We start from the raw sequence: 112,949 nt of genomic DNA on the forward strand, positions 1-112,949 counted from the left end.
AGAGTCGGAATCTGGCTTTTAGTCGCCGCCCACCCCTTCAAGTCTAAACATACAAGCTGGCTTGCCTGCGATGGCGGCCTGACAGTCACCTTTTCAGTGACTGATCTTCCGCTATCGCAGGCAAGCCAGCTCCCACATTGATTTATGCCAGCCTTAAGAGCGGGCCAGGGTCAGCAACCGCTCACGCCAAGCCGCCTTCGCCGGCAACGCCAGAAAGAACGGATTCAACAACGATGCCCGCGCCGGATAGCTGAACGGTTCACCGCTCAACTCCAACACCTCGCCTCCCGCCCCTTCCAATACACCTTGGGCGGCCGCCGTGTCCCACTGGGAAGTCAGCGCCAGTCGCGGGTAGCAATCGGCACTGCCTTCAGCCAACAGGCAAAACTTCAGCGAGCTGCCGATATTCGCCAGCTTCAATGCGCCCAGGCCCTCACTCAAGCCGTCCAGCAAACGCTCCTGCTCAGGGCTGGAATGCCGACGGCTGGCCACCACGGTAAACGACTCACCTGCTGCGGGTGCCTCGCGCACCTGGATCTGCTTGGGTGCTTCATTCACATCCGAGCGCCAGGCGCCCAGGCCAGCGCCACCGAAGTAACAACGGCCGCTGGTGGGCATCGACACCACGCCAAACACCACGCGGCCCTGCTCGATCAGGGCGATGTTCACGGTGAATTCTTCGCTGCCGGCGATAAACTCCTTGGTGCCGTCCAGTGGGTCCACCAACCACCAGCGCTGCCAGCCGGCGCGTACGCTTTGGTCGATGTCGGCGTCTTCCTCGGACAACACCGGAATGCTCGGGTCCAGCGCGGTCAGGCCCGCCAGGATCAGGTGATGAGCCGCCAGATCCGCTGCCGTCACGGGCGAATCGTCGGCTTTGGAGGTCACGGCCACGTCAGCACGCCAGTACGGCAAAATCACTTCACCGGCCTGGCGAGCCAGTTCGATCACAGAGGCAATAAACGGGTGGCCTAAAAACAGTTCGCTCATGCGGTAAACGCTCCACGCTGGGTCAACAGGTCTCGTACCAGGTACAGCGCAGCCAGGGCACGGCCTTCGCTGAATTGCTCGTTTTGCGCGAGCATCGACAGTTCGCGCAGGTTGACCCGGTCCACACGCATCGGCTCAGGTTCATCGCCTTCCAGGCGTTCTTCATAGAGATCGGTGGCCAGTACCACCTGGATTTTCTGGCTCATGTAGCCTGGCGACAGCGACAGTTCGGTGAGGTGTTCCAACTGCCGCGCGCCATAGCCAGCCTCTTCCTTGAGTTCGCGGTTTGCCGCCGCCAGTACGTCTTCGCCAGGTTCGATCAACCCTTTGGGCAACGACAACTCATATTCGTCGGTACCGCCGCAGTATTCTTCCACCAGCAATGCATGGTCCGCGTCGATCATTGCCACGATCATCACCGCGCCGTAACCGGCACCGCGGCCCACCAGGCGCTCGTAGGTCCGTTCAACGCCATTGGAAAAGCGCAGTTGCACTTCCTCCACGCGGAACAAACGGCTACTGGCGACTATTTCGCGGGCGAGGACGGTGGGTTTCTGGCGCATGAGCGGCTCCTTGGCGTGATCGGGTTACTATACCGTGGCTTTTCCGATTGTCTGTGTCGGATATTTTTACTTACATGAGACCACCCCATGCCTTCTTTGCCCTGGCACGCCATCGACACTGTCCTGCTGGACATGGACGGCACCCTGCTCGACCTGCATTTCGACAACCACTTCTGGATGGAGCACCTGCCCCAGCGCTACGCCGAGTTGCACGGAGTAAGCCGGGCCATGGCAGAGATGGAGTTGCAGCCTCTGTTCGAGCGTAACGCCGGACAGTTGCAATGGTATTGCCTGGACTTCTGGAGTGCGGAACTGAAGATCCCGGTGCGCGAACTCAAGCTGGAAACCGCCCACCTCATCGCTCTGCGCCCGGACGCCGACACCTTCCTGGCGGCAATCAAACAGGCCGGCAAACGTGTGATCCTGATCACCAACGCTCATCGTGATTCGCTGTCATTGAAGTTGGAACGCATTGAACTGGCGCCGTATTTCGAACGGTTGATCAGCTCCCACGACTACGGTTTCGCCAAGGAAAACCCGCAGTTCTGGGATGCCCTGCAAGCCGACATCCACTTCGACCCGGCCCGCAGTCTGTTTATCGACGATACCTTGCCGATCCTGCGCAGCGCCCAGGCGTTTGGCGTCGGGCATTTGCTGGCGGTGAAGGAGCCAGACAGCCAGAAGGGGCCAAAGGACACGGCGGAGTTTGCAGCGATGGAGGATTATCGCGAGCTGATTATCGGGTTGTAGGAGCGAGCACGCCCGCCCCTACAGCGTGTTGCTTACTCAGGAATACGCAAAGTCTGCCCTGGGTAAATCTTGTCCGGGTGCGACAACAGCGGCTTGTTAGCCTCGAAGATTTTGTTGTACTGGTTGGCGTTGCCATACACCGCCAGGGAAATCGCGCTGAGGGTGTCGCCCTTTTTCACCACGACGAAACGAGCGGCAGCCACGGCCGGGCCGGAGACGGTGATCTGGTCATCCACACTGGCCACACCGGCGATATTGCCCAGCGCCAACAGGATCTTCTCTTTCTCTTCCTGGGTGGCGACTTCACCGGTCACGGTCACCTTGTCGCCATCCACTGTGGTCTGCACATTCGGATTACCCAGACCCACTTTGGACACGTGGTCCTTCAACTGCTCGCTGGCGTTTGCATTACCCGGCGTCAACAGGTCGACAATCTTTTCGCCGGCTTCCTTGATAAAGCTGAAAATGCTCATAGTGCGCTCTCCTTGGGATTTGAGTTCCAGATGCCCAAGACTAGACCAGTCCTGTGGATTTGGGTTCCGGCCCGGCCAAAGACCCAAACGCGCTAGAATCCCCCCGCCATTGGAATAAGCCCTGGAGCGAAGATGGACATCAAACAGCTGAAATTCCTCATCGCCCTCGACGAAACCCGTCACTTCGGCCAGGCGGCGGCGCGTTGCCACATCACCCAACCGACCCTGTCGATGCGCCTGCGCAACCTTGAGGAAGAGCTTGATCTGCCATTGGTCAATCGTGGCCAGCGCTTCGAAGGCTTTACCGCACCCGGCGAACGCGTGCTGGCGTGGGCACGCACGGTGCTGGCGGCGTATGACGGTCTGCAGGCCGAGGCGGCGGCTTGTCGCGGCAACCTGGTGGGCACATTGCGCCTGGGCGTGGTGCCACTGTCGAGCTTTGATCCTTTAGCCTTGATGCAGCAACTGCATAAGGAACACCCAAGCCTGCGCTTTGAGCTCTCCGCGCTCAGCTCGGAGCAGATCCTGGAACAACTGGCGAGTAACCGGCTGGACTTGGGCGTGTCCTACCTGGAACGCCTGGACAACGAGCGCTTCGACTCGCTGGCCTTGGGCGAAACCCGCATGGGCCTGCTCTACGACCAGCGCTTCTTCAGTTTCGGTGATACGCCGTTGAGCTGGGAGGCGCTGATCGAACTGCCGTTGGGCATGCTCACCAGCGGCATGCACTTTCGCCAATCCATCGACCACAACTTCCACAGCCGTGGGCTTAACCCGCAACCGCTGCTGCAGACCGACGCCGTCCATCAATTGTTACAAGCCGTGCACGGTGGATTGTGTTGCGCGGTGATGCCGCTGGATGGGGGCCTGGACGCACTCACCGAACACCTGCGCCTGCAGCCGATCGAGGACGCCCACACCCTCGCGCGCCTGGGGCTGATCATGCGCCGCAGCGCCCCACGCTCTGCACTGGCGGAGGCATGTTTCGCGCTGTATCAGAAATCGCAAAACGAATCTTGATCGACGTCATCTATCGGTAGATCAGTACTGGCAATTAGACGCGACGCTTTGTCGCGCCTAGTCTAAACACTGATCAATCCGCCGGTGGTACTGCCCCATGAACGCCAAGCGCCCAGTCTGCGCGGCGCCCGCTCTCGAAACGCCAGCGCCCGCCGCCAGCCAGAGCTACCAGTATTGCAATCTCGAACACACAGAATCCGCCAGCACAGCCTTGGCGGAAGAAGTGGCGTTGGCGATTGCCTATAACGACATCAGCCAAGCGGTGATGCTGGTGACGCCGACGGACTTGGAAGACTTTATTGTCGGTTTCAGCATCGGTAGCGGCATTATCGCCGACGTTAGCGATATTTATGATCTGAAACTCAGCGGCTCGGGCTCAGCCCAATACGCTCAGGTGCAGATCTCCAGCCGTGCCTTCTGGAACCTCAAACAACAGCGCCGCCAGTTGGCAGGCACCAGCGGCTGTGGCTTGTGTGGCGTGGAAGCCGTTGAACAGGCCCTGCCAGACTTACAGGTATTGCCCGGCGCGCCCTTGCCGCCCGCCGAGTGGCTGGATGGCCTGCGCCAACGCATCAGCGCCTTTCAGCCTTTGGGCCAATACAGCGGCGCCGTGCATGCGGCCGTGTTCATGAACAGCCAGGGCGAGTTGTTGCTCGGTCGTGAAGACATCGGCCGGCACAACGCCCTGGATAAATTGATCGGCGCCTTGATCCGCCAAAAGATTCCGACCGAAGGCGGCCTGGCGATTGTTACCAGCCGTTGCAGCCTGGAGTTGATCCAGAAAGTCCTGCGCGCGGGCATCCAGACCCTGGTCAGCCTGTCGTCACCCACCGGACTGGCCCTGCAATGGGCCCGCCGGCATAACCTCAATCTCATCCACCTGCCGCAGAAAAGTGCGCCGCGGGTCTACAGCCCTGCGATGGAGAACCAGCCATGAGCCAGCACCACCAAGCCGACCAAACCCCCACCCCGCGCTACAAGCCTTACAAAGGCGCAGCCGGTGGCTGGGGCGCACTGATCAGCGTGGCGCAGGCCTGGCTGACCAGCGACAACGCGCTGAAAAACCTGCGCATGATGCTCAAGACCAACCAGAACGGCGGCTTCGACTGCCCCGGTTGCGCCTGGGGTGATTCGCCGGAAAGCGGCATGGTCAAGTTCTGCGAGAACGGCGCCAAGGCGGTGAACTGGGAAGCCACCAAGCGTCGCGTCGACGCGGCGTTCTTCGCCAAACACAGCGTGACGGCCCTGCTGGAGCAAAGCGACTACTGGCTGGAATACCAAGGCCGCCTGACTGAGCCTATGCGCTACGACGCTGAAACCGACCGCTACACGCCCATCAGTTGGGAAGCGGCCTTCGACCTGGTTGGCAAGCATCTCAACGCCCTGCCGAGCCCGGACATGGCCGAGTTCTACACCTCGGGCCGCGCCAGCAACGAGGCGGCGTACCTGTATCAGCTGTTCGTGCGCGCCTACGGCACCAACAACTTCCCCGACTGTTCGAACATGTGCCACGAAGCCAGCGGCGTTGCCCTGGCGCAAAGCGTGGGCGTCGGCAAAGGCACCGTGACCTTTGATGACTTCGAACACGCCGATGCGATTTTCGTCTGGGGCCAGAACCCCGGCACCAACCACCCGCGCATGCTCGAACCGCTGCGCGAGGCGGTCAAGCGTGGCGCCCAGGTTGTGTGCATCAACCCGCTGAAAGAGCGCGGCCTGGAACGCTTCCAGCATCCGCAACACCCACTGGAAATGCTCACCAACGGCGACAAACCGACCAACACCGCCTACTTCCGCCCGGCCTTGGGTGGCGACATGGCCATCCTGCGCGGCATGGCCAAGTTCCTGCTGCTGTGGGAGCGCCAGGCGCAGGCCGAAGGCAAAGAAGCCGTGTTCGACCACGACTTCCTCAACGAACACACCGCCAACGTGCTGGATTACCTGGGCAAGATCGACGACACCTCCTGGGATGAAATCGTCGAACAGTCCGGCCTCACCCTGGTGGAGATCGAGCAAGCGGCGCGCATGTACGCCAAAGGCAAGAACGTGATCATGTGCTGGGCGATGGGCATCACCCAGCACCGCCATTCGGTGCCGACCATCCAGGAAATCGCCAACCTGATGCTGCTGCGCGGCAACATCGGCCGCCCAGGCGCCGGCCTGTGCCCGGTGCGTGGCCACAGTAACGTGCAGGGCGACCGCACCATGGGCATCAACGAACGCCCGCCGGTGGCGTTCCTCGACTCCCTGGAACGGCGCTTCCAGTTCCAGGTGCCGCGCGTCAATGGCCACAACGTGGTCGAAGCGATTCACGCCATGCTTGAAGGCCGCTCCAAGGTGTTTATCGGCCTGGGTGGCAACTTTGCCCAAGCCACGCCGGACAGCCCGCGCACCTTCGAAGCCCTGCGTAATTGCGACTTGACCGTGCAGATCAGCACCAAGCTCAACCGCAGCCACCTGATGCACGGCAAAGACGCGCTGATCCTGCCGTGCCTGGGCCGTACCGACATCGACATCCAGGCCGACGGCCCGCAAGCGGTGACAGTGGAAGACTCGTTCAGCATGGTCCACGGCTCCAACGGCCAGTTGCAGCCGCTGTCGAAGCTGATGAAGTCGGAGCCTGCGATTCTGGCCGGTATCGCTGCCGCCACCCTGGGCAGCAAGCCGGTGGATTGGAACTGGCTGGTGGCCGATTACGGGCGCATCCGCGACCTGATCGCCGACACCATTCCGGGTTTCAAGGACTTCAACGAGAAAATCAAGAATCCGGGTGGCTTCTACCTGGGCAACTCCGCCGGTGCACGTCGCTGGAACACCCCGTCGGGGCGCGCCAACTTCCGTCCGAACATCCTGCCCAAGGACCTGATCCACGAACGCACTCATGCGACCGGTCGTGTGCCCGACCTGATCATGCAATCGATGCGCTCCCACGATCAGTACAACACTACCATTTATGGCCTGGACGACCGCTACCGTGGGGTCAAGGGCCAGCGCGACGTGCTGTTCGTCAACGAAGCCGACATCATCCGCCTGGGCTTCAAGCCGGGACAGAAGGCCGACATCGTGTCGCTGTGGGAAGACGGTCGCGAGCGCCGCGTGAAGGGCTTCACCCTGCTGGCGTTTGATATTCCGGCCGGGCAGGCTGCGGCCTATTACCCGGAAGTGAACCCACTGGTGCCGCTGGAAAGCACAGGGGATGGCAGCCACACGCCGACGTCGAAGTTCGTGGCAATCCGTTTGGAAGCGGCGAGTGACAATGGCCTGATCATGGCGCGCTCTGCATAAATCTTCGGGCACAAAAAAAGGCCGCTTTTGCATAAAAGCGGCCATTCCGAAGTAGTTAAAGACTCACAAAAACAACTTAAGTTCCCCAACAAAAACAGTAACTTAGCGAATTGTGTACAACTCGTGTTACTGGTCGGATTTCTATTGTCACCACTCCGATACAGCCTCAGGATCGCGCCGTCATCCTCTTGAGGTCTCCCTAATGAAGTTCTCCTCGATTCTCTTGTTGTCCCTTGGCCTGGTCAGTGGCGCAGCCATGGCCGGTGGCACCACCGAAGCCGGTGTGGGCGGCGCATTGGGCGGGGTTCTAGGCTCGGTTGTTGGCCAGTCGATCGGCGGCAACACCGGCTCGACCATTGGCGCAGCCCTGGGCGGCGCAGGCGGCAGCGCGGTGGGTGCGGACAAACGCAGCCGTGGCGAAGCGGCCATTGGTGGCGCACTGGGCGCGGCCGGTGGCAACGTGGTGGGCCGCAGTGTCGGCGGCGGCACCGGCGCACTGATCGGTTCAGCGGCCGGCGGTGGCGCAGGTGGCGCGTTGGGTAACTACATGGGCAACAAGAGCGATGACGATGATCGTCGCTCCCGTGGACGTGATAACCGTCGCTATGACCGCGATGATCACCGTGGCCGCGGTCATGCCTATGGCCATCGCAAGAACAAGCATCATTACCGTCACCGCTAAGGCCTGAGGGTGTAGGCGTTCGCGCCTACACCACCAACCGCTGCAACGCCTCGCGCAACATCCCCGGAATCGTCACCGGCTGGTTCGAACCCCGCTCCACAAACACATGCACAAAGCGCCCCGCCGCACAGGCCTCTTCTTCACCCTGCTTGAACACCGCCAATTCGTACTGCACTGAACTATTGCCCAGCTTGCCTACCCGCAAGCCGATTTCGATGCGTTCGGGAAAGGCAATCGACGCGAAATAATCGCACGCCGAACTCACCACAAACCCCACCACTTCACCGTCATGAATATCCAGCCCACCTTGCTCTATCAGGTAGGTATTCACCGCCGTGTCGAAAAAGCTGTAGTACGTCACGTTGTTCACATGACCATACACATCGTTGTCGTGCCAACGCGTGATGATCGGCTGGAAGTGCGGGTAATCGGCGCGTTGTGGCACTGAATCAGACATGGGCAAGTCTCGTGAAAATGGGGTTACAGGTCATTCAGATGGGCCTGGGCCCACTCGCGGACCTCGGCGTACGGATAATCTTCCAACGCAGCAAAGCCCGGAATGCCCCGTGCTTTCAACTTGGTAAACAACGGCACACTGATGCCGCCAAGGAAACGCGTCAGGCGTTCCGCCCCAGGCAATTGGCCGGTGTGTTCATGATGCCTGTGGATAAAATCATCGCACAGCCCCATGAAGTTTTTATCCACAAGCGGCGGCAAACCTGGCGGCGGCGGAAGGTGCGCAACATGGCCGTGGCACACCGAGCAATGCCCGCAACGCTGGGGCGCATTTTCATCGCCGAAATACTGCGCCAGGCGTTGACCCAGACAATGCTCGGTGGCGAACAGATCGAGCATGGCGTGAATCCGTGCAACCTCACCCACCTCATGCTGCTTGAAGCCTGTGTATAACTCGGTGCTCAGCGCCTGTGGATCAAAATCGGTATCAAGCAAGCTGTAGACCTCCGTCATCTGCTTGCTCTCAAGCTCGATCAGGCCTTGCTCCTGGAAGTAATCCAACGCCTTCACCACCCGGCTACGCTCGGCATTGTGCTGTTGATAAAGCGCGTCAAAATCCACCGTCGCCCAGGTCTTGGCCCGCTTGCACACCTGGATGATCGCCGCGACAAACTGCTGCCGCTCACCCGTAAAACGCGCGAGCAAAGCCTCGGGTTCGATCAGGTACTTGAAACGGTACTCGGCATAAAACGCATAACGCGGCGCAATCACGCCCTTGAGCTCCAACTGCACCAGCAGCGTCTTCAACGGCAGCTCGCGGATGTTGCTGTGGTCCGACAAGGACCTGAGCAAAAACTCCCACTGCCCATCGCCTCGCACGGCCTGCAACTCTTCGAGCACTCGGCGAATGCCCTCCTGCTCCGGCGTATCGCCGTACACGAAGTTTTCCAGCACATTGAGGCTGTCGCGGTTGGCCAACACCAGGCAATCGGACGGTTGCCCATCACGCCCCGCGCGGCCGATTTCCTGGCTGTAGTTCTCGATGGACTTGGGCAGGTCAAAGTGCACCACATTGCGGATATCACTTTTGTCGATGCCCATGCCAAACGCGATGGTGGCGACGATGCAATTGGAGCGCCCACCCATGAAGCGCTGCTGGATACCCTCGCGTTTATCGTGAGGCAAACCGGCGTGATAGGCCTCGGCCTGGATACCGTTGCGGTTCAAATGCTCGGCAATCTGCTCGGCGGTTTTCTGCAGGGTGACGTAGACGATGCTCGGCTGATCGGCACGCTCGCCCATCCATTGCACCAACCGTCGACGCTTGTCCGCACCGCTGACCGGCTCCACCAACAGGTTGAGATTGGGCCGGTAAAAGCCCGTGGTGACCACATCGTCCGGTGCAATGGCGAACTTCGCCTGCATGTCGGCAATCACCTTGGGCGTCGCTGTAGCCGTCAACAGCAGCGCTTGTGGGATATTGAACTGACGCTGGTAGTCCGGCAGCTTCAAATAGTCCGGACGGAAGTTGTGGCCCCACTCGGAAATACAGTGCGCCTCGTCCACCACCAACAGCGAGATCTGCACGCTTTGCAGGAAGTTACGAAAGCGCTCGTTCTTCAGGCGCTCAACAGAAATCATCAGGATCTTCAACTCGCCCGACCGCGCGCGGGCCATCACCTCATTGGCGTCCTCGCGGCTCTGGGCCGAATCGATACTGCCTGCCGAAATGCCGTGGCGCTGCAAGAAACCCAGCTGGTCCTGCATCAGCGCCAACAGCGGCGATACCACCAGCGTCAGGTGCGGCAGCAGCACCGCCGACAGCTGATAACACAGGGACTTTCCCGACCCCGTTGGAAAAATAGCCGCTGCCGAACGGCCGGCCAGCACGGCGCTGACCGTTTCTTCCTGGCCGAGGCGAAACTGTGGATAACCAAAAACCTGCTGGAGGGTGTCGTGCATAGGCTGTCACTCCGTTGACCGCTGAAGGAATCAAAAACATAGATCAGCGATCAAGAAAAGGTCGGGGATAAACGCTACAAACTGATACAGAGAAAACCAGCAAGCCCGCGCAAAAACGCAGACAGTAACACGCCAGATCACCTACCCCCGACAAGGAGTCGTGGATGTCTCGATGCACACTGTTTTCACTGCAACACCTCGTCGTGTTCACGCTGTCGTTATTGCTGCTGGGCTGTGCAAATGCCCCCGCCCCAATACCTGCCGAACCGGACACACAGCGTTTTGAAACGCCCGAATACTTCGAGCAAAAAGCCCTGCCCATTGTAAAAGCCTCCTCCCTCTACGCGCGGGGTGGCACCGGCCAGGGCGTTAAAGTCGCGCTGATCGACTCTGGGCTCAACCAGGCATTGCCCGAGTTCTACGGCCGTGTAGCCGATCCGGGCTATGACTTTGTGACACAGCAGCCCGGCACCCTCGACATCAAGGGTCACGGCACCCAGATGGCCGGTATTCTCGCCGCCAACAAGAATGACAAGGGCATCCACGGCATCGCCTTCAACGCCCAGTTGATCCCCATGCGTTTCGGTGATGACAAGGAGCCGTTCTACTTCGACAGTGAAATCGCCCAGGCCTGGGAGCTGGCCTATAGCAAAGGGGCACGCATTTTCAGTAACTCATGGGCGAACCCCATTGAAGCCAACACCAACGAGGTTCCCATCTACGAACGCCTGATGGGTGACTCGTTGGGCGTGGCAAAAAAACTGGTGGGCGAAGGGGCTGTATTCGTCTTTTCAACAGGTAACGAGGTCAAGCGTGAGCCACTCGCCGAACCCGGCCTGCCCGCGCTGGTTCCGGAACTGGAGAAAGGCTGGATTGCCGTCATGGCCCTCAAGAACGACGGCACGGCCATCAATCTCAAATCCAATTATTGCGGCCTCGCGGCACGCTGGTGCATTGCGGTGCCAGGGGGCGATGGTGGCGCTGGGTTGTTGACCACCAACAAGGATGGCAGCTACGGACCCACCGCCGGCACATCGCCGGCCGCTGCGTTGGTCAGTGGTGCCTTGGCGGCATTGCAGAGTCGCTTTCCCGAGATGACACCGCAACAAGTGCGTGAACGCCTGCTCAGTACGGCGAATCGAACGGGTATCTATGCCAACAGCGAAGCCTATGGCCGAGGGTTGATGGACCTCGACGCCGCCTCGCGACCGTAGCCATTGCGCAAACAGACAATGCCCCCACTGGGGCACGTTGATGTGATTTTTTCTCCGGCCTACCCTCTGAAGCATTGCGCTACAATGAAGCCTTGCTACCCAGGAGTACGCTGCCATGAGCGAACCGACGTTTGAGCAAAAACAGGATCACTACCACAAGATCCGCCGTTCCAATTACCTGGCCAGCCTGCGCCTGGAAGGGTTCGACACCCAACCCGCCGACGTCGACAAACCCCTGCCGACCCGCGAAGCCGTCCTCGCCAAGTACCGCAACACCCCACGCTGATGCTCGACAAATACGGGGTGGGCCAAGATCCGTACTGCTATCCCGGTAGTAGCGTGCTGCGCAACCGCCTCGATTTGCACGACGAAGCCCGCCTGCAACAAGCCGAGCGGGAATTATCCGAAATCGCCGTAGGCAACCTCCCCCTCTTCCCACCGCCCTACGACCTCGACCGCCTGCAACACATCCACCGCACCTTGTTCGGCGACCTCTACGACTGGGCCGGCGAATTGCGCAGCGTCAACATCCAGAAAGGCGACACCCTGTTCTGCACCCCGGAACGCATCCCGCCGGAAGCGGCGAAGATCATCCGGCGCATGCAAGAGGCGAACTGGTATGTGGGTGTGAGTCAGGCTGAGCTGATCACGCGCATTGCCGAGGCCTACGGCGACCTCAACGTCATCCACCCCTTCCGCGAAGGCAACGGCCGGGCGCAACGGATCTTGTTCGAACAGATCATCGTCAACGCCGGGTTTTCGGTGAACTGGTGGCTGGTGAAACACGCGGCGTGGATACCGGCGAATATCGATGCGGTGGCGTGTGATTACCGGGGGTTGGAGGCGATTTTTGAGCGGTGTGTGAGTCGGCCTGTTGGCAACTGACCACATGCCAGCTCGCCGCACACCACTCACCTGTTTCGCTGTTAAGTCACTGCAAGCCGCAAATCCCGGAAAGCCCTGTAAGAAACCTCCAAACGCTTCGACATCCGCTTCCGAAACTGCTTAAAACTCCTGCCCGCCCCTCTACAAAACTCACCTTTCTCTGACTGAAACTAGCGCCCTTTCAACAGCCCCCGGCAAATACCCGTGAACATCGAAAGGACTCAACATATCGGCCACTACGGTGTGATATTCACAGTGATTCGCTTCACTGTTTTACCAGGCAATCAGCATGCTCTAGCAAGTCTTGGCTTGCTGGAAGCAAAAGCGGCCGCTCCGCAAGTTCGGGATCATGTACGCAGACTTTACGAAAGAATGCTGGCTAAAGATTTTCCATGCGAAATAGCCATCGCAATTTCGTACCCCCTGAGACGCAATCAAGCCGATCGGCTTAACGACCAAAACATACTCATCAAGCAAATAATCTCTGGCGCGGTTGCAGCACCAGCAATTGTAATCTCCGCAGCTACGGCCGGTTTCGTTCGCGACACAATTGACAGCAAGCTTCGCAGCTATCACGCGGGGGATATCATCATCGGTCTGGATGCCAGCGTGAAAGGCGGCATAGGCCCACAGCGGTCAACGCTCTCAATGCATGTCTACCCGAACGAGCCTTAATCGCATGGCCCTGTACCTGCAATCCGTGTTTTTTTTCATTTTCTATCTGGTGCTGCACTACCAAATCACCGATTCCACCCTCAGAAAGCGCTTCGCTCTCATATTTATCGCAACAGGCCTCACCTTGACGTTCCTCCTACCCTACGTAGCGGTCATCCTCAGAATGCCCTTCCTCCCTGTCTTCATATTCTTGATAGGCTTGGCACTCTTCATCACTCGAAACGAATACTCGCTTCGCCGCAACCGTTCCCCTCACCCACTCCTGCGTGCCCCCACCATGAATCTCGCGCCCAACTTCCCCGAAGACCCCGTCATGCGGCAACTCCTGCAACTGCTGCACGAAGAAATCGGCCTGCCCAAACACAAGACGATCCGCCTGCAAACCTCGATCAACTTCGACCTCGGCTGCGACGGCAGTGAGGCCAAGCAACTGATGGAAGCGCTGGAGCAGGAATTTGCGCTCGACCTGGGCGACTTCGACACTTATCGTTACTTCAACCCGCCGGTGTTCGATGTGTTTCTCAAACGCCGCGCCAAGGGGCGCGGCGAAAAAGTGCCGCTGACCCTCGGTATGCTCTACCTGGCCATCAAGACTCAAAGCTGGGACACGCAGACGCTGGAAAACCTGAGCTGAAACACTAAGGACCTTACATGGACGTAACAATGGGCCTGCTGGCCGCCCTGCTCTGGGGTGGTACGGATTTTCTCGTGGGCCTCAACGCAAGAGCCGTGGGCGTTAAACGCGCGGTGTATTTCGGCCAAGCGCTCGGCTTCCTGATCATGACTGTGCTGCTGGTCATTCTCCCAAGCTTGCTGTTCAAATCCCTCGACGCCCCGCTGAGCGTGTGGCTGCTGGGTGTCGCCGCCGCCCTGCTCACCGTCTCCGGCGCCCTCGCGCTGTCCAAGGCCTTCGCCCTTGGCAAAGCCGCCATCGTCGCGCCGCTGGTGACGTCCTACGGCGTGGTGACCACCTTGCTGTCCTGGGCCAGCGGCGAGCAGATCAGCCTGACGCAACTGGGCTGCATCGCCGTGTGCGTGATCGGCGTGATCCTCTCCAGCATCCACAAGGACAACGGCGTCCCCCACAACAACCCTCGCCAGTCGATCGCCTACGCCATGCTCGCCGCCTTGCTGTATGGCACCAGTTTCTGGCTGCAGGGCCGCTACACCCTGCCCGCGCTGGGGCCGATCACCATGCTGTGGCTCGGTTACCTGGTGGGGCTCTGCGTATTGGTGGTGATGGTGCTGAAGATCAAGGACGGCCTGAAAATCCCACCGCTGAAAAACTGCGCAACGCTGACCGGTGCAAGCTTGATGAACCTAGGTGGGTTCTCGGCGTTTTCCTGGGGGGCGATGGCGGGGTCGGTGTCGGTGGTGACGGTGATCAGTACGTTGTCGGGCGGGATTGCGGCGATTCTGGGGTTTGTGTTTTTCAAGGAACGGTTGTCGGTGATGCAGGTGTTGGGGGTTGTGCTGGTACTGGTCGGGGCAGTGGTTTTGCACATCGCCGACTAAGCGTTCGCGCACAAAAAAGCCGCCCACAAGAGGCGGCTTTTTCACAACGCTCGAATCTTACAACTTAGGACCCGCAGCCTTGATCGCATCGCTCACTTCAAACTTCTTGAAGTTCTCGATGAACAGACCCGCCAGTGCCTTCGCCGCTTCGTCGTAGGCAGCTTTGTCGGCCCAGGTGTTACGTGGGTTCAACAGGCCGGTTTCAACGCCCGGTACGGCCAGTGGCACGTCGAGGTTGATAGTGTCGAGGTGTTCGGTTTCTGCACCGATCAACGCGCCGCTCTGGATCGCTGCGATGACGCCGCGAGTGGTCGGGATGTTGAAGCGGTTGCCGACGCCGTAGCCGCCGCCGGTCCAGCCGGTGTTGACCAGGTAGACCTTGGAGCCGAAGCCGCGGATGCGCTTGATCAGCAGCTCTGCGTATTCGCCAGCCGGGCGCGGGAAGAACGGTGCGCCGAAGCAGGTGGAGAAGGTCGACTTGATGCCGCCGCCGGAACCCATTTCGGTCGAGCCCACCAGTGCGGTGTAGCCGGACAGGAAGTGGTAGGCCGCTTGTTCTTCGCTGAGGATCGACACAGGCGGCAGTACGCCGGTCAGGTCGCAGGTCAGGAAGATTACCGCATTTGGCTCGCCGCCCAGGTTCTTCTCGGAACGCTTGGCAACGTGCTCCAGCGGGTAGGCCGCGCGGCTGTTCTGGGTCAGGCTGACGTTGGTGTAGTCGGCGTGCTTGGCCTCGTCGATCACCACGTTTTCCAGCACGGCGCCGTGCTTGATGGCTTTCCAGATGACCGGCTCGTTCTTCTCGGACAGGTCGATGCACTTGGCATAGCAACCGCCTTCGATGTTGAACACCACGCCTTCGCCCCAGCCGTGTTCGTCGTCACCGATCAGGTAACGGCTTTCGTCGGCGGACAGGGTGGTTTTACCGGTGCCCGACAGACCGAAGAACAGGGTCACGTCGCCTGCTTCGCCGATGTTGGCGGCGCAGTGCATTGGCAGCACGTCGGAAGCCGGCAGCAGGAAGTTCTGCACCGAGAACATGGCTTTCTTCATCTCACCGGCGTAACGCATGCCGGCGATCAGCACTTTCTTCTGGGCGAAGTTGAGGATCACGCAACCGTCGGAGTTGGTGCCGTCACGCTCTGGCACGCATTCGAAGTTGGCCACGTTGAGCACTTGCCACTCTTCACGACCGGCCGGGTTGTACTGGGCCGGGTTGATGAACAGGCAACGACCGAACAGGTTCTGCCAGGCAGTCTGGGTGGTCATTTTCACGGCCAGGTAGTGGTCTTCGGCAGCCCCTACGTGAACATGAGAAACGAAATGCTCTTGCGCGTTGTTGAAGGCCTCGACGCGAGCCCAAAGGGCATCGAACTTGTCGGCCGGGAACTTGCGGTTGATCGGGCCCCAGGCGATGGAAGCCTGGGTGGAAGGCTCTTCAACGATGAAACGATCGACCGGCGAACGGCCAGTACGGTGACCGGTTTCGACGACCAGCGCGCCAGTATCGGCGAGCACGCCTTCACCACGCTGCAGGGCTTCTTTAACCAGATCGTCAACACTCAGATCGGTGTATACGGCGTTGTTGGCTTGCGTCATGAGGTTCCCCGTCGGCCTATGGCCGAGTGCTCCAAACGTTTTGTAGTAGAAAGTTGCGCACTACTACCGCGAAAAAAGTGGGCCGGATTATGCCAGAAAAGCCCAAAAAGAGTAGGGCCCTCCCGTCAGAACTGCGCTAATCCGGCGTTTGTCAGGTGATTTACCTGTGCTTAAACGTTTTAGTGGCGGGTGTCGGAAGGGGTGTCGATGCCTGCGCCGGCGAACAATTGGGCGACATCGGCCGCATCGAACAGGTAGCGCTCGTTGCAGAACTGGCAGTCGATCTCGATATGCCCGCCGTGCTCTACCACCAGGTTTTGCGCATCTTCCAGGCCGAGGCTGACCAAGGCATTGGCCGAGCGCTCGCGCGAGCAGCTGCAGTTGAAGTGCAGGCCTTGTGCGTCAAACAGTCGCACGGCTTCTTCGTGGTACAGGCGATGCAGGATGGTTTCGTTGTCCAGGCCCAGTTGCTCTTCAGCGGTGAGGGTGCCGGCCAGGGCCGTCAGCTTGCGCCAGCTGTCGGTGCGCTCGTCTTCGTCCTTGATGCGATCAGGCGGCAATTGCTGCAACAGCATGCCGCGGGCGCGTTTGCCGTCAGCGTTGAGCCAGAACTTGGTGCCGACCTGCTGGGACATCACGAAGTAGTTGGTGAAGCAGTCCGACAGGGTTTCGCCGTCCAGGTCGACGATGCCCTGGTAGCGCTGGCCTTCGGTGGGGTCGACGGTGATCGCCAGCACGCCGTTGGCCATCAGGTCGGACAAGGTGGCGTCCGGGGCAATCTGGTCGGCCTCGTAACGGGCCAAACCACGGATCTCGCGCTCGCTGGAGCATTCGATCATCAGCATCGGCACCGGGCCTTCGGAACGCGCCTGCAGGATCAGCAAACCGTCGAATTTCATGGTGCCCACCAGCAGCGCCGCCGCTGCCATCAGCTCCCCGAGCAGTTGCGCGACCGGCTCCGGATAGGGGTGCTTGGCGAGGACTTCGGCATAGCTGCGCTCCAGCGAGACCAGCTCGCCGCGGGCGTCGCTCTCGTCAAAGATGAAGCGTTGGGTGAAGTCGGTATCCGGTAGATCAGTCATAGGTCTGGGTATCTGAATTGATGACAAATTGATTACAAGGTTTATAGAATTAAACGCTTTAGCACCGTTTTGGTGCGGTTTTCTAGAGCCGTGGGGGACAGTTTATGAACAATCCGGGTTTGTTCCAAGCCAAGTGGAACCTCGGGCGATGGGCCTTTTGCAATCTACTCGCTATCGCACTGCTGTGTTTTTGGCTGTGGCCCACGGGCCAGATGCTGTGTGTGCTTTTCGACGAGTGGCTGTTTCATCTGCTCAATGACCCGCTGGCCAGCAACTCGACCTGGCTGCACGTGTGGGCGGTAGCCAGTTTGCGGCCGTTCGATGCGGTGGTCGGCGTGATTCTGCTGACGCTACTGATTCGCGGCGACTGGGTGTTCAAGGCCGTGCAGGTGCGTCAGGCACTGTTCGGTTTTATCGGGATTCTGCTGCTGTTGCTGTTTATCCGCATGCTGTTTTCCAAATTCGCGGCGCACATGGGTTGGCAACACAGCAGCCCGTCGATGGTGATCAGCGGGGCGATCCAGATGAGCGACTACTTCCCGGGGTTGGAGAAGACCTGGGAATTGAAGGACCGTTCGAGCCAGAGTTTTCCCGGGGATCACGCGTCAGTGCTGTTGATCTGGGGGATGTTCATGACGGTGTTCGCCAAGCGCATCGGCCAGGTGCTGGTGATCTGGGGCCTGGCGCTGCTGTTCATGATGCCGCGCCTGGTGGCGGGCGCGCATTGGGGCCAGGACGATTACATTGGCGGGGTGTTGCTGGCGCTGTTGGCGTTGGGATGGGGGTATTACACGCCGTTTGCGGCGAAGGTTTCGAGTGGGTTGTTGCGGGTGACGGCGCCGGTGTTCGGCCTGCTTCAGCACATGCCGCTGATCAGTCGACTGAGTGTGGTTCGCCCAACGTGATGGCCAAGGGTGAGGGAGCTTGCTCCCCCACTGTCGTCGTCAGTCATCATTGCCACTGCCGCGAAACTTGAACAGGTCGCGGCGCTGCTTCTTGCTCGGTTTGCCATCGGTGGTCATGCCTGTGGCGCCCGCCTTGCGCATCGCGGCCGCATTCTCACGCTTGGCGATGCTGGCTTCGGTCTCGGTGTACAACGCCTGCGCTTCAGGCGCACCACGGCGCACGATGGAAAGCGCCTGAACCACGACTGTCTTTTCATCAAACCCAACACGAATCTGGAACTCATCGCCGACACGCGGCTCCTTGCCGGGCTTGCAGCGCTCCCCGCGATGGTGCACCTTGCCGCTCTCAATGGCGGCCTTGGCCAAGGCACGGGTTTTATAAAAACGCGCGGCCCACAGCCACTTGTCCAATCGGACCTTTTCTTCCTCTTCCTGCTTTTGAGCCACTTGAATTCCTCGCTCTGAAAAATGTCGCAACTTTATCGTTGAAACCCTTCAACGCATAAACTTTAAGGCTCACCTAAGATACGCCAGGTAGCACACTGTTTTCGCGAGGATATGCTGTGACCGAATTCCCCCTTTCACTCACCTCGCCCAACCAGCGCTGTGTGGGATGCCAGCAAAACGAGCCTCTCGGGTTCGATTTTGCATTTGCGTACCAGCCTATCGTAGATCTGCGGGACCATTCGATCTTTGCCCACGAAGCCCTGGTGCGTGGCACACACGGCGAAGCCGCGCCGTCGGTCCTTGACCAGGTCAACGAAAGCAACCGCTATCGCTTTGACCAACGCTGCCGAACCCAGGCGATTGCCGGGGCTGCGGCCTTGGGCATGCAAACCCACCTTTCGATCAACTTCATGCCCAATGCCGTGTACCGTCCGGAGTTGTGTATCCGCAGCACCCTGGAGGCGGCGCGCGCGCATAATTTCCCGTTGAACCAGCTGATTTTCGAGACACTGGAAAGCGAGCATGTAGATAACTATCGCCATTTGACGAATATTCTGCGTGAATACCGCGAATTCGGCTTCATGACCGCCATTGACGATTTCGGCGCGGGCTATTCGGGGCTGAATCTGCTGGCCGATTTCCAACCTGACTTGATCAAACTCGACATGGCGCTGATCCGCGATGTCGATCAGGATCGTGTCCGTCAGGTCATCGTCCAGGGGGTTGTCACAATCTGTGAGCAGTTGGGGGTTACTGTCATCGCCGAAGGCATCGAAAGTGCTGGCGAGCGCGACTTCCTGTCCGACTGCGGAATATTTCTGATGCAGGGCTACTGGTTCGCCAAGCCTGCATTCAACGCCCTGGCCGAGGTTCCCCCTCAGGCCTGGACGAATTGACCGGTTATCCCTATTGAAGACATTTGACCATTTGACCGTTGTGGGTCTGCGTGAGTGGGTGGCACTTCCCGACTTGGGAGTGGCAGGCCTGCGCGCAAAGATCGACACCGGTGCCAGCACCTCAAGCCTGCACGCTACCGATATCGAGCCGTTTGAGCGCGACGGTGAGAAGTGGGTGCGCTTTACCGCGCACCTGGGCAGCGTTGTGCAACTGCGTCACCGCCGCTGCGAAGCGCCCCTGGTGACGATGAAAACCATCAAGAGCTCCAACGGGCATGCGCAGGTGCGCTATGTCATCAGCACCACGTTGGCACTCGGTGATCGGGTATGGCGGGTGGAGTTCACCCTGGCCTGCCGCAAAGCCATGCGTTACCGGCTGTTGCTGGGTTCCAAAGCCTTGATTGACGGCCAACTGGTGGTCAATCCCGGTATCAAGTACGTTCAAGACAAGCCGGTGTTCCCGGTCTCTACTCTTTCTGTCCCAGGTGCTGCATGAAGATTGCTGTGCTGTCGCGAAACCCGCGTCTGTATTCCACCCGCCGCCTGGTTGAGGCCGGCACCGAACGTGGCCACGAAATGGTGGTGATCGACACGTTGCGTGCCTATATGAACATTGCCAGCCACAAGCCGCAGATCCACTACCGGGGCAAGCCGCTGGAGGGGTTTGATGCGGTGATCCCACGCATCGGCGCCTCGGTGACGTTCTATGGCTGCGCGGTGTTGCGCCAGTTTGAAATGATGGGGGTGTTTCCCCTCAATGAGTCGGTCGCCATTGCCCGTTCACGGGACAAGCTGCGCTCGCTGCAACTGTTGTCGCGCCGGGGTATCGGCCTGCCGGTGACGGGCTTTGCCCACTCCCCCGACGACATCCCCGATCTGATCGACATGGTCAACGGCGCGCCGCTGGTGATCAAGGTGCTGGAAGGCACTCAGGGTATCGGCGTGGTGCTGTGTGAAACCGCGACAGCGGCCGAATCCGTGATCGAGGCGTTCATGGGCCTCAAGCAGAACATCATGGTGCAGGAATACATCAAGGAAGCCGGCGGTGCGGATATCCGCTGCTTCGTGGTGGGCGACAAGGTGATTGCGGCGATGAAGCGCCAGGCCAAGCCGGGGGAGTTCCGCTCCAACCTGCACCGTGGCGGCAGCGCCAGCCTGATCAAGATCACCCCGGAAGAACGCATGACCGCACTGCGCGCCGCCAAGGTGATGGGGTTGAGTGTGGCGGGTGTGGATATCCTGCGCTCCAATCACGGGCCGCTGGTAATGGAGGTGAACTCGTCACCGGGCCTGGAAGGCATTGAAACCACCACGGGCAAGGACGTGGCGGGGATCATCATTCAGCATCTGGAGAAGAATGGTGGGCCGAACATGACGAGGACCAAGGGAAAGGGCTGATCAACCGCCACAAACCAGTGTGGGAGCGGGCTTGCTCGCGAAAGCGGTGGATCAGTCAAGTATGTATCGACTGACACCCTGCATTCGCGAGCAAGCCCGCTCCCACATTCGGCCTGTGTTGTTGCTTAGACCGCGTCGCGGGGCAACATCAACCCAAGCGGCAACCGCACCCGCGCCTCCAGGCCACCCTCTTCTCGGTTGCGCAACTCAACATTGCCGCCATGCATCGAGGCAATCCGTCGCACTATCGCCAACCCTAGCCCTGTACCTTTGCCACCCCGGGCACGGTCGCCACGGGTGAACGGGTTGAAGATGCCTTCCAACTCGTCCGGGTCGATGCCGGCGCCCCGGTCCATTACGCTCAGCACCACATAAGGCGCAGCGCTGTCGCCGGACACATAGGCCGCCACTTCCACATCGGAACCTGCGTGATGCAAGGCGTTGCCGATCAGGTTGTTCAACAGGCGCTTCATCGACACTCGACGCAACGCAAACGGCTGGATCGGCTCCAGGCGCATACGTACCTGTTCACCGTTCTGGTTGTAGGGCGCGACCACCTCACGCACCAGGTCAGTCAGGTCGACCTCCTCAACCACTTCATCACGGCCATCGCGGATAAACGCCAGGAACTGGTCGAGGATCGCGTCCATGTCCTCAATGTCGCGGACCATGTCATCAGTGAGGTCGCTATGGTTGCCCATCAACTCCAAAGACAAGCGCAGTCGTGTCAACGGTGTGCGCAAGTCATGGGACACCCCCGCCAGCATCAACTCGCGTTCGCGTCCGGCCTGTTCGACGTCTTCCGCCATCTGGTTGAACGCACCGTACACCTCGGTCATCTCACTCGGCGTGTCGCTGACCGGCAAACGCACGCTGCGCCCCTGGCCCAGTTGTCGGGCAGCAAACACAAGGCGTTTAAGCGGCTGGTTGAGCTGACGTACGAAAATCCATGCCGAGGCCGTTGAAAGCAGACCGATCGCCAGGAACCAGCCCAACACGTTCCAGATCTTCTGCCCCCGCAGCGGATGCGGGTACAGCGGCACTTTCAGCCAATCTTCACCCAGGCTCGGCGCACGTACCCACAATGCGGGCGACACATGCATGCGCAACCGCACCTCGGTGTCTTCACCCAGTTCGGCCTGCATTTGGCGTTGGTAGATTTCACTGTAGGGCCAATGCTGCTCGCCCTCCGGCACACCTGCACCGGCGACGCGCACCAGGGTCGCGGCCTTGGCGATCTTCTCGCGGTTCTCTGGGTCTGCCGCCCAATAGGCGCGCAGCGTCAGGGCGACACCATGGCTGTATTGTCGATCCACCAGCACGTCCTCGTTCATCAACAGATAAACCAGTGTGAGTGCCTTGGAAAACAGAACGACGATCAGCACCAGCCAAAGGGTGCGGGAGAAGAAACTTTGGGGGAACCACAGCGGGGTTTTCATAGAAGACTGCTAGATACCTTGCAGAAACGAGCGGCGCTCGCAGAATTGCAGACGCCGGACATCCCGCCGACCCTCATGGAGTCAAACGCCAGGATGCCCGCCCCTGCAAATCACCGGTCAACTGGTTTTATTGCCGTCCGGCACAAACACATAACCCACGCCCCATACCGTCTGGATGTACCGTGGCTTGGACGGGTCCGGCTCGATCATCCGGCGCAGACGGGAAATCTGCACGTCGATGGAGCGCTCCAGAGCGTCCCATTCCCGGCCACGGGCCAGGTTCATCAGCTTGTCGCGGGTCAACGGCTGGCGAGCGTTCATCACCAGGGCCTTGAGCACGGCAAATTCACCCGTGGTGAGCATGTGCACTTCATCGCCACGCTTGAGCTCACGGGTCGCCAGCGACAGTTCGTAGTCGCCAAAGGTGACACTCTCGTCTTCGCTGCCTGGGGCACCTGGAACCGGCGGTGCCTGGCGACGCAGTACGGCTTTGACCCGAGCCATCAGCTCGTCGGGGTTGAACGGCTTGGCCAGGTAGTCATCAGCGCCCAGCTCGAGGCCCTTGATGCGGCTCAGCTCATCGCCCTTGGCGGTGAGCATGATGATGGGAATCTGGTTGTTCGCGCCGCGCAGGCGTTTGCAGGCGGTCAGGCCGTCTTCGCCGGGCAGCATCAGGTCGAGTACGACCAGGTTGAATACTTCACGCCCCAACAGGCGGTCCATCTGCTCGGTGTTCGGCACCGCGCGGGCACGGTAGCCCTTGGAGTTGAAGAAGCGCTCCAGCAGGCTGCTCAGCCCCGGGTCGTCGTCAACGATGAGAATTTTTTCGCCTTCAGCAGTTTGTGCAGTGCTGCTCATTAGATGCTCCTCTTATCTCGGCGCGCATTATGGCCTAGCTGCCGTTATACGCACCGTGTGCATTGTTAGCAGATTTTTCCTCAACTGCCAGCGAACCCGCGCCCTACAACCGTTGGCGCAATCCCCCCCCAAGGACAGAACGCTGGTTATAATGCGGCGCCGTCGTGCAGGGCAACTTCAGATCGTTACCGTTTGCTGCCGAGGCTTTTTTTACCCGCTTGTGTGATTTTTTCGATTTCGAGGGTCAATAGGCTGCCTCTTGACCCAGGCAGCGGCGCCAGTCGGGCCGCTCAACCAGCCTCCCAGGGCCTTGTTTTCCGGGCCTGCGAGCTGCTTTTCAGAATTTCAGGTGGTTTTATGGACAGCATCAACAGCCGCATCGCCGAGGAACTCGGTGTACGCCCACAACAGGTCGAAGCGGCCGTCGCTCTACTGGATGAAGGCTCCACGGTGCCTTTCATCGCCCGTTACCGTAAAGAAGTGACCGGCAGCCTCGACGACATCCAACTGCGTCACCTGGAAGAGCGTCTGCGCTACCTGCGAGAACTCGACGAACGGCGCATCAGCATCCTCGCCAGCATCGAGGAACAAGGCAAGCTGACTCCACAGCTTGAGCGCGACATCAAGCTCGCCGACACCAAGACTCGCCTCGAAGACCTCTACCTGCCGTACAAGCAGAAGCGCCGCACAAAGGGCCAGATCGCCCTGGAAGCTGGCCTGGGCGATCTGGCCGACGGTCTGTTCAACGACCCGTCGCTGACCCCGGACACCGAAGCCGCCCGCTTCATCGACGCCGAAAAAGGCGTCGCGGACGTCAAGGCCGCCCTCGAAGGCGCCAAGTACATCCTCATGGAGCGCTTCGCCGAAGACGCCAGCCTGCTGGAAAAACTGCGTACTTACTTGAAGCAGGAAGCCATCCTCAGCGCCCGTGTCATCGCCGGCAAAGAGGAAGAAGGCGCCAAGTTCCGCGACTACTTCGAACATGACGAGCCGCTGAAAAGCATGCCGTCCCACCGTGCGCTCGCCATTTTCCGTGGCCGCAACGAAGGCATTCTCAGCTCCGCGCTGAAGGTCGGTGACGAATTGCCGGGCACCATGCACCCGTGCGAAGGCATGATCGGTCAACAATTCGGCATCCAGAATCAGAACCGTCCTGCGGACAAGTGGCTCGGTGAAGTGGTGCGCTGGACCTGGAAGGTCAAGCTCTACACCCACCTGGAAACCGATCTGCTGGGCGAGCTGCGCGACGGCGCCGAGACCGAGGCGATCAACGTGTTCGCCCACAACCTGCACGACCTGCTGCTGTCGGCCCCGGCCGGCCCGCGCGCCACCCTGGGCCTCGACCCGGGCCTGCGCACTGGCTGCAAGGTTGCCGTGGTCGACGCCACCGGCAAGCTGCTGGACCACGCCACCGTTTACCCGCACGTGCCGCACAACAAATGGGACCAGACCCTGGCCATCCTGGCTGCCCTGTGCGCCAAGCACGCGGTAGACCTGATCGCCATCGGCAACGGCACCGCCAGCCGTGAAACCGACAAGCTGGCCGCCGAGCTGATCAAGAAATACCCAGCCATGAAAATGACCAAGGTCATGGTCTCCGAGGCCGGCGCTTCGGTGTACTCGGCGTCGGAACTGGCTTCCAAGGAGTTCCCGGACCTCGACGTGTCGATCCGTGGCGCAGTGTCCATCGCCCGTCGCCTGCAGGATCCATTGGCCGAACTGGTGAAGATCGACCCTAAATCCATCGGCGTCGGCCAGTACCAGCACGACGTGTCGCAGCTGAAACTGGCACGTGGCCTGGACGCCGTAGTGGAAGACTGCGTAAACGCCGTGGGCGTGGACGTGAACACCGCTTCCGTCGCCTTGCTGGCGCGCATTTCCGGCCTCAACGCCACCCTGGCGCAGAATATCGTGACCCACCGCGACGAAAACGGCGCGTTCAAAACCCGTGCAGCGCTGAAAAAGGTCGCGCGCCTGGGCGAGAAAACCTTCGAACAAGCCGCCGGCTTCCTACGCGTAATGAACGGCGACAACCCGCTGGATTCTTCCGCAGTCCACCCGGAAGCCTACCCGCTGGTGCAGCGCATCGCCGCCGAGACCGACCGCGATATCCGCTCGCTGATCGGCGATGCTGCGTTCCTCAAACGCCTGGATCCGAAGAAGTACACCGACGAAACCTTCGGCGTGCCGACCATCACCGACATCCTGCAAGAGCTGGAAAAACCTGGCCGTGACCCACGTCCCGAGTTCAAGACCGCCGAGTTCCAGGACGGCGTCGAAGACCTCAAGGATCTGGAGCTGGGCATGATCCTCGAAGGCGTGGTCACCAACGTGACCAACTTCGGCGCCTTTGTGGACATCGGCGTGCATCAGGACGGTTTGGTGCATATCTCCGCGCTTTCGGAGAAGTTCATCAAAGACCCGCGTGAAGCGGTGAAAGCCGGCGACGTGGTCAAGGTTAAGGTGATGGAAGTCGACATCCCGCGCAAACGCGTCGGCCTGTCGATGCGCATGAGCGACACCCCCGGCGAGAAAATCGACGGTGCCCGCGGTGCTCGTCCGGGTTCGGCACCGCGCCAGTCGCAGAACAATGCACCGCGCAAAGAAACCGCCACCGCGGCGCCAAGCAACAACGCCATGGCCTCGCTGTTCGCCAACGCCAAACAGTTGAAGAAACGCTGATGGAAATCCCGGCCGGTTTGACCCAGAGCGCGTTCAGCGAACTGATCGGCTGCCGCCTGCAACGCCTTGAAGAAGGCGTTGCCGAGGTGGCCCTGACCCTGGAGCCGCAACTGCGCAACCGCGCGGGCAAGCTCCATGGCGGGGCGATTTTCAGCCTGGTGGACATTACGATGGGGCTGGCCTGTTCCAGCTCCCATGGTTTCGACCAGCAGAGCGCGACCATCGAGTGCAAGATCAACTATATCCGCGCCGTGTCGGACGGTGACGTGCTGTGCACCAGCCGGGTAATTCATGCCGGTCGCCGCACGTTGGTGGTCGAGGCAGACGTGTATCAAGACGAAAGACTTGTCGCAAAAGCACAGGGCACCTTCGCTGTCCTATAGCTCCACACCCCCGATTTGAGTTAATTTCGGCGCTGCAATCACGGCGTCGGAATTTTCTCGCTGCGCTGTAGCCAAATTCATGGAGTGAAGTCGGCATATTCAGAGCGGGTTAAATCGACTCTAAACCAGGCGATCACGCCAGTTTTAACTTCACCCTTGTAGACCGTCCTGCCCACCCCCATATTGGGGCGACTGACGCGTGAAGGAATCCAACTTGAGCGAACTTCTCAACCGCCGCCTGGCCCTGCTCGGCAAGCGCGAACACCTCTCCCTGCTAGAGCAGTGCTTGCACGGCATCGAGCGCGAATGCCTGCGTGTCACCGGTGAGGGTCGACTGGCGCAAACGCCGCACCCTGAAGCCCTGGGCGCCGCGTTGACCCACGAACAGATCACCACCGACTACTCGGAATCGCTGCTGGAGTTCATCACTCCCGCCCTGCCCAACCCGGCCGATACCCTGAGCAGCCTGGACAAGATCCATCGCTTTGCCTACACCAAGCTGGGCAGCGAATACCTGTGGAGCCCCTCGATGCCGTGCCCGTTGCCGGCCGAGGAAGATATTCCGATTGCCTACTACGGCACGTCCAATATCGGACAGCTCAAGTACGTGTATCGCAAGGGTCTGGCCCTGCGTTACGGCAAGACCATGCAGTGCATCGCTGGCATCCACTACAACTTTTCGTTGCCGGAAGCGCTGTGGCCGTTGCTTAAAGAGACTGAAGGATTTGTCGGCACCGACCGCGACTACCAGTCCACCGCCTATATCGCGCTGATCCGTAACTTCCGCCGTTACAGCTGGCTGCTGATGTACCTGTTCGGTGCATCCCCTGCCCTGGATGCCGGTTTCCTGCGCGGTCGTTCGCACCAGCTGGAAGTGCTCGACGCCGACACGCTGTACTTGCCCTACGCAACCAGCCTGCGCATGAGCGACCTGGGTTACCAGAGCAACGCCCAGGCCGGCCTCACGCCTTGCTACAACGATTTGAGCAGCTACACCGACAGCCTGCGCGAAGCGGTGGCAACTCCCTACGCGCCGTACGTCGAAATCGGCACCCATCAGGACGGTGAGTGGGTACAGCTCAACACCAACATCCTGCAGATCGAAAACGAGTACTACTCCAACATTCGCCCCAAGCGTGTGACTTACACCGGCGAACGGCCGATCCAGGCGCTGGTGGCCCGTGGCATCCAGTACATCGAAGTGCGCTGCCTGGACATCAACCCGTTCCTGCCGATGGGCATCGATCTGCCGGAGTCGCGTTTCCTCGACGCCTTCCTGCTGTACTGCGCGTTGAACGACAGCCCGCTGTTCGCCGACAACGAGTGCGGCAACGCCACCGCCAACTTCCTCAGCGTGGTCAAGGAAGGGCGCCGTCCGGGCCTGCAATTGCAGCGTCAGGGCCAGCCTGTGGACATGAAGGAATGGGCTGCCGAGCTGCTGGAGCAGATTGCACCACTGGCCGCCTTGCTGGATGAAAGCCACGGCATCACCGAACACAGCCAGGCGCTGGATGCCCAATTGGCCAAGGTCAAGGATTCGTCCCTGACCCCTTCGGCCCAAGTGTTGGCGGCGATGGCCGAGCGTAAGGAAAGTTTTGCGCAGTTCTCCCTGCACCAGAGCCAGTTGCACGCCGAGCATTTCCGCAGCGAGCCGCTGCCAGCCGAAGAGCAAGCGCAGTTTGAAGAACTGGCACGCAAATCGCTGGCACAGCAGGCGGAGCTGGAGCAGAACGAAGTGGGTGATTTTGACGTGTTCGTCGGTTCCTACCAAGCCAGCATCCTGGCAATCAGTAACTAAGGCTTCACGCCGGCCCCTGTGGGAGCTGGCTTGCCTGCGATGCAGACGACTCGGTGTATCAGTGATACCCAAGTGATGCTATCGCAGGCAAGCCAGCTCCCAAATTTGCCTGCGCCAAACTGAAGATCTGGCACCACGCTTCTCCTCATAAGCTAATTCGAAAATGTTATTTATTTTCGAATTCTTAGATCATTTAGTCTCCTCACACGCCGACCCTCGGCCGCCTGATTGAGGAGCTTCCCCTTGAAACTGCTTACCCCTCTGCGCCTCTTGGCCGCATTGTCCCTGGCCGGTGCCAGCCTGTTTGCCCAGGCGGCGGATGTGACCATCGCTTACCAGACCACCGTGGACCCGGCCAAAGTCGCCCAGGCCGACGGCGCCTACGAAAAAGCCACCAACGCCAAGATCAACTGGCGCAAATTCGACAATGGCGCCGACATCATCGCCGCCATCGCGTCCGGCGACGTGCAGATCGGCTACCTCGGTTCCAGCCCGCTGACCGCTGCGATCACCCGCAAAGTGCCGGTGGAAACCTTCCTCGTTGCCACCCAGATCGGCGGCGCCGAAGCCCTGGTAGCGCGCGACGGTTCGGGGATCAACAGCCCGCAGGACCTGATCGGCAAAAAAATCGCCGTGCCATTCGTGTCCACCGGTCACTACAGCCTGTTGGCCGCGCTGAAACACTGGAACATCGACCCGTCCAAAGTAACCATCCTCAACCTCGCACCACCGGCGATCATCGCCGCCTGGAAGCGTGGTGATATCGACGCCACCTACGTGTGGGACCCCGCCCTGGGCGTCGCCAAGGAAAACGGCAAGGTGCTGATCACCTCCGGCGAACTGGCCAAGTTTGGCGCGCCAACCTTCGATGCCTGGATCGTGCGTAAGGATTTTGCCGAGAAGCATCCGGAAATCGTAACAGCGTTTGCCAAAGTCACTCTGGATGCCTACGCCGCCTACCGTAAAGACCCACAAGCCTGGCTCGCCGACAAAGACAACGTCGAAAAACTGGTGAAACTCTCCGGCGCCAAGGCCAGCGACATCCCACTGCTGCTGCAAGGCAACGTCTACCCGCTGGCCGCCGACCAGGTGACCCTGCTGGGCGCACCGACCACCAAGGCCGTGACCGATACCGCCGTGTTCCTCAAGGAGCAAGGCAAGGTCGACGCCGTGCTGCCGGACTACGCCCCTTACGTCAGCGCCAAGTTCATTACTAACTGATCAGGAGTCCATCGCGATGGCCTTGCTACAACTGGAGCGCATCAGCGCACAGTACCCAGGCGCCACAGAACCGGTACTGTCAGACATTTCAATCGACCTGGGGCCCCAGCAATTGCTGGTGGCCCTCGGCCCGTCCGGCAGTGGCAAGACTTCGCTGTTGAACCTGATTGCCGGCTTTGTCGAACCGTCCGCCGGGCGCATTACGCTTGATGGCGTTCCGGTGAAAGGCCCGAGCGCCGAACGCGGCGTGGTGTTCCAGGACGACGCCCTGCTGCCCTGGCAGGATGTGCTGGCCAACGTCGGCTTCGGCCTGGAGCTGGCCGGTGTGCCCAAGGCGCAACGTGAAGTGCGCGCTCGGGAAATGCTGGCGCTGGTGGACCTGGCCGGTTTCGACAGCCGCCGCATCTGGCAACTTTCCGGTGGGCAGAAGCAACGTGTCGGCCTCGCCCGCGCGCTGGCGGCCGACCCTCGCGTGTTGCTGATGGACGAACCCTTCGGCGCCCTCGATGCCTTCACCCGCGAGCAGATGCAGGAGCTGCTGCTGCAAGTCTGGCGGCGCACGGCCAAGCCGGTGTTCCTGATTACCCACGACATCGAAGAAGCGGTCTTCCTCGCCACTGACCTGATCCTGCTGGCGCCCAACCCTGGCCAGATCGTCGAACGCCTGAGTCTGGACTTCGGCCAACGCTACGCCGCCGGTGAGTCGGCGCGGGCGATCAAGTCCGACCCGCGCTTTATCGAAACCCGCGAACACGTGCTGGGCAAAGTGTTCTCCCAACGGCAGGTGTCCGCATGAGCAGCTACGAACTCGCCGCCAAGCCGGTGGTGCACACGGTTATCCCGGTGCGCCGTAGCTTGAGCACCCGCTGGATCAGCGTATTGACCCTGTTTGCCTTGTTGGCACTCTGGTGGGCCGTGACCGCCACCGGCTTGATCGAACCACTGTTCCTGCCGCCACCGTCCGCCGTGTTGCAAAAAGGCTGGCTGTTGGCGACCACGGGCTACATGGACTCAACCCTGTGGCAACACCTGGCCGCGAGCCTCAGCCGTATCGGCCTGGGCCTGGGTTTTGCCGTGCTGACCGCCGTGCCGGTGGGGATCGCCATCGGCTCCAACCGTACCGCCCGTGGCATTCTCGACCCGCTGATCGAGTTCTACCGCCCGATCCCGCCATTGGCCTACCTGCCGCTGATCGTGATCTGGTGCGGCATTGGCGAGCTGTCCAAGGTGCTGCTGATTTACCTGGCGATCTTTGCGCCGATTGCCATCGCCACCGCGACCGGCGTGCGCACGGTCGACCCGGCCAAGCTGCGCGCCGCACAGTCGTTGGGCGCCACCCGTGCCCAGCTGATTCGGCATGTGATCCTGCCAAGCGCGCTGCCCGACATCCTTACCGGCGTGCGCATCGGCCTGGGCGTGGGCTGGTCGACATTGGTCGCCGCCGAGCTGATCGCGGCCACCAGCGGCCTGGGTTTCATGGTGCAGTCGGCGGCGCAGTTCCTGGTCACTGACGTGGTGGTGCTGGGCATCCTGGTCATCGCCCTGATCGCCTTCGCCATGGAAATGGGCCTGCGTGCCCTGCAGCGTAAATTAGTGCCGTGGCATGGCCAGGCACATTGAGTGAGAACCGCATGAGCAGCCTGACCGTTACCCCCATCAGCACCGCATTGGGTGCCCTGATCAGTGGCGTCGATATCACCCAGCCGTTGAACATTGAAGAGCGAGATGCCATTGAACAGGCATTGCTCAAGCACTCGGTGCTGTTCTTCCGTGATCAACCGATCAATCCGCAACAGCAAGCACGCTTCGCGGCGAATTTTGGTGACCTGCATATCCATCCGATCTACCCCAACGTGCCGGAACAGCCCGAAGTGCTGATCCTCGACACCGCCGTCACCGACGTGCGCGACAACGCCGTGTGGCACACCGACGTGACCTTCCTGCCGACGCCGGCGTTGGGCGCAGTACTCAGCGCCAAGCTGCTGCCGGCGTTTGGCGGCGATACGCTGTGGGCCAGCGGGATTGCGGCGTATGAGGCGTTGTCCGAGCCGTTGAAGCGCCTGCTCGACGGGCTGACCGCGACCCACGACTTCACCAAATCCTTCCCGCTGGAGCGCTTTGGCAACACCGCCGAAGACCTGGCGCGCTGGGAAGAAACCCGCAAGAAGAACCCGCCGTTGTCGCATCCGGTGGTGCGCACGCACCCGGTGAGTGGGCGTAAATCGCTGTTTGTCAGTGATGGGTTTACCACCAGGATCAACGAGCTGGAACCGGCGGAGAGCGAGGCGATTCTGAAGCTGCTGTTTGCCCACGCGACACGCCCGGAGTTCACCATTCGTTGGCGTTGGCAGGAAAACGATGTGGCGTTCTGGGATAACCGCGTGACGCAGCATTACGCGGTGGATGATTACCGGCCGCAGCGGCGGGTGATGCATCGGGCGACGATCCTGGGCGACGTCCCGTTCTAAATCCCGAAGAGGATTAAATGTGGGAGCGGGCTTGCTCGCGAAGGCGGTGGAACAGTCAGTACATCTGTTGACTGACACTCCGCATTCGCGAGCAAGCCCGCTCCCACAATTTGATCGAGTGGCGTCAGGTTATTCAGCCGTGGATGGCTTTTCCCACAGGTTGATCCCACCCTCCTGCGCAAACCGATCAATCTCCGCCAGTTCTTCCGCACTGAAGCTCAAGTTCTTCAACGCACCCACGTTCTCGATAATCTGCTCCGGCCGGCTCGCACCGATCAGCGCACTGGTTACCCGTGGGTCACGCAGGGTCCAGGCCAATGCCAGTTGCGCCAGGCTCTGGCCACGGCGCTGGGCGATTTCATTCAGCGCACGCACGTGGGCGATGTTGGCTTCGGACAGGTGCTTGGCCTGCAACGAACCACCGCCCGGACGATTCACCCGCGCATCCGCCGGCACGCCGTTGAGGTATTTGTCGGTCAACAAACCTTGGGCCAATGGCGTGAACGCAATCACCCCGGCGCCGAGCTCTTCGGTGGTGTCCAACAGGTCTTTTTCCACCCAGCGGTTGAGCAGGTTGTAGGCCGGCTGGTGAATCAGCAACGGTACTTTCCACTCTTTGAGCAGCGCGGCGATTTCGCGGGTTTTCACGCCCGAGTAGGACGAGATCCCGATGTACAACGCCTTGCCTTGCTGCACGGCAGTGGCGAGGGCGCTGGCGGTTTCTTCCAGGGGGGTGTCGGCGTCAAAACGGTGGGAGTAGAAGATGTCCACGTAGTCGACGCCCAGGCGTTGCAGGCTCTGGTCGAGGCTGGCCAGCACGTATTTGCGTGAGCCGCCGCCCTGGCCGTAAGGGCCAGGCCACATGTCCCAGCCGGCTTTGCTGGAGATGATCAGTTCGTCGCGGTAGTGCTTGAAGTCTTCGCGCAGCAAACGGCCGAAGTTTATCTCGGCGCTGCCGTAGGGCGGGCCATAGTTGTTGGCCAGGTCGAAGTGGTTGATGCCCAGGTCGAACGCGGTGCGCAACAGAGCGCGCTGGGTGTCGATCGGGGTGCTGTCGCCAAAGTTGTGCCACAGGCCCAGGGACAGTGCCGGCAGCACCAATCCACTGCGGCCTACGCGGCGATACGGAATAGATTCATAGCGGTTTTCGGCAGCAATGTAAGTCATCGAATCCTCTCTTGGACGTCGGCAAATAAGGCCTGGGAATAAGGTTATTCCCAGGCCTTTTAACCAGCTGAATCGCTTAAGTCTGCCGTTCCGTTCTACAGCAATTGCCTACCAGAGTGGAACGACATAACTCACATAGAAGCGGTTTTCATCCTGCACGGTGGCACCGCTGATGTCCGGGCTGGCGTGGGCGTTTTTCCAGGTCACACCCAGGCCCTTGAGAGTGCCGGTGGGCACTTGATAGGCCACGGCGACGTTACGTTCCCATTCGCTGGTGGTGCCTTGCGCCGTGCGGATGTCATCACCGTGGGCATAGGCAGCGGAGAACGTCAGGCCCGTGAGGCCAAGCTTACCGAAGTCATACTTGTACTGCGCAAGCCAAGTGCGCTCACCGGCGTGTTGAAATTTATTCAACTGCATGTTGGTCAGCGCCGGGGTGTCGGCGCCTGAGCCTGGGCCCTGGCGGTTGTCGCCGCTGTTCAGGCCGGAATCCAGGTACGGGAAGTCGCTGTCGCCGCTGTTTTTCTGGATACCCAGGCCGACGGTGTGGCCGTCGAGGCTGTAGCTCTCAAGCAAGCTGGCGGTGGTCTGGTTGATGCGGCCTTTGTTCACGCCGTCGCCGTACAGACCACTCGCGGCGTAGTCCTTGTCACCGTCGGCGTTGCCGCCCACCCCCAGGCTGCGGAATACACGCAGGTCGGTGTCGATGGCACCCACGGATAACGCGTCATGGCGCTTGGCACCGAGGAAAAACTGCTGGTAGTAATCCTCAAGGTTGGAATACCACAGGCTGACCGTGGTGTTCTGGATGCCGGTGTAATCCGCACCGCCGAACAGGAAGCGATCGCTCTCTTTGGTGCCGCCGGCGGTGATCATGCCCTGGTCGCCGGTTTCGTTGCGGATCTTGGTCTTGAAGATATCGCCGCCAGTGAAGGTGAAGTCGCTGAGGTCTTTGGACACCAGTTGCACACCGGTGTTGGTCTGCTGGTACAGGCGCCCGTCGGTGTTGGCGAGTATCGGGTTGTTGCCGTAGAGCGTGCCGACACGCAGTTCATCCTTGGCGAAACGCATCTTGAACGTCGGGCTCAACACACCGAACTGGTCGGCGGATTTGCCGTTGTCCAGCGGGAACATACTGCCGGGGTAGCGGCCCTGGTGATCCTTGTCATTGAGGTCACCGCCGGAGTCCAGCTTCAACCCGTAGAACGCCTGCAGGTCCAGGCCAAAACCCACCGGGCCTTCGGTGTAGCCGGACTTGAAGTTGAACTCGAACCCCTGCCCCCAATCGCGAATGCTGTGGGCCTTGGCGTTGCTGTTCACCACATCACGCCCCTGCTGGTTGAGGTAGCGGTTGAGCAGGGTCACATCGGCGTGGCTGTCATCGATAAAATCGGCGTGGGCGGACAGCATAAAGCTCGCCATGGCGGCACCCACCATAGGGCTTATCAACGTCTTCATTGTTACCGGTCTCCGTCACTGTTCTGAAATGAAAGCGTCAAACGCTTCACACAATTACGCAGTGGCCAGATGACAGTTCCGCGTCAAAACGCGATGTAGACGGATGAAATTAAATTCATGAAACCCTTTAACTACGGGGTTTAGCGGGCGTTTTCGAAGATTTCCGCGAGCCAGTCGACGAACACGCGCACCCGTGGCGACATGTGCCGATTCTGTGGATACAGCACCGATACCGGCATCAACGGCGGCGGTGTTTCCTGGAGAATTTCTCGCATCACGCCCTGCTCGATCAGCTCCGCCATGCGGTAGTGCGGGCACTGGATAATCCCCAACCCAGCCACCGCACTGGCGGAGTAAATCTCCGCGCCGAACACCGACAATGCGCCGTCGATACTCACTTCCTGCAGCTCGCCATTGACCATGAATTCGAACGGAAACAGCTTGGCCGTGGTGCGCGACACGTAGTTCACCGCGCGGTGCTCACTCAGCTCGGCCAGGCGCTTGGGTTCGCCGTATTTGCGCAGATAAGCGGGGCTCGCGCAGGTCACTTGGCGCAGGTTGGCGACGCGCCGACCAATCAACGCGGAATCCCCCAGGGTGCCGGCACGCAGCACGCAATCGACGCCCTCGGCGATCAGGTCGACAAAGCGATCCGCCTCACTGATGGACAGCTCGATATCCGGGTAACGCGCCATGAACTCCGGCAGCGCCGGCACCACAAAATACTTGGCCAGCGTGCCGTGCAGGTCCACGCGCAAACGCCCCTTGGGCGCCACGCTGCGGAACGCCAGCTCGGCCTCTTCCAGCTCCGCGAGCAGCTGCACGCAACGTTGGTAATACGCCTCGCCATCGAGGGTCGGGCGCACACGCCGGGTGCTGCGTTCCAACAAGCGCGTGCCGAGCCAAGCTTCGAACTGATTGAGGGTGTGAGTCAGGGTCGCACGGGGCAGATTCAAGTCATCGGCCGCCAGGGTGAAGCTGGAACGCTCGTAAATCCGCACGAAAACCTTCATGGCTTTGACTTGATCCACGCTGCGCTCCTACACATCAATTGTTGGCGATTATTGAACAGTCAAGGCAACTCTGGCGTATTTATCGGCCTGGGTAAACATGTGAACCTGCTTCCACACCCCGTTCAAGGAACCCAGATCATGACGACTCAAGTAGCAATTATCACCGGCGCCTCCCGTGGCATTGGCGCCGTCATCGCCAAGCAACTCGCCGCCGACGGTTACGCCGTGGCCATCAACTACGCCAGCAGCGCCACCGAGGCGTCGAAGCTGGTGGTGGAACTGCGCCAGGCCGGCCACCAAGCCATAGCGATCCAAGGCGACGTCGCCAAACCCGCCGACATCAAGCGCCTGTTCGACGAAACCGAGGCGCAATTGGGCAAGGTGGATGTGCTGATCAACAACGCCGGCATCCTCAAAACGCTGCCCCTGGCCCAGCACAGCGACGAACTCTACGACCAGAACTTCGATATCCACACCCGTGGCACCTTCAACGCCCTGCGTGAGGCCGCCACCCGCATGAACGACGGCGGGCGCATCGTCAACTTCTCCAGCAGCACCGTCGGCCTCAACTTCCCCGGCTATGCGGTGTACATCGCCAGCAAGGCGGCGGTGGAGTCCCTGACCCAAGTGTTCGCCAAAGAGATGCGCGGGCGCCGGATTACCGTCAACGCCGTGGCGCCAGGCCCGGTCGCCACCGAATTGTTCCTGCACGGCAAGAGCGAAGAGCAGATCCAGGGCATGGCCAAGATGCCGCCGCTGGAACGCCTTGGCCAACCGGAAGATATCGCCCGCGTGGTGGCGTTTCTGGTGAGCCCGGCCGGTGCTTGGATCAATGGGCAAATCCTGCGCGCCAATGGCGGGCTCGTTTAAACCACCCACCCAAAATAGGGAGTCATGCACATGAACTCACTCGACCGTACTAACCACACTCGCAACCGATCCAAGTGGATGTTCAACCTGATAACAGCCATCGCGGCGACCACTGCCGCCGTAGCGGCAGGCACCAGCGGGATGCTGACCTTGCCCGTCTGGGCGATGTTTGTCGGCTGGGTCGCCTTCTTCAGTCGCGGCCTGACCCTGCGCGACGGTCTGGCCAACCTAGGCTGCGTATTGCTGGGGCTTGTGTTCGGCATGTTGGCGGCCAAGAGCATCGCTGCCTTGGCTCCGATTTTCGGCGCATGGGCATTACCTGCCGTCGTCTTTGTCGTGGCCATGGTCGTGGTTTCACTCAGGGCCGTACCGGTGATGAACAACATCGTCAGCTACTTTCTCGGCCTGATCACCTACTTCGCCTCGCACCTTGAGCCATCGCTGGAAACCTTCGCCGAACTGGGCGGTGCCAGCAGCCTAGGGGCCTTCGCCGGATGGCTGTCCCACGCCGTGCAGCAGCGTTTCCACCGCCACGCCTGAGCCCACTTGCGAAGAGGTCACCACCATGAAATCGATCATCCTGATTACCGGTGCGTCCAGCGGTTTTGGCGCACTCACCGCCCGCGCGTTGGCCGACCGGGTGCGTGCCGAGCTGTTCTGGAAGGTCGTTCTGCAAGACCTGCTCAAGCCGGTCAACCACTGAAAACGCGGAGGCTCGCCATGACCTTGTTGATCCCCGCACTTGCCCCGCTTTACCGCTACGCCGAACCCCTGGCCTACGCGCTGCTGCGCGCAGGTTTTGGGGTGATCATGCTCACCCACGGGCTGCCCAAATTGCTGGGCAATGCCCATGGTTCGATGGCCGACCCGATGGCGGCGTCCATCAATCTGATCCAGCACCGCCTGCACTTGCCGCAGGCGGAGCTGATCGGCCTGCTAGTCGCTCTACTGGAAGCAGTCGGTGGATTGCTGTTGATACTCGGCCTGGGCACACGGCTGATCGCGGCCATGATGACCGTGCAGATGCTGACCATTGCTTACTTGCTGGGGCCGACGTGGCCGTGGATCGACCGAGGCATCGAGTACCCGGTGCTGATGGCGCTGCTATCGTTGTACCTGGTGTTTCGCGGTGCCGGCCGCTATTCCATGGACAACACACTGGGCAAGGAGCTCTGAACATGCACACCACCTTGGTAATCAGCGCGGGCTTGATTCTGCTGTTACTGATGCTGTTGATCGGGCAGAAGCTTGGCGTCAGCCGGCCCCTTCTGGCCTACAGCTTTGTGGCGATCTGGTTGGGGGCGGCGGTGGTCAATGGCGCTGTAGGGGTCGTCACTGCCGGCCAGCCCCTGGTGTCGGAGCTGGTGATCGGCAGTGGCGTGTTCGGCGTGCCCCTGGTGGCACTGGCCCTGTACCTCAGGGCCTGAGCCTCAGCGCACCAGGTGCAGGAACTGCAGGTGACGCTCGTATTGGTCGAGGATGTCGTTGATGATCTGTTCCTTGGTATAGCCCACCAAGTCATAGTCCTGGCTACCCTCGGCCAAGTGCACTTCCGCCCGGTAGTAGCGACGGTTGTTGAGCTCCTTGGAGCCCATTCCGCCACGGGCAAATGACGGTGTGAAGTAGCCGCGCATCTGCACCTGGTAGATGAACGGACGCTCCTCGCCATGGCCGATTTCCAGGCTGACGCTGTCGTTGGCGGGGTCGGGTTGCGTCACGACATTCAAACCCTTCTCGACAAACACCGCCGTCACTTCTTCGATCGCCGGGCGCACCGTCGAATCGAGGAAACGGTACACCTCGTCTCGCGACGGGAAGTGCACGGCCTGGCTCAAACGCTGGCGCCAGCCGCCGCGCCCTTTGCGAGCCGTCGAAATCGGTGCCAATGAATGCAACTGGGCGATCTGCTTTTGCGACTCCAGATAGAACGCCTTGTGCAGCCCCCACATCATCAGCAGCAGGATCATCGAGAACGGCAACGAGGTCAGTACCACCGCCGACTTGAGCGAATCGATGCTGCCGGCAAACAGCAAGGCACTGGTGACCAGCGCGGTCATCGCACCCCAGAACACCCGCAGCCATTTCGGCCCGTCTTCATCGGCGTTGCCGCCTTTGGACGACAGGGTGGACAGCACTACGGTGCCCGAGTCAGCGGAGGTTACAAAGAATACGAAGCTGATAAACACCGTGACCGCGATGACGGTTTTGCTCCACGGGTAGGTTTCCAGCAGCAGGTAGAGGCTCATCGACGGGTTATCAATGGCCGACTGACCGAGTGCGGCCATACCGTGGTTGAGTACCTGGTCGATGGCGCTGTTGCCGAAGATCGACATCCACGCCAGGGTGAAACCCAGCGGGATCAGCAGCACGCCAAACACGAACTCACGGATGGTGCGGCCACGGGAAATGCGCGCGATAAACAGGCCCACGAACGGCGACCATGCAATCCACCAGGCCCAGTAGAACACCGTCCAACCGCCCAGCCAGTCGCTGGGTTTGTCGTAGGCGTACACGTCGAAACTCTTGGTCGGCAAGGCGCCCAGGTAGTCGCCGATGTTCTGGATCAAGGTATTGAGCAGGTGCTGGGTCGGCCCGGCGAACAACACGAACAGCAGCAGCGCACAGGCCAGCAGCATGTTGATGTCGGACATCACGCGCACGCCTTTATCGACACCGGCCACGGCGACGATGATCGCGGCGCCCATCATCAGCGTGATCAGACCGACCTGGATCCACTGGGTATGGGCAATGCCAAACAAGTAGTCCAGCCCGGAATTGAGGTGCAGCACCCCAAAGCCCATGTCCGCACCCAGCCCGAACACCGTAGCGATGATGCCGAAGCCATCCACCGCGTAACCGATGGGGCCGTTGATGCGCTTGCCGATCAGCGGGTACAGCGCCGAACGCAACGCCAGCGGCAAGTTATGCCGGTAGGCGAAATACGCCAAGGCCATGCCGACAAACGCGAACACGCCCCAACCGTGCAGGCCCCAGTGCAGGAACAGGATCTGCATGGCCTGGCGTGCGGCATCGGCGTTCATCGGCGCGCCCTGAGGCGGCTGCACCAGGTGCGTCAGCGGCTCGGAGACGCAGAAGAAAAACAGCGTGATGCTGATCCCGGCGGCGAACAGCATGCCGGCCCAGGACAGGTAACTGAATTCGGGCTCGTCGTGGTCGGCACCGAGTTTTATCTTGCCGTAGCCCGATAACGCGGTGACCACCACGAAGACCAGATACAGGGTCATCGCCAGCATGTAGTACCAGCCGACCGTGTTGGCCGCCCAGTTTTGCGCCGCCAGCAGCCAGGCACCGGCCTGTTGCGGGATAGCGATGACAGTGATGCCGAACAGCAGGATAAACGTCGCGGCGAAGTAGAAGACCGGCGCGTTCATGCGCACCTGGCCGCTGGTAGGGGTGGACGATGCACTCATGAACGATGCACCCCGAGGGTGAGGGATGTGGCTGTAAATAACGGACTCAGCAAAGGTAAGCCTCCTGTTGTGAGCGGGCAGCGAACCACCGGGTTTAACTTGAACGAGCATTCAAGTTAAACATGGATAGGCGGTCTGGGACTAATCGCAGGGCTGAGTGGTAGACATTTCCTACGCCAGCCCAAGGCAAGCTTAGTCCTCAGCGCTCACGGGAAGTGCCATCACTTTTGCGTGCCGTCATCATGTTGCAGGTTGGCCTGGGTGATATTCGCCCCCGCCGGTACGCTGCGCGTCAGCCACACGTTGCCGCCGATGGTCGAGCCTTGGCCGATGGTGATACGCCCCAGGATCGTCGCCCCGGCGTAGATCACCACGTCATCCTCGACAATCGGGTGGCGTGGGTGGCCTTTCTGCAACTGCCCGTCTTCGTCCGCCGGGAAGCGTTTGGCGCCCAGCGTCACAGCTTGGTAGATGCGCACGCGCTCGCCGATGATCGCGGTTTCGCCGATCACCACGCCGGTCCCGTGATCGATAAAAAAACTCGGGCCGATCTGCGCGCCGGGATGAATATCGATACCGGTGGCGGAGTGGGCAATTTCCGCGCTGATCCGCGCCAACAGCGGCAGACCGGCACGGTACAGGTGGTGGGCCAGGCGATGGTGAATCACCGCCAGGATGCCCGGATAGCACAGCAGCACTTCATCTACGCTGCGCGCCGCTGGGTCGCCGTGGTAGGCGGCGAGTACGTCAGTGTCCAACAGACTGCGCAGGGACGGCAGGGCCAGGGCGAAATCCTGGATCAGGCGGATGGCGAGCGCGTCGACTTCGCTGTCGTCTTTAGCGCCTTGGCGTGCAGCGTAGCGCAACTCCAGGCGGGCCTGGCCGAGCAAGGCATTCAGCGCCACATCGAGGGTGTGACCAACGTAGAAATCTTCACTCTCTTCACGCAGGTCCACCGGGCCCAGGCGCATGGGGAACAGTGCGCCGCACAACGACTCGAGAATCTGCGCCACCGCCTCGCGGGACGGCAGCTCGCGGCCACCATGCTCGCCACTCAAGCGCCCATTGCGCGTTCGCCACTGGTCCCGGGCGCTGCGCAGTTGGCTGACGATGGTCGGTAATTGCCAATGACTGGAACGCTCACTCACGGTATTCACTCCTGACGAAATGGCCATCACTTTACGGTATGCACCCTGGCCGCCCTTAAGAACCAATGGTGTGATGCTAAGAACCGTGGGGAATAAGCGATTGACGGTTGCCCGATGAAAAGTGCCTGCCTATAGTCGCCCCATACTCATCAACCGTGCGTAGCCATGATCAAACAACAGCTCGACCGTTTTAACCGCCTGGAACTGCTGGGTGGCGCCACTGCCCTGGAAAAACTCGAGCGGCTGTCGGCCTGGTTGGGCAGGGACATCTACGTCAAGCGCGACGACACCACGCCACTGGCCATGGGCGGCAACAAGCTGCGCAAGCTCGAATACCTCGCCGCCGATGCTATCGCTCAAGGCGCCGACACCCTGGTGACCGCTGGCGCGATCCAGTCCAACCACGTGCGCCAGACTGCCGCGCTGGCCGCCAAGCTCGGCCTGGGCTGCGTCGCCCTGCTGGAAAATCCCACCGGCACTGAAGACCCCAATTACCTGGGCAACGGCAACCGCCTGCTGCTGGAGTTGTTCGACGCCAAGGTGGAGTTGGTGGAGAACCTCGACAATGTCGACGACCAACTCAACGCCCTCGCCGACCGCCTGCGCAGCAACGGCAAAAGACCTTACCTGGTGCCGATCGGCGGCTCCAATGCCCTCGGTGCATTGGGGTACGTGCGCGCCGGGCTGGAGCTAGCCGGGCAGATCGAAGACAGTGGCATCGAGTTCGCCGCCGTGGTCTTGGCCTCCGGCAGCGCGGGGACCCACAGTGGCTTGGCCTTGGCCCTGAGCGAAGTATTGCCGAACCTGCCCGTGATTGGCGTAACCGTGTCCCGCACCGAAGAAGCCCAGCGCCCAAAAGTAGAAGGCCTGGCCGAGCGCACCGCCGAGTTGCTGGGGGTGGAGATTCCTGAAGCCTTCAAGGTGATCCTATGGGACGAATACTTCGGACCGCGCTATGGCGAACCGAACGCCGGCACCCTGGCGGCGGTCAAGCTGCTGGCGAGCCAGGAAGGCCTGCTGCTGGACCCGGTCTACACTGGCAAGGCCATGGCGGGCTTGCTGGATGGCATCGGACGTCAACGGATTGAGGACGGGCCGATCATTTTCCTGCACACCGGTGGCGCGCCAGCGTTGTTCGCTTATGACTCGGCGTTCTAAAAATGCCGACCACCATATTCCCAAAAAGAATAACCAGGTTATTTAATATTATTTTCAAGTCTTAAAAACCGGCTTTATCATCGCGCCGTAGGCGAAGACGCGCTACGCGCTTTAAGGCAGGATACGACTACTGCGTCACCTGCTTCGCTCACCATAAAAAACACAGGGGCTCTTCATGACTATTTCTGTATTCCGTCGCACGTTGTTGGTTGGCACTTTGGGCCTGGCACTCGGAGCTGGCCTGATGGGCCAGGCCATCGCGGGTGAACAGCTGGACAACATCAAGAAAGCAGGCGAGATCAAGATCGGCCTGGAAGGCACCTACCCACCGTTCAGCTTCGTCGATGAAAGCGGCAAGCTCAGCGGTTTCGAGGTGGAGCTGTCCGAAGCGCTGGCCAAGGAGCTGGGCGTGAAGGTCAAGCTGCAGGCCACCCCATGGGATGGCATCCTCGCTGCCCTGGAATCCAAACGTCTGGACGCCGTGGTCAACCAAGTGACCATCTCGGAAGAGCGCAAGAAGAAGTACGATTTCTCCAAGCCTTACACCGTCTCCGGTATCCAGGCACTGGTCCTGAAGAAGAACGTTGACGCGATCAAGACCGCCGATGACCTGGCCGGCAAGAAAGTCGGTGTGGGCCTGGGCACCAACTACGAACAATGGCTCAAGGACAACCAACCTAAAGCCCTCATCAAGACTTACAACGACGACCCGACCAAGTTCCAGGACCTGCGCATCGGCCGTATCGACGCCATCCTGATCGACCGCCTGGCCGCCCTGGAATACGCCAAGAAAGCCCCTGATACCGCCGCAGCCGGCGACGCCTTCTCCCGTCAGGAAGCCGGTATTGCCCTGCGCAAAGGCGAGCCAGAACTGCTCGACGCGGTGAACAAGGCCCTCGACAAACTGCGCGCCGATGGCACCTTGAAGAAGCTGTCCGAGAAGTACTTCAACGCTGACGTCACTCAATAATGGAAGCAGGTTTCCAACTCGCGCTGGACTCCGCGCCCTTTCTGCTCAAGGGCGCGTACTACACGGTGATCCTCAGCCTCGGCGGGATGTTTTTCGGTTTGCTGCTGGGTTTCGGCCTGGCCTTGATGCGCCTGTCGCGCTTCAAGCTGGTGAGCTGGCTTGCCCGAGTCTACGTGTCGTTCTTTCGCGGCACGCCCTTGCTGGTACAGCTGTTCTTGATCTACTACGGCTTGCCGCAAGTGGGCATCGAGCTGGATCCGATCCCGGCGGCCATGATCGGCTTTTCGCTGAACATGGCCGCCTATGCCTGTGAAATCCTGCGCGCCGCCATCGGTTCCATCGAGCGCGGCCAGTGGGAAGCGGCGGCCAGTATCGGCATGACCCGTGCGCAGACCCTGCGCCGGGCCATCCTGCCGCAGGCCATGCGCACGGCTTTGCCGCCGCTGGGCAACAGCTTCATTTCGCTGGTCAAGGACACGGCGCTGGCCGCTACCATCCAAGTGCCCGAGCTGTTCCGCCAGGCGCAACTGGTGTCGGCGCGGACCTTCGAAATCTTCACCATGTATCTCTCCGCTGCCCTGATCTACTGGATTTTGGCGAGCATCCTGGCGCATTTGCAGAATCGCCTGGAAGACCGGGTCAACCGGCATGACCTGGAGTCCTGAAGCATGATCGTGGTTGAAAAACTGACCAAACAATTCAAGGGTCAGGTGGTGCTCAACGGCATCGATCTGGAGGTCAAGGAAGGCGAAGTCATCGCCATCATCGGCCCCAGCGGTTCCGGCAAGACCACCTTCCTGCGCTGCCTGAATTTCCTCGAACAACCCACCAGCGGTCGCATCAAGGTGGGCGACATCGAGATCGACAGCAGCAAGCCGATCAACCAGCAGGCCAGCCTGGTGCGGCGCCTGCGCCAGCACGTGGGTTTTGTGTTCCAGAGCTTCAACCTGTTCCCCCACCGCACGGCGCTGGAAAACGTCATCGAAGGCCCTATCGTGGTCAAGAAGATGCCACGGGAGGCGGCTGACGCCCTGGGTCGCAAACTGCTGGCCAGGGTCGGCCTGGCGGGCAAGGAAGACGCCTATCCACGGCGCCTGTCGGGCGGCCAGCAACAACGGGTGGCGATTGCCCGTGCGTTGGCCATGGAACCGGAGGTGATTCTGTTCGACGAGCCCACCTCGGCCCTCGACCCGGAACTGGTGGGTGAAGTACTGGCAACCATCCGCAGCCTCGCCGAAGAAAACCGTACCATGGTCATCGTCACCCACGAGATGAGCTTTGCGCGGGATGTGGCCAACCGGGTGATCTTCTTCGACAAGGGCGTGATCGTGGAACAAGGTGAAGCCAAGGCGTTGTTTGCCAACCCCAAGGAAGAGCGCACCCAACAGTTCCTGAGCAAATTTCTCGCCCACTGAGGCTTTGTGTGGGAGCTGGCTTGCCAGCTCCCACACAAAGCCTGTTCCTACACGAAGTCCTCATTCCAACCTGCAAAACACCCCATCACACCCGCCCGAATATCCCTGCACCAGTCAGACCCTTCTGAATATCTCCAAACCCGCCGTTTAGCCCTTTGCCGCCATTGACGCTCCGTGCCCAACCCTCTTATCTAGCGCCCAGAGGATTGGATCCTATCCCGGCTATTCACTGAATCGTTCTGTTCGGCCCACCGCGCTTGCCTGCGCCAAGGGGCCGGAGCGATTGCTGCTGGCTGCATCAAGGAGATTATTTATGACGCCCCCCCTGCTCACCGCCCCGACACTGCCCCAGGCCATCGGCAATGGCATCAATGCCCTGGCCGCCACACACTTGCAGGTCGACATCGCGCCGTATCCCGGCATGGACGAAGGCGACTTGATCGAGCTGTTCTGGAATAACTGTTTTGCCGCTTCACGTCGGGTAACCGCCTGCAAGGTCGGCGCGTTCATTCACCTGCGGGTACCGGAGAGTTTCGTGCTGGATGGCCTGACCCACGTGCATTACCAGGTGATGCAAGTCGGCCACTGCCCGGCCCGCTCTGCCGTCAAGCGAGTACGTGTGAAGACCTGTTGCCCGGGCGGCCAGCCGTCCCCCCTGTACCGCGATGAAAACCAGAACCTCGCCCCCGTGGGGTTGCCCGACACCATCCGCCGCTTTGGCGTCAACGCCAGCCAGGTCCGACGGGGTATTCCCCTGACCATCGAGCCCTACCTCAACATGGCCACGGGCGATGCCATCACCCTGCGCTGGGGCGATGTGCGCCTGGACCTGCCGAAGATCCAAGCCGTTGAGGTCGGCCTGGCGGTGCAGGTATGGGTGCCCTCCTCGGTGATCACCGAAGCCGGTGACGACTGTCGGCTGGAGGTGACGTACTGCATTCTGGATCGCGTCGGCAACAATTCACGCTGGGCGCCCGCCCGCATGTTACGCATCGCCGCCGAGGCGCCGCCCCGTCTGGCCGGGGCGGCGCTGATCTATCAACCCCGCCCACTGGGATCGCCCTGCGAACCTGGGTGACAGACCTTCTATGCATATTCCCAAAAGTTAGTTTATTTAAATATTTAACACGCTTAGGGTATATGCACCGGACCACCGGACATCGCTGATTTTTCTGTTTTTATTTCATTGAATGCGAGGTCGGTATGGTCAGGATTACCCCGGTGCACAACGCCAGGGCATTACGTGCAGCCAAGGAGCGGCGCTGATGTCTAACTTGGCTCAAACACCCCCCCAGAGCGATCTGGACATTGCCCCCCTGCTGTTGCCAGCCGCCGTGCTGCGCAACGACGCAGAGGCGCTGAGGGCTGCCCATGAACTCGCCCAGGCTGCGCGCCTGCAAGCCGCCAAGCGCGACCAGCAGCGCAAGCTGCCATGGGCACAGCTCGAACAGTTCACCCGCAGTGGGTTGGGCAGTATTTCCATTCCCCGTGAATACGGCGGCCCGCAGGTGTCTTTCGTGACCCTGGCCGATGTGTTCGCGATCATCAGTGCGGCAGACCCGGCCCTCGGGCAGATTCCGCAGAACCATTTCGGCATCCTGCACCTGTTGCAAGGTGCCGCCACCGAGCGCCAGAAAAAGCAGCTGTTCCAGAGCGTCCTCGACGGCTGGCGCATCGGCAATGGCGGCCCGGAACGCGGCACCAAAAACACCCTGGAACTCAAGGCGCGCATCACCGCTGAGGGTGACGGCTATGTGATCAGCGGCCAGAAGTTCTATTCCACCGGCGCGCTCTTCGCCCACTGGGTTGCCGTCAAGGCACTCAACGATGACGGCAAGCAGGTCATGGCGTTTGTGCGCCGTGGCACTGAAGGCCTGCGCATCGTCGATGACTGGTCCGGCTTTGGCCAACGCACGACTGCCAGCGGCACCGTGTTGCTGGACCAGGTGCCGGTCGATGCCGAGTTGGTGGTGGAAAACTGGCGCATCGGCGAAACCCCGAATATCCAGGGCGCCGTTTCCCAATTGATCCAGGCGGCCATCGACGCCGGCATCGCACGCGGCGCGCTCGACGACACCATCGCGTTCGTCCGTGAACGCTCGCGCCCATGGATCGATGCCAAGGTCGAACGCGCCAGTGATGACCTGTATGTGATCGCCGATATCGGCAAGCTGAAGATCGAACTGCACGCCGCCGAAGCCCTGCTGCGCAAGGCTGGCCAGGTGCTGGACCAGGTCAACGCTGCGCCGATCACCGCGCAGTCCGCGGCCCGTGCGTCGATTGCCGTGGCTGAAGCCAAGGTGCTGACCACCGAGGTATCGCTGCTGGTCAGCGAAAAACTCTTCGAGCTGGCCGGTAGTCGCGCCACCCTCGCCGAATTCAACCTCGACCGTCATTGGCGCAACGCCCGCGTGCACACCCTGCACGATCCGGTGCGCTGGAAATATCACGCCATCGGCGCCTATCGACTGAACGGCACGTTGCCCGCCAGGCATTCCTGGATCTGACCGACCAGACCTCTGGAGAACACCTATGACTTTCTCTGCAAACGTCGCGGTTATCACCAGCGACGAGCAAGCCCTTATTGTCGCCAGCGACCTGGCCGAAGACTTCCGCCGCGACAGCGCCCAGCGCGACCGTGAACGCCGCCTGCCGCTGCCTGAGCTGGATGTATTCTCGCGTTCCGGCCTGTGGGGTATCAGCGTGCCCAAGGAGTACGGTGGCGCTGGCGTGTCCAACGTCACCCTGGCCAAGGTCATTGCGCTGATCGCCCAGGCGGATGCTTCCCTGGGCCAGATCCCGCAAAACCATTTTTATGCACTGGAAGTGCTGCGCGTAAACGGCAGCCCGGTGCAACAAAAACGCCTGTACGCCGAAGTTCTTGCAGGCCAACGCTTCGGCAACGCCCTGGCAGAGTTGGGCACAAAAACGGCTCATGACCGTGTCACCAAAATCACCCGTGACGGCGACGGGTTTCGAATCAGCGGCCGCAAGTTCTACTCCACCGGCGCGATCTACGCCCAACGCATTCCCACGTCGGTGGTGGATGAACAGGGCGTGCAGCAACTCGCGTTTGTGCCGCGCGACAGCGAAGGCCTGAGCGTGATCGACGACTGGAGCGGCTTCGGCCAGCGCACCACCGGCAGCGGGTCGGTGGTGTTCGACAACGTGTGGGTTGCCGCGCAAGACGTGATCCCATTCCAGAGCGCCTTTGAACGCCCCACAACCGTCGGTCCGCTGGCGCAGATCCTCCACGCCGCCATCGACACGGGCATCGCCCGCGCGGCCTTTGAGGATGCGTTGCACTTTGTGCGCACCAAGACCCGCCCATGGATCGATTCCGGCAACGACAAAGCCACCGAAGACCCACTGACCCTGAAAAGCTTCGGTCACCTGAGCATCCGCCTGCACGCCGCCGAGGCGCTGCTGGAACGCTCGGGTGAATGCCTCGACCGTGCCCAGGCCGACAGCAATGCCGAAACGGTTGCCGCCGCCTCCATCGCCGTCGCTGAAGTACGCGCCTTGAGTACCGAGATTTCCCTGGCCGCCGGCAGCACCTTGTTTGAACTCGCCGGCAGCCAGGCGACCCTGGCCGAACATGGCCTGGACCGTCACTGGCGCAACGCCCGCGTGCATACCCTGCACGACCCGGTGCGTTGGAAGTACCACGCGGTGGGCAACTACTACCTCAACGATGAAAACCCGCCACTGCGGGGGACCATCTGATGGCCAAGAAGAAAATCCTGCTCAATGCCTTCAACATGAACTGCATCGGGCACATCAACCACGGCCTGTGGACCCATCCACGGGATACATCAACCCAGTACAAGACCATTGAGTACTGGACAGATTTGGCGCAAACACTTGAGCGCGGGCTGTTCGATGGCTTGTTCATCGCCGATATCGTCGGCGTGTATGACGTCTATCAGAACTCGATCGACGTACCGCTCAAGGAGTCGATCCAGTTGCCGGTGAATGACCCGTTGCTGCTGGTCTCGGCCATGGCGGCCGTCACCCAGAACCTCGGCTTTGGCCTCACCGCCAACCTCACCTACGAGCCGCCGTACCTGTTCGCCCGGCGCATGTCCACGCTGGACCACCTGAGCCGTGGCCGGGTCGGCTGGAACATCGTCACCGGCTACCTCGACAGCGCCGCCAAGGCCATGGGCCTGACCGAGCAGGTTGAACATGACCGTCGCTACGACCAGGCCGATGAATACCTGGAGGTGCTGTACAAGCTCTGGGAAGGCAGTTGGGAAGACGGCGCGGTGCTCAACGATCCGCAGGCGCGGGTGTATGCGCAGCCCGGCAAAGTGCACAAGGTCGAGCATCACGGCGAGTTCTACCAGGTGGAAGGTTACCACCTGTGCGAACCCTCGCCGCAACGCACGCCGGTGCTGTTCCAGGCCGGCAGTTCGGATCGCGGTTTGCTGTTCGCCGGCCGGCATGCCGAGTGCGTGTTCATCAGCGGGCAGAACAAGGCGGCGACCAAGGTGCAGGTGGACAAGGTACGCGCCAGCGCCGTGGCAGCCGGGCGCAACCCGGATGACATCAAGGTGTTCATGGGCCTCAACGTGATCGTGGGCGCTACCGAAGCGTTGGCCTGGGAGAAGCACGCCGAGTACCTGAGCTACGCCAGTCCGGAGGCGGGTGTGGCGCATTTCTCGGCGTCTACTGCGATTGATTTCGCCCAGTACGCGCTGGACGAACCTATCCAGTACGTGAAGAGCAACGCGATCCAGTCGGCCACCAAGAACCTGCAGAACAACGACTGGACCCGGCGCAAGTTGCTGGAACAGCACGCCCTCGGTGGCCGCTACATCACCTTGGTCGGCTCGCCTGAGCAGGTCGCTGACGAGCTGGAATCCTGGATCAGCGAAACCGGCCTGGATGGCTTCAACCTCACGCGCATTGTCACCCCGGAAAGCTACGTGGACTTCATCGACCTGGTGGTGCCGGAGCTGCAAAAGCGCGGGTCCTACAAGACCGCGTACGAGACCGGCACGCTGCGCGAAAAAGTCTTCCACGGCAACGCCCGCCTGCCCGAACAACACACCGGCTCCACCTACCGCCAAACGGCTTCTCTGACTGGAAATACCCTATGAAAAAGACATTGCTCGCTCACCCAGTCAAAGCACTGGCCCTGGCTTTCGGACTGTTCAGCTCGGCGGTATTCGCCGCCGATGCGCCGTTGAAAATCGGCACCACGGCGGCCTTTGCGATTCCCCTTGAAGCCGCCGTCGCCGAAGCCGGCAAGCAAGGCCTGAAAGTCGAGTTGGTGGAATTCACCGACTGGATCGCGCCGAACGTCAGCCTAGCGGCCGGCGATATCGACGTGAACTACTTCCAGCACATCCCGTTCCTGGAAAACGCCAAGGGCGCCGCCGGTTTTGACCTGGTGCCGTACGCGCCGGGGATCATCAACAACGTCGGCCTGTATTCGAAGAAGTACAAGAGCATCAACGACCTGCCCCAAGGCGCCAGCGTGGCGATTGCCAACGACCCGATCAACAGCGGTCGCGGCCTGCAACTGCTGGCCAAGGCCGGGCTGATCACCCTCAAGCCGGGCGTGGGCTACAAGGCCACCGAAGAGGACATCGTTTCCAATCCGAAGAAGATCAAGATCCTGCAGGTCGAGGCGGTGCAACTGGTACGCGCTTATGACGACGCAGACCTGGTGCAGGGCTACCCGGCGTATATCCGCCTGTCCAAGACCTTCGATGCAGAATCGGCGCTGCTGTTCGACGGCCTCGACCACCCGGAATACGTGATCCAGTTCGTGATCCAGCCGAAAAGCAAAACCGACCCACGGGTGATCAAGTTCGTCGACATCTACCAGCATTCGCCGGTCGTGCGCGCTGCGCTGGATAAATCCCTCGGCAAGCTCTACCAAGTCGGCTGGGAAGATAAAAAATGACCGCCGCCAACGCCCAACTGCGCGACCTGGGCTTGCCGCCCAGGGACGCCGAGCAGACCGAACTGCACCCTGACCTGAACCGCGCCCATGTGCGTTTTATCAACCTGGGCAAGACCTACGACGGCACCGTGCATGCCTTGCAAGGCATCGACCTGGCGATCCAGCGCGGTGAAGTGTTCGGCATCATCGGCCGCAGCGGCGCCGGCAAGTCGTCGCTGATCCGCACCATCAACCGCCTGGAGCAACCCAGCAGCGGGCGCGTGCTGATTGACCAGGTCGACATCGGCGACTTCGATGAAGACCGTCTGGTGGAGCTGCGTCGGCGTATCGGCATGATCTTCCAGCACTTCAATTTGATGTCGGCCAAGACGGTGTGGCAGAACGTCGAGTTGCCGTTGAAAGTGGCGGGTGTGCCGAAGCTGCAACGCGAGCAGAAGGTGCGTGAGCTGCTGGAACTGGTGGGTTTGCAGGACAAGCACAAGTCTTACCCGGCGCAGCTGTCCGGCGGGCAGAAACAGCGGGTGGGCATCGCCCGTTCGCTGGTGCATGACCCGCAGATCCTGCTGTGCGACGAAGCCACGTCGGCCCTGGATCCGGAAACCACCCAGTCGATCCTCGGCCTGCTGCGTGAGATCAACAAGCGCCTGGGTTTGACCATCGTATTGATCACCCATGAGATGGCGGTAATCCGCGAAATCTGCGACCGCGTGGTGGTGCTGGAACACGGACGCATCGTTGAGCAAGGCCCGGTTTGGCAGGTGTTCGGCAACCCGCAGCATGACGTCAGCAAAACCCTGCTGGCACCGCTGCAACACGGGCTGCCGGACGAGTTGCAGAGCCGTTTGCAAGCCACGCCGGCATCCGCCGACGCCGCCGTGGTGCTGCGCTTGCAGTTCACCGGCAGCGACACCGATGAGCCGGACCTGGCCGCGCTGTTCAGCGCACTCGGTGGGCGCGTGCGTTTGCTGCAAGGCGGCGTAGAACGCATCCAGGGACATGCCCTGGGGCAACTGCTGCTGGCGGTAAGTGGCTCGACCCACGACGCCAACGAGCTGCGCAACCGCGCCGGCAACTGGGCACAACAGGCAGAGGTGCTGGGCTATGTGGTTTGATCGTTTAGTGCAGGGCGCCCTCGACACCTTGTTGATGGTCGGCGTGTCGTCATTGATCGCGCTGCTAGTGGGCATTCCATTGGCGGTGTTCCTGGTGACCAGCGACAAAGGCGGCATCTACCAAGCCCCGGCGCTTAACCGCGTGCTGGGGGCGTTCGTCAATCTGTTCCGCTCGATTCCGTTTTTGATCCTGATGGTGGCGTTGATTCCATTCACCCGGCTGATCGTCGGCACCACGTATGGTGTATGGGCTGCCGTCGTGCCGCTGACCATTGCCGCCACGCCGTTTTTTGCACGGATCGCCGAAGTGAGCCTGCGCGAGGTCGACCACGGTCTGATCGAGGCTGCGCAAGCCATGGGCTGCCGTCGCTGGCACATCATCTGGCATGTGCTGCTGCCGGAAGCGCTGCCGGGGATTGTCGGCGGGTTCACCATCACGCTCGTCACCATGATCAATTCGTCGGCCATGGCCGGTGCGATTGGCGCGGGCGGCTTGGGCGACATTGCCTACCGCTACGGTTATCAGCGCTTTGATACGCAGATCATGCTGACGGTGATCGTGTTGCTGGTGATGTTGGTGGCGGTGATTCAGTTGGGCGGTGATCGCCTGGCGCGGGTGCTCAACAAGAGGTGAGGTATAGTCGGGGCATCTCAGTGCCCGGTATTACTTGCCATGCCCCTCAAGCCCGACGACCTCGACCAGATCACCTCCACCACCCTTGGCCACTACAACAAGGTGGCCGAGGACTTCCGTGAAGGCACCCGCGATCATGATGTGAGCCAGAACATCGATGCTTTGTTGAGGCATATCCAGGGTACAGGGCCGTATACCTTGCTGGATTTTGGCTGCGGGCCAGGGCGGGATTTGCAGACGTTTACGCGTATGGGACACGTCGCCGTAGGCCTGGATGGCTCGGAGCGGTTTGCGCAGATGGCGCGGGAAGACAGTGGTTGCGAGGTGTTGCAGCAGGACTTCCTTAAGCTGGACCTGCCTGCCGAGCGCTTCGATGGGATTTTTGCCAATGCCGTGCTGTTTCATATTCCCAAGCAGGAACTGCCGCGAGTGCTCAAGCAGTTGCAGGGGACGTTGAAGCCTGGGGGCGTGTTGTTCAGTTCCAATCCTCGGGGTGAGAATCAGGAAGGCTGGAATGGGCCGCGCTATGGGTCTTATCACGACTTGGCGGCGTGGCAAACGTTGCTCACCCACGCAGGTTTTGTGGAGTTGGAACACTACTACCGCCCCGCCGGGCTGCCACGTGAGCAGCAGCCTTGGCTGGCCAGCGTGTGGCGCAAAGCATAAGGGTGCGTTGATTGGTCCGGCGTCATCGCAGGCAAGCCAGCTCCCACACTTGGAATGCATTCTCCTGTGGGAGCTGGCTTGCCTGCGATAGCTATTTCACCTGATACACCACTGGTTTTTCACCCACGCCAAGCGCCGTCACGCTGCGCTCGGCATACCCTTCTCTAGGGATCGCAGCAAAATTCGCCACCAACCGAGTCCCATCGGCAAACGTGGTCTCCTGCACCCGCCGATCCGTGGTCAGCCACCGAAACCCGGTCATTTCCTGCATGGCCAAACGCTGATGCAGTGGGCGGAAAAAGGCGTCCTGGCGTTGGATCAATGGCAGTCGCTGCTTCAAGGTCGCAGCACTCAAGTGATACAGCGGCGGTACGTTGTAGAGCAGTTGGGTCAGCTCGTTTTCAACCTGCACATTGCTCAGCTTCAGGCTGTCGAACAACCAGTGGTGGGTCGTGATCACCGAGCCATGGAACACCGCCTGATACAACGGCAGGCGCATCGTCGGTTCGAAATACACCGTGCGAAACGGCTCCTTCAATGGCACTGGCTTGAAGAACACCGCCGGCTGCTCCGGTGGGAACCAGTTACCGACGTAATAGGGTGACTGCTTGTCCTTGGTCATCGCGTGATCACCCCAGCCGATCACCGGCGTCTGCATGCCATGGGCAAACAGAATGCCCTGGGCCGTGATGGCGTTGCCGTCCTCGGAACCGGTGGGCAACTTGCGCGCGGTATTGATCCAGCGGGAGGCGTCGATGTTACCTTCGGCGTTTTGCGCCTGGGTCATCGGTGCACTGCCGCGGTAGCTGTCGAACACCATGCTGGTGGCGTAGGCATCCAGGAACCAGGCGTTGAAGCCTGCCTTGGCTTGCACGGCCTGCACCCGCGCTTCCAGCAACGGCCGCACACAGCGCGGGTCGGTGTAGTGCCCGGACTGTTGAAAACCGGTCTTGAGCTTGCCGCCCTTCAACACAATCGCGCAGTCGCGGTAGGCATTGCTGCCAAGGTGGGCGGTGGTCCAGTCGGGGTTTTCCGTGGCGGATAACGCGGTTTCATAGGAGTCGTAGGGCGCCATCAGGAAGCCCGCATCGACACCGGCGCGAATCGCCTCGGGGTGCCAGAGCCCGCCTTCCCAGCCTTCGCCCAGGGTCAGCAACACACGGGGCAGGCCGGCGTTGCTCAGCGATTGAATCACCGGGTTGCCCCAGGCTGCCGGGTTTTCACTGAGGGCGCCGGCAAAGTCCACGGCCAACTCGCCACGCAATTCGCCGTAGCGCGCAGCGAGCCGTGTCATGTCGGGCTCTGCTACCTGCCAACTCTGCCGGGCCTTCTTGTTGATCGCCGCGTTCAGCCCTCGCAGCAGCACCGTCTGCTCATAACGATTCAATGCCGTGGCCTGCGCCAGTACCTTGGCAGACTCCTTGTCCAGCAAGCCGTTGAGTTCATGCCCACGCAGGCGCTGGAGCAACAAGGACCAATCCCGCACATCCTCCAACGCCAGCAGGTCATTACCCCACAGGTAGATATGACTGGCGCCCAGCAACTTCTGCGCTTCGGGCGTCTGTCGCAGTTTGTCCGCCAAAGGCTCGTACCGCCCCTGCTCGACCAACCACTGGCGATAGCGCTTGGCGCCGGCCAAGGGATCGCCCTCACCCAGGTGCAACCGCAACGTCATCGGCGCATCAGGGTCAAGCGAGGTGAATTCATGGGCCAAGGACAGGGCCTGGTCCGGTTGCCACCGCAGGCGATTGTTATAGGGATTGGTCAGCAACCAGTTGAGCGTAAACACGCCGTGGTCGACACCCCACAACGGCAGGCTGAGATCCTGGGTGGTGTTGAGGTCGCCTTGCTCCAGCAGAAACGCCTTCCAGATGGCGTTATCGGCGGGTACGTAATGCCCTTCAGCCAAAGGCCACATAAAGCCTTGGCCCAAGGCACTGGCCGGTTGTTGAAGAATGGGGATTTCACCCGGCTCACGCGCACGGATGGACAACGCCAGGTCGCGCTGCTCAAGGGTAGCGCTCACACGGAAGGCGCCATCATCCCATTGCCAATCGGCCTGCTGATCGCTGTGGGCAAGCTGGCTGACGGCACGTGCCGCTACGCCGCTGGAAGCTTGTACCGTCGGTTGCCCGCTGGGGGTCACGCGGATCGCAAGGGTGGCCGGGTCGAGTTCGACCCGCCACAACGCGTTTTCCAGAACGGTACCGGCAAAAGCCATGGGTGACAGCAACACCGTGCAGATCAACCAACTGTGGCGCAGGAACTGGGGCATGTTCAGCTCTGTTCGTGTTTGGGCTCGCGGATCTTGTACCAAGCCACATACAACGCGGGCAAAAACAAAAGTGTAAGCAAAGTCGCAATGATGATCCCGCCAATCATCGCGTAGGCCATTGGCCCCCAGAACACCTCACGCGCGATGGGGATCATGCCCAGGCTCGCCGCCGCCGCCGTCAGCAGGATCGGCCGGCGCCGATGCTCGGTGGCTTCCACCACCGCATCCCACGGCGTATAGCCCGCCACTTCGTATTCATGAATCTGCGTCACCAGAATCACCGAGTTGCGGATGATGATGCCGATCAGCGCCAGGATCCCCAGGATCGCCACAAAGCCCATGGGCGTGCCCGTGGGGATCAACGCCAGCACCACGCCGATCAAACCGAGCGGCGCGACACTCGCCACCAGGAACATCTTCTGCACGCTGTGCAACTGGATCATCAGGAAGGTCGCCATGAGGAACAGCATCAACGGCACCACGCTGGCAATCGGGCCCTGGGCCTTGCCGCTTTCTTCCACGGTGCCGCCGGTGGCGACCTTGTAGCCCACCGGCAAGCCGGCGCTGAACTTATCGATCTCCGGCTTGAGCTGTTTCACCAGGTCCGTCGGCTGCATCTCATCACGCACCGACGCCTTGATGGTGATCGTCGGTTTACGGTCGCGGCGCCACACCAGCGGCTGCTCCAGCTCGTAGCGCACCGTGGCGAACGCCAGCAGCGGAATCGAGGTGCCGTTGGGTGTGACGATCTGCAGGTTCTGCAAGGTTTCCGGCGTGCCGCGTTCGGCATCTTCGGCGCGGCCGACCACGTTGATCAGGTAGATATCGTCATGCACCTGGGTCACCGAGGCGCCGCTGACCACGCTGTTCATCAACTGCGCCACGTCTTCCGACGACAGCCCCAGCTGGCGCGCCTTGTCCTGGGCGATGTCGATGCGTAGCACTTTGCCCGGCTCGTTCCAGTCGTAGATGATCTCGCCCAGGTGGGTGTTCTTGTCGAGCAAGGTCGCCAGTTCGATGGCGTGTTTGCGTACTTGGTCGGTGTCTTTGCCCGACACGCGATACTGAATCGGCCTACCTACCGGCGGGCCCATTTCCAGCGGCTGCACAAAGCTGCCAATGCCGACGAAGTCATCGCGCAGGCGCTTTTGCAGGCGTGCGATCAACTCGCCGCGCTCTTCCAGGCCCTTGCTCACGATGACCAACTGCGCGTAGTAGGGATTTTCCAGTTGCTGGTCCAACGGCAGGTAGAACCGGATCGCGCCCTGACCGATATAGGTGCTCCAACGCGCGATGTCCGGGTCGTCCTTGATGATCGCTTCCAGGCGGTCGACGGCCTTACGGGTCTCGTTGATCGAGGCGTTTTGCGGCAGGTTCAGGTCAACCAGGATTTCCGGGCGGTCCGATGACGGGAAGAACTGGTTCTGCACAAACTGCATGGAGAACACCGATGCCACAAACAGCGCCACGGTGATGCCAATCGCCCACCAACGGTTACGCATGGCCCAGAGCATGCCGCCATTGAACGCCCGGCCAATTCGCCCCGGCTCGGCATCGTGAGGCTTCACCTTGGCGCTAAGGATATGCACGCCGATTACCGGCGCAAACAGCACCGCCACCACCCACGACACCAGCATCGCCACGGCAATCACCGCGAACAGGGTGAAGGTGTACTCGCCCGCCGAACTGGCGTTGAGGCCGATGGGCACAAACCCGGCGACCGTCACCAGGGTACCGGTCAGCATCGGGAACGCCGTGGAGGTGTAGGCGTAGGTCGCCGCCTGCTCCTTGGTTTCGCCTTTTTCCAGGCGCGTGATCATCATTTCGACGGTGATCATCGCGTCGTCCACCAGCAGGCCAAGGGCGATAATCAGCGCGCCCAGGGACACCCGCTGCATGGTGATGCCGCTGTATTCCATGAACACGAACACCAACGCCAGCACCAACGGAATCGAACACGCCACCACCAAGCCGGCGCGCATGCCCAAGCTGATAAAGCTCACCACCAACACGATGATCACCGCTTCGAACAGCGCACTGGTAAAACCGCCGACGGCCTCCTCCACCACTTCCGCCTGGTCGGACACCTTGTGCACGCCGACGCCCACCGGCAGGTCGGCGGTCAGTTCATCCATGCGCCCGTGCAGGGCCTTGCCGAACGACTGGATATTGCCACCCTTCTGCATGGCAATCGCCAAGCCGATGGCCGGCTTGCCATTGAAGCGGAACATCGGTCGCGCCGGGTCCACATAGCCACGACTGATATCGGCAATGTCCGCCAGGCGATAAAAGCGGTCATTGAGCCGCAGATTCACATTGGCCAGGTCTTTCTCCGAAGCGAACTGCCCCGACGTGCGCACGGAAATCCGCTCGGGCCCGGCCTCGATCACCCCGGCCGGCGTCACCGCGTTCTGCGATTGCAGACTCTGCACCACCTGGCGCTGGTCAATCCCCAGGGCCGCCAGTTTGCGCGTGGAAAAATTCAGGTAAATCACTTCGTCCTGCTGGCCGATCATCTCGACCTTGCCCAGTCCTGGCACCGAACGGATCTCGGCGCGCACCTGCTCCACGTAGTCACGCAGCTGGCGCATCGACAGGCCGTCGCCGGTAAAGGCATACACCGAGCCGAACACGTCACCGAACTCATCGTTGAACGATGGGCCCTGCAAGCCCTGGGGGAAGGTGCCGCGAATGTCGTCGATCTTCTTGCGGACCTGGTACCAGATCTCCGGAATGGCCTTGGCGCTGGTGGTGTCCTTGAGGAACACGAACACCGTGGACTCGCCTGGCCGCGTGTAGCTTTTCACGTAGTCGAGGGAGTCGAGTTCTTCGAGTTTTTTCTCGATGCGGTCGGTGACCTGCTTGAGGGTTTCTTCCTGGGTCGCGCCCGGCCAGCGGGTCTGGATCACCATGGTCTTGATGGTGAACGAAGGGTCTTCCTCGCGGCCCAGATTCATGTAGGAGAACACGCCCATCAGCAGCGCGACGAACATCAGGTACCAGACGAAGGACTGATGCTTGAGGGCCCAGTCGGATAAGTTGAAGCTCCCTTTCATCGCGGGCTGTCCTCGTCGATTTTGATTTTTTGCCCAGGCTTCAGGCTGTTCACGCCAGCAGTGACGATACGCTCGCCGGGTTTGACGCCGCCATTGAGCAAGGCGCTGTTGGCGTCACGGCTGATCAGGCTGATGTCGCGCGGTTGCACGGTCTGGCTTTGGGTGTCGAGCAGCCAGATGCGGGTCTTGCCGTCGACCTCCTGCAAGGCACTCAGGGGCACTTCGATGCGCGGCGCAATGGCGGTGCTCAAGGTCACGCTGATCGCCGTGCCGAGGCGGAACGCGGGCGGTGTTTCCGCCAGGGTCAGCCGCGCGCGACGGGTGCGCGTGGCGCTTTGGGCCTGGGGTTCGATCTCGCGCACGATGGCGGTGGTGTTGACGCTTGGGTCGAGTTGCCCGGCGACCAGGAACACCACGTCATGGGGCAGGCGCTCGGCCAGGCCGGCGGGCAAGTCGATCACCGCTTCCTTGATATCCGGGCGGGCCAGGGTCACCACTTGCTGACCGGCACTGACCACCTGGCCGGCTTCGGCATTCCACGCGGTGACAATGCCAGCGTGGTCGGTGCGCAGTTCGGCGTAGTTGAGTTGGTCCTTGGCTTGGTTGACCGAGGCTTGTGCCTGGTCAAGAGAGGCCTGGGTGGTCTTCAGGTCGGTCTGGGCGATATCCAGCTGGGCCTGCGCGCCGACGCCACGGTTGAACAATTCCTGCTGACGGCGGGCATTGGCCTGGGCGTTGATGAATTGCGCCTGCACGCGAGCCAGGTCGCCCTGGGCGGCGCGCAATTGGTTCTGTTGGTCGGTAGGGTCGAGGACGGCAAGCAAGGCGCCCTTCTCCACCTCGGCGCCCACGTCCACGGCGCGGCGGGCAATGCGGCCGGGCACGCGGAAGCCCAGGTTGCTTTCATAACGGGCCTGGATGGTGCCGGCGAAACGGCCGAGGTTTTCCTGGTCCTCGGCTTTCACTTCCATCGACAGCACGGGGCGCACCGGTTCGGGTGGCGGCTCCTCCTTCGAACAAGCCACCAGCAACAGGCTGGCGGCGAGTATTCCCGTCAGGCGCTTCATGGCTGGGCTCCTGGCTGGGCGATCTCGACAATCATGCCGGGGTGCAGCAATTGCCCGCCGGCCACCACAACTTTTTCGCCGCCCTTGAGGCCATCGCCAATGATGATTTTGCCGGTGAGGTAACGCGCCACGCTGACTTTGTGTAGTTGGGCCTTGCCGTCGCTGTCGATCAGCCATACGGCAGGTTCGCTGAGGTCCTTGGTCAGCGCGGCCCAAGGCAATTCGATGCTGGCCTTGGCCGGGCCATTGGCGGTGGCGCTGACCACAGAGCCCAATTCCATGCCTTTGGGCAACGCTTGCAGGGCAATTTTCACCTGCACGGTGCCGGTATTGGCGGCCACGGCGGGCGTGACTTCACGCACCTTGCCCACCGCCTTGATGCTCGGGTTATCCAAGAGGCTGACGGTGATCGGCGCCTCCGGCGGCGGCTCCACCAGCAGGGATTCATAGACGTTGAACACTGCATCGCGCTCGCCATCGCGGGCCAGGCTGAAAATCGGCACGGTGGCCTGCACCACCTGACCGACTTCGGCCTGGCGCGCAGTGATCACGCCGGGCGCTTCGGCGATGAGCGAGGTGTAGCCAAGCTGTTCGCGGGCGTTGGCCAGCTGGGCCTGAGCGGCGGCCAAGGCGCTTTGGCTGCTGCGCAACGCGGCCTGGGCGGAGTCGTATTCGCTGCGGCTGGTGTAGCCCTTGGGCAGGAGCTTTTCCTGGCGCACGAAGGCGGCGGCCGTCTGTTTGACCCTCGCTTGCTCGGCCACGACCTGGGCCTGGGCGGAATCGACGTTGGTCTGCAAGTCCTTGGGATCGAGCTTGGCCAGCACTTGCTTGGCGCTCACCCGATCACCGACGTCCACCATGCGCTGGATGATCTTGCCGCCGACGCGGAAGGACAGGTCGGTTTGCACACGGGCCTGGATATCGCCCGTCAACGTGACCGCTGCGGCAAAGTCCGCCGGCTGTACAGTCTGCACAAATACCCGCGAATGCTGCTTGGGCTCAGCCTTTTCCTCGCCACAGCCGCTTAACAGCGCCAGTAGGCCAAGTCCGAAAATACAGGTGCAAATGCGACCGCCCATGCAGGCTCCTTGTGCGTGATGCCGACGTGCCAGTGTGTATGCGACTGTGAGCTTAGTTCAGGGTTCCTTATCTGCATGGAGGCTCCCATACTCCAATGGTTCCCACGCCGACTGAATGCCCATGCTCAAGACCAGGGGTGCAATTCGATTGTGTTGGAGAAGGTGTTGGGGGAGACCCGAATCGTCGGGCAGGGGATTCTGGATGCGCCGGCTTGGCATTGGCCGGAATAGGGGTGTCCTTCAGGGCCTCATCGCGGGCAAGCCCGGCTCCCACAGTTTTGATGTGTGAATACTTTCAAATGTGGGAGCTGGCTTGCCTGCGATAGCGGTAGATCAGCCACTCAATAATTAGCGGGTCAGCCCTGCCACTTCCCGCCTTCAACAATCACACTCTCAGGCTTGGTGTCATCGCTCAGCTCTTTACGCACATACTGGTCGTACAGCTTGAGCAGAAATTTCTCCTCGCCCAACTTCGCCAACTCGGTGTTCACCCAGTCACGCAATTCGATGTTGCCCTTCTTCACGGCCGGTGCAATCGGCGCTTCATCACCCAGTTTTTCTTCCAGCACACGGTAGCCCGGGTTCTGCTTGGCCCAGCTGAACAGCACCAGGTTGTCCTGGGCGTAGGCATCACCACGGCCGGCAGACAACGCCTGCAACGACTCGGAGTTTTTCTCGAACTTGAGCAGTTTCCAGTCCGGGTGGTTTTTGGTCAGCCAGATATCGGCGGTGGTGCCGGTGGTGACGATGGTGGTGCGGGTAGCCAGGTCATCCAGGCTTTTTACGGCGCTGTCGTTCGGCACCAGGGCCTGCACCGCGACTTTCAGGTTGGGGTTGGTGAAGTCCACCGCTTCCTTGCGTTCCGGGGTCACGGTCATGTTGGCGAGGATCAGGTCGACCTTGTCGCTTTGCAGGAACGGAATGCGGCTGGCGGGCTCGACGGCGACGAACTCGACTTTGTTTTCATCGCCCAGCAGGTCCTTGGCGAATTGGCGGCCGATGTCGGTATCGAAACCAACGTAGCGGCCGGCTTCGTTCACAAAACCAAACGGCGGTTTGTCGGTGAATACACCGACGATCAGCTTGTCGCGCGCCTTGATCTTGTCGATGTAACTGACAGCGGCAGGTTTTACAGGCTCTTCGGCCTTTTTATCGCAGCCGGCCAGTAAAGCGACGGCAAACAGTGGCAGCAGTAACTTTTTCATATCAACTCCAGTTCCTTGGTTTTCTTGGGCAGTGTTGAAACAAAGGAGAACTTCTCCAGGAACTGCTGCGCGCGTGCGGCTTGCGGGTTCGTAAAGAATGCCTCGGGGGTGTTCTGTTCAAGGATGCGACCGGCTTCCATAAACACCACGCGGTCGGCGACGGCGCGGGCGAAGGCCATTTCGTGGGTGACGATCAGCAGGGTCATGCCATCGCGGGCCAAGCCCTGGATCACTTCCAGCACTTCCTTGACCATTTCCGGGTCGAGGGCGGCGGTGACCTCATCAAAGAGCATGACCTGAGGGTTCATGCACAGTGAACGGACGATGGCGATGCGTTGCTGCTGGCCGCCGGAGAGCTGGCGCGGGAAGGCGTCGCGCTTGTCGGCCAGGCCCACGCGTTCCAGCAGTTTCTCGGCCTGTTCACGGGCTTCGCGCGGGTCGCGCTTTTGCACTTTCAACGGGCCGAGCAGGATGTTGTCGAGCACGCTCATGTGCGGGAACAGGTGGTAGCTCTGGAACACCATTCCGACGTCTTGGCGCACCTGCCGCCAGTCGGTTTGCTTGCCCAGCAGCTCGTTGCCGGCAAACCGCAGGCTGCCGCTGTGGGCCACTTCCAGGCCGTTGAGGCAACGCAGCAAGGTGCTTTTGCCGCAACCGCTGGGGCCGAGGATCACCACCACTTCGCCGCTTTGCACGCTCAAGTCGATGCCCTTGAGCACCTGCGCCTCGCCGAAGAATTTGTTGAAACCCTGGAACTCGATCAATGCGCTCATGCTTGGGCCCAGCGCCGTTCCAGCACCTTGGAGGCGGCCGACAACGGGTAGCAGATAAAGAAGAAAAACAGGAACAGCACGCCGTAGATCAATACCGACTCATAGGTGCGTTCGATGATTTGCTGGCCAACCTTGATCACGTCGACCACGCCGATCAGCACCGCCAGGGAACTGGTCTTGATGATGCGCGTGTAGACGTTGATGGTCGGCGGTGTCATGCGTTTCAGGGCCTGGGGCAGCAACACATAGCCGTAGAGTTGCGGGTCCGAGAGGCCAATCGACAGCCCCGCTTCACGCTGGCCACGGGGCAACGAATGCAAGGCGCCACGCACCACTTCGCCGACTTCACTGGCGCCCCACAGCGACAGCACCAGCACTGCACACCAGAAGCTTGGGATGCTCAGGCCGAAGAAAATCGGCAGGCCGAAAAACAGCAGGTACAGCCACACCAGCACCGGGATCGCGCGGAACAGCTCCAGGTACACCCGCAGCACCGCGTTGATCAGCCGGTTGTTCAAGGTGCGCATCACGCCGTACAGCACCCCGCCGACAGTGCTGAAGGCGATGCTCAAGAATGAAATCGACAAGGTTTGCGCAGCGCCCTTGCCCAATTGCGGCAACGACACCCACAACAACTCAAGACCCGAACTGGCCATGCTGGAGCCTCCTTTCCAGGCGGCTGAGCAACAGCGACAGCGGCAAGAACAGCAACACGCAGATCAGCGTCAGCACGGCGAGCATTTCGTAGGTTTTGTAGTAGAGGGCGATATAGCTCTTGGTGGTGTAGAGAATCTCCGGCACCGCCACGGCGGAGACCACGGTGGTCTCCTTGAGCAGGAAGATGAAATTGGCAAACAACGCCGGCAGGCTGAGGATGCCGGCCTGGGGCAGGATCACATGGCGCAACAGCTGCCAGTCGGACAGGCCGATGGACTTGCCCGACTCGATCTGCGCCAGCGGCACCGCCTCCACACCGGCACGTAGCACTTCGGTGAGGTAGGCGCCGCCGAGGAAAGTCATGGTAATGATCGCCGCCCAGAACCCGGAAATATTGAAGCCCAGGGCCGGCAGCGCGAAGTACACGAAGAACAGCTGGATCAGCAGCGGCGTGTTACGCGCCAGCTCCACATACAACGCCACCATGCGCGACAGGTACGGCGTGCGAAACACCAGCAGCGCCGCATTGATCAACGCCACCAGCAACGAGGTGGCAATGGCGATCAGGCCGACTTGCAGCGTCACGCCCACGGCTTTCAGAAACGCCGGGAGCGTGCTGAGGATAAAAGCGAAATCGAAGGTCATTTCCAGTCCATGACGCCGCAAGGGTAATGCAGCGGGCGCAATCCGATCCGGCGTGGGTAACGCCGGGTAGCGCGAACTTTAAAGGTATAAAAAAGAAAATTTAAATACCCAAATAGCATATTGATATCACCCAAAAAGATAACCGCCGGATTCGCGGGTTTGCCGGGTGGCAGCTATGGTTGGGGGGTCTGAGATTCGAGGGATTGAACCATGCAGGAAGTGAAACCGATGGATCCGCAGGAGTTGGTGAAGTGGTTGATGGCGCTGCGCAGGGCGATCAATAGTCAGGCGCTGTAAAAAACAGCCTCACCGTAGTGAGGCTTTTTTTCATAGGCTCAACCTTGGGTGGAAGGCTGCCGATCAGCACCTCCCGCCATGGCTTTGGTGGCGCTGTTTTGCTGTTCTTCGGTCTCAAAGTTGACGTAGTTGTCCGGGAACTTGAAGTGGGAATCCACCAGGCCCCAGTACTCTTTATTCTGTGGCTTTGCCATGTCCCAGATACGTTCAGCGGAGGAGACGGCGTCGTTGCGAGCCCGCTCCGGTCGCCCGTTGGCTTCTTGTATAACCCTGTCAACATGCCCACGTAGGGCGTTGGGCCCGGTGGTTTCGATCGTGCTTTTATTCGGACGGCTGAAGTAACGGTCGCCGGCGTATTCATTGCCTTTCATCGAACGGTATTTATCCCCGATGTCATCAATCAGGCTCTTCAGCATCGCGCTCTGGGAATGGCTGGAGAACAGTGCGTTGGCAAAATAGGGGGTGGCGTTGCCACTTGCCTCACTCTTGCCCGCAGCCATGCCGACCAGCATCAGGTCTGGGTGGGCATTTAAGGCGCCATCAAGCGGGCGCACGCTTTCCAGGTCAATATCCGTGTAGGTGCCGCCATAGTGATTGACGATTTCATATCGGGCGACGTCGGAAGCTGCGGCGTAACCGCCGTTGCGGCCCATGATTTCATGCTGATACACGTCCTTGTTCTGCAAACGTATGTCGCCGGGGTTGCTCAAGTCACGTATCTGCACGTTCTTCAGATCGCTGAAACCCTCCTGTAAAGCCGCCAGGGTCGTCGTGTCACGGGGAGGGTTACTGGCGTAGCGGTCCCAGGACTTTGTCGTCTGGTCAAGAATGGTGGCTTCTGCTTGATGAAACTTGTCGTCGGTGCGTGACGCGTGACGTTCAAAAGCACTGAGCACTTGAGAGGCGTTTTGGGGCGTAACTTTTCCACCCTCAGGCAGCAATGCTTCCTTCAACGCTTTGTTACCTGAAGACAAAAGCTCTTTATTAAGTTCCGCAATAACTTGTTTCTGCTCGATTTGATTGCGAGGCCATTGCAGCGGGTTGTTAATTGCTGTCTTAAGTTGACTGAACAATCCTCGAACAGGCCTTTCTGACTGGTAGTTTGGGTAAACACTTTCGGCTCTTGCCTGAGCCGACTTATTAGTTGCATAAGCATCAAATTGAGTAGAATCAACCCATAACATTATTTTATGGTTCGGGTTCATGGTGGCCCACTGGCGTAAATAAGTATCCTGGTTCGAACCCGGTTTGGAACCCACCCAGACCATGTGGATATTATTGGGGACTGGTTTGAACTGATCTTCGGGGTATTTTGCTTCAAATCCTGTAGCAGATGGCGAATGAGTAGCGTCATTCACATGGCCAGCCGTAGGGGTTCGTACATCGTAAGGAGAAATGGATTTCATCATAATGACACTGGCTTCCAAAAGTTGGTAGAACTCACGGGCGCCTCCATGCGATGACTCTTACAACACGCGCAAGCTTGGCCCTACTAAACCAACTAAGCAAAACGTAAAATGTAAGACAATTTAAAGATACACTCAGACACAATCCATCAGGCCTGCCGATGAACTCAAGAGTGACCTTCGACCAATAATTTATTTAACGCCTTTAATCTAAGTTCTCTTCTTTATCAAAAAATCGGAATAAAAAAACGCCGACGCGATGCAAGCCGTCGGCGTTCAAACCTTGAAGGGGGTTTTGAGTTACATCAGAACGCAGGCACGACCGCGCCGTTGTACTTCTTCTCGATGAACGCTTTGACTTCCGGGCTGGTCAGGGCCTTGGACAGTTTCTGGATAGCGTCGCTGTCCTTGTTGTCCGGGCGAGCCACCAGGAAGTTCACGTACGGCGACTTGGCGTCTTCGATGATCAGCGCGTCTTTGGCTGGGTTCAGGCCAGCTTCCAGAGCGTAGTTGGTGTTGATCAGGTCCAGGTCAACCTGGTCCAGTACGCGTGGCAGCAGGGCCGACTCCAGCTCTTTGAATTTCAGGTTCTTCGGGTTGCTGGCGATGTCTTTCGGCGTGGCCAGGGCATTGGTCGGGTCTTTCAGGGTGATCACGCCAGCTTTCTGCAGCAGCAACAGGGCACGACCGCTGTTGGAGCCTTCGTTCGGGATGGCCACAGTGGCGCCATCTTTGAGCTCAGAAATGTTCTTGATCTTTTTCGAGTAGCCGCCGAACGGTTCAACATGCACGCCGACCACGGTCACCAGGTTGGTGCCCTTGCCCTTGTTGAAGTTTTCCAGGTACGGCAGGGTCTGGAAGTAGTTGGCGTCCAGGCGCTTCTCAGCCACCTGCACGTTGGGCTGCACGTAGTCGGTGAAGACTTTGATCTGCAGGTCCACGCCTTCTTTGGCCAGGGTCGGCTTGATCAGCTCGAGGATCTCGGCGTGGGGGATCGGGGTGGCGGCAACGACCAGTTTTTCGTTGGCTTGAGCGAAGCTTGCAGTCAGGGCAGCCGCCAGTGCGGTAAACAACAGAACCTTTTTCATGCAGTGTCCTTATCGGAATTCCGGGGCGTCTCTGACGACCATTTTTATGAGGTGTGCCAGCGAAATGCTATCGCGGCGTGGAAGGGACAATACCTAGATTTTTTATTCCCGAACAATATCTTTTATTCACGTTGATATTCCATTTTGTTCATGTAGGAATTTACGCAGGGTTTCTTGCTCGGCGGCGCTCGCACTCTGGAAAATGCGCTGCACTTGTTCCAACGGCGAACCTGCGACCGGCAGGTTCAGATGCTCGGGCAGGATCTCGTCACCGCTGCTCACCAGCAACGCGAAGTGAATGACGTTTTCCAGCTCGCGGGTATTGCCCGGCCAGCTGTGGAGTTCCAGCACGCGCTGGGCAGCGTCGCTGATCAGCGGCACCGGCAGGTCCAGGCGCTGGCTGTAGATGCCCAGGAAGTACTCGGCCAAGGACAGAATGTCACCCACGCGCTCGCGCAGTGCGGGCAAGTCCAGCCGCCCTTCGCTCAAGTAATGGAACAAGCGCTCATGGAACTTGCCGGCGGCCACAGCCTGGGCCAGGTCGATGCTGGTGGCTGCGACCAGGCGCACATCCACCGGGCTGGGCTGATGGGCACCGACGCGGGTGACTTCGTGGTTTTCCAGCGCGGCCAGCAGTTTTACCTGGATCGGCAGCGGCAAATCGCCGATCTCATCCAGGTACAACGTGCCTCCATTCGCCGAACCGAACCAACCGGCCCGGCTGCTGGCGGCGCCACTGTGGCTGCCGGCGGCGTAGCCGAATAATTCGGCATCGGCGTAGGTCGGGCTGATGGCGCCGCAATTGACCGAGACAAACAAACCGGTACGGTCGCTGCCACGGTGAATGTGGCGCGCCAGCAGCTCTTTACCACTGCCGGTTTCGCCGCGAATCAACACGGGCAAGGCGCGTGGTGCGAGGCTTTCGAGGTCTTCGCGCAATTGGCGCGAACGGGGGTCGACAAACACCAGCGCCTTGGCGCGAATGCTCAACGGGCTTTTTTCGGCGTCGGGGAAGGTCAGCAACGGCTGGCCGTAGGTTTCATGCAGACTCATGGCAGGCTCCCGCCCCCAATCCACTTAAGGGACGGGGCGTTGAAAAATGTTCAGGCAGTGCGCCGGGCGTGATGCTCAAGGCGGCTTTGCAGGCGGTACAGGTAAGCAAACCCCTGCTCCCAGCGTTGGTGACCGGACTTCACATTGATATGCCCGGCGCCGGACAGAATCCCGGCTTCAGCGCCCCAGTGACGGGCCAGCTCAAGGGCCCGAGGCGCGCTGACGGCACTGTCGTTGTCGGAGCTGACCACTTGGCTCGGAAACGGCAGCAGGTCGGTGGGGATGGGCGCGAAATTACGCAAGGCGGGCGCACAGGCAGGACGCTCGACATCGGCCGGGGCCACCAGCAAGGCGCCGCGTACCTGGCGCAGGAAGTGCACCGGCGCAGTGGCTGCCCAATGCGCCACGGTGATGCAGCCCAGGCTGTGGGCGATCAGGATCACCGGCGTGCTGTCGGCCGCGATGGCCTCGGCCAGCGCGGCGACCCAGTCTTCGCGACGTGGCGTCAGCCAGTCATCTTGCTCCACACGGGCGCTGTTGGGCAGGCTGTTCTGCCAGTGACTTTGCCAATGATCTTCTGGCGATCCTTGCCAGCCCGGCACGATCAGATAACGAATCGACTCGCTGTGCATGGGTGTGCCCTCCTGCAGCGTTTAACGTTGCTGGACAGTATAGGGACGGGGGTTATATTCGTTAAGGAATAAGAAGCTATTTATTAATAACCAAAAACACATACTGATTTTACGCAAAAAAAAGGCCGCACCCTGCCAAGGAGACGGCCACAAAATTGTCGAGGCTTTTGCAATTAACGTGCGGTAATCACCGACAGCTTGGTAATCCCCGCGCGCTCGATAGACGCCATGGCTCGCGCCACTTCGCCGTAGTTCACACCATCGTCAGCCTGCAGTTGCACCCGCACATCGGGGTCCTTGGCCTTGGCCGCCTGCAGGTTGAATTCCAGCAGGTCCGGCTGGATTTCGTCCTTGTTGATAAACAATTTGCCGGCGCCATCGATACTCACCACGAGCGGGTCTTTCTGCTCCACCGGCGCGACCGCCTCAGTCTTGGGCAGGTTGATCGGGATCGCGTTGGTCAAGAGCGGCGCGGTGACGATAAACACCACCAGCAGCACCAGCATCACGTCCACCAACGGCGTCACGTTGATCTCGCTCAGCACCTCATCGCTGTCTTGCGTGGAGAAGGCCATCTCAGGACGCCTCCTTCACTTTCTGCGGGTTGCCGGCAGTGGCTTTGTTCAGGGCCGGGTGCAGCAGCACGCGGAAGGAGTTCTTCTGGGCCAGGCTGTAGAAGTCGTGGGCAAAGTCGTCCAGGTCGGCAGCGGTCAGCTTCAGGCGACGCAGGAAATAGTTGTAGACCAGCACCGCAGGCACCGCGACGGCGATCCCCACACCGGTCGCGACCAGTGCAGCACCGATCGGGCCGGCCACGGTTTCGAGGCTGGCGGAGCCCGCAGCGCTGATGCCCTTGAGCGCTTCCATGATGCCCCACACGGTGCCGAACAGGCCGATGAACGGCGAGGTGCTGCCGATACTGGCGACCACGGCCAGGCCGGTTTCCAGGGAGCGGCGTTCACGCACGATCTGCTGGCGCAAGGCGCGTTCGAGGCGGTCCTGGTGGTTGATCGCCTGGCTCAGGTCAGCCGCGTGCGGGGTTTCGCCCACCTGGATCGCGGCGTAACCGGCCTGGGCCACGCGGGCTGCGGCACCCGGCTGGGTTTCCGCCAGCTCGGCGGCCGAGTCGAGACTCGACGCCGCCCAGAACTGTTTATGGAACTTGCGATCCTGCGCCTTGAGGCGACCGAACTGCACGCCCTTGAGCAGGGCCAGGCCCCAGGTGGCGACCGAAAAAACCACCAGCAGCCAGATCACCGCGCTTTCGATGGATTCAAGTGGAGATGCTAATGCCATGATGTTTTCCCTCTGTGCAGGTCGCGGCGTGTGCAACACACCGCAGCCGAATAGTTAGTGAATCTTGAAATCGATCGGTACGCTGACCCAGCCGTTCTGGGCCACATCGCCCTGCTTGGCCGGTACAAAGCTCCAGCGCTTCACCGCTGCCAGGGCGGCGTCGTCGAGTTGCTGGCGACCGCTGCTTTTCTGGATCTGGATCTCACCCGGCTTGCCACTGGCCAGTACCTGCACCCTGAGCAACACCGTGCCTTCCCAACCGCGCCGCTGCGCCAGTGACGGGTACTCCGGCGCCGGGTTCTTCAGGTACGCGGCGTTGGCCGAAGCGGGTGTTACCGGGGCCGGCGCCGGTGGTGCTGGAGGCGCAGGTGGTGCCGGTGTCGGTGGCGCGGGCGGCTGCTCGACGGGCTTCGGTGCGGGCTTGGGCTCAGGCTTTGGAACCGGCTTAGGCTTGGGTTTCGGAATCGGTTTAGGCGGCGCTGGCTTGGCGGCCAATTCATTCACCACCGGCGGCGGTGGCTCGACAACAGGCGGCGGTGGTGGCGGCGGCACGGGAGGCGGCGGTTCCACCACGGGAGGTGCCGGTTGGGAAAACTCGATCGTCATCGGCGGAATTTCCGGCGGCACGATCGGCAACACCGGGGTCGGCTTCTGGCTCACCCAGTAGATCACCGCACCGTGCAGGGCCAGCACCAGCAAACCCAGCAGAATTCCCTCGCGACGGCTGGAGAAACGCTTCGGCGTTTTCTGCGTGCGCAACTGCCCCAACGGCGCGCGGTGCGGCCGGCCAAGGTCGACCAACTCACCACCCGGTGCCTGGCGCCATTGCGCCTCGTGTGCACTGGCGGCGGTCTGGACATTGCCCATTGATTCACTCCCTACGGTTTTGAAACAAAAAAACCGACAGGCCTGCGTGGAAGGCCGTCGAGGGTTGAATCATCGGGGCCAGACGCTTATCTCTTAAAGTAATCTTTAAAGTTATACATAGATCTAAATTGAATAAATGAAACACTTGGACACGGCAAAGCCCCGTCCTGCGGGGGCTGGCGCAAAGGCGTTGTTTTTGAATGCCTTTCAGGCATAAGAAATATTCAGTAAAAGCATTGATCAGGCAGGGCTGTTTGCACACAAATCAAGCAATTGGCGTTGTAGGCTTTGCCCAGCCGCGCCCAAGCCACTGCGGCCATACAACGCCAGACGCACGCCCTGCACCCTGGGCAAGCCGCTGTCCGGGCCCAGCACGCTATGCCCTGCCTGTACGACGCGACGGGGTAACAAACTGATGCCCAACCCCGCCGCCACCGCCGAACACACGCTCGCCAGGCTCGCGCTGGAGTACCCGATGCGCCAGCGCCAGCCGCCCACTTCCAAGTGTTGCAGCATTTCATTGCGGTACAGGCCGCCTACGGGAAATGCCACCAACGGCAGAGGATCGCGCCCCAGGGACGGCGTGCTGCGGCTGTCCACCCAGCACAAGGGCTCCGGCCATGAGGCCAGGCAGTCGTCGCTGTCGCCCATCTGCTTGACCAACAACACGTCGAACTCTCCGCTGCGGTACTGGCGCTGCAACTCGGGGCCCAGGCCGCTGGTGACTTCCAGACGCACCCTTGGAAACGCCAGTACAAAGGCCGAGAGCAGCGGCATGAGGCGTTCGGAGGCAAAGTCCTCCGGCACACCCAGGCGCAACACGCCGTCGCTTTGCTGGCTGATCAACACATCGGCGGCTTCTTCATGCAGCGCCAGGATGCGCCGCGCATAGGCCAGCAAGCGCTCGCCTTCCGCCGTAGCGACCACGCGGCGCTGATCGCGGTCAAGCAACTGACATGCCACCGCCTCTTCCAATCGGCGGATCTGCTGGCTGACCGTGGATTGGGTCAGGTGCAGACGCTCGGCGGCGCGGGTGAAATTGCCGCAATCCACGACGGCGACAAAGCTGCGCAATAACACGGGATCGAACATGGGCGCTTACCATTCCATTTGCCACTGGTTGGCATGGTTATATTTAATTTCAGAATACTCTGACGGCTACCCATACTTCACCCTCCAATCATGCCCGGAGGGATTTCCATGACCGACGATCACCAGCACCTGCAACGCGCGATCCAACTTGCCCAGACCAACGTCGCCCAGGGTGGCCGACCGTTTGGCGCGGTGTTGACGCAAGGCGGCGAAGTGCTGGTTGAAGCGGTGAATGAAATCCATCTGACCCAGGACCCTACCGCCCACGCCGAATTGTTGGCGATCCGCGCTGCCAGCCGGCAACTCGGCACACGCCTGGATGGCTGCGTGATCTACGCCAGCGGCCAACCCTGCCCGATGTGCCTGAGCGCCATGTATCTGTGCGGTGTGGAACGGGTGGTGTTTGCCGCCAGCAACGAAATGGCCGAGCCCTTTGGCCTGACGACAGCGGCGATCGGGCAGCAGGTGGGCCTGCCAGTGAGCGAGCAGCGCCTGCCGATCCAGCATCTGCCGGATGCGGCCATGACCACGCTGTACCAGCACTGGAAAAACCTGCATGCCCCTGAATAAATCCCTCGCTGGCTGGGGCCTGTTGGTCGTCCTGGGCCTCAACCTGCGGCCGATCCTCAGCTCCATCAGCCCGTTGCTCGGCGAGATTCGCCTGGCCACGGGCTTGAGCTTCCAGAGCAGCGCCCTGCTCACCAGCCTGCCCGTGGTGTGCATGGGCCTGGTGGCGCTGGTGGGCGTGCGGGTTGAAGCGCAACTGGGTGAACGCCGTGGCATTGCCCTGGGCTTGATGATGATCCTGCTGGCGTGCCTGGCCCGCTGGCTGATGGGCCAGGGTTCGACGCTGCTGGTGACCGCGTTGCTCGGTGGCGCCGGTGTCGCGTTGATCCAGGCGTTGGTGCCAGCGATGATCAAGCGCGAATTTCACCACCGCGTGCCGGTGGCGATGGGCGTGTATTCGGCCTCGCTGATGGCCGGTGGCGGGCTGGCGGCGCTGCTCAGCCCAGTGGTGGCCACGCATTTCCAGCAGTGGGAAGCCGGGCTCGGTGTGTGGTTGCTGCCGGCCTTGGCCGCGCTGCTGTTGTGGGCCTGGTTGCCACTGGGCGCGGCAAAAAGCGCGAACGTCATCCCCGCCTTCAAGGGTCTGCGCAATCGCCGTGCGTGGCTGCTGGCGCTGTATTTTGGCCTGGTGAATTGCGGCTACATGAGCATGGTCGCGTGGCTGCCGGCCTACTATCAGCAACTGGGTTGGGACGTGTTGCCCAGTGGCTCGCTGCTGGCCTTCATGACCATTTTCCAGGTAATCGCCGCACTGTTGATGCCGGTACTGGCGCAACGCGGGATCGACCGGCGGCCGTTGCTGTGGATCAGCCTGCTGGCCCAAACCATTGGCTATCTCGGCCTGCTGATGGCGCCGTTACAGTTTCCCCATCTGTGGGTGGCGCTGTGTGGCTTCGGCCTGGGCGCGTGTTTTGCCCTGAGCCTGCTGCTGACCCTCGACCACCACCGCGACCCACGCCAAGCCGGGCAACTGGCGGCGTTCGTGCAGGGCGTGGGCTTTTTGATCAATGCTATTTCGCCGTGGCTGACCGGCTGGCTGCGCGAGCTCACCGGCAGTTTTGTCAGTGCCTGGGTGGTGCTGACGGTGACAGCGGTGGCGATGCTGGTGGTGACCCGGGTATTCAGCCCCGCCACCTACCGCACGGCGCCCGCTCTATAGATATGCATTTAAGATCTAGATAAAACAAGAATGCTTAATTGACGGAATAAGCAACCCCCTTAAAATCCCGGTTCCCCCAAAGGATGCCGGGCATACCATGGACCTTCGCCAACTGCGCTACTTCATCGCGCTCAACGAGCACCGCAGTTTCGTGCGCGCGGCGGATGCCATGGGCATCACGCAGCCGGCATTCAGCCGCAGCATCCAGGGCCTGGAGCAGGAATTCGGCTGTGTGTTGGTGGACCGCGCGAACAAAGACCTGCGTCCCACCCCGGAAGGCCAGGTGGTGCTGCAACACGCGTTGAGCCTGGTGCAAGGCGCGGCGTTGCTGAGCCATGAAGTCACACGCATGACCAAACTCGACGCCGGCGAAGTGCGCTTCGGTGGCGACGCCGTGGCCGCCGTGAACCTGGTGCCCCAGGCGATGGCGCGCTTTATCTCCACCTACCCCAAGGTGCGCACTGCCTTGCAGGTGGATAACTGGGAAAAACTCGGGCGCAGCCTGAACCGTGAAGAGATTGAATTTTTTATCGCCGACGTGCGTCACTTCGAGGCCGACCCGAACTTTCAGACTCAAGCCCTAGCGCCTCGGCGCAGCGTGTTTTTCTGCCGCGCCGGACACCCGCTGCTGGCCAAGGACAGCCTGTCCACCAACGACTTGTTCGGCTACCCGCTGGCCACGCCACTGATTGCGCCCGGCATTCGCAAACTGCTGGCCAACCTCAGCGGGCGTATCGACTTTGCACCCGCCATCGAGCTTGAACAGTTCGCGGCGCTGGCCACCATTGTGCGGCAATCCGACGCCATCGGCCTGGGTGCCGAGGAGGCTTTCGTCGAGGCATTCGCCAGTGGCCAATTGCAGGTCCTGCATTGGCGCAATCTGCCGCACGCGTTGGACAGCCTCAGCAACCGTTGCGGGGTGATCAGCCGCGCTGGGGTGCGTTTGTCGCCTGCGGCGAAGGCGCTGATCGAAACCCTGCTGGCGGTGGAAAACCCAGCCGGTTGGCCCGCGCAAACGTCCCGAAATCATTGAAGCGCACGCCCATCTCCGCCATCACCTTGTGGGCCACCTTGGCCGTCATCTGACGGATGTAAAACGGTTCCTTCACCACAAAATGGTGGATGCCGTGGGTACTGCCGAAGTTGAAGCAGAACGCCTGCAACGGCCACATCCACCAGGGGTTCAATACCTGGGTCTGCTGGATCACATTGCCCAGTTCCACATCGCCGTAGTAGTGCATGTTGGAGCTGACAAAGTGCAGGCAAAAGGTGCGCAACACGTTAGGGCCGATGATCACCACGGCGGCGATATCGATCACCTGCATCATCTGCAAGGTGCCGGCTGACCATGCGATGGGCGCACCGAGCAGACTGGCAATGCCGTTGGCCGCATGATAGCCGAGGAACACATACCACGCGCCCCAATGCAGCAGCGCCAGCGGCGCATACACCAGCAGCGAGCGCTTGAGGATCGCCAGTTTATGCTTCCAGGTCTTGGCCCGCAGGATGCGGATGAAGGCCGACATGACGTTATCCCCAACCATCAACAACCGCGCAAAGCCCCAGGGCTCACCGTTGGTAATGGCGCGCTCTTCCATATCGGTCTCGGTGCCGGAGACCTTGTGATGGTTGAGATGCAGGTGCCGGCGCACCCACGGGTTTATGGTGCTCGGCCGCGCCAGCCACACCAGGCCCATCATCAGGTTATGGGGCAGGCGCTGCTTGCGAAAGTACATGCTGTGGATCAGGTCGTGTTCCAGCTCGTGGGTCAGTGAAGCCAGGAACGCGTTCAACAACAAGCACACCCACCAGGCCATATGGCCCGTGATATAGAGCGCCGCCGAGCCCAGCATGCCGAGCAGCGCAAACGCCAGGATGCCCGCGCCCAACGCATCCTGATGCAGCAACCAAGGGTGTTGCTGGCGCAGGCGCACGCCTTCGGCCAGCACCACTTCACGGATATGCGCCGAACGCTGTTGTGCGTTCATCTGTTGGGGACTTGCAGAAGTACCGTCCATGCTCCCATCCTCTTGCTTATTGAGGCTCACATCCTGCCCCAAGCGCTCAATCAGGATGCTAGCCCCGGACGCCAACCTGTTGACCGCAAGCGCCAATCGTCATGACCGAACCCACTTCCCTCGCCAGCTGGACCCGCGCCCTGCGCAAGCAGCTCGATGCCCTGGGCCTCGACAGCGCCGGGTTGTGCCTGCAAGCCGGGCTCGACCCACAGCAGATGGACGATCCCAACGCGCGCTACCCGCTGTCGGCCACCACGCGTCTGTGGGAATTGGCGGTGCAGGCCAGTGGTGATCCGGCGATTGGGCTGCGGGTGTCGCGATTTGTCAGCCCCACCACCTTTCATGCGCTGGGGTATGCGCTGGTGGCCAGTGGCAGCTTGCGGGAAGTATTCGAGCGCATCGTGCGTTATCACCAGGTGGTCAGTGATGCCCTGACGCTGGAGCTGAGTCGCGAGGGTGAGCGTTATCGCTTTCGCCTGCTGCAACCGCCGGACAGCCCGGCACCGGCGTTCGAGGCCATCGATGCGTTTGCGGCGATCTATGTGCGTACCTGCCGCAATCGCCTGGGCCGCGACTATGCGCCACTGGCCGTGTACTTGCGGCGCCCGGAGCCACTCGATCCAAAGCCCTGGCATACGGTGTTTCGCGCGCCGATGTTTTTCGGCGCTGAAGAGGACCGCCTGGAGTTCGCCGCCCAGGATTTCGACAGCCACCTGGACGATGCCAACCCCGAACTGGCCGAACATAACGAAACCGTGCTCAAGCGCACCCTCGCCCAACTGCAACCGCTGACGTGGGAGCGCAAGGTCCGCCGCGTGATCGAAGCGCAGTTGCCCGATGGCGAGCCGAGCGCCGAGCGCGTCGCCCAGGCGCTGCACCTGAGCCTGCGCAGCTTGCAGCGGCACCTGGCGGATGAGGGGTGCCGATTTGATGCGCTGCTCAATGAGTGCCGTGAGAACCTGGCGCTGCTGCACCTGCGTGACCCGCAGTGCTCACTGGCGGAAATCAGCCATCTGCTCGGTTTTGCAGATACCAGCAGCTTTAACCGTGCGTTCAAGCGCTGGACGGGGATGACGCCGGGGCAGTTTCGGGATGGGTTGCGATAGCGATCGCTCAAACAACTCAGCGCCCGCGATCACGCCGCAACAATTTCTTTACCCGCACAACAAGAACCTTGGCTTCGAAGGGTTTGAGCAAATAGTCTTCCTCATGCAGTTCCAACCCGCGCAGGCGGTCTTCAATACCCCCAGGGGTCGTCAGGAACAACATCGGCGTCTTGCCCTTCAAGCGAATCGCCTGCTGCAACTTCCAGGCATTCAATCCCGGCAACATCACATCCAGGATCACCAGGTCGTATTCGGTGCTTTCCACCAGCCGCAACGCCGCCATGCCATTGGCCGCCACTTCCACGGTGTAACCGGCTTCGTTCAGGCCCCAGGCCATCCGCTGTGCCTCGTCGGACTCATGTTCCACTAACAGCACGCGCATAACACACCTCGATTGATCAGGCGTGCAGGCTAACACCCTCAGGTGTGCCCCGCCTCCCGCAGCCGATGCGCGTCGAGGATTTCGATCTCGCCGTACCCCAAACGCACGATGCCCTGGGCTTGCAGGTCCTTGAGCAAGGCGTTGGTGGTCTGACGCGACAGGCTCAACATTGCCGCCAGATCTTCCTGGGGCAATTGCAGCACGCGTTTTGAATGGTCGATATCGCCGTAGCCCTCGACGATCATCAACAATCGATGGGCCAACCTGACCGAGGCCGGCATCAGGCTGAGTTGTTCGAGGCCGATAAAACTCAGGCGCAATTTCTGGCTCATCAGCAAGGCCAGGTCACGCCAGTACCGGGGATTTTCATCCAGGATGTTCAGTAGCGCCTGCTGCGGCACTTGCAACAATGTGCACGGCCCGACGGCGCAGGCGTCGTGGGTGCGTGGCAGACCGTCGAACAGGCAGATTTCACCGAACCAGTAGGGCGACTCGACCAGGCTGAGGATGGCTTCTTTGCCCTGCTCATTCACCGCACTGACCCGCAGGCTGCCGTCGAGTACCGCATACAAACCACATGGCGGATCACCCCGCTTGAACAGGTACTGCCCAGCCGTAAGCTGCCGCAGCCGGGCATGGGCCAGCAAGCTATGCTGAAAAGGTCCCGGCAGGCGGCTGAACCAATGACCGGTGGCCAACCGCGCGTGCCATTGCTCTGCGTCCATGAGAACTCCGAAGATTGTCGCCCAGCTGACAGTTCGCCACCGGGTGACAGGGCATGATCAAGCATCCTACAGGAGGAACAACAATGAAAAGCCTCGTCGACCACCTCAGTCAATACGCTGCCTACCACCGCGACCCACGCAACATCGCCAGCCACTTTATCGGCATTCCGCTGATTGTCGTCGCGGTGGCCGTGCTGCTGTCACGCCCGGAGTGGGCCGCAGGTGGCGTGTGGATCTCACCGGCCGTTCTGCTCGCGCTGTTTTCGGCATGGTTTTACCTGCGCCTCGAACTGGCGCTGGGCGTGCTGATGACGGTGTTGATAGGCTTGTCGGTGTGGGCCGGGCATGTGCTGGCGGCGCAGAGCACATTAGTGTGGCTGAGCAGCGGTATCGGCATGTTCGTTGTGGGCTGGGTGATTCAGTTTGTCGGGCATTACTACGAAGGCAGGAAACCGGCGTTTGTGGATGATGTGTCGGGGCTGATCGTCGGGCCGCTGTTTGTGGTGGCGGAGTTGGCGTTTTTGCTGGGGTTGCGGCAGGGGCTCAAGCAGCAGATTGAAGAACGCTCCGGGCCGGTGGCCATCAGAGAAAAACGCGTCACGGTCTGAAAGTTAATAGAGATCCAATGTGGGAGCCGGGCTTGCCCGCGATAGCATCACCTCGGTCTAACAGTCATACCGAGGTGTTGCTATCGCAGGCAAGCCAGCTCCCACATTGATCTCCATGGGTACTTAGGCTTTTTGCCAAACCTTGGGCTTGAAGAACAGCGTCTCGCCCCGGGCCAGGCCGGTCAGGCTGTCGTGGTCTTTCACCACTTCGGCTTCGATCAACTCGTTCTGGCCTTCGACCTTCAAGGTCACACGCGTGGTCGCGCCCAGCGGGCGGATGTCACGCACTTCGGCCGCGTGATGGTCTTCCAGCTCATGCCGCGACAGCGACACTTCATGCGGGCGAAACAGTACGTGTTTGTCTTCACCCAAGTGCAAGCGGTTCGAATCACCCAGGAAGTGATAGACGAAATCGCTGGCCGGGTTTTCGTAGACGTCACCCGGTGAACCGATCTGCTCGATCACGCCCTTGTTCATCACCACGATGCGGTCGGCGACTTCCATGGCCTCTTCTTGGTCGTGAGTCACGAACACCGAGGTCAGGTTGATGTCTTCGTGCAGACGCGCCAGCCAGCGGCGCAGTTCTTTACGCACCTTGGCGTCGAGGGCGCCGAAGGGTTCGTCGAGCAGTAGCACTTTGGGTTCCACCGCCAGGGCACGGGCCAGGGCGATACGTTGGCGCTGACCACCGGACAGCTGCTCCGGGTAGCGATCCGACAACCAATCCAGCTGCACCATGTTCAACAGCTCATGCACCTTGACCGCAATCTGGCTTTCGCTCGGGCGCTGGTTCTTAGGCTTCATGCGCAGGCCGAATGCCACGTTGTCGAACACGGTCATGTGGCGAAACAGCGCGTAGTGCTGGAACACAAAGCCGACGTTGCGATCACGCACGTCGTGGCCGGAGACGTCTTCACCGTGGAACACGATGCTGCCGTCATCCGGGGTTTCCAGGCCGGCGATGATGCGCAGCAAGGTGGTCTTGCCGCAGCCGGACGGGCCGAGCAAGGCCACCAGCTCGCCACTCTGGATGTCCAGGTTGATGCTGTTCAGGGCCTTGAAGGCGTTGAAGTTCTTGCTGACATTACGGACTTCGATCGACATGACTTATTCCTCAGCCGCACCGGCGCGCAGGCGGTTTATACGGTTCTCGCTCCACTGCTTGAGCAGCAGGATGAAGAGCGCCAGGATCAGCAACAGACTCGCCACCGCAAACGCGGCAACGTGGTTGTATTCGTTGTAGAGAATCTCGACATGCAGCGGCAAGGTGTTGGTCACGCCGCGAATGTGGCCGGACACCACCGACACCGCGCCGAACTCACCCATGGCCCGCGCGGTACACAGCACCACGCCGTAGATCAAACCCCATTTGATGTTCGGCACGGTCACATGCCAGAACATCTGCCAGCCATTGGCACCGAGCAGGCGCGCGGCCTCTTCTTCCTGGGTGCCCTGCTCCTGCATCAGCGGGATCAGCTCACGGGCCACGAAGGGCACGGTGACGAAGATGGTTGCCAGCACAATGCCGGGCAAGGCGAACACGATCTGGATGTCATGGTCCTGCAGCCACGGGCCAAAGAAACCCTGGGCGCCGAACATCAGCACATAGACCAGGCCGGCGATCACCGGCGACACCGAGAACGGCAAATCGATGAGCGTCACCAGGATGCTTTTGCCACGGAACGAGTACTTGCTCACGCACCACGCGGCGCTGACGCCGAACACCAGGTTGAGCGGCACCGAAATCACCACGGCGATCACCGTGAGTTTCAGCGCCGACAACGCGTCGGGCTCAAGGATCGCGGTAAAAAACGCGCCGAGGCCATTCTTCAAGCCCTGGGTCACTACGATAAACAGCGGCAACAGTAAAAACAGCGCAAACACCAGCCAGCCAAGGCCGATCAGGATACGTCGCGATGCAGCACTGCCACGACGGGCGGCGTTGGCCGAGGACGCGGCGGAAATAGACGATTGGGACATGTTCCGCGCCTCCTTATGGACGTTCGATGCGCCGCTGCAACAAGTTGATCAGCAGCAGCAGGACAAAGGAAACCACCAGCATCAGCACGCCGATGGACGTGGCGCCGCGGTAGTCGTATTGGTCGAGCTTGACCATGATCAGCAGCGGCAGGATCTCGGTTTTCATCGGCATGTTGCCAGCGATGAAGATCACCGAACCGTACTCACCGACGCCACGGGCAAACGCCAGGGCGAAACCGGTCAACCAGGCCGGCAGCAACGCGGGCACCAGGATGTGACGGAACACCTGCAACGGCTTGGCGCCCAGGCAGGCGGCGGCTTCTTCGACTTCCCGGGGGATATCGGCCAGTACCGGCTGCACCGTGCGCACCACGAACGGCAGCGTGACAAAGGTCAGCGCCAGGGTGATACCCAACGGGGTGTAGGCGATCTTGAAGCCCAGGTCGGCGGCGAACTGGCCAACCAGGCCGTTAGGCGTGTACAGCGCCGTCAGTGCGATACCGGCGACAGCGGTGGGCAAGGCGAATGGCAGGTCGATCATCGCATCGATGACCTTGCGGCCGGGGAAGGTATAGCGCACCAGCACCCAGGCCAGCAGCGTACCGATCACGCCGTTGATCAACGCGGCGTACAGCGCGGTGCTGAAGCTCAGTTGCAACGCCGCCAGCACGCGTGGTGCGGAGATGATGTTCCAGAACTGATCCCAGGTGAGTTGAGCGGCGTGTACAAACATCGCCGCGAGGGGGATGAGTACGATCAGGCTGAGGTACACCACGGTGTAGCCCAGCGTCAGCCCGAAGCCGGGTATGACGGGGGAGATACGACGCGACATAAGAGTCCTTGGTTAAGGGAACTGACACACAAAACCCGCAGGTGAATGCGGGCTCCGTGGGCGGGTTGTTGCTCGGCTTACTGCGCGGTGTAAATCTGGTCGAACACGCCACCGTCGTTAAAGAATTTCGGTTGGGCAGTTTTCCAGCCGCCGAAGTCTTTGTCGATAGTCACCAGGTCCAGTTTCGGGAACTGCTGGGCGTATTTGGCGGCCACTTTCGCATCGCGTGGGCGGTAGAAGTTCTTCGCCGCAATCTCCTGGCCAGCCGGGCTGTACAGGTGTTTCAGGTATTCAGTGGCGATTTCGGTGTTGCCCTTTTTCTCGGCGTTCTTGTCGACCACGGCCACTGGCGGCTCCGCGAGGATCGACAGGGACGGCACGACGATATCGAACTTGTCGGCGCCGCCGTCTTCCTTCAACGCCAGGAACGCTTCGTTTTCCCAGGCCAGCAACACGTCACCCTGACCGTTGTTGACGAAAGTGATGGTTGAACCGCGAGCACCGGTGTCCAGCACAGGTACGTGCTTGAACAGTTCTTTCACGTATTCCTGGGCCTTGGCTTCGCTGCCACCGGTTTTCAGGCCGTAGGCCCAGGCGGCGAGGAAGTTCCAGCGGGCGCCGCCGGACGTTTTCGGGTTCGGGGTGATCACGGACACGTCTTTCTTGATCAGGTCGCCCCAATCCTTGATGCCTTTAGGGTTGCCCTTGCGCACCAGGAACACGATGGTCGAGGTGTACGGGGTGCTGGCGTCCGGCAGGCGGGTCTGCCAGTTTTCCGGCAGGGTCTTGCCCAGCTTGGCGATTTCGTCGATGTCACCGGCCAGGGCCAGGGTGACCACGTCGGCGCGCAGGCCGTCGATCACCGCGCGGCCTTGTTTGCCCGACCCCCCGTGGGATTGCTGGATCTTGACGTTGTCGCCGGGGTGGGACTGTTTCCAGAAATTGGTGAACTCAGCGTTGTAGTCCTGGTACAGCTCACGGGTCGGGTCGTACGAGACGTTGAGCAACTCGTAGTCCTTGGCAACGGCGGAACCTGCAAACACGGCGCTGGCCAGGGCGGCCAGGGCATAACGGCGAATCGACGACATAGAAGCTCCTGAAAATTCTGGGGTGTTGGCTTTTTCTTATTAAGTGCGGGTCTATCGCCGTCAGTGCTTAGCTCGGTTTGTTACCCGGGTTCTGCAAACGGAATTTTTCTTTGCGTTCGATCTGTACCACTTGCGCGTTGTGCACAGTGATTTCCACCGCGCCAAACCGCAGATCGCGCAAGGCGCTCTGGATCTCACGCAAAATGGCTGCTTCGTCCTGGCCGTCGACGCTACGTAGAGATGCGCTCATGGTCTCGCTCCTGAAATGAATAGTGCCTCGCAGTGGCGGCACTGCTTGCGGCGTGAGAGCGATAGTAGATAAGCGCGGATATTCTTAAAAATACTATTTAAGAATGTTTATATAACCAGAAAGAATTTTCTGGTGGGGCGTGGGGTTGCAACAGCTTTCAGCTCGAAAATACTTCTTTATGGGTGCCACTGAACCCTGTGGGAGCCGGGCTTGCCCGCGATGACGGTGTGCCAGCCAACATCATTGTCGACTGACAATCCGCCGTCGCGGGCAAGCCCGGCTCCCACATTGATCGCGTTATGCCTGTCCGATTACGGGGGCCCGCGACCAATCAATTTCCTGCGCCGGCATCGGCCGGCCAAACCAATACCCCTGCCCCATATCGCAATCCTGATCCAACAGAAACCGCGCCTGTTCAACCTGCTCGATCCCCTCGGCATGCACCTGCATGCCCATGCTTTTAGCCAGGGCGATCACCACGCGCACGATGGCCGCGTCATCTTCGTCCCAGGGCAGCCCGGCAACAAAGCCCTGGTCGATCTTGAGCTTCTGCACCGGCAGGCGCTTAAGGCGCAGAAGCGACGAATAACCCGTACCAAAATCATCGATGGCCAGGCGCAAACCCAACTCCCGGAGACGGTGCATCTGCTCCAGCGCGACCTCCGGGTCTTCCATCACCGCGCTCTCGGTGACCTCCAACTCCAGGAAGGCCGGATCCAGGCCCGTGTCATGCAGCACCTGGGCGACCTGTTCATACAGCTCACGCCGCGCAAACAGGCGGCTGGACACATTGATGGCGATAAAACTCAGCGGGGCGCCATCAGCCAGCCATTGGCACATCTGCCGACACGCCTGGTCCATCACCCACGCATCGATCTCGGCAATCAACCCGGTGCGCTCGGCGATCGGGATAAATTCCCCCGGCGGCACCAGGCCGCGCTCCGGGTGCTGCCAGCGCACCAGCGCTTCGACGCCGATCAGACGGCTGCTGTGCAGGTCGTGCACGGGTTGGTAATAGACGCAGAGCTCCTGCTGTTCGAGGGCGCGGCGCAGCTCGCTGGCGACTTCCACGCGATTCTGCGCGTGGGCGGTCAGCTCCTCGGTGTACAAGGCGTAGCCTTCGCGCCCGGCGCTCTTGGCCTTGAACAGCGCGGAATCGGCGTTACGCAGCAACTGCTCGGCGCTCAGCGCGTCGTTGGGGAACAGGCTGATCCCGATACTGGCGCTGATAAACAGCTGGTGGCCGTCGAAGATGAAGGGCTGTTTCATCGCGTCCAGCATGCGCTGCGCCAGGCCCGCCGCCTGGGCCACCTGTGGACAACTTTCCGCCAGCACCGCGAACTCATCTCCCCCCAGGCGCGCAAGCGTCACGCCAGGGCCAAACAGCGCCTTGAGGCGTTCACCCACCAGCTTGAGCAACTGGTCACCGACGTTATGGCCCAGACTGTCGTTGATGATCTTGAAGTGGTCCAGGTCCAACAACAGCAGGGCACAGCCGCGTTTGTGGATCTGTGCCGAGGCCAGCGCCTGCTCGGCGCGGTCGGTGAACAGCAGGCGGTTGGGCAGGTCGGTCAGCGGATCGTGGTGCGCGAGGTGGGCCAGTTCGTGCTCGGAGTCCTTGATGGCGCTGATGTCGGAAAACACCGCGACGTAATGGCTGACCTGGCCCTGGTCATCGTGAATCACCCGAATGGTTTGCCACTGTGGATAAATCTCACCGCTTTTGCGGCGGTTCCAGATTTCACCGCTCCATTCGCCGGTGCGCTCCAGGCTTTGGAACATCTGTTGATAGAAATTCGACGAATGGCGACCGGACTTGAACAGGCTGGGCTGATGCCCCATGACGTCTTCGCGGCTGTAGCCGGTGATTTCCATGAACGCCCGATTGACGTGCACGATCAGCCCCTGTGCATCCGTCACCAACACGCCTTCGCGGGTGCAATCGAACACGGCAGCGGCCTGGCGCAGGCGTTCGCGGTTCTCTTTCAGGGGCTGTTGCAACTGATGGGCCCGGGCAAACCGGGCGCAGATCAGGTAGATCGCCAGGGCGCTGAGCGCCACCCACACATAGCCGCGCACCTGCAGCCAGTGGTTCAGCTCACTCGGGTTATCGAGAAACTCGATCAATAGGCGCTGGGTTACGCCGATCCACAGAACGGAAACCAGCAGGTATACCAGCCCCGCACGCAGGGCACCTCGGTATGAAAACAGCATATGGTCAGTAATCCTTACCAAAAAAACAGAATCGCCCTACAAAGGCTGCGGATTATAGAATAAGAAACATCCAGTCACTCCTATCTGAAAGGGCGGCTGGTTTTCTCTGTAGGCTTAGTGATAATGCGTGAGCTGTTCTTTTCTTTATCTGAGGGCCATACAGCCTATGTGGTACAACGGTTTTCTTGACCTGTCAGCCTGGCAACTGGTGGCGGTCACTCTGTTGATGACCCACGTGACCATCGTTGCGGTCACAGTCTATCTGCATCGCTATTCAGCCCATCGCTCCCTGGAGCTCAATGCCGGCCTGAAACACTTTTTCCGCTTCTGGCTGTGGTTGACCACGGCGCAGAACACCCGCGAGTGGACCGCCATCCACCGCAAGCACCACGCCAAGTGCGAAACCGTCGACGACCCGCACAGCCCGGTCATCAAGGGCCTGTCCACCGTGATGCGCAAAGGCGCCGAGCTGTACCGCGCCGAGGCCGAAAACCCCGAGACTTTGCGCATCTACGGCAAGAACTGCCCGGAAGACTGGATCGAACGTAAAATTTACACGCCCTACCCGCTGCTGGGCGTGGCAATCATGGGCGTGATCGACCTGCTGCTGTTCGGCACCATCGGCATTACCATCTGGGCGATCCAGATGATGTGGATTCCGTTCTGGGCCGCTGGCGTGATCAACGGCCTGGGCCATGCCGTGGGCTATCGCAACTTCGAATGCCGTGACGCGGCGACCAACCTGGTGCCGTGGGGCATCATCGTCGGTGGCGAAGAGCTGCATAACAACCATCACACCTACCCCAACTCCGCCAAGCTGTCGGTGAAGAAGTGGGAGTTCGACATGGGCTGGGCCTGGATCAAGGTCTTCAGCTTCTTGCGCCTGGCCAAGGTGCAACGCGTCGCGCCCATCGCCCACCGCGTGGAAGGCAAAGGCCATTTGGACATGGACACCGCCATGGCGATCCTCAACAACCGCTTCCAGATCATGGCCCAGTACCGCAAGTTGGTTATCGGCCCACTGGTCAAGCAGGAGCTGGAAAAGGTCGATCACTCCGTTCGCCACCAATTTCACCGTGCCAAGCGCCTGCTGTCGCGGGAAACCAGTTTGTTGGATGACCGCCACCACGTGCGTATCCAGAGCATGCTGGAACACAGCCAAGCGCTGAAAGTGATCTACGAAAAGCGCCTGGCGCTGCAGCAGATCTGGCTCAAGACCAGTTCCAATGGCCACGATATGCTCGCGGCGATCAAGGAATGGGTGCATGAGGCCGAGGCCAGCGGCATCCAGTCCCTGCGGGATTTTGCTCACCAATTGAAGACCTATTCGCTGCGTCCTGCGGCAGTCTGATGGTGCGGTGGGAGGGCTTGCTCTCCCACCTATCGGCTTTTTGGCGTCATTTACCGGGCACCGGCAATCGGTCCTGTTGACGGAACTTCACTGCAATTCCCCTCTCTCAATGAACACTTCGCCATCATGGTGGCCCCTTGTAGTGACCGCTGCTCCAGCCTGCGGCGCGCCCAGAGAGAGTTGTGCCGATGGTTCACGAAAATCCCTACTTGCCCGATCCGCCCACCGCTGAACATCCGCGTCCGGCTGCCGCCGCGACCCTGTTGGCGCTGGTGCATGCCCAGGGTGAAGTCGAGCGGTTGAGCGAGCGTGAGCAGCTGTTGAGTTCGATGCTGGTAAGCGTGAACGCCGTGCTATGGGCCATCGATTGGGAAACTCGCCGTGTGCTGTATGTGAGCCCGGCCTATGAACGCGTTTTCGGCCGTCCCGCGGGCCTGCTGCTGGCCGACCATCGTGAATGGCGCAACAGCATTCACCCCGAAGACCTCGACTACGCCGAGCACAGCCTGGCCCGCGTGCTGGAACAAGGCGCCGTGGAGGACCGCGAGTACCGCATCATCACCGCCGATGGGCAGATCCGCTGGCTGAGCGACAAGTGCTACATCAACCAGCAGGTCGAGCCCGGCGAACCGTTGATCGTGGTGGGCATGGCCGAAGACATCACCGAGAAGAAACAACTGGAGCTGGAGTTGCACCGCCTGGCCACCACCGATGTGTTGACCCAGAGCAGCAACCGCCGGCACTTCTTCGAATGCGCCAACCAGGCCTTCGATACGGCCTGTGCCCAAGGTGCGCCGCTGGCCTTCCTGCTGCTGGACATCGACGACTTCAAGGACGTCAACGACAGCTATGGCCACCTGGAAGGCGACCAAGTGTTGCGCCGTATCGCCGAGAGCGGTCGCGGGGTATTACGTCGTGGCGACCTGTTCGGGCGCATTGGTGGCGAAGAGTTCGCAGCCGTCCTGCCCGGCTGCGCGCCGGAGATGGCCCTGCAAGTGGCGGAGCGGCTGGGCAGGGAGATTCAGGAACTGAGTTTCAGCTATGAAGGCCAGGCGTTCAGCGTGACCATCAGTCAGGGCCTGGCCAGCCTCACGGAGCAAGACTCGACCCTGGACAGCCTTTTTGCCCGCGCCGATGCGGCGATGTACGAGGCTAAGCGCCTGGGCAAAAATCGCGTCGTTGCGGGCTGACGCTACGCCTTGCGGATCCGCGTCAGCTCCGCCAAGCCGACCTTGAGCAATCGCGCAGTCTTGCCCCTGGCCAGCTCTTCCAAGCCCTCATGTTCCGTCAAACGCGCCATCTGCGCCGCCAGGTTCACCACCAATGCATCCCTGGCATACACACCGCCCTCCAACGAATAAATCGCCGCGATCAATTGGCGCAGTTCCAGCGGCAAACGCCAACGCGCGCGCAGTGCCGAACCGTAGGCGGCGCCGAAGGTGTAGAGCGATTCACCAATCGCTTCGTCATCCAATGCACCGCCGCCCTGGCGCCAGTCTTCCAGGCAGCGCAACAGCGCCAGGTCACCGAGCCGATGGAGGATAGCGGCGCTGTAACAGCGTTCGTGGTCCAGCTCGAGCATGCGCGCCAACCGTCGAGCGTAGTCAGCGGTGTCCTGGGACAATTGCCAGTGGCGCTCGGCATAGGCCACCAGGGCCGGGTCGCCCAGCACCACGTTGTGTTTGAGCGCCAGGCCAAGAATCAGGTTCATGCTTTGCCCAGGCACCAGCTTTTGCAAGGCAGCAGGCAGGGTTTGCACGGGGTTGCCGTGATGGCCGGCGCTGTTGGCTGCGGCGATCAGCACGGCGGTGATTTGCGGATCCATGCGCACCCGGTCATCCAGGCGCTTGAGGTCCAGGCCTTCGGGCCCGAGGCTGTGTTGCACGGCGGCTTTCACATCGACGCGCAAGGGTGAGCCATCGGACGCTTCGCGGCGGCGCTCAAGGAACACCGGCAAGGTTATGCCCGGTGACAGCGGCGCAATCTCGCAGTACACCGTTTCGCCTTCATTGAGCAGCAGGTCTTGCAGGCGCTGGGTCAGCCCTTCCATGTTCAGAGGTTTGGTCAGGTACGCCGTGGGCGCCAGAGGCAAGGCTTCGCGCACGCTGGCGCTGTCATTGCGACTGCTCAGCAGAATGAACGGCAGCGCAGGCGAGCGGCGCTTCTGGCGCACATTACGCAGCAGGCTCAAGCCGTCAATGCCCGGCAGCTCCCAATCGGCCAGGATCAGGTCGTAGGCTTTCTCTCGCAACAACGTCGCCGCCTGTTGACCATCGGCACACACATCCAGCCGCGCGTCGCAGCGCACATTCAACAACACTTGCTTGAGCAGGTCCCGCGACCAAGGGTCCGCCTCGGCAATCAACACGCGGGGTACAGCGGGTAAATCAACAGCAGTCATCCAGCACGCTCCATCGGCAATGCTTGCACCTTAGACAATGCAGGCGCCTACGTACAATGAACACGGCCTGAATGTGCGGCAATGGGCATAAAAAAACCCGCCGAAGCGGGTTTTTCCTGTCGATCAGGTCAGCCTCCGCTTACAGCTCGGAGAAGCACTCTTCGATGATCGCCAGGCCTTTGTCCAACTGCTCGTCCGGCGAGGTCAGCGGGACCAGCACGCGCAACACGTTGCCGTAGGTGCCGCAGCTCAGCAGGATCAGGCCCTTGTCACGCGCCTTCGCCACCACGGCGGCAACGGCAGCGGCGTTTGGTTTGTGGCTGTCGCCACCTTCGAACAGCTCGACCGCGATCATCGCGCCCAAAGCCCGCACTTCGCCAATCACCGGGTACTTGGCCTGGATAGCCTTGAGGCCAGTGACCAAACGCTCGCCGACAGCCTTGCAGCGGTCCAGCAGGTGCTCTTCTTCGAACACTTCCATCACGGCCAGGGCTGCGGCGCAAGCGATCGGGCTACCGGCATAGGTGCCGCCCAGGCCGCCTGGCGCGATAGCGTCCATGTACTCGGCCTTGCCGCACACACCGGCCAGCGGGAAGCCGCCAGCGATGGACTTGGCGAAGGTGGTCAGGTCGGCAGCAACACCCATTTGTTCCATCGCGAAGAAAGTACCGGTACGGCCGGCACCGGTTTGCACTTCGTCAGCGATCAGCAGGATGCCGTGCTTGTCGCACAGTTCACGCAGGCGCTTCATGAAGGATTTAGGCGCGACGTAGAAACCGCCTTCGCCCTGCACCGGCTCGATGATGATGGCAGCGATATCACGCGGCTCGGCATCGTTCTTGAAGATGCGTTCGATGCTGGCGATGGAATCGTCGTCGCTCACACCGTGCAGTTCGTTCGGGAACAGCGCGCGGAACACGCCGCCTGGCATCAGGCCCATGCCAGCCGAGTAAGGCACGACTTTACCGGTGAGGCCCAGGGTCATCATGGTGCGGCCGTGGTAGGCGCCAGTGAAGGCGATCACGCCAGCGCGGCCAGTGGCGGCACGGGCGATTTTCACGGCGTTTTCGACGGCTTCGGAACCGGTGGTGACCAGCAGGGTTTTCTTGGCGAAATCACCTGGGACCTTGGCGTTGATTTTTTCGCACAGTTCCACGTAAGGCTCGTAGGCCAGTACCTGGAAGCAGGTGTGCGTCAGCTTGTTCAGTTGCTCGGTCACGGCCGCGATGATTTTCGGGTGCACGTGGCCGGTGTTCAGCACGGCGATACCGCCGGCGAAGTCGATGAACTCGCGACCTTCAACGTCGGTCACGGTGGCGTTCTTCGCGGATTCGGCGAAGATCGGGTGAATCTGGCCAACACCGCGGGGTACAGCGGCTTCGCGGCGTTTCATCAGGGATGCGTTGGTCTTGCTCATAAAGTCCTCATTCGCCACTCATCGGGTGGCGTGGTCCAAGGAATACGTGGCGGGGAGGCAACTGCGGCAGCATGCGATGATCGACTGCCACAGCGTTCCCGGCCACTACGAATAACGGGGTGAAACACGCAAAGGGTCAGCGCTCTCGTGCCCTCTGCGTTTGCTGCAATGCCTTGCCGGACGGATTAGATGCCCAGGCAGAGGTATTTGATTTCCAGGTAATCCTCGATCCCGTACTTGGAGCCTTCACGGCCCAGGCCCGAGGCCTTGATGCCGCCGAACGGCGCCACTTCGTTGGAGATCAACCCGGTGTTCACGCCGACCATGCCGTATTCCAGGGCTTCAGCCACACGGAACACACGGCCCAGGTCGCGGGCATAGAAGTAGGAGGCCAGGCCGAACTCGGTGTCGTTGGACATCGCGATCACTTCGGCTTCGTCCTTGAAACGGAACAGCGGCGCCAGCGGGCCAAAGGTTTCTTCCTTGGCGACGGCTGCGTCTTTCGGCACGTCGACCAGGATAGTAGGCTCGAAGAAATTGCCTTCCATCACCTTGCCACCGGCCAGCAGCGTGGCGCCTTTTTTCAGGGCGTCGGCAATGTGTTCCTGCACCTTGGCCACGGCTTTTTCGTCGATCAGCGGGCCGGTAGTGGTGCCTTCCTCCAGACCGTTGCCGATCTTGAGCTTGGCCACTGCAACCTTGAGTTTTTCAGCAAAGGCGTCGTACACCGAATCCTGGATGTACAGACGGTTGGCGCAGACGCAGGTCTGGCCGTTGTTGCGGTACTTGGAAATGATCGCGCCTTCGACGGCCTTATCCAGGTCCGCGTCGTCAAACACGATGAACGGCGCGTTGCCGCCCAGCTCCAGTGAGACTTTCTTGATGTCCTTGGCGCACTCGGCCATCAGTTGGCGACCGATTTCGGTCGAGCCGGTGAAGGACAATTTACGCACGATCGGGTTGCTGGTCAGCTCACCGCCGATGTCGCCGGCGCTGCCGGTGACCACGCTCAGGACGCCTTTCGGGATACCGGCACGGTGCGCCAGCTCAACCAGGGCCAGGGCCGAGAACGGAGTTTGCGAAGCCGGCTTGATCACCATGGTGCAACCGGCGGCCAGGGCCGGGCCGGCTTTACGGGTGATCATCGCAGCCGGGAAGTTCCACGGGGTGATCGCAGCGGTCACGCCGATCGGCTGCTTGATCACGATCAGGCGCTTGTCGGGCTGGTGGCCAGGAATCACGTCACCGTAGATACGCTTGGCCTCTTCGGCGAACCACTCGATAAAGGAGGCGGCGTAGACGATTTCGCCCTTGGCTTCGGCCAGCGGTTTGCCTTGCTCGAGGGTCATCAGGCGACCGAGGTCGTCCTGGTTTTCGATCAGCAGTTCAAACCAGCGGCGCAGCTTGTTGGCGCGCTCCTTGGCGGTCAGTGCACGCCAGGCCGGCAGCGCCTTGTCGGCGGCTTCGATGGCGCGGCGGGTTTCAGCGGCGCCCATCTTTGGCACGGTGCCGAGAATCTCGCCCGTGGCAGGGTTGTTGACCTTGATCGTTTGACCGTTGTCCGCATCGACCCAAGCGCCATCGATAAAGGCTTGCTGGCGGAACAACTGGGCATCTTTAAGCTGCATGTCGGCTTTCCTTAACAGCACCGCGCGCACGCGGAGCGAATTAGAGTTGTTGAAAGGCGCCTTGTGGGCTGCCGTCAGGGAAATCAGCCCCAGCGCGCAAAAGGAGTGAAAGCGCACGCGGGAGACAGAGCGTTTGAAATCTCAAACGAATCCTAGGATCAATGGGGGTACAGGGCAATAGTCTGTTCGAAAAAAAGAACGAAAACGACGCATCTATCGGATTTATCTGATCAGCGTAGATGGGTCGGGTTCCTGCGCGCTGATCGGCGGTGCCCGGCTTAGGGCCTCTGTACGGCAAATTCCTACACGTGAACGCCCAAAGACCAGCATGGACGCCCAAGGTCGACATGGGTATGATGTCGCCCGCACAAGCATCCGTAGCTCAGCTGGATAGAGTACTGCCCTCCGAAGGCAGGGGTCGTGGGTTCGAATCCCGCCGGGTGCACCAGATATGATGAGAAAGCCCCAGGTCGAAAGGCCTGGGGCTTTTTTGCATCTTGGGATCTGGATGTCTTTGTCTCTGGATGCTTCCGGCATAAGCGTGGGCGACGCCATCACGGTACATTGCTCGCCGCCAGAAGCACGAAGAACCGCAGAATGAGGCGGTTCGCACGCTGAGCTTCAACTGGAATACAACAAAAGACTGCCACGCAGCAGCCAGGATGGTTTATCAATGATGCAGGGTTATCCAAAGCCTTGGCAGAGCTATCAGGAACAGCTTGATCGGATCATCGCGCGTGGCATGGTCGTCACTGACCCACCTAAAGCCCTGGAATATCTGGAGCGTATTGGTTACTACCGTCTCAGCGGCTACTGGTTTGCCTTTCGCGAACGCACAGAGCTCTGTTGTCCGCTTCTACAGCACAAGAATCAAAAACCCTCTAAGACGAAGCCTGCACGACTCCCCCTCGATACATTCAAGCCCGGTACCACCTTTCAGAATGCGATCGATCTGTATGTCTTCGATAAGAAGCTCCGTTTGTTAACTCTGGATGCGCTGGAACGTATAGAAATAGCACTCCGAGTAGATATTTCTCACACCTTGGGCGGGCACGATAAATTTGCCTACCTGAAACCCCAACTATTCCATGACAGCTTCTCTATCCAGCTGGATGGAAAGACTGGCTTAACCAAACATCATGGGTGGGTCGGCAAACACGCAGCATTGATCAACCGCTCGAACGAAGACTTCATCCGTCACAACAAAGAAAAATACGGTTTACCGTTGGCGGTCTGGGTGGCATGTGAGGTATGGGACTTTGGCACGTTGTCGACCCTCTACTCAGGCATGGCCGAGCGTGATCAGGACACTATTTCCATGGCTTACGGCATCAGCAATGGACGAGTCTTCGCCAGTTGGTTACGCAGCCTGAACTACTTGCGGAATGTATGCGCTCATCACAGTCGCCTATGGAACCGCAACATCGTTGACCAGCCAAAACTGCCGCCCGCTGAGCAAGCGCCTTCGTTATCAGCGTTTCACGATGATGTGCACCGGCGCGCTCGACCATTTATGTTGCTGTGCATCACCCAACACCTGATGCGAGTTATCAATCCATCTTCGAGCTGGGGAAGTCGGCTGAAAACATTGTTGGAACATGACTTTCCAGACCTGCACCATCTTGAGTTGAATCTGGAAGGCATGGGCGTCGACCGCAATTGGCAGTTACGCGAGTGGTAATTGAAAAAAGCCGGCAATAAAAAAACCCCTGAGCAGTCTCTGCGCCGAAGCGCATTAACCGACAGGGGCCGTGTTGCGAGGAATTATAAAGGCTGCCGATCTATCGTCAACCTGCAGCAGTACACCTGCAGGCTACTTTCGCATGGACTCCAGTCGCGCCGGCAAATCTTCCCCGGGAAAGCGCTTGTGCAACGCCAACAGCTTTTCATCAGCCGCCTTGGTTTCCCCAGCCTCACGCAGGCTCACAATCTCCTGCAACCCCTCCTCCAACGAAGGCAACGCCACCGGCGCACGCTTGCTGAGCTTGGCGCTCGACTCATCCGCCATCGAGCCCATGACTTGCGCACGTTCGGCATTGGGCGCGATGGCCAGTCGGGCCACGGGTGCCGGCGCGGACATTGGCGGCGCAGCGGCAGGCGCGGCTTGCTCATGCAGCGCAGAGAAGGTCGCTGTAGAGATTTCGGGTTGCGGCACAGGTGAGCGCATCACCACGCCGATCATCAGCGCCAAGCCTGCAACCGTGGCAAATGCCATTTGCCAGCGTGGCCGTTGGCAGGCTTGCAGCCAGCGTTGCCACAGGTTCGGTTGCGGTGCCGGGGCTTCGCGGCGGGCGGTGTTGAGGATGAAGGCGTCGAGGGACGCGGGCGGCTCGCCAGTGCTGTGTTGACGCATGTGCTGGAGCAGCATGTCGTCGGGGTCCGGGGTGTGTCGGGAGTCGGTCATGCGGGTATCTCCTCGGCCAGCAGGCGGCGCAGTTTCTGCTGGGCGTAACGCAGGCGGCTTTTGACGGTTTCCAACGGGGCGCCGGTGAGGGCGGCGATTTGCGGGACTTCGAGGTCGCCGTGCAGGCGCAGCAGGAAGACTTCGCGCTGGTCCTCGGGCAGGTCTTGCAGCGCAGCGTCGAGCCGCGCCTGGTCTCGACTCAGGCTCAGCTGCTGCTCGGGGCCGGCGCTGTCGTCGGCCTGGGCGTGCAGTTGCTCGTCGTAGCTGTCGTGCAGCGGGTTGTGGATGCCGTGCTTGCGCCAGTAATCGATCAAGCGGTTGCGGGCGATCTGGAACAACCATGTACGAAAACTCGCCCGACCTTGTGGCTGGGTGGCGCTGCGGATCAGGCTGAGCCAGGTTTCCTGATAGATTTCCTCGGCCAGTTCGGTCTTGTTACTCAAGGACACGAGGAATCGGTACAGGCCCTGGCGGTGCCGGGCGTACAGGGCTTCGAACGCGGCGCTGTCGCCGGTTCGGTAGCGGGCCAGCAGTGATTCGTCGCTGGGTAGGACGTCTGGAGCGGGCATATCGACGGCTAACTCCCTTTATTCACGGTTTGGCCACAGGTTTAAGGCTCTGGGCCAATTCCACCAGTTGCACAAACTCATTACGCAGCCCGAAGGGGTCGTCGCCTCGGGCCGAGCGGGCCAGTGCGGCGGTGCCCTGCAGGCTCATGCTGCCAGTGTAGCGGCCATCGCCCTTGAGCTGTTGGGCGAAGGCGGCCACTGCTGCCGCGAAACGCAGGTCATCGCTGGCCTTGCTCGACACAGTACTGATGGGCCGCTCAATCAACTGGCTGTCACCACCCGCCGTCGGCTTGTAGCGCACACGCAGCATCGCCAGCTCAGTGGATTTATCCTCGGCGACCGGCGCAGCAGCATAGCGCAAGGGCTCCAGCCAACCCTTCTGGCCCTTGGGCACAATTTCGTACAGCGCAGTGACCGTATGCCCGGCCCCGATTTCACCCGCGTCGACCTTGTCGTTGTTGAAATCCTCACGCTTCAAGGCGCGGTTTTCATAGCCCAGCAGGCGATATTCGCTGACGCGCGCCGGGTTGAATTCCACCTGCAATTTCACGTCACGGGCCACGATCGCCAGGGTCGAACTGAGTTGGTCCACCAGTACTTTGCGCGCTTCACGCAGGTTGTCGATGTAGGCGTAGTTACCGTCGCCCGCGTCGGCCAGGTGTTCCATCAGGTGTTCGTTGTAGTTATCCACACCAAAGCCGAGGGTGGTCAGGGAAACGCCACTTTTGCGCTGCTCTACCGCCATTTGCTTGAGGCTGTCGAAGTCGCTGATGCCCACGTTGAAGTCACCGTCGGTGGCCAGCAGGATGCGGTTGATGCCCTTGTCGATAAACCCTTCGCGGGCCATCTGGTAGGCCAGTTCGATGCCGGACGCGCCCGCCGTGGAGCCGCCGGCAGTGAGTTGGTCGATGGCGTTGCGGATCTTCTCTTTGTCACGACCCGAAGTAGGCTTGAGCACTACGCGGGACTCCCCGGCGTAGACCACCAAAGAAACACGGTCTTGATCGCGTAACTGGTCCACCAGCAATTTCAGCGTACTTTTCACCAGTGGCAAGCCTTCGCGGCGGTCCATGGAGCCGGACACGTCCACCAGGAACACCAGGTTGGCCGGCGCCAGTTGCGCCACGGCGCGGTCGGAGGCCTTGATGCCGATGCGCAGCAATTGGGTGTGAGGGTTCCACGGTGTGGCGGCCACTTCGGTGGTTACGCCAAAGGGCGAACCGTCGGTGGGCAGCGCGTAGTGGTAGGGGAAGTAGTTGACCATTTCCTCCAGTCGTACAGCGCCTTCGGGCGGCAGGCTGCCTTGGTTGAGGAAGCGTCTTACATTGGCATAGCTGCCGGTGTCGACATCCACGCTGAAGGTTGAAACCGGCGTTTCGGCCACGCGATGCACCGGGTTGTCCGGTAGGTTTTCGTACTGTTCGCGGAGTTCGCTGCGGTAGTCCATCGCCACGGACTCCTGCATCACCCTTCGTGCGCTCATGGGCGCAGGCATCGGCATGCGTTTAACCAGAGCGCCTTGCACTGGAGCGCTTTGCAGCTCGGAGACTGGTGCCGCTTCGTCAGGCTTGGTCACATCGTGGGAAGAGGACAGCCCACAACCGGCCAGCGTCACCAGCAAGGTCACGGCAAAGCCCTGGGCAGCAGGACGCAGGAAGAGCAGAGGACGGGACATGGGCTGAACCTCGTGAATGAATGATCCGTTCACAAGGTCAGACGCAAGGCGCTGGCTGTTCGGGTTAAACCGTTCGGCGGGACACAAACACCTGCCCCGCCGAACCGTTCAATCAGTCAGTGCCGTATTTCGGGTTACGCGGACCGTACAGGATCCCCGCGCGCTGACCCGGCGACAGCAGGCGCGCACTGGTGATGCCGGCAATCGGATGCGCCGCGTCGGTAGAACTGTTGATCACTTGCTTGACCGCCGCCGTGATCAGCATGCCGACGAGACCGCCGCCGTTGTTGTTGCCTTCCTCGCTGGACGCATGCGCCGAGCCGGTCCACAGGGTGGTGCCGGTGCGCAGGTCGACCAGTTTGGCCGAGGCCGTCACGGAGGTGTCGCTGGAGATCAGCATGTACTTGGTGCCGTAATTGGTCACGGTGATGTACAGCGCCGAATCCGCACCAAAGATGTCATGCAGCTTGGCCGGTGGCACCGCCTGGATATCGTTGGCGGTGGTCAGCCCATTCTGGCGGAAGGTTTCGTCCACCAGGGCAATCGGCAACACGTAGTAGCCGGCTTCGGCCAACGGGTAGGTCACTTGCGAGACCATGCTGTAGGACGCCTGCACTTCCGGCGATTCATTGATCGGCGGCAAGACCAGGATCGACTTCGGTCGTGCCTGTTTGTAGGCCGTGTAATCAATAGTCTTGGGGGCTGCGCAACCGCCGAGAAAGGCCAGGGCCAGCAAAGCGCCAGTGAGTTTCAACAGGCTCATTTAGTGGCGACTCCGGTCTTGGCGTTTTTCAGCAAAAAGTCCATGTACGAGGCAGACTCAGGGAACAGTGCCTTCTCGGTGCGGAATTCCTGCACCATCTGGTCATCCTTGCCCATGCTCAGGTACAGCATGCCCAGGTGGGCGTGGTAACCCGGCGGGGCCTTGCGGCCACTGGCGTTGATCTTCTGCAGATCCCGCTCCAGCGCCTCGACCTGTGCTTCCTTGGGCTCGCCCTTGAAGTACTCGTAAACCTGCGGCTGGTAGCTTTCCCATTGGTACAGCGGCTGGGGCGCCGTCTGGCACCCGGCGACCGTCGCCACTGCTGTCAGCATCAGCGCCAACTTGACTGCCTTGCTCATCCTTGTACTGCTCCTTGAGGTGCTGCTGATCAGTTGCGTGGGTTCCAGGCGCCGGCGTTGATGCCGTCGACAAGGCGGTTGATGGCTTCACGCATGGCCAGGTCGAGGACCTTGCCATTGAGGGTGGAGTCGTAGCTGGCGGTGCCGCCGAAGCCGATCACTTCACGGTTGGACAGCGCGTACTCACCGGCGCCCTGGGTGGAATACACCACTTCGGAGGTGCTGATGTTGACGATATTCAACGCGACTTTGGCGTAGGCCACTTGGGTCTTGCCACGGCCAAGGATGCCGAACAGCTGGCGGTCGCCAGTTTCTTTGCGGCCGAACTCGGTCACGTCGCCCGTCACCACGTAGTCAGCGCCTTTAAGCTTCTGCACGGCGCCTTTGATCGCGGCTTCCTGGGAGATCTCGCCCATGTTGTCGCGGTCCAGCACGCTGAAGCGGTTGGTCTGCTGCAGGTGGGTGATCAGGATGGTCTTGGCCTGGCCGCCGAGACGGTCAACGCCGTCGGAGAAGATGCCGCGCATGTAGCTGGAGCGGTTGTCGAACTTGCCCACGGCAATCGGTACACGCACGCCGGAATAGGCGACGTTGGCGCTGGCGACTTGCTCCACCGGCATGGCGCGGTTGCTCTCCGTGGCGCAACCGGCCACGGTCAGCAGCGCTGCGGCGGTGAAGCCGGACAGCAGGATTTTGGACAGTGTTTTCACAGGGTGCTCCTAAGTGGGAAAACGGGTGCGGCAGCTAACGCTAGCGGGACGGAATGCCACGCAGGTCGTCAACAATAAATCGGCTCAACAAACCGGTGTAAAAGGTCTCGACGCTGGAGTTGCCGGAGTTGGTCAGCACCCCGGCCATCGTTTTCATGTTCTGCCAATCGCCCTTGTAACCGCCAGGCATCAGCCCTTGGCGAGCCTGAGAGAAATGCAGCACCTCGGCGCCGGCTTTCTTGATCTTGACCTGATAGTTGAAGTCGACACTGGCGAGGATGGTCTTGTCATCGACGATGGCCGTCATGAAACCGCCTTGGGTGTCTTGTATGCGCCGGGTATAGATGACGTTCACATCCAGCAGGTAATCGGCCTTGTCCTTGCTGCTGGCGTAGCGCTTGGACTTGAGCAGACGGTCGACCAGATCGACACCGAGTTGCTGGCGCACTTTGTCATCCGGCAGGAAGCGTTCGTTCTTGCCCACCACCTCGACGTCGAAGGTGTCGAGCCAGTAGGTCGCAGTCTTGGGAATGGTCACTGGCGCCGGGGAGATGTAGTAATCCGGCTTGGAAGCACAGCCCGCCATCAGGCAGGCCGCGAGCAATACGGCAAACACACGCATGTATGAATTCGTCCCTGAAAAGTATCGAGCCTTAAACAATCGCGGCATTTTACGGAGTTGAAAGGCGTTCTCAAGCTGTTTTGAAGCCCCGGCGGCGCCGTTTTACTGGCGCTTGCGCGCAAGCCTCTGGCGAAATCTCCTAAGGCTTTGTCAGGAAAACAAAAACGATAGTGGCTATTGGCCTTTACGCGATAAATAAAAAGGTTTGCCAACCGGCCTCATTCTACTAACCGGCCACGGCTGCACCCTCCCTGTCCTGCTCACGTGTTGATCACAATCGTCTTGGCCAACATATCGCCCAAGCGACGGCGCAAACCGAACAGTGCAAAAAGACCGTCCAGAACACTGAACAGCAGCTTCGGCACATTGCGCAGAAACGACTGGAACAGCGTGCAGTTCATTGGATACGGGTAACCCACCACCGCCGTGCGGCATACCCGCTTACCCAGGCTCTGGCCGTTGGGTAACGCATCGCAAAACAAAAGGTACCCGAAGGCTGAGAACATCAGCACATAGCGCAAGCCAGTAAACAACATCGGGCCCGTCAGCGAGTGCAAATAGAGATAGGCGTAGTCCAGGTTGCGCATCAAAAACAGCAGGAAAAACACCACGGCCATATCGATGAAATAGCCGAGCAACCGCCGGAACGGACTGGCTAGGTCCCAGGTTTGTGCAGCCGATACTGAATCGTTCATAACGTGCTTATCCCCGGCCATTGTCATAAATATCCGCCAGGCCGCGCACGCTCGTCAGGTTGCCGGTCTGGATCACGATGGTCTTGGCGAACATGTCGCCCAGGCGCGTCCTGGATTCCATGAAGATCCACACCCAATCGATGACCACCAGCGCGCCGGAATTACGCGTGAATGACTGGGAAATGCTGCAGCCTTTACGGGTCTTGCGGTCGACGGTGGCAATGCTCAGCAGGCGCTTGCCCAGGCTTTGGCCGTTGGGGAGCGCATCAGCCAGCAGGAAGTAGGCGAAGGCCGCAAAAAACGCGGAAAGAAAACCCGCCTTGGGCGTCACCGCAGGAACGTAGACAGACAGCGCCCCGGCGGCGAATTTGACGACGAAAAAGATCAGCACCGCGAGGGCGCAATCGATGAGGCGCGCGGCCAGGCGGCGTCCGATGCTGGCCAGGATGGTCGGGCGTTTAGCGGTGTTGCTTGCGTCCATGCGGTGTTGCTCCAGCTTTAAGACGGAAAATTGGTGTCGACAAAGTTTCTGGCAAAGTCTTCGGCGTTGATTGGCACACCGGCCTGGGCGAATTTTGCCGAATTTGTGCGCCAAACAGCACGGATTTTTTCCTCCAAGGAGGTCGGAAACTCCATCTGAGAGGCGACGACATCAGACCAACTGCCCTGCGTCCCATACAGCTCGTGCAATTTGGGTTCGAGTGCCGTCAAATCGGCGCGTTGCTGGTCGGACAGTGCACCAATGGCCGACAGGACATAGCATTCAAGAAGACGGAGAAAGGGCTTTCCTGCATATCGATTCATCATCAAAAACGCTCAACGAACATTGAAAAATCAAAAGGACCAAACCGACTGCCTATCCAAGCCCAGCCAGCTTCAAGGCGTTTGCGGCTGCTTTGAATCAGCGCAGATTTGCTCCCACCCTTTTTCAATCACACCCGTGTACTTGCCGCACGATGCCCCTTTCAACTGAGACTCCATAAAATCGCGCTCCGGCTCGACCCACAGCAGACCAACCAGATAGGCCGCACCCGCCGCAAGCATCAGCAGCGCCACTGTCCGAGTCAACATAAACCGGAGCGTGGCTGCGGCAGTACGAGACCGCTCAAACACAAACGCGAACAACAGGCCAATGCCGCACCACACAAAGGCGCCGGCCGCCACGCCCAGCGCTGACGAGCTGCGGTCGAGGTAGAGCCAGGCCGATATGAATACGCTGGCGCTGCCGCACATCACCAGCAGGCACAACCACTGCACAACCCGACACGCCCCACTCGAAAGGCTCATGGGAACGTCGTCCCGATACGCGCCCGGTCATTTGAGAACCAGATGCCCGTCACCTTGCCCACCACGTCCTCAACCGCGACCTGGCCCATGAAGCGGCTGTCGTTGCTGCTCCAGCGGTTGTCGCCCAGCAAAAAGAGGTGCCCTGGCTCGACCGTGACCGGTGCCATTTCAAGGGATTCGGGCCCTTTTACGCGGTCGGCCGGTGCGTGAAACAACCCGAGGTTTTCGCCGTTGTGGATCAGTTCACCGTTCACCAAGGCTAATGTATCCCCAGCAACACCCGCCACGCGCTTGACCGCTTCAGTGCCATTCCAGCGGTACACCACGATATCCCCCACCTTGGGCGGACCCGCGCGCAGGTCGGTCAGGATGTAGTCGCCAATGGACAGCGTCGGCACCATCGACCCGGATGGGATGTAGTAATTTTTGAACCCCAGCACGGGTACCCGCAATACATCGAGCATCAGTACCGCGATCACCATCACCCCGACGTAAAGGACATGGAAACGCTTGCGTGGCACATTGGGCGGTCCGTTGTAGCGACGAGCCAGCACGGCGGACAGGATGGCTGAGCCCAGTTTGACGGTGATCAAGAAGGCAAATAGCCCGTACAGCCCAATAGGGGTAGCGACCAGCCCCAGCGCCCCCAACAACGCGAAACCGCCATACAGCAACACGGCGACCCAGATACCCCACTTGATACGGCCGACATACACCAGGCCCCAGCCGGCCACCAGGCAGGACATGAGGAAGGCCAGGAGCGAGTATTTTACGGATTTCATTGATCATCCTTGAAGAGGTAAAAAGCATCTATAAAACAAGTAAATCCGACGTTCAACGAACATTAGACAACCACAAGACAAAACCTAGAATAAAGCCAACTCCAGCCATTTTCAGATAAAGCGGCATATTCTCCTTTATAAGCACGGCAAGGTCCTCGCCACCACTCAACCAATACCCGGCAACCTGAAAGAACACACACATGAACAATAGGCCGAACGCACAGGCGCAAGAAAGATAGACAGCGAGCCACCAAGGTTCATTTCTTCTCATTACCGTCTCTTTTCTTCGAAAACAAGGAACAGACTTATTAAAATAAATAAGTCCGTCCTCTTTACACTTTACCCACCTTACAGACCGCGCTTTTCTTCATATTCATTAATCAACTGCAAGCCATATTGGCAATTTCAACCCAAGACGAGTTTCAGCTTTACAAATCCACTCATCAGCAATCCCGTCACCACAATCAGCAAACCCAACGAAATCCGACTCTTCAATAGGATCAATTATTCTCGAATAGTCCATGTCTATTTGCTCTCCACTACGAGCCCGCAACCTCCAACAATCCGACTAATTTATCTGCGGGGGATCGCCGCCTTTTTTATCATTTTTTCAAAATCAGATCTTCGGCTTTCCTATGCACAACAGCTCAACTCAGCAAACCATATAAAAAATAAGAAAACTTATCACATAATTTTCTAACACTCATGTCCGAAGAGTCTACCTCTACCACAGCCCAGTTGTCGCTCACATCGAAGCCGAAACACCGTCCCTGCATGTCATCTCCGAAAAATCGAATATCCCGTAGCGCTATCGCTGTACCTGCATCAAAAATTTCATCAGCCTCTAAAAAGCCGCCATAAAGCATGATGCCCGCATCGTCAATCTCCCCAGCTCCGAACGTTCTTAAGAATGCCAAATAATCTTCGGGGACATCCTGAAAAGCTGCTTGGATCGCACGTAAAACAGCTTCCTCCACAACAACGAGCCCATCTAAAAAATGCTCATCTTTTTTCTTGCGCATCAGGGCTTCAAAGTTCTCCATTACCACCTCTCTATTTTTTGTCTGAGAAAATTTCTCGCGCTACGCTTCCGGCGCGGTGGATGTCACCTTGGTGTTGATCCGGGGAAATAGAGGTCAGACCACCATTGACATTTGAAAGTCATCTCTTTGGGCGACCAGCGAATCCTCTAACGGTTCGCTTACCCAAAGCTTGTGCTATCTGCGACGAATACTTTCCCGTTCCGAACACGTAATGTCTATTTGTAGCACCTCTGATTTGGTCGATTACTTCTTGCTGAAGCTCATCCTTGAAGAGACGACGATACGCCTCAGTTCTCTGATCGACATTACTACCCAATTCTTTATAACAATCATGAGGCGTTATAAGGGCTGAAGGTTCCAGCTATGCATTTGCACGGTAGCTCATCCAACGATACTCAGCGGGATGATCCACCATTCCCGCTCTGAAGGGATTCATTTCTATATACCGATAACAGGCCATCAAATAGCTTTCGTGCTGCACGATACAAGAAAGATAACGACCTTCCCACAGAGTACCTGTGCGTTGATAAGTACGATTTATATTTTGGACATAACGCTGACCAAGCCCTTTCATTAACGAACCAGCACTAAGATGGGTAGTTGGAGTCAGTAATACATGCACGTGATTCGTCATGAGACACCACGCGTGAATTTTGCAATCATGAGTTTCCGACAAAAGCTATAAGAGGTGGATCTAAAAAAATTTAATCATCTTCTGAATAGAAACAAACCGAACGATTATTTCCGCGCTGAATGATGTGCAGCGGAAGACCTGGTACCAACAACCGAGGACAACGAGCCATAACAACCCCTTGATTTCTGAAATAGATCAGCTTAGTCGCCTGCAACAAAAGCAAAGAAAAAATAATGATTTCAATTAAATAAATAAAATCTTTAAAGAGCACAAGTCGTTATAAATAGCGAAAACCATTATATACGTTAATGAAACATCACAAAAAAAGTTAAACCCTTGTATGGATTTCGCTGAAAACGTGGTCTGACCCCGATCCCCCTGTGATGGGAATTTTAACCGTATAAGTAGCGACTAACCCGTCGCCACAACTCGGGGTAGCCGGAAGCTAAAGACCTGCAAACCCTAAAGGAGCACCATTCCGAGACATCCTATCCATGACTTCAGCATGTCGCTGATTTATAGATAGCATTTTATCAGGACACGCGTAAAACTATAATTCTATATCTGCTGCACTCATGGGGTTCTTGTCCCAGTACTAACAATGCTATCGAAACCATTGGACCGAATGAAAGCTTTAGCCTGAGCCTCAACCTTTTGCACCATTCAACTCCTCAATGCTGGCAACGACAACACTTCATCGTACTTTGGCCAGTCTTCCCTCGCGCGTTTGAGCACACCTCGCATCAACTCGTCCAACTCAGGCACTGGATGCTCGGGCGGCAATTGGTCAAAGGGCGCGGCCAGCAGCGGATGATCAATCTTCTGCGGATTGGCTAAACCTTCCCACTGGCGCAGGCGCAGAATATAGAGAATTTCCACTGGCACGCGCTCCAAGTGCCAGTCCCGATTGAAGTCGTAGGAATTCTTCTGGCTCTCTTTGCCGGTTTGCCAAGTGTGGCGGTCACACGCGGCCAAAAGGCAGGGCATCAGATCGTCGGGGCTTGGAGTGCGCCACTTGGTCAACAAGGCTTCGTAGATGGGTTCGTCGTAAGCATAAGCAGGCCATTGATGCGAGACATCGCCCACCCAATCGGCAAACATGCGCAGCATAAAGGCTTGGGCGCGGCGGTGTTGCTCTTCGTACTCAATCACTAATTGATGCCCACGGTTGAGAGCCGCATGGGTGAGATAGCCCTGATGGATGACGGCATCCTTCCAGCCTAGGACCGCCATGGCGGCCATCATATTGGTGGCGGTTTGGATGCTGTAGTTTTGGCGGCGTCGATCATTGCCTGCCGCTTTGGCAATAATGTCGAACTGGCCCGCCCAGAAGAACAACTGCCAAATTCCTACTTGGTAATAGCGCAGCCAATGGGCCAATTCCAGAAGCCATTGCGGATTATCTGGTGCGTTTGCCAATACCTTGTGGGCTCGTGTGACGGCCATCCATTCGGAGCTACTACGCGTAACGTTGTCACTATTCGGTACAGGCATTGATGGCTTCGCAAATGCATCGCCGCGCTCAACATATTCACGGATGCCATTCAACTCATATTCATCTGAGACGTGTGGCCCCTTGACTATGCGCCCCAGCACACTTTTGTAGGAGGGCCATTCCGAGTTTACGCCCGAACGCTCGCACTGAATTACTTCTTGGTCCATGGTTCCACCTTAAATTCTGCTATACCTGTTTTACTGGAAGCGGGAACACCGACTTTGACTGTTACACCTTGAACCTTGGCTTTTCCTGAATCCAACGCCGCTTGCAAAGCATCGCGTAAAGCAGGATCAGAGTCGGCACATGGTACTTTTGGCATATTGTCGTAGGCCTTCAACACGGCCTGCAAAGGTATCAGAATTAAAGGGGACAGATTTATTAATAGCCTACCGATCAGCGTCACATTTAAATAAATCCGCCCCCTTTATCTTTACACAAACTAACTCATACTATAATAACTATAAAGATCCGAATCCGGCCAAAACTCATCATATGTGGTCAATATACTTCGAAGGGCCTCACTACGAGGATCTTCTGAAGGGTTCATTTTTGAAATTACAAATTCTTTTATTTCAGGCCACTGCAACTCACGCATGCAAAATGCCACAGCTTCAAATGGCGAGTTCCTAGATGTTAAAATCAGTTTAAATCTATCTATAAACCACTCTCTATAGTCCGGATGTTTTTTTACAAACTCTAAAATATTTAACAATGACATCTCATAGGAAATTTCCAGCTCTTCACTAAAAGCGGCCATAGCCACATCACAAAGAATATCAAACTGTTTAATAATGTCATTCATTTTGGCACCCAAGCAACTTTTCTTGGATTACCAAGATCTGGCACCCAGACTTTTTCTATGTATTTACCAGTCACATCAAGTCCTTTTTGAGAGAACGCATTTTCTGCTGCGATCTGTGCAGCGCGACCGGAAGGTTCATAATGCTCAGAAGTATTATCTATATATTTAACTTCCCCGCGCACAATTTTCACCTCACCAGCTGCAATAACGGGCTTACTATTCGCAAGGTCAATGTGGAAAATAGGGGTCAGACCACCAATATAAGTTTTAGCAGTAATCGTGTTCTGCCCCCTATTTTCCCCTGCTGCTTTTTAATAGTTACCAAGCCCGCGACATTTCCACAAAATGGCATAGGGCAGCTCGTCATCCAATATGTCTGTCGAGCGAAAATAGTAGACCACTGACGCGTTCTCGAGGCTTTTGTGAACAAAGGCACCATCGGACATTATGCGGTAAGAGGCATGTTCCATAACGTCCCCCACGGCCTTCAACGCTTGCTTGATTTGACCATAGGTCGTGCCTGCCGTCTTTGGTATCAATTCCGCAGGGGGACTACTGACAGCCATGTCATCACGTTCAACTTCTCTGAAATAGGCTCGACGAAACGCTGCCTCGCTGGTTGCCCAGTAAAAAGAAACTAATCGGAGTTTGTCCTGACCATCCTCGTTAACGGTGTCGGCCAAGCAAAATTGATTATCGCAAGTTCCATAAACACCCTCATCGATGAGTGAAAGTGCCGCTCCGGATGTATCAAGGACATCACCTGCTTTTTGCTCAAGCAACAACGACCAAGGAATCATCACCACACCCTCCAGAATTATTGCGGCCATTTGAATATTTTGCCTTCGACCCTGCCAGCCTTGAGTGCATTTTCAGCTGCCGTTTTATGCGGTCCCTCTGGCATATTTTTGACCGAATTTACGATCTCGGTTTGCCAGGCCTGCAGTTTTGAAGCCGGCACCGATGAAGGATAACGTCCCCCTTCCGCTCGATACTTAGCGTCCCAAACAATCAGTGAACGAATCGACGGATCATACGTAATGAAATCTGCACCGGGTAGCGATGCTTTTCCGGGACCGGAGACGCCTATCTGGCCGGACTCCAATGTCTGGTGCCATCCACGCGCTTCGCCGATTGCGCCGTTCAGTTCTGAGAAAGGACTACGCCCATAGTTAACGTTGGCGAGGGTGACAACATCGGCATCAACCATTGGTTTTGGGGTCGCCGGTATAACATTTCTTTCGACCAGAACACTCGTTTCCCAGTCACCCTGCCCCCCAAAAGCATTCTCATTCTTGGCTACCACACCTTTAGTAGACCCGGCGACCGACTGTCCTTTAAACACGCTCGGCAAACCGGCAGCCGATGCGTTCAAAGCCCCAAGGAAAATGTTCTTGGCGCCGTCGCTTGAGTCACCGTTATAGGCCTGCACGCCACCATAAGTGATCTGCAATACGCCGCTCTCAGCGGTCACCAACCGTACAGCCAACCCCACGCCCCCGCCCAGCACATACAAAGCAGGCGTGCCAATTGCAGCCTCCCCTTCGTAGTGCTGGTTAATGAGCATTTTCTGTTGCGCGTCGCGGTAAAGCTGTTCGTTTTCGCTAGGAAAGCGGTTCATCTGCGCCAACAAATCGCCGGGATAGAGCCGTTCTAGCGAAGCGTCTTTATTGAAGCTCCCAGCCGCGTACGCCACATCGTTGCTTTGTCGCAGAGGACCGGGCCGCATAAGCGCGTAGATGCGGCGATCAGCCTCACCCTGTCCATACGCCGCAACGAGTGCGTTTGCGTAATCCGTGAGGTACGCCTGTGCTGCGGCTTTATCGGCAGCCGACATCGAGTCTGAATTGCGGCGCAGGCGCTCAACCAAGGCATCTGAAATCTGATCTTGCTGATCGAGCGCGATAAGCGTCTTTGCGTCCTCGATGGTGTACTTTTTGTGCTTGATCGCGTCGCGAGCCTTTTGTAGCAAAGACTCGTTAGCCGGGCTCAACAGGTTATTTTCAACCGCGTTTTTCCCAACCTGCGCCGCTGCCACCGCATCCAGCGCGCCCTTGCCGGTCAGCGATCCAGAAAGGCCACCCGCCAAGGTCGAAAGACTGGCGATTGTCTGTTTTTGCTCTTGGGTCAGGCTTTCATTACTGACGACGCCATACAGATGCTCCTTGATCAGCCTGGCGGTTTCTTCCGCCGCCACAGCACCGGCTGCGCCAGCAAGTGCTGAGTTACCGCCAGCCTTGGCGAGCACAGCACCCAGTACCGCATGGGCCATCAGATTGGCTGTGGGGTCGCCCTTGGTCCTGTCCCTGATTGTTTCTGCCAGATACGGCGCCGCCGCCCCCGCCAACGCGCCCCCGACGCTACCGCCCATGGCCGCTTGCACCACAGCCGTTACCGCCTGGCTGGCCTTCTGGAAGCTGCTCCCTACGCCATAATCCTGCTGGGCACGTTGGTTGATCTGATCCCGCGTCGGGTTAGCAACCCCTTCCTGCACGAGCTTTTCTCGGGTCGCTTTGTTGACGTCGCTATTAGGGTCGTCAGCGGCCTTGATCCTCGCCGCAGCAATCGCGTCGCCAATCCCCTTGGTCAACTCCATCGAGCTTTTGACCAAGTCCATGCGCTCTTGCATGGCCTTTTCATCAGGCTTGTCGAGGCGCTGGTTAGCATTCGCTGTGTCGCGGTTCAAACCGACGAGGTCGTTAGCGCCCTCGGGGTTGCGCACTAGGATCGCGCCTTCGCTGACAGCGCTGCGCGTATAGCTGTGATCCGAATCATTAAGCGCCATGCCATACAGGGCACCTGGAGTCAGCGTGCCCACGCCGCCACTGTATGAACCGGAGACGCTCACGCCCGCCGATTTGCTCTCAATCTCGCTTTTGTTCTTGATGTCGCTGACCAGCAGTCGATCTGTCAGCAACAGGTTTCTATCGGCGGTGGCTTCACTCGCAATCACTGCACCTTGCAAGGTGGTGTTCTTGGCCACGTCGATGGTGTAGCCACCTTTGCCGGCATAGAAACCGCTCTGGTCGGTGACAGCCTGGTAGTCGCTGTTCATCTTCGACGCCGCCAGGTTGGCGGACGCTGCCACGGTTGAGCCGTAGCAGAACGGTGGAACGCAGATGCTCGCACCAAAGCCCGCGCTGTCCTGCTTGCTCTTGGATGTATCGGTGTCCTGGCGCGACAGGATGTTGAGGTTGCCGCCGATGTCGGCATCGATACGATCAGCCCGTACCTGTGCCCCGATCAGGCTGGTGTCCTGGCCGCTGCGCAGTACCAGCGAGCCGCTGTCCAACGTGGTGTTGACCTGGGTAACCGAGCCACCCGAACCCAAGTTTTTGGCGGTTTGTGCGCCAAGGTCGAGGGTGAAGCCATTTTGCTCGCCGATGTTGAAGCTGGCGCCGATGGCAGTGCGATTGCGTGAGCCATCGTTTTTGCGGTCGGTGGTGTTCTGCGCGCTTTGCATCAGGATGTTGTTTTTCGCGGACAGCAACGTGCTGTCGGCTTTCAACGTACTGCCGGTAATCGTCAGGTCACCCAACGTGCCCGGCGCGTCGCCCGCAGCAATGATCGACAGTTTGCCCCCGACGTTGAGGTTGCTCTGGTGAACGGTCTGCGCCGCGTATTCGCTGCTGCTCTTGGTACGCGTGTTAGCCAGTTCGGTGCCGATCTTGATCAGCGAACCGTTGCCGGCGGAGCCACCGGTTTTGTTCTTGAAGCCGGTGCTCTGCTTATTGAGCTCGCCGCCCTGGTTATTGAGGTTGTAGAGCGACAGCGCCGCCTGGGCGATTTTTACCGCTTTGAGGCGCGGGTCGTCGGCACTGCGAGCGGCCTCTGCGGCGTCGCGAATGCTGTTGGCGGTATCGACGACAGAGCCCGCGACAACACGGCCTACTGCCAGACTTTTCGAACTGTCCTTACTGGTCTGACTGGCAGTCTCCACACCCGAGGTGACGGTGACATTGGCACCACTCAACTCCATGTTCTTGGTGCTCACCAGATCACTGGCCACCACCGTCAACTCACGCCCCGCCGTCAACGACACATTGCCCGCACTCGAGCCAATAGTGCTGCCGGTCAAGGTCATCTCATTGGCCGTGCCGTTGTGCTTGGAGCTGTTGATATACAGCTTCTGGTTGCCGGTCATGTCATCCAGACCGAGCTTGTTGCCGGTCAGCACACCGGTCAGGTCGCGATTTTTTTCCTTGTGCATGTCGGTGCGGGCGAAGGTGTTTTGCGCCGCGTCGATGGTCAGATCGCGACCGGCTTGCACGGCGAGGTCGCCGGTGCTGACCAGGTTGGAACCGGTGACGGTAGCGTCGCGCTTGGCGGCAACAGTGACGGTTTCGCCGGAGACCATGCTGCCCATCGCGGTGGTGCGTTTTTCGTCGACTATGTCCTGGACCTTGCTTGACTTGAGCCCGCCCCAGCTGCTTTTGCTTTCCTTGCGCTCATGGCGGGCGCTGTCGGAATTGCTCACGGTCAGGATGTTCACGTCCTGGCCCGCGACCAATTGCGTCGCGCCTTTCTCGGCGGTGACCGCGCTGCCAGCCAGCAGCAGGTCTGCACCGGCTACGACGGTGCTGTGAGTACCTGCACTGACAAGACTGCCGACGTTGTTCACCACGTCAGTTTCGTCGAGGCGGAATTTCTTGCCCTGGGACGTTTTCTTGGTCTTGCTGTAGAAGCTGTAGTCCTGGTCTTCGGCGGTACGCAGGCTGAGGTTTTTACCGGACACCAGGTAAGCCTCGCTACCGGCATTCACCTGGCTGGCCACCAGTTGCAGGTCTTGCCCGGCACTCAGGGTGGCGTCGCCACCGGCCTTGATCACACTGGAGACTTGCTGGACGTGGTCCTCGATGCTGGTGACTTTTTTCGAATTGAACGAAGAGTGTTGCTCGTTGGCCGCCGCGATGGCGTTGAGGTCGCGGGTGGCGACAAGGTTCACATCGCGCTTGGCTTCCACCTGGCTGGCGACGGCGCTGATGTCGCGACCGGCGATCACGTGCAAATCGCGGCCGGCTTCGACCACGGAGCCCTGCTGTGCAATGTTTTTGAAGCTCGAACGGGTGCCGACGGCGCTGCTGTTAATCGTTTGCGCAGCGGCGATATTCACGTCGCCAGCGGCTTGTACCGTGGTATCCGCAGCACTTTTGAGCACGCCGCCGACGTTGTTGAGGTTGGCACCGGCTTTCAACGCCAGTGCATCAGCAGATTCGATGCGCGCGGCGCTGTCGACAAAGTCGCTGCGTTCAGTGCGATAGGCACTCGCGCTTTCGTGAGTGGTCACGCTGCGTTCATTGAGCAGGTCGGCACCGGCGACGAGGTTGACGTCGCCACCGGTAATCACGCCGCCGGCACGGTTGCTCAGGGTGTTGCCGCTGAGCAGGTCGAGACGCCCACCGGCTTGCATCAGACCGCTGTTGGTGAGGCTGCCGCCGGCGTTTGCCAACAGGCTACCGGTGGCGCGCAGGGTGCCGGCGTTATTGAGGTTGCTGCCGGTGATCAGCCGGACGTCGCTGCCGGAAATCAATGCGCCATTCGGCGCCAGGCGGTTGCTCGCCTGGGCAAGGTAAAGCACCGGAACCAGCACCTGCTGCCCGGCGACGGTAGTGTTTTCCAGCCACACGATATCGTGAGTCAGCGCCGCAACCTGCTCGGCGGTGAGGCTCACGCCGACCGACAGGTTCAACGCGCTTTTGCTGCTGATGGCGTTGTCCATCAGGTGCTTGAACAGGTCGGCATCGCTGGTCTGGCCGTCGATGAAACGCTGGCCGGTGCGGGCAAGCACGGCTTGCTGGATCAGGCGCTGCTCGTAGAAGCCATCACCGAGGCGGCGCTGCGCCGTGTCGGGGTCATAGCCGAGCTTGGTCAGCATGTAATCCGAGCCCAGGAACTGACGCATGTCGGTAAACAGCGGGTTGGTTTCGATCAGGTACTTGTGCGGGTTAGCCGCGAACTGGCTGGTCGGCAGGCCATTCACGCCCTTACCGTCGTTGAGGTGGAACAGGCCGTTCTCGCCGGTCGGCAGGTCGAAGCCCGGCAGGCTGAGTGGGTTGACCTGCTGTTGGGCAACGTCCGGCGGCAGTTGCGGGTTGAGGCTGACCTGGGTCGAGTAGCCCGGCGCCTGGGTATTGGCGCCGCTGCCCACGTAGGTGTAACCGCCGCGTACCACGGTGTTGTCGATACCGGCCTGGGCCACCACATCCACAACGCCGCCCGCCTGGATGACCGCGGCGTAGCGTTGGTCAGTGGGCGACAGTTCGGTGGTCTTGCCAAGGTCGAACAGCTCCTTTTGCATCATGCCGATAAAGGCGGCCATGCCTGCTTCAAGACCGCCAAGGTTGTTGGCGTCGTAGCCAGCACCGTCAACGGAATACTGGCGGGTGAAATTCGCCGCGTAGAGGTACCAGCCTTGCGGCTTGCGCTCGCGTTCAGACATGAAGAAACGGTCGTGCTGGGTGTCGTGGGTCACCAGGCCGATGTTGCTCAGCTGGTTGACGCGCACGCTCAGGTTACCGCCGGCGGCGATGCTACTGCTGCTGTTGAGCAGATCACCGCCGGTCAACAGCATGTTGCCGGCCGAGGTGATACTGGAGGCGGCTGAAGCCTGCTTGACGATCAGGTGTTCGCGCTGGGTAATCTGGAACGGACGGTTCTGCTTGCCACCGTCACAGTCGCCACCGGTCACGCCCTCGACACAGGCAACGGGGGTGATGGACGCACTGTAGATGCCCGACTCGGTGGTGAGCACAGTGCGGATATTCTGGATCGTGCTGGCCGCCAGGGTCAGGTTGCGCTCGCTCTCGATGGTCCCTGAGCTGTTGATGATGCTGGTCGCCAGCCCACCCTGACCGTCGCGGTCGATACGCAGGTTGCCCATGGCGTAAATGTTGGCGCCGAGGTTTTTCAGGCGCTCGACCCGCAGGTTCATATCGCCGCCGCTGAAGATCAGGCCATGGTCATTGAGCAGGTTGCCCACGGACAGGTCGAGGCTGCCTTGGCTGGCGACGGCGCCGCCAACTGTCCAGTCCAGGCCTTTGCCGACCAGTGCACGGGTGCCGAGCAGTTTGCCGGTGGCGGTCTGTTGCAGGTTGTCGACATTGACGGTCAAGCGTCCGGCCTGGATTGCGGTGCTGTTGGTCCAATGGGTTTTGTCGAGGGTCAGGTCGCCATTGGTTACCAGGCTGCCGCCGACATCGTCGAGGCTGATGCCGCTCAGATCCAGCACGCCAGTGCCCACGTGCAGCACTTTGCCGCCGGTGTTCTGGAAGGTGCCGGCGGCGAGGCTCAACTGGTCGTTGGCGGTTTCCAGGCTGCCGCTGTTGTTCAGCAAGCCGCCGATGGCGTAGCGGGTTTTACCGGCCTGGCCCACTGCACGCATCTGCCCGCTGTTGGTCAGGCTGGCGGTGTCGACATCCAGGGTCGTGGCGCTCTCGATCAAGCCGCGGTTGGTCAGGGAGCCGAGCAGTTTCAGATCAATCTGGTTGGCCGCGATCTCACCGCCGTTATCCACATTCAGGCCGCTGAGGCGAATGCGATCACGGGCCAACAGCGTGCCGCTGCCGTTGTTGAAATCGGTGGCATCGATCACCGCATCGCCGGCTTTGGCAGCGATGCGCCCACCGTTGTTGGCGAGGGTGCCGGCGGTGATCGTTACACCGGCCTTTTCACTGTGGATCAGCCCGTTGCCGCCGTTTTGCAGCAGGCCGGTGGTGGTAAGCGCCAGGCCATCGTTGGCGGCCAGCGTCCCGCTGCTCTGGTTATCGACACTGTTGGCGAACAGGGTCAGCAGGCCCTGGCTGGCGAGCTTGCCGCCCTGGTTATCCACATGGGCGGCGCGTTGAACCAGCAGCGGGCCGACGCTCGCCAGCTTGCCGTTGCGGTTGATCAGGTCGCCGAGCAAATCCAGGGTGATGGAGCTTGCGCCCGTGAGGTTACCGGCACTGTTGTCCAGTCGGTTGCCGTACAGGGTGAATGCACCCGTGCTATCGATGATGCCGCCCTGGCTGTTGTCCAGCAGGCCGCTGACGTTGAGGGTTTGTGCGCCGTCGCTGAGCAGTTGGCCCTTGTTGCGGTTGTCGACGCTGGCGGCGGTAACGTTCAGCGCCTGCTTGGCACTCATCGTGGCGCCCTGGTTATCCAGTGTTTGCGCGGCGGTGGCGGTGAGGCTGCGATTGGCGATCACCCGGCCGGTGTTGGTGATGTTCTGGCTGTCGAGCGTGACGTCGCCACCGGCATTGCGCGTGTTATCGGCGTTGACCCCGGCTTCGATGATGCCGTTGTTGGTCAG

The 112,949-nt window shown here is 60.0% G+C and carries 111 protein-coding genes, 1 tRNA gene and 1 pseudogene (1 of these 113 running past the window's edge); 49 read left to right on the forward strand and 64 right to left on the reverse strand.

Annotation, left to right across the window (positions count from 1 at the left end):
* Positions 1 to 153: 153 nt before the first annotated feature.
* Together cysQ and nudE are read right to left on the reverse strand one after the other, a co-directional pair.
* Positions 154 to 990, reverse strand: coding sequence for a 3'(2'),5'-bisphosphate nucleotidase CysQ (gene cysQ / locus ACP7BX_RS26705; protein ID WP_426130833.1), 837 nt, complete (start codon positions 988 to 990; stop codon positions 154 to 156).
* Positions 987 to 1,553: an ADP compounds hydrolase NudE gene (gene nudE, locus ACP7BX_RS26710; RefSeq protein WP_016979064.1), complete on the reverse strand. Its 567-nt coding sequence runs from the start codon at positions 1,551 to 1,553 to the stop codon at positions 987 to 989. The genes cysQ and nudE overlap by 4 nt, the downstream gene beginning before the upstream one ends.
* An 87-nt stretch (positions 1,554 to 1,640) precedes the next feature.
* Here nudE and yrfG point away from each other — a divergent pair, with 87 nt between their 5' ends.
* The gene (yrfG, locus tag ACP7BX_RS26715; RefSeq protein WP_426130831.1) at positions 1,641 to 2,303 is read left to right on the forward strand and encodes a GMP/IMP nucleotidase; all 663 of its coding nucleotides are present in this window, start codon (positions 1,641 to 1,643) and stop codon (positions 2,301 to 2,303) included.
* Between the two features lie 32 nt (positions 2,304 to 2,335).
* On the opposite strand, the gene lysM is transcribed toward yrfG, so the two are convergent.
* Entirely contained in the window at positions 2,336 to 2,776 is a 441-nt protein-coding gene (gene lysM, locus ACP7BX_RS26720; RefSeq protein ID WP_033898718.1) for a peptidoglycan-binding protein LysM, read from the reverse strand.
* A 132-nt stretch (positions 2,777 to 2,908) separates the two neighbouring features.
* On the opposite strand from lysM, the gene ACP7BX_RS26725 reads away from it, so the two are divergent.
* The 4 genes from ACP7BX_RS26725 to ACP7BX_RS26740 all read left to right on the forward strand — a co-directional run bounded on the left by ACP7BX_RS26725 (position 2,909) and on the right by ACP7BX_RS26740 (position 7,760).
* Positions 2,909 to 3,796 carry a LysR family transcriptional regulator gene (locus tag ACP7BX_RS26725; protein WP_038845153.1) on the forward strand — a complete coding sequence of 296 codons (888 nt, stop codon included), beginning with the start codon at positions 2,909 to 2,911 and terminating at the stop codon, positions 3,794 to 3,796.
* 97 nt (positions 3,797 to 3,893) lie between these two features.
* On the forward strand, positions 3,894 to 4,733 hold the full coding sequence (gene fdhD / locus ACP7BX_RS26730) for a formate dehydrogenase accessory sulfurtransferase FdhD (protein WP_038845154.1): 840 nt from the start codon (positions 3,894 to 3,896) through the stop codon (positions 4,731 to 4,733).
* Positions 4,730 to 7,078, forward strand: coding sequence for an FdhF/YdeP family oxidoreductase (locus tag ACP7BX_RS26735; protein WP_038845155.1), 2,349 nt, complete (start codon positions 4,730 to 4,732; stop codon positions 7,076 to 7,078). Before fdhD ends, ACP7BX_RS26735 begins: the two co-directional genes overlap by 4 nt.
* 202 nt (positions 7,079 to 7,280) lie before the next feature.
* Positions 7,281 to 7,760 carry a glycine zipper domain-containing protein gene (locus ACP7BX_RS26740; RefSeq protein WP_133076531.1) on the forward strand — a complete coding sequence of 160 codons (480 nt, stop codon included), beginning with the start codon at positions 7,281 to 7,283 and terminating at the stop codon, positions 7,758 to 7,760.
* Between the two features lie 25 nt (positions 7,761 to 7,785).
* Here ACP7BX_RS26740 and ACP7BX_RS26745 read toward each other — a convergent pair whose 3' ends face one another.
* Positions 7,786 to 8,217 carry an acyl-CoA thioesterase gene (locus ACP7BX_RS26745; protein WP_016979057.1) on the reverse strand — a complete coding sequence of 144 codons (432 nt, stop codon included), beginning with the start codon at positions 8,215 to 8,217 and terminating at the stop codon, positions 7,786 to 7,788.
* Between the two features lie 23 nt (positions 8,218 to 8,240).
* Entirely contained in the window at positions 8,241 to 10,178 is a 1,938-nt protein-coding gene (locus ACP7BX_RS26750) for a RecQ family ATP-dependent DNA helicase (RefSeq protein WP_426130827.1), read from the reverse strand.
* Positions 10,179 to 10,342: 164 nt separating this feature from the next.
* Between ACP7BX_RS26750 and ACP7BX_RS26755 the strand changes: the two genes are divergently transcribed.
* The 6 genes from ACP7BX_RS26755 (at position 10,343) to ACP7BX_RS26780 (ending at position 14,467) form a co-directional block, all read left to right on the forward strand.
* Entirely contained in the window at positions 10,343 to 11,392 is a 1,050-nt protein-coding gene (locus ACP7BX_RS26755) for a S8 family peptidase (RefSeq protein WP_426130825.1), read from the forward strand.
* 115 nt (positions 11,393 to 11,507) lie between these two features.
* Positions 11,508 to 11,678 carry a YhfG family protein gene (locus ACP7BX_RS26760; RefSeq protein WP_016979054.1) on the forward strand — a complete coding sequence of 57 codons (171 nt, stop codon included), beginning with the start codon at positions 11,508 to 11,510 and terminating at the stop codon, positions 11,676 to 11,678.
* The gene (locus ACP7BX_RS26765; protein WP_426130823.1) at positions 11,678 to 12,277 is read left to right on the forward strand and encodes a putative adenosine monophosphate-protein transferase Fic; all 600 of its coding nucleotides are present in this window, start codon (positions 11,678 to 11,680) and stop codon (positions 12,275 to 12,277) included. Before ACP7BX_RS26760 ends, ACP7BX_RS26765 begins: the two co-directional genes overlap by 1 nt.
* A gap of 204 nt (positions 12,278 to 12,481) precedes the next feature.
* On the forward strand, positions 12,482 to 12,952 hold the full coding sequence (locus ACP7BX_RS26770) for a hypothetical protein (RefSeq protein ID WP_426130821.1): 471 nt from the start codon (positions 12,482 to 12,484) through the stop codon (positions 12,950 to 12,952).
* A 277-nt stretch (positions 12,953 to 13,229) separates the two neighbouring features.
* A complete protein-coding gene (locus ACP7BX_RS26775) occupies positions 13,230 to 13,586 on the forward strand; it encodes a DUF1493 family protein (RefSeq protein WP_426130819.1) in 357 nt (118 codons plus the stop codon).
* A 17-nt stretch (positions 13,587 to 13,603) separates the two neighbouring features.
* A complete protein-coding gene (locus ACP7BX_RS26780) occupies positions 13,604 to 14,467 on the forward strand; it encodes an EamA family transporter (RefSeq protein ID WP_426130817.1) in 864 nt (287 codons plus the stop codon).
* Between the two features lie 57 nt (positions 14,468 to 14,524).
* On the opposite strand, the gene ACP7BX_RS26785 is transcribed toward ACP7BX_RS26780, so the two are convergent.
* Both ACP7BX_RS26785 and hslO read right to left on the reverse strand, forming a co-directional pair.
* On the reverse strand, positions 14,525 to 16,066 hold the full coding sequence (locus ACP7BX_RS26785) for a phosphoenolpyruvate carboxykinase (protein WP_016979047.1): 1,542 nt from the start codon (positions 16,064 to 16,066) through the stop codon (positions 14,525 to 14,527).
* A gap of 179 nt (positions 16,067 to 16,245) precedes the next feature.
* Positions 16,246 to 17,148, reverse strand: coding sequence for an Hsp33 family molecular chaperone HslO (gene hslO, locus ACP7BX_RS26790; RefSeq protein ID WP_016979046.1), 903 nt, complete (start codon positions 17,146 to 17,148; stop codon positions 16,246 to 16,248).
* Positions 17,149 to 17,252: 104 nt separating this feature from the next.
* Here hslO and ACP7BX_RS26795 point away from each other — a divergent pair, with 104 nt between their 5' ends.
* Positions 17,253 to 18,053 carry a phosphatase PAP2 family protein gene (locus tag ACP7BX_RS26795; RefSeq protein WP_426130815.1) on the forward strand — a complete coding sequence of 267 codons (801 nt, stop codon included), beginning with the start codon at positions 17,253 to 17,255 and terminating at the stop codon, positions 18,051 to 18,053.
* 39 nt (positions 18,054 to 18,092) lie between these two features.
* Here ACP7BX_RS26795 and ACP7BX_RS26800 read toward each other — a convergent pair whose 3' ends face one another.
* Positions 18,093 to 18,500 carry an RNA-binding S4 domain-containing protein gene (locus tag ACP7BX_RS26800; protein WP_016979044.1) on the reverse strand — a complete coding sequence of 136 codons (408 nt, stop codon included), beginning with the start codon at positions 18,498 to 18,500 and terminating at the stop codon, positions 18,093 to 18,095.
* A gap of 116 nt (positions 18,501 to 18,616) precedes the next feature.
* On the opposite strand from ACP7BX_RS26800, the gene ACP7BX_RS26805 reads away from it, so the two are divergent.
* From ACP7BX_RS26805 to rimK, 3 genes are read left to right on the forward strand one after another with little or no spacing between them, the layout of a single operon-like run.
* Positions 18,617 to 19,396 carry an EAL domain-containing protein gene (locus ACP7BX_RS26805; protein ID WP_426130813.1) on the forward strand — a complete coding sequence of 260 codons (780 nt, stop codon included), beginning with the start codon at positions 18,617 to 18,619 and terminating at the stop codon, positions 19,394 to 19,396.
* A 46-nt stretch (positions 19,397 to 19,442) separates the two neighbouring features.
* Positions 19,443 to 19,892, forward strand: a complete 450-nt coding sequence (locus ACP7BX_RS26810) for an ATP-dependent zinc protease family protein (RefSeq protein WP_170949822.1) — start codon at positions 19,443 to 19,445, stop codon at positions 19,890 to 19,892.
* Positions 19,889 to 20,794, forward strand: coding sequence for a 30S ribosomal protein S6--L-glutamate ligase (gene rimK / locus ACP7BX_RS26815; protein WP_010214091.1), 906 nt, complete (start codon positions 19,889 to 19,891; stop codon positions 20,792 to 20,794). Before ACP7BX_RS26810 ends, rimK begins: the two co-directional genes overlap by 4 nt.
* 125 nt (positions 20,795 to 20,919) lie before the next feature.
* Here the strand turns inward: rimK and ACP7BX_RS26820 are convergent, their stop codons facing one another.
* The gene (locus ACP7BX_RS26820; protein ID WP_016979042.1) at positions 20,920 to 22,233 is read right to left on the reverse strand and encodes an ATP-binding protein; all 1,314 of its coding nucleotides are present in this window, start codon (positions 22,231 to 22,233) and stop codon (positions 20,920 to 20,922) included.
* 117 nt (positions 22,234 to 22,350) lie between these two features.
* Entirely contained in the window at positions 22,351 to 23,091 is a 741-nt protein-coding gene (gene ompR / locus ACP7BX_RS26825) for a two-component system response regulator OmpR (protein ID WP_016979041.1), read from the reverse strand.
* A 357-nt stretch (positions 23,092 to 23,448) separates the two neighbouring features.
* Here ompR and ACP7BX_RS26830 point away from each other — a divergent pair, with 357 nt between their 5' ends.
* From ACP7BX_RS26830 to tauD, 7 genes are all read left to right on the forward strand, one after another.
* The gene (locus ACP7BX_RS26830; RefSeq protein ID WP_314524366.1) at positions 23,449 to 25,773 is read left to right on the forward strand and encodes a Tex family protein; all 2,325 of its coding nucleotides are present in this window, start codon (positions 23,449 to 23,451) and stop codon (positions 25,771 to 25,773) included.
* A complete protein-coding gene (locus ACP7BX_RS26835) occupies positions 25,773 to 26,156 on the forward strand; it encodes a PaaI family thioesterase (protein WP_016979039.1) in 384 nt (127 codons plus the stop codon). Before ACP7BX_RS26830 ends, ACP7BX_RS26835 begins: the two co-directional genes overlap by 1 nt.
* A 214-nt stretch (positions 26,157 to 26,370) precedes the next feature.
* On the forward strand, positions 26,371 to 27,954 hold the full coding sequence (gene gshA, locus ACP7BX_RS26840) for a glutamate--cysteine ligase (RefSeq protein ID WP_426130810.1): 1,584 nt from the start codon (positions 26,371 to 26,373) through the stop codon (positions 27,952 to 27,954).
* A 243-nt stretch (positions 27,955 to 28,197) separates the two neighbouring features.
* Positions 28,198 to 29,175, forward strand: coding sequence for a taurine ABC transporter substrate-binding protein (tauA, locus tag ACP7BX_RS26845; protein WP_426130808.1), 978 nt, complete (start codon positions 28,198 to 28,200; stop codon positions 29,173 to 29,175).
* Positions 29,176 to 29,191: 16 nt separating this feature from the next.
* Positions 29,192 to 29,971 carry a taurine ABC transporter ATP-binding subunit gene (gene tauB, locus ACP7BX_RS26850; protein WP_017254560.1) on the forward strand — a complete coding sequence of 260 codons (780 nt, stop codon included), beginning with the start codon at positions 29,192 to 29,194 and terminating at the stop codon, positions 29,969 to 29,971.
* Complete coding sequence (gene tauC, locus ACP7BX_RS26855; protein WP_426130806.1) at positions 29,968 to 30,795, forward strand: taurine ABC transporter permease TauC; 828 nt, start codon at positions 29,968 to 29,970, stop codon at positions 30,793 to 30,795. The genes tauB and tauC overlap by 4 nt, the downstream gene beginning before the upstream one ends.
* An 11-nt stretch (positions 30,796 to 30,806) precedes the next feature.
* Entirely contained in the window at positions 30,807 to 31,643 is an 837-nt protein-coding gene (gene tauD, locus ACP7BX_RS26860; RefSeq protein WP_314524353.1) for a taurine dioxygenase, read from the forward strand.
* A 129-nt stretch (positions 31,644 to 31,772) separates the two neighbouring features.
* Here the strand turns inward: tauD and mgrA are convergent, their stop codons facing one another.
* The 3 genes from mgrA to ACP7BX_RS26875 all read right to left on the reverse strand — a co-directional run bounded on the left by mgrA (position 31,773) and on the right by ACP7BX_RS26875 (position 35,299).
* Positions 31,773 to 32,810, reverse strand: a complete 1,038-nt coding sequence (mgrA, locus tag ACP7BX_RS26865) for an L-glyceraldehyde 3-phosphate reductase (RefSeq protein WP_010214105.1) — start codon at positions 32,808 to 32,810, stop codon at positions 31,773 to 31,775.
* Positions 32,811 to 32,918: 108 nt separating this feature from the next.
* Entirely contained in the window at positions 32,919 to 34,247 is a 1,329-nt protein-coding gene (locus tag ACP7BX_RS26870; protein ID WP_426130837.1) for an OprD family outer membrane porin, read from the reverse strand.
* 161 nt (positions 34,248 to 34,408) lie between these two features.
* The gene (locus tag ACP7BX_RS26875) at positions 34,409 to 35,299 is read right to left on the reverse strand and encodes a LysR family transcriptional regulator (RefSeq protein WP_426130803.1); all 891 of its coding nucleotides are present in this window, start codon (positions 35,297 to 35,299) and stop codon (positions 34,409 to 34,411) included.
* Between the two features lie 120 nt (positions 35,300 to 35,419).
* On the opposite strand from ACP7BX_RS26875, the gene ACP7BX_RS26880 reads away from it, so the two are divergent.
* The 5 genes from ACP7BX_RS26880 to ACP7BX_RS26900 are packed head-to-tail and all read left to right on the forward strand — an operon-like array spanning position 35,420 to position 37,578.
* The gene (locus ACP7BX_RS26880; RefSeq protein WP_426130801.1) at positions 35,420 to 36,151 is read left to right on the forward strand and encodes an SDR family oxidoreductase; all 732 of its coding nucleotides are present in this window, start codon (positions 35,420 to 35,422) and stop codon (positions 36,149 to 36,151) included.
* Positions 36,152 to 36,181: 30 nt separating this feature from the next.
* Positions 36,182 to 36,691 (forward strand): DUF1097 domain-containing protein, encoded by a 510-nt coding sequence (locus ACP7BX_RS26885; protein ID WP_426130799.1) that lies wholly within the window; start codon positions 36,182 to 36,184, stop codon positions 36,689 to 36,691.
* A 25-nt stretch (positions 36,692 to 36,716) separates the two neighbouring features.
* Positions 36,717 to 36,854: a hypothetical protein gene (locus ACP7BX_RS26890; RefSeq protein WP_426130797.1), complete on the forward strand. Its 138-nt coding sequence runs from the start codon at positions 36,717 to 36,719 to the stop codon at positions 36,852 to 36,854.
* Positions 36,855 to 36,871: 17 nt separating this feature from the next.
* On the forward strand, positions 36,872 to 37,327 hold the full coding sequence (locus ACP7BX_RS26895; protein ID WP_426130795.1) for a DoxX family protein: 456 nt from the start codon (positions 36,872 to 36,874) through the stop codon (positions 37,325 to 37,327).
* 2 nt (positions 37,328 to 37,329) lie between these two features.
* Positions 37,330 to 37,578, forward strand: coding sequence for a hypothetical protein (locus tag ACP7BX_RS26900; RefSeq protein ID WP_426130793.1), 249 nt, complete (start codon positions 37,330 to 37,332; stop codon positions 37,576 to 37,578).
* Between the two features lie 3 nt (positions 37,579 to 37,581).
* On the opposite strand, the gene betT is transcribed toward ACP7BX_RS26900, so the two are convergent.
* Entirely contained in the window at positions 37,582 to 39,543 is a 1,962-nt protein-coding gene (betT, locus tag ACP7BX_RS26905; protein ID WP_162834914.1) for a choline transporter BetT, read from the reverse strand.
* A gap of 260 nt (positions 39,544 to 39,803) precedes the next feature.
* Entirely contained in the window at positions 39,804 to 40,730 is a 927-nt protein-coding gene (gene epsC, locus ACP7BX_RS26910; RefSeq protein ID WP_314524338.1) for a serine O-acetyltransferase EpsC, read from the reverse strand.
* Between the two features lie 165 nt (positions 40,731 to 40,895).
* Between epsC and ACP7BX_RS26915 the strand changes: the two genes are divergently transcribed.
* The 12 genes from ACP7BX_RS26915 (at position 40,896) to ACP7BX_RS26970 (ending at position 52,602) form a co-directional block, all read left to right on the forward strand.
* Positions 40,896 to 41,888, forward strand: a complete 993-nt coding sequence (locus ACP7BX_RS26915; RefSeq protein WP_426130791.1) for a D-cysteine desulfhydrase — start codon at positions 40,896 to 40,898, stop codon at positions 41,886 to 41,888.
* 175 nt (positions 41,889 to 42,063) lie between these two features.
* A complete protein-coding gene (gene tcyJ / locus ACP7BX_RS26920) occupies positions 42,064 to 42,858 on the forward strand; it encodes a cystine ABC transporter substrate-binding protein (RefSeq protein WP_038843603.1) in 795 nt (264 codons plus the stop codon).
* Entirely contained in the window at positions 42,858 to 43,523 is a 666-nt protein-coding gene (gene tcyL / locus ACP7BX_RS26925; protein ID WP_010214112.1) for a cystine ABC transporter permease, read from the forward strand. The genes tcyJ and tcyL overlap by 1 nt, the downstream gene beginning before the upstream one ends.
* A gap of 3 nt (positions 43,524 to 43,526) precedes the next feature.
* Positions 43,527 to 44,273 carry an L-cystine ABC transporter ATP-binding protein TcyN gene (gene tcyN, locus ACP7BX_RS26930; RefSeq protein WP_133076547.1) on the forward strand — a complete coding sequence of 249 codons (747 nt, stop codon included), beginning with the start codon at positions 43,527 to 43,529 and terminating at the stop codon, positions 44,271 to 44,273.
* A gap of 313 nt (positions 44,274 to 44,586) precedes the next feature.
* Complete coding sequence (locus ACP7BX_RS26935; protein WP_426130789.1) at positions 44,587 to 45,351, forward strand: hypothetical protein; 765 nt, start codon at positions 44,587 to 44,589, stop codon at positions 45,349 to 45,351.
* A gap of 187 nt (positions 45,352 to 45,538) precedes the next feature.
* On the forward strand, positions 45,539 to 46,780 hold the full coding sequence (locus ACP7BX_RS26940) for an SfnB family sulfur acquisition oxidoreductase (RefSeq protein WP_426130787.1): 1,242 nt from the start codon (positions 45,539 to 45,541) through the stop codon (positions 46,778 to 46,780).
* A gap of 25 nt (positions 46,781 to 46,805) precedes the next feature.
* On the forward strand, positions 46,806 to 47,999 hold the full coding sequence (locus tag ACP7BX_RS26945; protein WP_314524322.1) for an SfnB family sulfur acquisition oxidoreductase: 1,194 nt from the start codon (positions 46,806 to 46,808) through the stop codon (positions 47,997 to 47,999).
* Complete coding sequence (locus ACP7BX_RS26950) at positions 47,999 to 49,378, forward strand: LLM class flavin-dependent oxidoreductase (protein WP_426130784.1); 1,380 nt, start codon at positions 47,999 to 48,001, stop codon at positions 49,376 to 49,378. Before ACP7BX_RS26945 ends, ACP7BX_RS26950 begins: the two co-directional genes overlap by 1 nt.
* Positions 49,375 to 50,190 (forward strand): MetQ/NlpA family ABC transporter substrate-binding protein, encoded by an 816-nt coding sequence (locus ACP7BX_RS26955; RefSeq protein WP_426130782.1) that lies wholly within the window; start codon positions 49,375 to 49,377, stop codon positions 50,188 to 50,190. Before ACP7BX_RS26950 ends, ACP7BX_RS26955 begins: the two co-directional genes overlap by 4 nt.
* Positions 50,187 to 51,302, forward strand: a complete 1,116-nt coding sequence (locus ACP7BX_RS26960) for a methionine ABC transporter ATP-binding protein (RefSeq protein ID WP_314524316.1) — start codon at positions 50,187 to 50,189, stop codon at positions 51,300 to 51,302. The genes ACP7BX_RS26955 and ACP7BX_RS26960 overlap by 4 nt, the downstream gene beginning before the upstream one ends.
* Positions 51,292 to 51,936: a methionine ABC transporter permease gene (locus ACP7BX_RS26965; RefSeq protein WP_426130780.1), complete on the forward strand. Its 645-nt coding sequence runs from the start codon at positions 51,292 to 51,294 to the stop codon at positions 51,934 to 51,936. The genes ACP7BX_RS26960 and ACP7BX_RS26965 overlap by 11 nt, the downstream gene beginning before the upstream one ends.
* Positions 51,937 to 51,975: 39 nt before the next feature.
* Positions 51,976 to 52,602 carry a class I SAM-dependent methyltransferase gene (locus tag ACP7BX_RS26970; RefSeq protein WP_426130778.1) on the forward strand — a complete coding sequence of 209 codons (627 nt, stop codon included), beginning with the start codon at positions 51,976 to 51,978 and terminating at the stop codon, positions 52,600 to 52,602.
* Between the two features lie 91 nt (positions 52,603 to 52,693).
* On the opposite strand, the gene ACP7BX_RS26975 is transcribed toward ACP7BX_RS26970, so the two are convergent.
* From ACP7BX_RS26975 to ACP7BX_RS26990, 4 genes are read right to left on the reverse strand one after another with little or no spacing between them, the layout of a single operon-like run.
* Positions 52,694 to 54,877, reverse strand: a complete 2,184-nt coding sequence (locus tag ACP7BX_RS26975; protein WP_426130776.1) for a glycoside hydrolase — start codon at positions 54,875 to 54,877, stop codon at positions 52,694 to 52,696.
* A gap of 2 nt (positions 54,878 to 54,879) precedes the next feature.
* Entirely contained in the window at positions 54,880 to 57,933 is a 3,054-nt protein-coding gene (locus ACP7BX_RS26980) for an efflux RND transporter permease subunit (protein WP_038850331.1), read from the reverse strand.
* Positions 57,930 to 59,000 (reverse strand): efflux RND transporter periplasmic adaptor subunit, encoded by a 1,071-nt coding sequence (locus ACP7BX_RS26985; RefSeq protein WP_426130773.1) that lies wholly within the window; start codon positions 58,998 to 59,000, stop codon positions 57,930 to 57,932. Before ACP7BX_RS26985 ends, ACP7BX_RS26980 begins: the two co-directional genes overlap by 4 nt.
* Positions 58,997 to 60,079 (reverse strand): efflux RND transporter periplasmic adaptor subunit, encoded by a 1,083-nt coding sequence (locus ACP7BX_RS26990; RefSeq protein ID WP_426130771.1) that lies wholly within the window; start codon positions 60,077 to 60,079, stop codon positions 58,997 to 58,999. Before ACP7BX_RS26990 ends, ACP7BX_RS26985 begins: the two co-directional genes overlap by 4 nt.
* Before the next feature lie 117 nt (positions 60,080 to 60,196).
* On the opposite strand from ACP7BX_RS26990, the pseudogene ACP7BX_RS26995 reads away from it, so the two are divergent.
* Positions 60,197 to 60,310 (forward strand): annotated as a pseudogene (locus ACP7BX_RS26995) (ATP-binding protein); the annotation flags it as partial.
* A 125-nt stretch (positions 60,311 to 60,435) separates the two neighbouring features.
* Here the strand turns inward: ACP7BX_RS26995 and ACP7BX_RS27000 are convergent.
* From ACP7BX_RS27000 to ACP7BX_RS27055, 12 genes are all read right to left on the reverse strand, one after another.
* Positions 60,436 to 61,284, reverse strand: a complete 849-nt coding sequence (locus tag ACP7BX_RS27000; protein WP_068937731.1) for a transporter substrate-binding domain-containing protein — start codon at positions 61,282 to 61,284, stop codon at positions 60,436 to 60,438.
* Complete coding sequence (locus ACP7BX_RS27005; RefSeq protein ID WP_426130769.1) at positions 61,281 to 62,057, reverse strand: amino acid ABC transporter ATP-binding protein; 777 nt, start codon at positions 62,055 to 62,057, stop codon at positions 61,281 to 61,283. Before ACP7BX_RS27005 ends, ACP7BX_RS27000 begins: the two co-directional genes overlap by 4 nt.
* Positions 62,054 to 62,713 (reverse strand): amino acid ABC transporter permease, encoded by a 660-nt coding sequence (locus tag ACP7BX_RS27010; protein WP_426130767.1) that lies wholly within the window; start codon positions 62,711 to 62,713, stop codon positions 62,054 to 62,056. Before ACP7BX_RS27010 ends, ACP7BX_RS27005 begins: the two co-directional genes overlap by 4 nt.
* A complete protein-coding gene (locus tag ACP7BX_RS27015) occupies positions 62,694 to 63,359 on the reverse strand; it encodes an amino acid ABC transporter permease (RefSeq protein ID WP_426130765.1) in 666 nt (221 codons plus the stop codon). The genes ACP7BX_RS27010 and ACP7BX_RS27015 overlap by 20 nt, the downstream gene beginning before the upstream one ends.
* A 335-nt stretch (positions 63,360 to 63,694) precedes the next feature.
* Positions 63,695 to 65,065 (reverse strand): TcdA/TcdB catalytic glycosyltransferase domain-containing protein, encoded by a 1,371-nt coding sequence (locus tag ACP7BX_RS27020; RefSeq protein WP_426130763.1) that lies wholly within the window; start codon positions 65,063 to 65,065, stop codon positions 63,695 to 63,697.
* A gap of 302 nt (positions 65,066 to 65,367) precedes the next feature.
* Positions 65,368 to 66,150, reverse strand: a complete 783-nt coding sequence (locus tag ACP7BX_RS27025; protein ID WP_133076561.1) for a MetQ/NlpA family ABC transporter substrate-binding protein — start codon at positions 66,148 to 66,150, stop codon at positions 65,368 to 65,370.
* Between the two features lie 126 nt (positions 66,151 to 66,276).
* A complete protein-coding gene (locus tag ACP7BX_RS27030; RefSeq protein ID WP_426130760.1) occupies positions 66,277 to 67,203 on the reverse strand; it encodes a sigma 54-interacting transcriptional regulator in 927 nt (308 codons plus the stop codon).
* 50 nt (positions 67,204 to 67,253) lie between these two features.
* Entirely contained in the window at positions 67,254 to 67,835 is a 582-nt protein-coding gene (locus ACP7BX_RS27035; protein ID WP_426130758.1) for an alpha/beta hydrolase, read from the reverse strand.
* A 173-nt stretch (positions 67,836 to 68,008) separates the two neighbouring features.
* On the reverse strand, positions 68,009 to 68,410 hold the full coding sequence (locus ACP7BX_RS27040) for an ExbD/TolR family protein (RefSeq protein ID WP_010565408.1): 402 nt from the start codon (positions 68,408 to 68,410) through the stop codon (positions 68,009 to 68,011).
* A 1-nt stretch (position 68,411) separates the two neighbouring features.
* Entirely contained in the window at positions 68,412 to 69,131 is a 720-nt protein-coding gene (locus ACP7BX_RS27045; RefSeq protein ID WP_426130756.1) for a MotA/TolQ/ExbB proton channel family protein, read from the reverse strand.
* A gap of 54 nt (positions 69,132 to 69,185) precedes the next feature.
* Positions 69,186 to 69,998: an energy transducer TonB gene (locus ACP7BX_RS27050; protein ID WP_426130754.1), complete on the reverse strand. Its 813-nt coding sequence runs from the start codon at positions 69,996 to 69,998 to the stop codon at positions 69,186 to 69,188.
* Positions 69,999 to 70,238: 240 nt separating this feature from the next.
* Complete coding sequence (locus tag ACP7BX_RS27055) at positions 70,239 to 71,090, reverse strand: LysR family transcriptional regulator (RefSeq protein WP_033898878.1); 852 nt, start codon at positions 71,088 to 71,090, stop codon at positions 70,239 to 70,241.
* 108 nt (positions 71,091 to 71,198) lie between these two features.
* On the opposite strand from ACP7BX_RS27055, the gene ACP7BX_RS27060 reads away from it, so the two are divergent.
* The 3 genes from ACP7BX_RS27060 (at position 71,199) to ACP7BX_RS27070 (ending at position 73,849) form a co-directional block, all read left to right on the forward strand.
* Positions 71,199 to 71,660, forward strand: a complete 462-nt coding sequence (locus tag ACP7BX_RS27060; RefSeq protein WP_426130752.1) for a nucleoside deaminase — start codon at positions 71,199 to 71,201, stop codon at positions 71,658 to 71,660.
* A complete protein-coding gene (locus ACP7BX_RS27065; protein ID WP_426130750.1) occupies positions 71,647 to 72,816 on the forward strand; it encodes a CynX/NimT family MFS transporter in 1,170 nt (389 codons plus the stop codon). Before ACP7BX_RS27060 ends, ACP7BX_RS27065 begins: the two co-directional genes overlap by 14 nt.
* Positions 72,817 to 72,913: 97 nt before the next feature.
* A complete protein-coding gene (locus ACP7BX_RS27070; protein WP_426130748.1) occupies positions 72,914 to 73,849 on the forward strand; it encodes a LysR family transcriptional regulator in 936 nt (311 codons plus the stop codon).
* Here ACP7BX_RS27070 and ACP7BX_RS27075 read toward each other — a convergent pair.
* Positions 73,740 to 74,834, reverse strand: a complete 1,095-nt coding sequence (locus ACP7BX_RS27075; RefSeq protein WP_426130746.1) for a fatty acid desaturase — start codon at positions 74,832 to 74,834, stop codon at positions 73,740 to 73,742. The two genes, ACP7BX_RS27070 and ACP7BX_RS27075, sit on opposite strands and share 110 nt — an antisense overlap.
* Before the next feature lie 101 nt (positions 74,835 to 74,935).
* Here ACP7BX_RS27075 and ACP7BX_RS27080 point away from each other — a divergent pair, with 101 nt between their 5' ends.
* The gene (locus tag ACP7BX_RS27080; protein WP_314524280.1) at positions 74,936 to 75,940 is read left to right on the forward strand and encodes an AraC family transcriptional regulator; all 1,005 of its coding nucleotides are present in this window, start codon (positions 74,936 to 74,938) and stop codon (positions 75,938 to 75,940) included.
* A 16-nt stretch (positions 75,941 to 75,956) separates the two neighbouring features.
* On the opposite strand, the gene ACP7BX_RS27085 is transcribed toward ACP7BX_RS27080, so the two are convergent.
* A complete protein-coding gene (locus tag ACP7BX_RS27085) occupies positions 75,957 to 76,322 on the reverse strand; it encodes a response regulator (RefSeq protein WP_033898890.1) in 366 nt (121 codons plus the stop codon).
* Positions 76,323 to 76,360: 38 nt separating this feature from the next.
* Positions 76,361 to 77,047 (reverse strand): Crp/Fnr family transcriptional regulator, encoded by a 687-nt coding sequence (locus ACP7BX_RS27090; protein ID WP_314524279.1) that lies wholly within the window; start codon positions 77,045 to 77,047, stop codon positions 76,361 to 76,363.
* Between the two features lie 83 nt (positions 77,048 to 77,130).
* Here ACP7BX_RS27090 and ACP7BX_RS27095 point away from each other — a divergent pair, with 83 nt between their 5' ends.
* Positions 77,131 to 77,655 (forward strand): DUF962 domain-containing protein, encoded by a 525-nt coding sequence (locus tag ACP7BX_RS27095; protein WP_426130743.1) that lies wholly within the window; start codon positions 77,131 to 77,133, stop codon positions 77,653 to 77,655.
* A gap of 123 nt (positions 77,656 to 77,778) precedes the next feature.
* On the opposite strand, the gene ACP7BX_RS27100 is transcribed toward ACP7BX_RS27095, so the two are convergent.
* The 6 genes from ACP7BX_RS27100 to dibA form a co-directional block, all read right to left on the reverse strand.
* Entirely contained in the window at positions 77,779 to 78,759 is a 981-nt protein-coding gene (locus ACP7BX_RS27100; RefSeq protein ID WP_033898897.1) for a sulfate/molybdate ABC transporter ATP-binding protein, read from the reverse strand.
* Positions 78,760 to 78,762: 3 nt separating this feature from the next.
* Entirely contained in the window at positions 78,763 to 79,635 is an 873-nt protein-coding gene (gene cysW / locus ACP7BX_RS27105) for a sulfate ABC transporter permease subunit CysW (RefSeq protein ID WP_010214166.1), read from the reverse strand.
* A 13-nt stretch (positions 79,636 to 79,648) separates the two neighbouring features.
* Entirely contained in the window at positions 79,649 to 80,467 is an 819-nt protein-coding gene (gene cysT / locus ACP7BX_RS27110) for a sulfate ABC transporter permease subunit CysT (protein WP_016975029.1), read from the reverse strand.
* Between the two features lie 77 nt (positions 80,468 to 80,544).
* On the reverse strand, positions 80,545 to 81,555 hold the full coding sequence (locus ACP7BX_RS27115) for a sulfate ABC transporter substrate-binding protein (protein WP_028615255.1): 1,011 nt from the start codon (positions 81,553 to 81,555) through the stop codon (positions 80,545 to 80,547).
* Positions 81,556 to 81,622: 67 nt separating this feature from the next.
* Complete coding sequence (gene oscA / locus ACP7BX_RS27120; RefSeq protein ID WP_003170956.1) at positions 81,623 to 81,805, reverse strand: sulfur starvation response protein OscA; 183 nt, start codon at positions 81,803 to 81,805, stop codon at positions 81,623 to 81,625.
* Positions 81,806 to 82,102: 297 nt separating this feature from the next.
* Complete coding sequence (dibA, locus tag ACP7BX_RS27125; protein WP_426130740.1) at positions 82,103 to 84,019, reverse strand: phosphodiesterase DibA; 1,917 nt, start codon at positions 84,017 to 84,019, stop codon at positions 82,103 to 82,105.
* Positions 84,020 to 84,185: 166 nt separating this feature from the next.
* Between dibA and desA the strand changes: the two genes are divergently transcribed.
* Positions 84,186 to 85,370 (forward strand): delta-9 fatty acid desaturase DesA, encoded by a 1,185-nt coding sequence (gene desA / locus ACP7BX_RS27130; protein ID WP_033898911.1) that lies wholly within the window; start codon positions 84,186 to 84,188, stop codon positions 85,368 to 85,370.
* 188 nt (positions 85,371 to 85,558) lie between these two features.
* Entirely contained in the window at positions 85,559 to 86,560 is a 1,002-nt protein-coding gene (locus ACP7BX_RS27135) for a GGDEF domain-containing protein (RefSeq protein ID WP_426130738.1), read from the forward strand.
* 2 nt (positions 86,561 to 86,562) lie between these two features.
* On the opposite strand, the gene ACP7BX_RS27140 is transcribed toward ACP7BX_RS27135, so the two are convergent.
* From ACP7BX_RS27140 to gabD, 3 genes are all read right to left on the reverse strand, one after another.
* A complete protein-coding gene (locus tag ACP7BX_RS27140; RefSeq protein WP_426130736.1) occupies positions 86,563 to 87,771 on the reverse strand; it encodes an HDOD domain-containing protein in 1,209 nt (402 codons plus the stop codon).
* Positions 87,772 to 87,910: 139 nt separating this feature from the next.
* On the reverse strand, positions 87,911 to 89,188 hold the full coding sequence (gene gabT / locus ACP7BX_RS27145; protein ID WP_033898922.1) for a 4-aminobutyrate--2-oxoglutarate transaminase: 1,278 nt from the start codon (positions 89,186 to 89,188) through the stop codon (positions 87,911 to 87,913).
* Positions 89,189 to 89,373: 185 nt separating this feature from the next.
* The gene (gene gabD / locus ACP7BX_RS27150; protein WP_426130734.1) at positions 89,374 to 90,816 is read right to left on the reverse strand and encodes an NADP-dependent succinate-semialdehyde dehydrogenase; all 1,443 of its coding nucleotides are present in this window, start codon (positions 90,814 to 90,816) and stop codon (positions 89,374 to 89,376) included.
* A gap of 371 nt (positions 90,817 to 91,187) precedes the next feature.
* Here gabD and ACP7BX_RS27155 point away from each other — a divergent pair.
* Together ACP7BX_RS27155 and ACP7BX_RS27160 are read left to right on the forward strand one after the other, a co-directional pair.
* Positions 91,188 to 91,264, forward strand: a tRNA-Arg gene (locus tag ACP7BX_RS27155).
* Positions 91,265 to 91,489: 225 nt separating this feature from the next.
* Positions 91,490 to 92,497, forward strand: a complete 1,008-nt coding sequence (locus tag ACP7BX_RS27160; RefSeq protein WP_426130732.1) for an Abi family protein — start codon at positions 91,490 to 91,492, stop codon at positions 92,495 to 92,497.
* A gap of 132 nt (positions 92,498 to 92,629) precedes the next feature.
* On the opposite strand, the gene ACP7BX_RS27165 is transcribed toward ACP7BX_RS27160, so the two are convergent.
* From ACP7BX_RS27165 to ACP7BX_RS27265, 21 genes are all read right to left on the reverse strand, one after another.
* Positions 92,630 to 93,220, reverse strand: coding sequence for a hypothetical protein (locus tag ACP7BX_RS27165; RefSeq protein WP_426130730.1), 591 nt, complete (start codon positions 93,218 to 93,220; stop codon positions 92,630 to 92,632).
* On the reverse strand, positions 93,217 to 93,789 hold the full coding sequence (locus ACP7BX_RS27170; protein ID WP_033900162.1) for an RNA polymerase sigma factor: 573 nt from the start codon (positions 93,787 to 93,789) through the stop codon (positions 93,217 to 93,219). Before ACP7BX_RS27170 ends, ACP7BX_RS27165 begins: the two co-directional genes overlap by 4 nt.
* Positions 93,790 to 93,811: 22 nt before the next feature.
* Positions 93,812 to 95,464, reverse strand: a complete 1,653-nt coding sequence (locus ACP7BX_RS27175) for a vWA domain-containing protein (protein WP_426130728.1) — start codon at positions 95,462 to 95,464, stop codon at positions 93,812 to 93,814.
* Positions 95,465 to 95,576: 112 nt separating this feature from the next.
* Complete coding sequence (locus ACP7BX_RS27180) at positions 95,577 to 96,227, reverse strand: DUF799 domain-containing protein (protein WP_426130726.1); 651 nt, start codon at positions 96,225 to 96,227, stop codon at positions 95,577 to 95,579.
* A complete protein-coding gene (locus tag ACP7BX_RS27185; RefSeq protein WP_025855472.1) occupies positions 96,224 to 96,586 on the reverse strand; it encodes a DUF4810 domain-containing protein in 363 nt (120 codons plus the stop codon). The genes ACP7BX_RS27180 and ACP7BX_RS27185 overlap by 4 nt, the downstream gene beginning before the upstream one ends.
* 29 nt (positions 96,587 to 96,615) lie before the next feature.
* The gene (locus ACP7BX_RS27190; RefSeq protein ID WP_426130724.1) at positions 96,616 to 97,296 is read right to left on the reverse strand and encodes a CsgG/HfaB family protein; all 681 of its coding nucleotides are present in this window, start codon (positions 97,294 to 97,296) and stop codon (positions 96,616 to 96,618) included.
* A 40-nt stretch (positions 97,297 to 97,336) separates the two neighbouring features.
* Complete coding sequence (locus ACP7BX_RS27195) at positions 97,337 to 97,918, reverse strand: hypothetical protein (protein WP_133076580.1); 582 nt, start codon at positions 97,916 to 97,918, stop codon at positions 97,337 to 97,339.
* Between the two features lie 260 nt (positions 97,919 to 98,178).
* Positions 98,179 to 98,613, reverse strand: a complete 435-nt coding sequence (locus ACP7BX_RS27200; protein ID WP_426130722.1) for an RDD family protein — start codon at positions 98,611 to 98,613, stop codon at positions 98,179 to 98,181.
* Positions 98,614 to 98,620: 7 nt separating this feature from the next.
* Positions 98,621 to 99,094 (reverse strand): RDD family protein, encoded by a 474-nt coding sequence (locus tag ACP7BX_RS27205; protein ID WP_426130720.1) that lies wholly within the window; start codon positions 99,092 to 99,094, stop codon positions 98,621 to 98,623.
* A 17-nt stretch (positions 99,095 to 99,111) separates the two neighbouring features.
* Positions 99,112 to 99,420: a hypothetical protein gene (locus ACP7BX_RS27210; protein WP_133076582.1), complete on the reverse strand. Its 309-nt coding sequence runs from the start codon at positions 99,418 to 99,420 to the stop codon at positions 99,112 to 99,114.
* A 69-nt stretch (positions 99,421 to 99,489) separates the two neighbouring features.
* Positions 99,490 to 99,900 (reverse strand): hypothetical protein, encoded by a 411-nt coding sequence (locus ACP7BX_RS27215; RefSeq protein ID WP_314524235.1) that lies wholly within the window; start codon positions 99,898 to 99,900, stop codon positions 99,490 to 99,492.
* Positions 99,897 to 100,682, reverse strand: a complete 786-nt coding sequence (gene lepB / locus ACP7BX_RS27220) for a signal peptidase I (RefSeq protein ID WP_177074403.1) — start codon at positions 100,680 to 100,682, stop codon at positions 99,897 to 99,899. The genes ACP7BX_RS27215 and lepB overlap by 4 nt, the downstream gene beginning before the upstream one ends.
* A gap of 52 nt (positions 100,683 to 100,734) precedes the next feature.
* Positions 100,735 to 100,953: a hypothetical protein gene (locus ACP7BX_RS27225; protein ID WP_178954203.1), complete on the reverse strand. Its 219-nt coding sequence runs from the start codon at positions 100,951 to 100,953 to the stop codon at positions 100,735 to 100,737.
* Between the two features lie 376 nt (positions 100,954 to 101,329).
* On the reverse strand, positions 101,330 to 101,725 hold the full coding sequence (locus ACP7BX_RS27230) for an SMI1/KNR4 family protein (protein WP_178954201.1): 396 nt from the start codon (positions 101,723 to 101,725) through the stop codon (positions 101,330 to 101,332).
* A gap of 361 nt (positions 101,726 to 102,086) precedes the next feature.
* The gene (locus ACP7BX_RS27235) at positions 102,087 to 102,359 is read right to left on the reverse strand and encodes a transposase (RefSeq protein WP_426130716.1); all 273 of its coding nucleotides are present in this window, start codon (positions 102,357 to 102,359) and stop codon (positions 102,087 to 102,089) included.
* Positions 102,360 to 103,022: 663 nt separating this feature from the next.
* Positions 103,023 to 103,697, reverse strand: coding sequence for a hypothetical protein (locus ACP7BX_RS27240; protein WP_426130835.1), 675 nt, complete (start codon positions 103,695 to 103,697; stop codon positions 103,023 to 103,025).
* A gap of 308 nt (positions 103,698 to 104,005) precedes the next feature.
* On the reverse strand, positions 104,006 to 104,260 hold the full coding sequence (locus ACP7BX_RS27245; protein ID WP_082461618.1) for a hypothetical protein: 255 nt from the start codon (positions 104,258 to 104,260) through the stop codon (positions 104,006 to 104,008).
* Between the two features lie 36 nt (positions 104,261 to 104,296).
* The gene (locus tag ACP7BX_RS27250; protein WP_178954200.1) at positions 104,297 to 104,659 is read right to left on the reverse strand and encodes a hypothetical protein; all 363 of its coding nucleotides are present in this window, start codon (positions 104,657 to 104,659) and stop codon (positions 104,297 to 104,299) included.
* Positions 104,656 to 104,850: a hypothetical protein gene (locus tag ACP7BX_RS27255; protein ID WP_156487784.1), complete on the reverse strand. Its 195-nt coding sequence runs from the start codon at positions 104,848 to 104,850 to the stop codon at positions 104,656 to 104,658. Before ACP7BX_RS27255 ends, ACP7BX_RS27250 begins: the two co-directional genes overlap by 4 nt.
* Positions 104,851 to 104,970: 120 nt before the next feature.
* Positions 104,971 to 105,489 (reverse strand): hypothetical protein, encoded by a 519-nt coding sequence (locus ACP7BX_RS27260; RefSeq protein ID WP_237142536.1) that lies wholly within the window; start codon positions 105,487 to 105,489, stop codon positions 104,971 to 104,973.
* A protein-coding gene (locus ACP7BX_RS27265; RefSeq protein ID WP_426130713.1) for a hemagglutinin repeat-containing protein crosses the window boundary here: on the reverse strand, positions 105,477 to 112,949 show its 3' portion. The gene runs 1,050 nt beyond the window's last position; only the last 7,473 of its 8,523 coding nucleotides appear in the window; the start codon falls outside the window, past its right edge — the gene reads right to left on this strand; its stop codon occupies positions 105,477 to 105,479. The genes ACP7BX_RS27260 and ACP7BX_RS27265 overlap by 13 nt, the downstream gene beginning before the upstream one ends.

It is taken from the genome of Pseudomonas sp. DWP3-1-3b3, from assembly GCF_049896305.1.
Taxonomy (GTDB): domain Bacteria; phylum Pseudomonadota; class Gammaproteobacteria; order Pseudomonadales; family Pseudomonadaceae; genus Aquipseudomonas; species Aquipseudomonas azotoformans_A.

Coding starts and splice junctions, on each gene's coding strand:
- ACP7BX_RS26820 (WP_016979042.1), bottom strand. CDS start 22,233: ATGAAAACCCCGCTGTGGTTCCCCCAAAGTTTCTTCTCCCGCACCCTT.
- gabT (WP_033898922.1), bottom strand. CDS start 89,188: ATGAGCAAGACCAACGCATCCCTGATGAAACGCCGCGAAGCCGCTGTA.
- ACP7BX_RS27200 (WP_426130722.1), bottom strand. CDS start 98,613: ATGAACGATTCAGTATCGGCTGCACAAACCTGGGACCTAGCCAGTCCG.
- ACP7BX_RS27115 (WP_028615255.1), bottom strand. CDS start 81,555: ATGTCGTCGATTCGCCGTTATGCCCTGGCCGCCCTGGCCAGCGCCGTG.
- ACP7BX_RS26980 (WP_038850331.1), bottom strand. CDS start 57,933: ATGAAAGGGAGCTTCAACTTATCCGACTGGGCCCTCAAGCATCAGTCC.
- ACP7BX_RS27000 (WP_068937731.1), bottom strand. CDS start 61,284: ATGAAAAAGTTACTGCTGCCACTGTTTGCCGTCGCTTTACTGGCCGGC.
- yrfG (WP_426130831.1), top strand. CDS start 1,641: ATGCCTTCTTTGCCCTGGCACGCCATCGACACTGTCCTGCTGGACATG.
- cysQ (WP_426130833.1), bottom strand. CDS start 990: ATGAGCGAACTGTTTTTAGGCCACCCGTTTATTGCCTCTGTGATCGAA.
- tauD (WP_314524353.1), top strand. CDS start 30,807: ATGAGCAGCCTGACCGTTACCCCCATCAGCACCGCATTGGGTGCCCTG.
- ompR (WP_016979041.1), bottom strand. CDS start 23,091: ATGAGCAGCACTGCACAAACTGCTGAAGGCGAAAAAATTCTCATCGTT.
- ACP7BX_RS27225 (WP_178954203.1), bottom strand. CDS start 100,953: ATGAGAAGAAATGAACCTTGGTGGCTCGCTGTCTATCTTTCTTGCGCC.
- hslO (WP_016979046.1), bottom strand. CDS start 17,148: ATGACTGATCTACCGGATACCGACTTCACCCAACGCTTCATCTTTGAC.
- ACP7BX_RS27070 (WP_426130748.1), top strand. CDS start 72,914: ATGGACCTTCGCCAACTGCGCTACTTCATCGCGCTCAACGAGCACCGC.
- tauC (WP_426130806.1), top strand. CDS start 29,968: ATGAGCAGCTACGAACTCGCCGCCAAGCCGGTGGTGCACACGGTTATC.
- ACP7BX_RS27035 (WP_426130758.1), bottom strand. CDS start 67,835: ATGCACAGCGAGTCGATTCGTTATCTGATCGTGCCGGGCTGGCAAGGA.
- ACP7BX_RS27060 (WP_426130752.1), top strand. CDS start 71,199: ATGACCGACGATCACCAGCACCTGCAACGCGCGATCCAACTTGCCCAG.
- ACP7BX_RS26785 (WP_016979047.1), bottom strand. CDS start 16,066: ATGACGCAAGCCAACAACGCCGTATACACCGATCTGAGTGTTGACGAT.
- ACP7BX_RS26880 (WP_426130801.1), top strand. CDS start 35,420: ATGACGACTCAAGTAGCAATTATCACCGGCGCCTCCCGTGGCATTGGC.
- oscA (WP_003170956.1), bottom strand. CDS start 81,805: ATGAGCGCATCTCTACGTAGCGTCGACGGCCAGGACGAAGCAGCCATT.
- ACP7BX_RS27230 (WP_178954201.1), bottom strand. CDS start 101,725: ATGGAGAACTTTGAAGCCCTGATGCGCAAGAAAAAAGATGAGCATTTT.
- ACP7BX_RS27085 (WP_033898890.1), bottom strand. CDS start 76,322: ATGCGCGTGCTGTTAGTGGAACATGAGTCCGACGAGGCACAGCGGATG.
- ACP7BX_RS26885 (WP_426130799.1), top strand. CDS start 36,182: ATGAACTCACTCGACCGTACTAACCACACTCGCAACCGATCCAAGTGG.
- ACP7BX_RS26965 (WP_426130780.1), top strand. CDS start 51,292: ATGTGGTTTGATCGTTTAGTGCAGGGCGCCCTCGACACCTTGTTGATG.
- ACP7BX_RS26955 (WP_426130782.1), top strand. CDS start 49,375: ATGAAAAAGACATTGCTCGCTCACCCAGTCAAAGCACTGGCCCTGGCT.
- ACP7BX_RS27140 (WP_426130736.1), bottom strand. CDS start 87,771: ATGACTGCTGTTGATTTACCCGCTGTACCCCGCGTGTTGATTGCCGAG.
- ACP7BX_RS26915 (WP_426130791.1), top strand. CDS start 40,896: ATGATCAAACAACAGCTCGACCGTTTTAACCGCCTGGAACTGCTGGGT.
- ACP7BX_RS27055 (WP_033898878.1), bottom strand. CDS start 71,090: ATGTTCGATCCCGTGTTATTGCGCAGCTTTGTCGCCGTCGTGGATTGC.
- tauB (WP_017254560.1), top strand. CDS start 29,192: ATGGCCTTGCTACAACTGGAGCGCATCAGCGCACAGTACCCAGGCGCC.
- ACP7BX_RS26870 (WP_426130837.1), bottom strand. CDS start 34,247: ATGGTGGGTGCCGCCATGGCGAGCTTTATGCTGTCCGCCCACGCCGAT.
- ACP7BX_RS27160 (WP_426130732.1), top strand. CDS start 91,490: ATGATGCAGGGTTATCCAAAGCCTTGGCAGAGCTATCAGGAACAGCTT.
- ACP7BX_RS26750 (WP_426130827.1), bottom strand. CDS start 10,178: ATGCACGACACCCTCCAGCAGGTTTTTGGTTATCCACAGTTTCGCCTC.
- ACP7BX_RS27215 (WP_314524235.1), bottom strand. CDS start 99,900: ATGAGCCTTTCGAGTGGGGCGTGTCGGGTTGTGCAGTGGTTGTGCCTG.
- rimK (WP_010214091.1), top strand. CDS start 19,889: ATGAAGATTGCTGTGCTGTCGCGAAACCCGCGTCTGTATTCCACCCGC.
- ACP7BX_RS27095 (WP_426130743.1), top strand. CDS start 77,131: ATGAAAAGCCTCGTCGACCACCTCAGTCAATACGCTGCCTACCACCGC.
- nudE (WP_016979064.1), bottom strand. CDS start 1,553: ATGCGCCAGAAACCCACCGTCCTCGCCCGCGAAATAGTCGCCAGTAGC.
- fdhD (WP_038845154.1), top strand. CDS start 3,894: ATGAACGCCAAGCGCCCAGTCTGCGCGGCGCCCGCTCTCGAAACGCCA.
- ACP7BX_RS27250 (WP_178954200.1), bottom strand. CDS start 104,659: ATGAATGACATTATTAAACAGTTTGATATTCTTTGTGATGTGGCTATG.
- ACP7BX_RS27260 (WP_237142536.1), bottom strand. CDS start 105,489: ATGGCCGCAATAATTCTGGAGGGTGTGGTGATGATTCCTTGGTCGTTG.
- ACP7BX_RS27050 (WP_426130754.1), bottom strand. CDS start 69,998: ATGGGCAATGTCCAGACCGCCGCCAGTGCACACGAGGCGCAATGGCGC.
- ACP7BX_RS26745 (WP_016979057.1), bottom strand. CDS start 8,217: ATGTCTGATTCAGTGCCACAACGCGCCGATTACCCGCACTTCCAGCCG.
- ACP7BX_RS26740 (WP_133076531.1), top strand. CDS start 7,281: ATGAAGTTCTCCTCGATTCTCTTGTTGTCCCTTGGCCTGGTCAGTGGC.
- ACP7BX_RS26755 (WP_426130825.1), top strand. CDS start 10,343: ATGTCTCGATGCACACTGTTTTCACTGCAACACCTCGTCGTGTTCACG.
- ACP7BX_RS26735 (WP_038845155.1), top strand. CDS start 4,730: ATGAGCCAGCACCACCAAGCCGACCAAACCCCCACCCCGCGCTACAAG.
- tcyJ (WP_038843603.1), top strand. CDS start 42,064: ATGACTATTTCTGTATTCCGTCGCACGTTGTTGGTTGGCACTTTGGGC.
- ACP7BX_RS26960 (WP_314524316.1), top strand. CDS start 50,187: ATGACCGCCGCCAACGCCCAACTGCGCGACCTGGGCTTGCCGCCCAGG.
- ACP7BX_RS27065 (WP_426130750.1), top strand. CDS start 71,647: ATGCCCCTGAATAAATCCCTCGCTGGCTGGGGCCTGTTGGTCGTCCTG.
- ACP7BX_RS27100 (WP_033898897.1), bottom strand. CDS start 78,759: ATGTCGATCGAAGTCCGTAATGTCAGCAAGAACTTCAACGCCTTCAAG.
- ACP7BX_RS26985 (WP_426130773.1), bottom strand. CDS start 59,000: ATGAAGCGCCTGACGGGAATACTCGCCGCCAGCCTGTTGCTGGTGGCT.
- ACP7BX_RS26725 (WP_038845153.1), top strand. CDS start 2,909: ATGGACATCAAACAGCTGAAATTCCTCATCGCCCTCGACGAAACCCGT.
- ACP7BX_RS27015 (WP_426130765.1), bottom strand. CDS start 63,359: ATGACCTTCGATTTCGCTTTTATCCTCAGCACGCTCCCGGCGTTTCTG.
- ACP7BX_RS27175 (WP_426130728.1), bottom strand. CDS start 95,464: ATGTCCCGTCCTCTGCTCTTCCTGCGTCCTGCTGCCCAGGGCTTTGCC.
- gabD (WP_426130734.1), bottom strand. CDS start 90,816: ATGCAGCTTAAAGATGCCCAGTTGTTCCGCCAGCAAGCCTTTATCGAT.
- ACP7BX_RS27135 (WP_426130738.1), top strand. CDS start 85,559: ATGGTTCACGAAAATCCCTACTTGCCCGATCCGCCCACCGCTGAACAT.
- ACP7BX_RS26895 (WP_426130795.1), top strand. CDS start 36,872: ATGACCTTGTTGATCCCCGCACTTGCCCCGCTTTACCGCTACGCCGAA.
- ACP7BX_RS27040 (WP_010565408.1), bottom strand. CDS start 68,410: ATGGCCTTCTCCACGCAAGACAGCGATGAGGTGCTGAGCGAGATCAAC.
- ACP7BX_RS26830 (WP_314524366.1), top strand. CDS start 23,449: ATGGACAGCATCAACAGCCGCATCGCCGAGGAACTCGGTGTACGCCCA.
- ACP7BX_RS27235 (WP_426130716.1), bottom strand. CDS start 102,359: ATGACGAATCACGTGCATGTATTACTGACTCCAACTACCCATCTTAGT.
- ACP7BX_RS27090 (WP_314524279.1), bottom strand. CDS start 77,047: ATGGACGCAGAGCAATGGCACGCGCGGTTGGCCACCGGTCATTGGTTC.
- ACP7BX_RS26975 (WP_426130776.1), bottom strand. CDS start 54,877: ATGCCCCAGTTCCTGCGCCACAGTTGGTTGATCTGCACGGTGTTGCTG.
- ACP7BX_RS26760 (WP_016979054.1), top strand. CDS start 11,508: ATGAGCGAACCGACGTTTGAGCAAAAACAGGATCACTACCACAAGATC.
- ACP7BX_RS27170 (WP_033900162.1), bottom strand. CDS start 93,789: ATGCCCGCTCCAGACGTCCTACCCAGCGACGAATCACTGCTGGCCCGC.
- lysM (WP_033898718.1), bottom strand. CDS start 2,776: ATGAGCATTTTCAGCTTTATCAAGGAAGCCGGCGAAAAGATTGTCGAC.
- ACP7BX_RS26765 (WP_426130823.1), top strand. CDS start 11,678: ATGCTCGACAAATACGGGGTGGGCCAAGATCCGTACTGCTATCCCGGT.
- ACP7BX_RS26835 (WP_016979039.1), top strand. CDS start 25,773: ATGGAAATCCCGGCCGGTTTGACCCAGAGCGCGTTCAGCGAACTGATC.
- ACP7BX_RS26900 (WP_426130793.1), top strand. CDS start 37,330: ATGCACACCACCTTGGTAATCAGCGCGGGCTTGATTCTGCTGTTACTG.
- ACP7BX_RS27080 (WP_314524280.1), top strand. CDS start 74,936: ATGACCGAACCCACTTCCCTCGCCAGCTGGACCCGCGCCCTGCGCAAG.
- ACP7BX_RS27195 (WP_133076580.1), bottom strand. CDS start 97,918: ATGCGTGTGTTTGCCGTATTGCTCGCGGCCTGCCTGATGGCGGGCTGT.
- ACP7BX_RS27185 (WP_025855472.1), bottom strand. CDS start 96,586: ATGAGCAAGGCAGTCAAGTTGGCGCTGATGCTGACAGCAGTGGCGACG.
- ACP7BX_RS27205 (WP_426130720.1), bottom strand. CDS start 99,094: ATGGACGCAAGCAACACCGCTAAACGCCCGACCATCCTGGCCAGCATC.
- tcyL (WP_010214112.1), top strand. CDS start 42,858: ATGGAAGCAGGTTTCCAACTCGCGCTGGACTCCGCGCCCTTTCTGCTC.
- ACP7BX_RS27045 (WP_426130756.1), bottom strand. CDS start 69,131: ATGGCATTAGCATCTCCACTTGAATCCATCGAAAGCGCGGTGATCTGG.
- ACP7BX_RS26950 (WP_426130784.1), top strand. CDS start 47,999: ATGGCCAAGAAGAAAATCCTGCTCAATGCCTTCAACATGAACTGCATC.
- mgrA (WP_010214105.1), bottom strand. CDS start 32,810: ATGACTTACATTGCTGCCGAAAACCGCTATGAATCTATTCCGTATCGC.
- ACP7BX_RS27005 (WP_426130769.1), bottom strand. CDS start 62,057: ATGAGCGCATTGATCGAGTTCCAGGGTTTCAACAAATTCTTCGGCGAG.
- ACP7BX_RS26945 (WP_314524322.1), top strand. CDS start 46,806: ATGACTTTCTCTGCAAACGTCGCGGTTATCACCAGCGACGAGCAAGCC.
- ACP7BX_RS27180 (WP_426130726.1), bottom strand. CDS start 96,227: ATGAGCCTGTTGAAACTCACTGGCGCTTTGCTGGCCCTGGCCTTTCTC.
- cysW (WP_010214166.1), bottom strand. CDS start 79,635: ATGTCCCAATCGTCTATTTCCGCCGCGTCCTCGGCCAACGCCGCCCGT.
- ACP7BX_RS26940 (WP_426130787.1), top strand. CDS start 45,539: ATGTCTAACTTGGCTCAAACACCCCCCCAGAGCGATCTGGACATTGCC.
- ACP7BX_RS27025 (WP_133076561.1), bottom strand. CDS start 66,150: ATGAAAAAGGTTCTGTTGTTTACCGCACTGGCGGCTGCCCTGACTGCA.
- ACP7BX_RS26795 (WP_426130815.1), top strand. CDS start 17,253: ATGAACAATCCGGGTTTGTTCCAAGCCAAGTGGAACCTCGGGCGATGG.
- ACP7BX_RS26970 (WP_426130778.1), top strand. CDS start 51,976: ATGCCCCTCAAGCCCGACGACCTCGACCAGATCACCTCCACCACCCTT.
- ACP7BX_RS26780 (WP_426130817.1), top strand. CDS start 13,604: ATGGACGTAACAATGGGCCTGCTGGCCGCCCTGCTCTGGGGTGGTACG.
- ACP7BX_RS26775 (WP_426130819.1), top strand. CDS start 13,230: ATGAATCTCGCGCCCAACTTCCCCGAAGACCCCGTCATGCGGCAACTC.
- ACP7BX_RS27210 (WP_133076582.1), bottom strand. CDS start 99,420: ATGATGAATCGATATGCAGGAAAGCCCTTTCTCCGTCTTCTTGAATGC.
- dibA (WP_426130740.1), bottom strand. CDS start 84,019: ATGCTGTTTTCATACCGAGGTGCCCTGCGTGCGGGGCTGGTATACCTG.
- betT (WP_162834914.1), bottom strand. CDS start 39,543: ATGAACGCGCCGGTCTTCTACTTCGCCGCGACGTTTATCCTGCTGTTC.
- ACP7BX_RS27075 (WP_426130746.1), bottom strand. CDS start 74,834: ATGGACGGTACTTCTGCAAGTCCCCAACAGATGAACGCACAACAGCGT.
- lepB (WP_177074403.1), bottom strand. CDS start 100,682: ATGAAATCCGTAAAATACTCGCTCCTGGCCTTCCTCATGTCCTGCCTG.
- cysT (WP_016975029.1), bottom strand. CDS start 80,467: ATGTCGCGTCGTATCTCCCCCGTCATACCCGGCTTCGGGCTGACGCTG.
- tcyN (WP_133076547.1), top strand. CDS start 43,527: ATGATCGTGGTTGAAAAACTGACCAAACAATTCAAGGGTCAGGTGGTG.
- ACP7BX_RS26990 (WP_426130771.1), bottom strand. CDS start 60,079: ATGGGCGGTCGCATTTGCACCTGTATTTTCGGACTTGGCCTACTGGCG.
- ACP7BX_RS27020 (WP_426130763.1), bottom strand. CDS start 65,065: ATGATGAAATCCATTTCTCCTTACGATGTACGAACCCCTACGGCTGGC.
- ACP7BX_RS27165 (WP_426130730.1), bottom strand. CDS start 93,220: ATGACCGACTCCCGACACACCCCGGACCCCGACGACATGCTGCTCCAG.
- ACP7BX_RS27030 (WP_426130760.1), bottom strand. CDS start 67,203: ATGAGTCTGCATGAAACCTACGGCCAGCCGTTGCTGACCTTCCCCGAC.
- ACP7BX_RS27010 (WP_426130767.1), bottom strand. CDS start 62,713: ATGGCCAGTTCGGGTCTTGAGTTGTTGTGGGTGTCGTTGCCGCAATTG.
- desA (WP_033898911.1), top strand. CDS start 84,186: ATGTGGTACAACGGTTTTCTTGACCTGTCAGCCTGGCAACTGGTGGCG.
- ACP7BX_RS26935 (WP_426130789.1), top strand. CDS start 44,587: ATGACGCCCCCCCTGCTCACCGCCCCGACACTGCCCCAGGCCATCGGC.
- ACP7BX_RS26890 (WP_426130797.1), top strand. CDS start 36,717: ATGAAATCGATCATCCTGATTACCGGTGCGTCCAGCGGTTTTGGCGCA.